We start from the raw sequence: 103944 nt of genomic DNA on the forward strand, positions 1-103944 counted from the left end.
CTTGACCGCATGTGTGAGCAGCACCCCGAGGCCGAATCGGACGCCCCCCACCTCGCTCCGGGCGAGGTCATGCCACGAGCCCGGGCCTGGGCGCGAACCCACCACGGCCACGGCGACAGCAATGTCGTGCGTGCCCACCGCGACACCCACACCCGGTTCGCCGACGGTGGCCGCACCGTCTGGACCCGCGAGCGGCGCGAGGAATTAGAGCGCCAGAGCCTCCGCCCCGGTGCCGCCCTGGCGCTGGGCGCAGGGAACCGCGCCATGGAGGAGGAGCCGGACCCGCTACGGACCTGCTTCGAGCGTGACCACGACCGCATCGTCCACTCGGCGGCCTTCCGTCGCCTGGCCGGCAAGACCCAGGTCGTCGTGTACCCCACCGACCACCAGCGCACCCGGCTCACCCACGCCCTGGAGGTCGCCCAGGTCGCCACCTCCATCGCCCGCGCGGTCGGGGCCAATCCCGTGCTCGCCGATGCGATCGCCCTGGGTCACGACTGCGGTCACGGTCCGGGAGGACATGCCTCCGAGGATGCCTTCGACTACTACATCCCCGAGGGCTATGACCACGGCCCCTGGGGTGCCAATGTGGTGCTGACCTCGCTCAATCTGTGCGCGGAGACCCTCGACGGGATCCGCAACCACTCCTGGTCGCGCCCGGCACCATCGACGATCGAGGGGGAGATCTGTTCGTGGGCCGACCGGATCGCCTACTGCGCCCACGACCTCGAGGACGCCTTCCACGCCGGAATCGTGCGCCCGCAGGACCTGCCGGCTTCGATCAGCGAGGTGGTTGGGGCTGATCGCCGCACCCAGCTCTCGCGCCTGATCAGCGCGGTGGTCGCCACCACGGTCGAGACCGGGCAGGTGGGCATGGACGCGGAGACCGCTGCGGCACTGGCCGAGATGCGCACATTCAACTACGAGCGGATCTACACGCGTCCGGAATCGCTGGCCCAGTCGCACGCCGTGGTCGAGGTGCTGCGAGCGCTCGTGGAGCACTACGTCGCGCGTCCCGAGCTGATGCCGCAGGACTACCGTGAGACCGACGACGCGGTGCGCGGTGCTGTCACCTATGTGGGCGGGATGACCGATCGCTTCGCCTTCACCCAGGCTCAGGAACTGCTGGGCTGGGACCCGGCGAGGCTGCCGCGCGGCATCGGGCGCGGCGCCTGAGTACTCGGGGCTGGCATTGGGTAAGGCGCTGACTAGGGGCGCAGCCGTTCCTTGAGGTCCGGCGGGAGCAGTTTGGCCCGCTTCATCAGCTGGTGCGCCGTGGAGACCGTCAGCGTCTGCCCGACCAGGATGCCCACCAGCACCAGTACCTGCGCGGCACCCGCCTGCACCGCCGAGCCACCACCCAGCAGGACGCCGACGAAGGCGCCGGGCAGGGTCACCAGCCCGACGGTCCGGGTGGAGTCCAGGGTGGGGACCAGCGCCTCCACCGCCTTGTTCTCGGTGACCAGCCCGATCGCCGCGGCGCGTTCCAGACCCACCGACAGGGCCGCCTCATAGGTGGGGATGTTGTCGCGCAGCTCGGAGAACAGGCGGCGGCCAGCCAGGGTGTGACCGGTCATCATGTTGCCGACCACGATCGACCCGATCGGGATCAGGGAGAAGCCGTTGAGCGGAGCCACCCGCGTCCCGAAGATGATGGCCAGCACAGGCAGCACCCCGGCTGCCATCGCCAGCGCGGTCCAGGGCCACGCCCGACGAACCCCGGTGCGCTTGCAGGTGGTGTAGGTGCCGATCGCGAACATGACGGAGACGAACAGGACGCTCGACCACAAGTGCTGGATGGCGGTCACCACGATCAGCGAGACCACTCCCAGCTGCAGGATCGCGCGCAGAGTCGCGATGACCACCTGGCGACCGATGCCCAATCTGGCCCGCCAGGAGACCACGACCGCGAGGGCCACGAGCAGGCCGAGGGCCAGGGCGAGGTGCCACGTGGGTTCGACTGTCACACGGCCAATCTAGCCCCGCTGCTCATCATGGTGGCGCGGTAGGCTGTCGGGCATGGCTGGACGCATCAACGACGAGGACATCGCCCTCGTCCGTGAACGCGTCCGCATCGACGAGATCATCGGTGACCACGTCGCCCTGCGCAATGCCGGCGGTGGCTCGCTGAAGGGCCTGTGCCCCTTCCATGATGAGAAGACCCCGAGCTTCCATGTCACGCCTGCGCGCGGATTCTTCCACTGCTTCGGCTGCGGGGAGGGCGGGGATGCCATCACCTTCGTCCAGAAGATCAACAACCTGACCTTCACCGAGGCGATCCAATTCCTGGCCGACCGCACCGGCGTGCAGCTGCGGATCGTGGAGGATGGTTCCGCGCGTCCGGGACTGCCGCCCGGTCTGCGGGTCCGCATCCTGGAGGCGAATGCTGCTGCCGCCGAGTTCTTCGCCGGACAGTTGCTCTCCCCGGATGCGCTGGTCGCACGCCAGTTCCTCGACGGGCGCGGCTTCGATCGCACCGCCGCCGAGCACTTCGGCGTCGGCTATGCGCCCCGCGGCGGCCGTGACCTGCACCGCCACCTCAACCAGAAGGGCTTCAGCGACGAGGTCCTGCGCCAGGCCGGACTGGTGCGGGACAACGGCTGGGACTTCTTCCAGGGACGCCTGCTGTGGCCGATCCGCGACTCGGGCTCCTCGACGCTGGGGTTCGGCGGTCGTCGTCTCTTCGACGACGACCGGCTGCCGGCCAAGTACATCAACACCCCCGAGACACCGGTCTACAAGAAGTCGCAGGTGCTCTACGGGCTGGACCTGGCCCGCCAGCCGATCGGCAAGAAGCACCAGGCCGTGGTGGTCGAGGGCTACACCGACGTGATGGCCGCCCACCTGTCCGGGGTGGACACGGCGGTGGCCAGCTGTGGCACCGCCTTCGGTGACGACCATGGTCGCCTGCTGCAGCGACTGATGGGCAACCACGATGCGTTCAACGGTGAGGTCATCTTCACCTTTGACGGGGACGCCGCCGGCCAGAAGGCGGCCCTCAAGGTCTTCGACGGCGACCGCAACTTCATCGCCCAGACCTATGTCGCGATCGAGCCGCGGGGTCTCGACCCCTGCGACCTGCGCCTCCAACACGGGGACGCCGCCGTGCGCGAGCTGGTGGCACGTCGCGTGCCGCTCTACCGCTTCGTGATGAGCAATGTCATCACTGGTTTCGACCTCGACCGGGCCGATGGACGCCTGGCAGCCCTGCGCGCCGCAGCTCCTCTGGTGAGCAGCATCCGCGACTCATCCCTGGTCAACGGCTATGCGCGGGAGCTGTCGACCATGATCGGGATGGACCTGGACGAGGTGCGCGCCGAACTGTCCCGGGCGTCGAGACGGCGGATCGAGGAACCCCCTGCGCGTCCCGCCACCGCGCCTGGCCCCACCGGGGAAGGGGACGCGGGGCCTGCGCTGGTCAGTGCGATCCCCATGCCCGACCCTCGAGACCGTCGTCTGGAGGTCGAGCGCACGACGCTCAAACTGATGCTGCAGCAGCCGCTGCTCTTCGACGACGCCTGGAATGGCGTACAGCCTGATCACTTCGCCCACCCTGCCTATCGTCTGGTGGCCAGGGCCGTGACGGCTGAGCCCTATTCCGGCCAGCGCTGGACCGACGAGCTGCTGGAACGCATCGAGGACGAGCAGGTGGACCAGCTGGTGGTCGAGCTGCTGGTCGAACCCGTCGTGGTCACCCCGGATGAGGACTACGCCGCCAGCTACTCCGCGCGCCTGCAGCTGGTGCACGTCACCCGTCAGATCAACGACCTGAAGTCGCGGCTGCAGCGGACCAACCCGCTGGAGCACGAGTCGGAACACAAGCGCATGTTCAGCCAACTGCTCACGTTGGAGACCCAGCGCAAGCACCTGCAGCAGGCCAGCCTCGGCGCGCTGTAGACCGCCCGCCGGCCAGGGCGCACCCTGTGACGCCTGTGGACGAAGAAGTGTGGCCCGTCGCCCCTGCGGCGTGGCGTCCACAGCGGGTTCTGCGGGCGCGCGTGGTCACGCAGGCTGGTGGCCATGGAGACCATCGAAGTTCTGAGCCGTGAGCAGGAGACAGAGCTGGCGCGTCGGGTGGAGGCGGGCGTCTTCGCCCAGCACCTGCTCGCCACGAGCGGCGGCACCGCTGCCAGCCGCGCTGAGCTGGCGTTCATCGCCGCCGAGGGGGACCAGGCCTGGCAGACGCTCTGGCTGGCCAATGTCGGCATGGTCCGGGTGCTGGCCGCCCGCTATGGACGCGGCCAGCGCGAGATCATCGAGGACCTCACCCAGGAGGGCTTCATCGCCCTCGCAGAGGCCCTGATGAGGTACGACTGGACCCGCGGGGTTCGCGTCTGCACCCACTCCTGGCACTGGGTGCGCAGCCGGCTGATGGCAGTGATGCGGAAGCGCAGCGGGTGGGAACGCACCACCACCGACGTCAACGAGGGTATGCAGATCGCGGCCCCCGTCGTCGAAGTGGACGCCAGCGAGTTGGCGCAGGTGGCACTGTCGGTGCTCAACGGCACCGAGCGTGCTGTGATGTTGGCCCGTGCCGAGGGACTGGCCCAGCGCGACACCGCCCAACGCCTGGGCATGGGGGTGATGACCGTCCGCACCATCGAGCAGCGAGCCATCCGGCGGGCGCGGCAGGCGCTGGAGGACCAGGTCGCTGCCTGAGCCGCCTGATAAATCTGGGCTGCCTGACAGATCTGTCGACATGGCGCCGCCTGACAGAATGGAGCCCATGTCATGGTTCTCCCGATCCCGTGCCCCCAAGGTCGATTCAGCGCTGCGCGAGGAGGTCCTCGCGCAGCACCCTGAGGCCGGTGAGGTCCACGCGATCGGCTCCGGTCCGCGGGTGCTGGTCCTGGCCTGCACCGAATGCCTGGCCGTCCGGCGGGAGGGCGCGGAGGCCAGCTGGCAGTTCGTCGGGTGGCACATGGTCAACCGGGGTGGCTGGAATGCCGAGCGCGGCGTCCTGAAGTGGTCCTTCGCGGACGGCGAGGGGGATGAGGTCGCGCTGGACGAACCCGGCCGGGTGCCCGAGGTTTTCCGTGACCGCGTCCAGGCCTCAATCCTGGTCGACCAGCGCTACGAGGCGCCGGGTGGGGGGCAGGTCATCATCGCAGGACGCCGGCAGTTGGGCGTCCCCGGTGCGCCGGTGGTCTGGCAGGCGACCACTGTGGGTGCCGCCCGGTTGACCGACCCGGCCGTGGCGAACTTCGTGGTCCAGCGGACCAACGAGCTGAGGGCCGACTTCGGCGTGTGAGGACGTGGGCTGACTGCATGCACGGTGCCCACATGAAGAAGCCCTGGTCAACCATTGGGGTGGTTGGCCAGGGCTTTTGCTCCCCCGGCTGGACTCGAACCAGCAACCGTTCGATTAACAGTCGAATGCTCTGCCAATTGAGCTACAGGGGATCGGACCGGAGTCCGAGGCGTCCCGATTGGCGCGGGGCGCGAGATGAAACGTTAGCAGAACTCCGTGGGGACCGCCAATTCGGCTGCGACCTGTTACGGGTAGATCAGGCGCATCCGACGGTGATGGAGACCGACGCGATCGCTAGGACGGAAGTCTTGCCGTAGCTCACAGCCCCCAGTTCGACGGTGCCCGGGCTGTTGTAGCCGAGGACTGCGGACGCGGGGCTGGTCGTTCCTATCCCGGCGGTGAGCGTCGTAGTGACCTTGTTCGACACAGCCGTGACGCCCGTCGGCAGGGTCGTGGACGATACGACTGGCGTGGAAGTCAGCTGGTTGTAGAAGTTTTTGTTCTTGTATTGAAAGCCGGAGACAGTGACCTCGGCGCTTGAAACAGCAATGGGGTTCCCATCCAACGTCGCGTTGCCAAACCGAACGGTAAGCCCGTCCTCGAGGCTGCCTACGACCGGAACGCTGATGCTGCCTCGTGGCGTGTTGAAAACAATAGGGCCACCCTGAGGATTGATTTCCGAGGTGTAGGTGCATTGCTGCGAGGCTGCAAAGGCCGGCACCGCCGAGGTTGCGAGGACCGCCGGCGCCGACCATGCCACGCCCTTGGCGACGGCACGACGAGAGACAGTGTTCTGTTGGACCATGGGGTCTCCTGGATCAGAGAGAACTTGCGTGGGAAAAATCCCTCGAGTGGCGACGCCACGGCGAGAGGCTAGCGGAGTAGTCACGGCGCGGGCAATAAGTGAACAGCCTCAATGTCCAAACGCTCAGTGACCGGTGCCGCGCAGCTCGGTGAGGAAGTCGTCGGCCCACTTGTCGATGGTGTGGGTGAAGACCTGCTTGCGCAGCGCGCGCATCCGGCGACGCCTATTGGCGGGTGAATCGGCAGCGGCCTTGAGCAGGGTGTCCTTCATTCCATTGATGTCGTAGGGGTTGACCATGTAGGCCTGTTTCAGCTCGTGGGCGGCCCCGGCGAACTCCGAGAGCACCAGAGCACCTTCCGGGTCGTCATGGCAGGCGATGTACTCCTTGGCGACCAGGTTCATGCCATCGCGCAGCGGGGTGACCACCATCACGTCGGCGATCCGGTACATCGCTGCCATCATGTCGCGCCCGAAGGAGGCGTGGCGGTAGACGATGGGGTCACGTCCCAGGTCGGCGGTGTGGGAGTTGATCCGGCCCACGAGCAGGTCGATGTCGTCGCGCAGCTTGCGGTACTCCTCCACCCGCTCGCGGGAGGGGGTGGCGACCTGGATGAAGACGGTCTTGCTGGGGTCGAGCTGGCCGCTCTCGAAGAGCTCGCCGAAGGCACGGATGCGTTGGCGCAGGCCCTTGGTGTAGTCGAGTCGGTCGACGCCGAGGAAGACGATCTCGGGGTTGCCGATCTCCTCCAGCAGTGCCTCCGACTGCTTGATCACCTCGGGGTCATTGGCCATGTCGTTGAAGCTCTGGGCGTCGATCGAGATGGGGAAGGCGCGGGCGCGCGAGAGGCGCCCATCCGGCATCTCGACAGCGTCCCCCTTCACCTTGCGCTCGGCGTTGTTGCGGGACAGGCGCAGGAAGTTTGCGGCACCACCCGCAGTCTGGAAACCGACCAGATCGGCACCCAACAGGCCCTCCAGCACCTGCCGGCGCCAGGGCAGCTGGAGGAAGAGCTCCACCGGAGGGAAGGGGATGTGCAGAAAGAAGCCGATCTTCAGGTCGGGGCGTAGTGCGCGCAACATCTGGGGAACGAGCTGGAGCTGGTAGTCCTGCACCCAGACGGTGGCGCCCTCCCCGGCCACCTCGGCCGCACGCTCTGCGAAACGCTTGTTGACCACGACGTAGGCGTCCCACCATTCACGGTGGAACTCGGGGAAGGCAACCGCGTCGTGGTACAGCGGCCACAGGGTCGCATTGGAGAAGCCCTCGTAGTACTCCTCGACCTCGTCGGCCGTCAGGGGCACCGGGACAACCTGGAAGCCATCGTGCTCGAAGGCCTCGACCTTTTCGTCAGGGGCACCGTGCCAGCCCACCCAGGCGCCGCCATTGCGTCGCATCACGGGCTCAAGGGCGGTGACCAGACCACCGGGGGAGGTGCGCCAGCTCACCTCGCCCTCGTCATCCGTGGTGCGGTCGACTGGCAGGCGATTGGCCACCACGACGAAACTGGCTCCGTCGCTGGGCGCGTCCATCGGTGTGGTGGGCTCCTCCGCCGCTGCCTCGGGGTCGGTGGGGGCAGGGTTGAACTCTGTGGTCATCACCATCTCCTTCACGAACAGCCTAACGAAGACGGAGCCTTCTCATAGGGTTGGCGGCATGACTGCCCCCTTCACGGCCACGACCCCCCGCGGCGAGGCGATCATGGACGCCATCGCTGCCAACCCTTCCCAAACCCTCATCGCCAGCGACTTCGACGGCACCCTGGCACCCATTGTCGAGGACCCGACCGCGGCCCACATCCACCCCGGCGCCCGCGAAGCCTTCGCCCGCTTGGGTGGGCTGGTGGGTCACCTCGCCATCGTCACCGGTCGCGGGCTTGCCTCCGTGCGCGAACTGGGACGCCTGGACGAGGGCGAGGGGCTGGGGTCGCTGCTGGTCCAGGCGCAGTACGGGGTCGAGTCCTGGAATGCCGGCACCGGTGAGGTGAGTGAGCCGCCGTTGCCACCCCAGATTGGCCAGGCCAAGGCGCAGGTGCAGCAGCTGCTCGCCCAGCTCGCCGACGAGGGTTACGACGTGGAGGGGGTGGGCCTGGAGGACAAAGGCCGCGCCCTGGGCGTGCACACCCGCCGCACCCGCGACCCCCAGGGAATCCTGAACCTTCTGCAGGAACCCATCGCCCGGATGGCCGAGGACCTGGGACTGCACCTGGAACCGGGGCGCATGGTGTGGGAACTGCGAGCCACCCCCGGCACGAAGGGGCAGGCCCTCGACACGGTCCTGGAGCTGACCGGGAGCCGGATCGCGGTGATGATCGGTGACGACCTGGCCGACCTCACCGCCTTCGACCGCCTCCACGAGTTGGAGCGAACCGAGGGCCTGACCGTGGCGGCGATTGCCAGTGCCTCAGCGGGGGAGCAGCCGGTGGTTGCCGAGCACGCCGACGTGCTGTGCGAAGGGCCTGCGGGCGTCGCCGAATGGCTCAGCGCCCTGGCCGACCGCATTGAGGCGGCCAGCGCAGGGCGCTGAGGGAGCTTCCCGGACTGTCCTCGCCAAGGATCTCGGTGGAGATCAGGCGAAGAGGCGGTCGCTGTTCCAATGGGTGCCGATCCGCGCTGCGGGGGACCAGCGGCCGCCGCCCTGGTGGCGATAGACGTAGAGGTCACCGGAGGACTTGCGTGCGACCAGGTCGCGGCGTCCATCGTTGTTCAGGTCGCCGGGGGAGTAGACCATGGTGAAGGCACCCCAGCCGTGACCCACCTTGGTGGTCGCGCTGATGCGTCCCGTGCTGGACATCGTGTAGGCCATCAGGTCGCCGCCGCTGGTGATCGCCAGCAGGTCCGGGGTCGCGTCCCCGTTGATCTGCCCGACGGTCATGGTGCGGGTGATGTTGGATTTCCAGCCGCTGCCGATGTTGGCCTGGAAGCTCATCCCCGTGGGGGCCAGGCGGTAGCGGCGAAGGGCTCCATCGGAGCTGGCGCCGACCAGTTCGGGGTAGCCGTCCTTGTTCACGTCGGGCATCACCACCAGCTTGGACATGCCACTCCAGTTCCAGCCCACCTGGACCCCGGGATGGTAGGCCAGGCGGCCACGGGTGCGGTAGAGCCACATCGACCCGTCAGTCCTGCGGGCGATCAGGTCGGAGATGCCGTCCCCATTGAGGTCCGGCGTGCGGCTCATCCAGTTCGTCGAACCCCAGCCCGGCCCCACGACCTGGCTCGCGGCCATGGTCATGTCGGCCTTGCCCGGGTAGAGGCGCAGGGTGTTCGCCGAGTCCACGGCCAGCAGGTCGAAGCGTCCATCGCCGTTGAGGTCGCCGTAGCGGTCGGGGTTGGGGACGCCCGGAGACGGCGTGGGGGTCGGGGTCGAGCCACCGCCTGCGTTGCAGTCCAGCTGGGCGGGTTTGGTGGGGGTGGTGCCGGGGTAGTTGCGGCAGACGCCGATGCCACGACGAGCCAGGCCAGACTTCATCGCGCTGAGGGTGGAGGCATTGAAGCCGTTCCACTGCATGTGCATCAGGACTGAATCCCCCGCGCGGGCGTTCGAGACCACGTAGCTGACCAGTTCGGAGCTGGACTTGCCGCGCCAGTCGTTGGTGTCGACGTTCCACAGCCAGGGCTTCATGCCCACCGAGGCATAGGCGGACTGGACGGTGCTGTTGATGGCACCATAGGGCGGACGTCCATAGGTGGTCACCACACCCGGCGACCCGAGCTGGCGCTGGACCCCGGAGTAGGACAGCGTCCTCAGGTCGGGGTGGCTGATGGAGTGGTTGAACACGTAGTGGCCGTGCGCGCGTGCGAAGGCGGTGTCGATGGTGCCGGCGGTGATGCAGTTGCCGGTGGGGAAGAGCACCAGGCCGATGTCCATCTGTTCAGCAGCGAGCACCACGGACTTGAAGGAGCTCAGCGACTTGGGGCAGTCGTCGAAGGTCAGGGTCACCCGGCTGGTGGGGTTGGGGCCCTTGCGCATGTCATAGGCCGCCTGGGCCTCGCTGGCGCCGTTGACGATGCCGGTGGCAGCCAGCGCCAGTCCGACCGCGGTGGCAGTGCTGCGGCGCAGCCAGGTTCCGAGACGGCGCTGTCGTCGAGTAGCAGTGTTCATCGCCTCAGGGTACGCCGGAGGGGGTGCAGGACGGCCTCCCAGTGAACAGTGTCGAGGACCCCCTCGATAAAGCGGACCGAGCAGCCGGTCACCTGCCCCATGCCTCTGGTTGAGGGCGGCGAGGGTGGGGCGTGCGGGGCTCGAACCCGCGACCCAGGGATTATGAGTCCCCTGCTCTGACCGGCTGAGCTAACGCCCCCTCGCCGTTTCCGCTTGTCGGAGCCACTTTGGCGGTGGATGTCCTAGGCTATCGTAGGACTCGCTAGGCTACCCTTTTGGCTACCAACTATGGCTACCCCTCTCGGGGCCGCGATCAGTCTACCGCTCGCGGGCACGCAGAATCCGCCCCCGCCTCCACGGGGGAGACGGGGGCGGGGTGTGGGAAGATGCGGGGCATGGACTTTCTGCAGTCGGCGCGTGCGGTGAAGCACCGTGCGTTCGTGGCGTCGAAGCATGCTCGCTGGGCTGCTCGGGACGCCAAGCTATGGCTGGATGATCGCCGCTGGGCCGCCGCCGAGGGGATCTGGCCGCTGCAGTACGCCAACTTCCCCCACACGTTCCTTGCGCGGAGCGCCCCGATGGTGGGCGAGCTGCAGCCCGCGCCGCCGATCCTGTGGGCGTGTTGGATGGGTGGGGATTTGAGTGAGAACCGCAGGCGATCCCTTGAAGGGTTGCGCGCCCAGGCCGGGCTTGAGTTCCGGCTCGTGGAGCGCGCCGAGGACGTCGAGCTGCCGGACGCCCCGTTCCACCCTGCCTACCCGTTGTTGTCCGCGGTTCACAAGTCGGACTATGTGCGGGCCTATGTGATGCACCACTTCGGCGGGGTGTACGCCGATGTGAAGCCGCTCCCCGGCGAGCTGCGGCCGGTGTTGGACTTGCTGAACGGTGATGATTCCCGATGGGTTGTGGCCTATAGGGAGGTCACGTCGAACTACGTGCCTGACCTGCCGCACGAGTTGGGTGTGGCGATTCGTCGGCACTACCGATCGGTGATGGGCCCTTCCGGGTTCGGCTTCCGGCCGGGAACGGCGTTCACGGCGGAGTGGATGCGCGAGTTGCACGCACGCCTGGACTATTTCTCAGGTGCGTTGGCGGAGGTGGGGGGAGGGTTCTCGCCCTACACCCAGCCTGCCGGGTATCCGATTCGATGGTCGGAGATCCTCGCGGACATCATCCAGCCGTTGTCGATGAAGCACCAGCGGCATGTGGTGTTCACTGATGGGGTTCGCCCGGTGCTGCGGGGGTACCGCTAGAGGCTGGTCCAGTGTGAGCGCGGGATGAGGGTTAGCCCGGTACGCCACTGTTGGTTGGAGAAGTGGCCGGGTGGGACTTCCCCGCGGGGATCGTAGACCGCGGAGTACCAGACGCGCATGTGGGTGCCGTTCTCGTGGGGCTGCATGGTGGCGCGATAGGGGCCGGCATCCCACTTGCCTGCGCGTCCAGTGAGGCAGGTCGCGCCGCTGGTCCAGGCGATCCCATCGGCGGAGACAGCGGGGAAGAAAAAGCCATCCGCACCGCCGATCATCCAGAACCGGCCATCGGGGCCCTCGATGACGTCGGCATGGTAGGGCTGAAGCACGGTGCCGGGGTGGCGGGGGTTGGTGGCGCCGGTGAAGACGATCGTCTGCGGTGCGGACCATGGCCCGTAGGGGCTGGTGGCGGTGCGCATCGTGTCGGGCAGGTTTGACGCCCCGCAGGCCCACATGCGCCAGTCGGTGTCGCTGGCCCACACGATTGACTGCGAGGTGGTCTGCTGCACCGAGTTGGTGCCGTCTGTGACACCATTGGTGGCAAGGATTTCGACTGGCGTGGACCAGGTGGTGCCGTTGGTGCTGTGCGACATGCGGATGCGTTCGGTTTTCAAGCCGGTGTGGTAGCGCCGCCATGTGAGGATGAGCCGGTTGTTGGTGGGGTCGTAGAGCAGGTCGGTGTCGCTGTTGGAGTCGTAGATCGCCCCTGATCCGAGTTCGATGGGGTTGGTGAGTCCCGGGGGGGTGACCCATTCCCAGCCGTCGTGGGAGGCGTAGACGCAGGGGTTTTCATGTCTGGGGTCGCCTTCGGTGAAAGGGGTGATGCCCAGCCAGTAGCGGTAGCCGTTCCATGGTGCGCCGAAGTCCACCACGTCGGGGTGGACGGTTTGGTTGTCGCCGAATGGGGTGGTGATTTTGAGGGTGGTGTCGACGTTGTAGGGGGCTGCGAGGGGCAGGGTGTAGGGCAGCCCACCCCCACCGGTGGGCTGCCCGGCGCTGCTGGCGAGGATCGCGAGCAGGCTCATGCGAGCACCTCCAGATTGTCGATGCGCACACTAGTGCTGCTGCTGTAGACGGCGAGGTTGGGTGCGGATGCGGGGTCGGTGTAGGTGCCTTCGAGGACGCGGGTGCCGTCAATGTAGGCGGTCATGGTGCCAGTGGTGGCGCGGAAGCTCACCTTGACTGCGACGGTGGCCGCGGTGGAGTAGTCCTGCGCGCCGGGCACGAACGCCCACGGGCTGTTGGTGGTGGAGCCGTTGCCGTTGTTGAAGGTGACAGGTATCGGGGTGTTGCCGCCCGGCTGGTTGAGCGCTACATAGGTCTTGCTGGCGCCGCGGTTGATGTAGACGCCGTGGCCGTTGTTCTTGGCGAGGGTGACGTTCTTGGGTCGCACCTCCACGGAACTGTCCGTGGAGGCGGGCAGGGTGACGGTGAACAGTAGGTCCATGTCGCCTGCGGTGACGCCGTGGCTGATGGTCGATTCCCCTGCGCCGGATCCTGGCTGCATCTGCTGGCTGACGACCTTCGCCGTGACGCTTCCACCCCACGTCTGCCCCGTGTCGGCGGCGCTGCCCAGGAGGGCCCCGTCTGCGCGGGTGAAGGTGTCGTACAGCTTTCGGGTGAGGGTGGTCGCGGCCGTGGTCGTGACGGTGATTGCCGCCGTGTCGGCGGTGTTCCCTGCCGCGTCCTTCACCCGCGCCCGGCAGGTGTAGGCGGTTCCGGCGGTCTTGCCGGTGACGGCGTGCGACGCGGAGGCCTGGAACGCGGTCCATGTCGCCCCGTTGTCGGTGGAGAAGGCATACGGGGCCGCGGCCAGCCCGCCCGCGTCGGATGCGCCGGAGATGGTCAGCGTGAACCCGGTCTGAGTGACAGCCGAGGCCGCCAGCGTCCCAGCCGTGGGTGGGGTGGAGTCTGCGGGCGCCGCCGTGGTGGATGCGGTCACAATGGCGCCCTGCGACTCGTTCCCGGCAGCGTCCCTGACCTTGTGGCGGAAGCCGTAGCTGGTGCTGGGGGTGAGCCCGGTCGCGGTGTAGGACGACGCGGCCTGCCATGCCGACCACACCCCACCACTGTTCGTGGAGAACGCGTAGGGGGCGGCGTGCAGACCGCCCGCGTCGGATGCTCCAGCCACGGACAGGACGGCACTCGTCGCAGCCGGGGTGACCGACAGCGTGCCAGCGGTCGGAGCTGTGGTGTCGGCAGGCGGGGTCGTGCCGCCGGTTGCGAGCGCGGCGAGGTCAGCGGCCTTCGCCCACGCCGAACCGGTCCACTCCAGGATGATTCCCGCACCGGCAGCCACGCTGAATCCGGCGACGGTGATAGCGGACGCCGAGGTGTTGCGGTAGCCGGCGAGTTGTCCCGCCGTGGTGCCCGCAGCGGGGGTCGTGTTGCCAGTGATGCGGATCAGAGCATCCGAGCCGGAGCCGCCGCCGGTGCCGGTGGGGGCATCGACCCACGCCAACCCGGTCGAGGTTGCGCCCAGGACCTTCCCCGCCACAGGAGTCGGCAGGGTGGAGTTGGCGAGCTCCTTGACGTGTGCGATGGTGCCAGCAGTCAACAGCCGGCCCTGCGCATTGGTCTCTGCAGTGTAGAACGCCATGGTCAGGCTCCCAAGGTCAGGGCACCGCCAGCGGTGCGGGTGGTGGTGGAGATAGCGAGCACCCCGTCGACGGTGCGGGAGACGGTGATCCCGCTGCCCGTGCCGCCACCGGTGCCCGGCGTGGTGGTGCCGGTGCCTGCGAGGGCGCGCATCTGCCCCAGCGGCAGCGGCGAGGTCTGCGTGTGCGTGTCCGCCGAGATGGGCACCCCGACAATCATCGGCAGCCGGTCCCCGTTGAGCAGCCCGAACACGACGTTCCAGCGGCCCTCCAGGATCGCGTGGGGGCCGGTGGTGTTGGTGCGCGGATTGATGAGGTCGCCGGCGCGAAGCTGGAAACGGAGAGGGCGCACAGCCACACTGTCAGGGCCGGGCACCGTCACATCGGCGGGCACGAACGTCACCCAGCCGCTGGACGCCTCGAACGCGGTCAGCTTGTCGGAGTCGGTGCCGTCGAGGTCAGCCGAGAGCTGGCGGCCGGTGATCCAGCCGTACCGGGCGCCGGCGGGTGGGGTCAGTTCGGTGACGGCGCTACTCACTGCGCGTCCTCGTTGAGTGCACGCTCGGGCACGTAGGGGCGCACGACCTCGCCGGGTTCGACCATGTTGTTGGCGTCGCCGGCGAGCACCTTGTCGCCGTCGCGTTCCTCCAGGACGCGGCCGCGGGCGACGAGGAAGCGGGGCCAGGCGAGGGAGGCCAGCCCGAACCATCCAGCGAACATGGCGAGGATCAGCGCGGACAGGTCGGGACTCCATCCGAACAGGTACGTCAGGAGGGCCAGTGTGGCGGCCGCTGCGCCCATCGCGGCCTGCGTGAGAGTGACGGTGCTCGTCTGGTCGTTCATGCCTGCGCCTTCCAGGTGGTGTCCTTGATGGCCTCGCGGGCGCCCTGCTTGGCGGCCTCAGCGACCTTGTCCATGTCGATGGGCTGCCCGCCGGCGACCTGCCCGAGGGCGGTGGCGATGCCGGACAGGAGGCCCTTGACCTCACGCAGTTCATTCACTGCGAGGGTGGACTGGCGGTAGGCCTGGGCGAGCATCAGCGACGCAGGCGAGGTGTCGCCCTTCTCGGGGGTGGCGGGGTTGTCGAGCTTGTGGTTCCACAGGTCGGCGGGGGTGGGCATGTCGTCCTCCTTGGTGTTGACGCCGGTGTTCGGCAGGGGCTGGGGCTTGGGTGCGATGGGGTCAGGCTTGGGGGCTGGGGTGCTGGGCTTCGCGGCGGGGGTGACGCCGAGGCGTGCCTTCACGTCACGGCGGAACGCGCCCATGTCGAGGCCGGGGTCGGAGAAGTCGCGGGCACTGGACACCTCGCCGTGGCCGTGGACCTCCCCGCCGTTCCACTTCGCCAGGCGACACATGGCGGCAGCCCACTTCACGGCAGCGGCGCGCTGGGCGGCGCTAGGGGCACCGGGGGCCATGATTTCGAGGCCCATTGTGTAGGCGTTCCCGTCCACGGCGGAGCCGCGCAAATTGATGCTGCCGCTGTCGGGGAAGCTGGCAGCCTTCATCCGGTCGAGTGCAGCCTGTGAGATGCCGCCCACATGGTTGGCGCGGCCAGCACCGACCATGTAGACGATGCAGTCGTCGTCCAGCGACGACAGGCACAGCGGGCCGGGGGCCTTCACGGGGCCGGTGCGCAGCCAGCCGCCGGGCGACGAGTAGGACTTGGCTGCGCTGCCACGGTAGGCGGGGCCACCCGTGTGGTGGATGGTCACGCCATACCAGGCGATTCGGCCGCGAACGTAGGGGCCGGTGGTGCGATGCGGGCCGATGCAGCAGCGGCAGGCTTCGCGCCATCCGGGGGTTTCGACGACGGTCAGGCCCTCAGCGCGGAGGGCGTCCACGATCTGCTGGGGCGAAGGGAAGTTAGCCATGATGTGCTCCTGGGGTTCAGGGTGTCGGTGTTGGCTCGGTCGGGTTTGCGGTCACGGTGACTGTCGGTCCGGGTTCGGTGATGGTGGGTCCGGGTTCGGTGACGGTCGGCAGTGCCTTGCACGCGGTTGCTCCGGCGATGGTGACGGTGGTGCCGTCTGTGAGGGTGGCGACCAGTGCGCCGTCCTCGCATGCGAGGGAGGTAATGCCGCGTCCGGGTGCGCCGTCCTTCCCGTTCTTGCCTGCTGGTCCTGCCGGACCTGCCGGGCCTGCGATGGTGGAGTCGGCACCGGGTGCCCCGGCGCTGCCGTCTGCACCGGGCAGGCCGGTGGCGTCGGTGCCCGGCTGTCCGCTGGGGCCGGGTTCCCCATCCGCGCCGGGTAGTCCGCTGGGGCCGGGGCTGCCGGGGCTGCCGGGGGGCCCGTCGCGTCCGTCGCTGCCGTTGAGTCCGGGGCTGCCGGAGGGTCCGGGTGGGCCTGCCGGTCCGGGTGGGCCGAGTTGCGGGTCGTCGGTTTGCTGCACCTGCGAGGCGACCTGCTGGGCCTGCTCGCACAGCCCGGACTCGCGGAAGGTGCGGCCCTCGGCAGAGTTCGGTTTGGCGCATTCGGCCTTGATGCGTTCGATGAGGGTTTCGGCAGCAGCCGCATTCTGGGCGGCCTGCGCCGCCTCCAGTTCGCGTGCAGCTTCGGCACGGGTCACCAGGTGCGAGGCGACAGCGGCGACGATGACGGCGACAACGGCGACCGCAAGCCACAGGCGGACCTGCCACGACTGGTCGCGGGTGATCGCCCGCTCGGCCTCCAGGGCGTGGCGTGACTCAGGCATGGGGGCCTCCCAGCTTGGGCAGGGGGATGGGCAAGGGGTCCTCGGGTTCGTCGGTGACCATCCATTCGGGTGCTTCTGGCAGCGTCACGGTGTGGTCGTCGGTGTCGGGGTGGTGGATCAGGTTGTGGCGTCGGATGGTGCGCAGCACCTCGTAGCGCCATCCCTCGGCGGCTTCGAGGTCGCGGGCCTGTCGTCGGATGAGGCGGCGGTTGCGGCGTGAGAGTCCCAGCGTGGAACCTGCGCCCATGACGAGGACGAGGACCAGCAGGTTGATGATGTTGGCGAGGCTGTCAACCACCGGCAGCCTCCCCTCAGTCGCGTTCGGACCAGACACCTGCCAGCAGCACGGCGAGGGGCAGCGCCAGCATGAGCAGCAGGAGTGGTGCAGCCAGCGACGCGGGTGGGTTCACGCTCAGTGACCACACGATCAGCGGCAGTCCCCATACTCCGGTGCAGGCGACGGAGGCGGCGCAGCCGATCAGTGCGGGGATGGGGTGGCGCATGATGCCGCCGATGATGAGGCATAGTGCGGCGAGGATGTTTACCGCTGCCCACTGCCTGGCGTCCACGAATGCGATGGCGTCGAGCACGGATTCGGGGGCGATGGATGGTTTGCGGGTGGGGGCGGCGAGCCTTAGCAGGTGCAGCACCGCCAGCCCGGCGTGGGTGATGCCGAGGATGATGGTTAGGCTGACCAGCAGCGCGGGGACGCGGGCTAGGCGGGCAAGCATGACGCCTCCTGTCAGCCGATGGTGGCGCCGATGGGGGTGATGATGGAGCCGCCGTTCGCGGCCGAGAGGTTCGCGTACCGGTAGCCGGTTTTGCCGGTGACGTTGCCCCACGAGTCCGGGCCAAGCGAGGACTGCAAGGTGCCGTGCGCGTTGAGCATGTAGGCGTAGCTGGTGCCGCTGCCGGTGAAGTTCGCTGACGCCTTGAAATGATTGGCGTTGGCGACGAGGCAGTCGCCGGCATATCCGGCGCCGCAGTGCAGTCACGCCGCATGGTTGTCGAGGTATACCTCGCAGCCGGTGGCTTTGAGGCTGGAACGCTGGGCGCCGAACTTCACCCCGACTGCGCCGGGGCTGTAGCTCTCCATGTAGACGCCGGACATGTAGAGGTGTTGGTCGGAGCCCATCTCAATCCCGGTGGTGTACTGCTCGATGCTGCCGCCGTGCATTTTGACCATGGAGCGGTCGGTCATGATGATGCCGCGACCGTAGGTGTCGGCGGTGCGCTGCAGCCCGCTCACCCGGAAGTTGACGAGCGACACGTTGTAGCAGTAGTCGATGCGCAGAGCCAACCCATTCCAGCGGGTGAACACACGGTCCAGATACACATACCAGGCCTGGTTCATGTTGATGGCCTCAGCGAAGTCGACCAGGAACACGTCCTGGATGGTGGCGGCGCCCGCGATTTTGATGCCGATGCAGCCGGTTGCTCCCGCACCCCGCCCCTGGAAACGGATGCCCTGAATGTGGCCCGAGTGGCAGACGACACCGATCCCGTTGTGGTCCACCTTGATGGCGGTCGCAGCGGTCGCATTGGGCGTGTTCTGGCTGGGAGTCACCCCGATCCAGCGCTGCGGGACCGGCATGGTGATCGTGCGGGTGGTGCGGAAGGTGAGGTGCGGGGGGAAGAACACAACCCCTTCGACCCCTGCCGCGTTGGCGGCGGCTTCGATGGCTGCGGTGTCGTCAGCGACCCCATCCCCGACGGCGCCATAGGTGAGGACGTTGACGATGCCCAGCCCGACACCGCCGCCGCCCGGGCTGTCGGGGACGGTGAGGGTGAGCGCCAGGTTGGAGCCTTGCACGGTGCCCCAGCCGCCCCAGTCGGTGCCGGGCACGGGGCGCACTGAGGCGGTGGCGAGCGCGAACCGTGCCTCAGCGGGGGTGAGCGGGGACAGGGCGGGGATGGAGCCGAGCGCGACACTGCCCGACCCGGCGGGCACCTGGATGCGGTAGGGGTGTTGCTTGTGCCAGCTCTTGCACACTTCGATGTACCAGGAGCGCATCCCGTCCTGTGTGGCCACCGCATTGTCGTAGACGGGCAGGTCGACACTGCCGGGCACCGGCACCTCCCACGACCCGGCCTTGATGATGGTGCCGTCGGTGTCGTTCAGGTCGCACGGCAGGGTGAAAGTCACGACGTCGCCGGTGCCGATGCGTTCGCCGGGGAAGTCTGTGGCCTTGATGGTGACGGTGCGCCGCGTGATCGCCATATGAAGTCCTGCCTTAGTTGTGAATGCTTTGTGAATTGGTGGTTAGTTCGGGTCTGGGCTGCCTGGTCCCCAGTTGCCGGGCTCCAGAATGTCGCCCACACCGGGCGCCAAATCGTCGCCATAGTTGGGCGGTGGGGTGTAGCCGCCCCCGTAGCCGGGGGAGCCGGTCTTGTCCTCCAGTGCTCGAAGGCGGGATTTAATCCCGTCGATTTCGGAGCCGTAAGCATTCTTGAGCGCGTTCAACTCCGATTTAGTGGCACGCTTACCAAGTTCCCGTTTCAGCGCGACATCCCCGTTGTAGCGGGCCCGGTCGACTTGGTTCACCCATGTGGTCCACGCTTTTTTGGCGATGGTGCCGGCCTGTTCAGTGAAACGGCCATCGACGTAGGTGGTCCACGCCTTCCTCCCCAAATCGGATTTGACACCCACCATGTCCGTTTTGAGGCCCGTCAGCAGCGAGGGCACGTCGGCCTGGCTGCCGTCCACAGCGGCGGTCCAGCCGTCATCCCCAGACAGGGTGGTGATGGTGTTGCCGTTGGCGTCGGTGACCCGGATTTGCCCATCGCCCGGCCCGAGCGTGACGCGACCCAGCGGGCGGGTGGCGAGGTCGTTGATGCGGCGCATCATCTCCCGCAGCGTGGCCGCCAGCGTGGCGGTGTTCAGGTCGGAGTCGCGCATCAGGGGTTCTCTCGCAGCAGGGACAGGGTGAACGTGTCGGGTTCGCCGGGGCGCGGCTGTCGCCATTCCCAGCCGACGAGACGGGCCGTGCCACGCTCCGAGGTTGGCATGGACAGCGACGGCTCCTTGATCCACGTGTAGGCGTGGCCCAGCACCGGCCCACCAGTCGGCATTGCATCGGAGGCGACTTCCACCTGGAACGGCTGATATTGCGCGGTGAGTTCGCGGATGGCGCGTGCCCCGTCGCGTGCCACCCCCTCATCGGTGGTGGCGTTGCTGCCGGTCCACGACCGTGACCAGCGGGGGAACCCTGGCGGGCGGACAGCGCGAGGACGCGCCTGCGGCTGGTCAGCACCAGCACCCGACCCCCACGCCCACATGTCGAAACACAACTGCTCCACCGACTGCTCATCGCTGATGTCGACCACGCCGGCGGGGATGCTGCCCGGTGTGACCGCCTCCAGCGCGGTGTCGGTGCGGTCGCCCCGGATCTCGGGGGTGTAGAGGCGGAGGTAGCGGCGCAGCTGGTCGGGCGCGGTCAACTCGACGTTGATGTCCCACTCGAACGCATCACCCTGCAGCTCGCGCATCTTCGCGCCGTACATGTCTTTGCCGGCTTCGGCTTTGAACGGGCCTTTGGGGACGGCGGTGGTGCCACCAGAGCCGGGGTCGAGCTGCACTTCATTGCCCGAGGTGGTGAGGTCGGTGATGAGTTGCCGGAACTGGGCCACGCGGTCAACCGACGCCAGGTTCCAATTCTTGGTCATGACGTTCTGGTCGAAATAGCCGCGCCACGTCCTGCCGGTGATGCGGACCACGGGGGAGGCGTGGGTGCGGCTGGTGCTCTCCACCCACCACTCGCCCATCGGACGGTCCCATGCAGGGCGGCTGGTGCCTGCGTCAATGTCCTCACGGATCGGCACCATGGTGCGGTTGCCGCGCTGCACCAGCCGCAGCACCCGCTCACATTCGGCGAACGCTGCAGCCGATGGTCGGGTTGGGTCCAGGCCAGCCATCTGCACCACGCGGCGCATGTCGAGATCGGCCTCGAAGCTGCCCACCTGCGTGAAGGAGTCAGAGAACCGCACATTCGACAGCGGCAACTCGTAGCTGTCAATTTTTCCGCTGAGCATCGCGGCGCTGTAGAACCTCAGCTCCATGTCGACCGCCAGTGAAGCTCGCTGGTGCCCTGCCCGGTGCCGCCCGCAGTGACAGCGGATGCGCCCGGCGGGATGGTGGGCCACGCCCCGAACGCCTGCCGGCGGCTGCCGGTGTTGGTGGCAGGGTCACGCACGTCACGGCGGGCAAGGTCCACACGCAGGCTCTTGCCGCTGGACACTGACCCCTCGTAGCGCCACTGCTGCCCGGCGATGGTGATGCTGGGGTTGGCGAGCGGGCCGCGCAAAATGAGGGTCGCCTCAGCGGGCAGGTTCCCCGCATTGGTGGCGGTGCCCGACTTGCCCGGCTGCAGAGTGAGCACCGACTCGAGGGCAGCCACCCGCACAGAATGGGGCGAGGCCAACTCCAGAGTGAAGATCGCCTCAGTCAACGTCTCCGGCGTGATCTGCGGGGCACGCAACCGGGTCACCTCCCGCACCATGCGCTGGACGCCCAACCATTCCTCGCGCACCACGAGGTCACCCGAACGCTCACCGGACAGGACAGCGCCCAACTTCTCCATCCGCCGCTGCAGATCCCCACCATCACGCGCCTGCACTACGCCCTCAATGACGATCAGGCGGCCACGGCGCACGATCTGGCCCATCAGGCCACCGTCAGCAGCCTCGTACGGCACCGGGCCGCCAGCGAAGTCCACACCATTGACCCAGCCGTCGAAACGCTCCACGCCGTAGCCGAAGCCGGGGTCAGTGCCGTACAGTTCCAGCCCGTCGAGGGTGATGGTGGTGCAGCTGCGCGGCGCGTGCCAGTCGTCCAGGTATGCACGGCACAGGCTCACATTGCACCTCCGGGGATAGCAGCGGCGCGCAGCTCGTGGCGCAGCATCGACATGCTGCGGCTCGCCACCTCTTGGGGGTCGGGACCGTAGATGTTCTGGACGTTGTTCAGTCGTGACCCACCAGACGGCGCAGCGGGGGCGTTGACGCCACCTGCCGCGTAGGGCACCACCTGCCGGTTGAAGCGGCGGGCGACTTCCTCAAGGATGTCCAAAGACCGGGCACGCTTCGAGGCCGCCAGCGGGATGTAGGCCTCGCCGCCAGTCTCCGGCTCGCCCCACACGCGCCACGACCCGGCAGGGGCGATCTGGGCAACGTGGCGCTCGCGCATTCCACCGTTGGCGTAGTAATCAACGACGCCGCCCTCAGCCATGCCGAAGCCCGCGGCGCCCAGTGCAGCGAGTGAGCCCGTGGTGACGCCGCGCACCGTGACGGTTACCGACTTGGATCGAATCGTGCCCAATGCGGCAGACAGGTCCCAAACCTTCGTAGCGGCAGCGTCCGCGCCCTTGGTCTCCACCTTGGCGACGGTGCTGCCCGGCACCATGCCGAGCGCGGCAGACAGGCCCTGAGCGTGCGCGATTGCTGCCTGGGCGCCGGGTGCGGACACGTTGGCGACAACGGAGCCCGGCACTGCGCCGAGCGCGGCAGACAGATCCGTGGTCTTCTTTTTCGCGTTGTCCAGCCCGGGGGTCGAGAAGGCGGTGATGATCTGCTCGGGCGTGAGTCCAGCCTTCTGGATGTAGGCGTCGAGCGCGGCGGTGCCCATACCATAGGCTTTCGCCATCTTCTCAATGTCGGCGCGTTGACGGGCGCCCAACTTGAGCAGCTCAGGAAGGGTCGCACCCTCCTCGGCGCGGGTTTTCATCACGGCCTGGTGAGCCTTGGCGAGATTCTGCAGCGCCTGCCAGTTCGCACGGCCCGCATCGGTGTCCATGTTGAGGGTGCGGCCATGCTCCTTGAGCGACTTCGCCGCGTCATCCAGCGCAGCCTGGTAGCCCAGTTCGGCATCAACGGCGGACAGTGCCACATTGCTGAGATCGAAGTAGGCGTCGCGCTGCTCCTTGGCTGCCTTTGCGGCAGCCTCCGAGGCGGCGGCGCTCATCTTCGAGGCGTCCGCCAGCGCGGTGACGTCCTTGCCTGCGGCCTTCGCGGCAGCCGCACCCTTCTGCACGGCGGCGGGGACCTTGCCGCCCATCCAATCCACGAGATCCTGGTTGGACAGGTTGAGCACGCCCACATCGGCGGCAGCCTTGCGCATCGCCTCCATGGTCTGGGGCATGTGCTTGGCCAGCTGGTCCGCGCCCAACCCGGCCTGCTTTGCAGACGCCCCGATATGGGCGAACGCGGCAGCATGGTCCTTCGTGTTCATTGTGGACAGCGCCGAGTCCAGGTTCTTGACGTTGTCGACCAGTGTGGTCCAGCGAGTATCAACCTTGATGTTCGCCATCTGGCCGAGGCTCTTGCCCAGGTTGCCGATGTGCTTCCCAAGCCACGAGGTCTTTTCCAGCCCACGGAAGGCGTCAGCCAGGTTGTGGATCTGGTCGCTGGCGCGATACCCCCAGTTGTCGATGCCCGACGAGATCAGGTCATCCAGCGACCGCTTCGCATTCGGGGCATTTCGTGCGACGGCCAGCAGCGCCCGACCATAGGAGTCGGTCGAGACAGCGGCTTTGTCAGGCAAGGCCTCCAGTGTGACCATGGCGGCAGCGATGGCGCTGAGTCCGATCGACGCACTCGTCATGCTGCGCAGGCTGGTCAGTTCGGTGACGAGCGCCTTGACCCCACCGGTCACGTTCTGGGCGATCTCCAGCGACTTGATGGCCGCCGACACCTCCCGCAGCGCGGCAGCAGTCCTGACCACGCCGATGGCGCCAGCGGCCAGCCCAGCAACACCAGCCACCGTGCCGCCGAGCACAGCGGTCAACGTCTGGTGCCGGGCAGCAAAATCAGTGAGCCCAGTCAAGCCCTGCACCAGGTCGCGCAGCGGCCCATTCGCGGAGCCACCCATGGCGATCATCAGGTTCTCCCACGAGCCACCCAGCTCGGCAAGATCACCCTTGAGGTTGTCGGTACGCTTCGCGGCCATCTCCGCGGCAGACCCGAAACCAGCCATGGACTTCGACATCGCGTCGTAGCCCTCAGCGCCCTTGGTGGTGAGAATCGAGGCCACACGCATGGCGTCCGAACCGAACATCGTGGCGAGGGCGGCGTTGCGCTGCTCCACTGACAAGTCGGAAAGCTTGGATTCCAGCTGGCCAGCCAGGTCGCGCATCCCCACGAAGTTGCCGGACGCGTCGAAAGCGTTGATGCCCAATTCGAGCATCGTGTTGGCGGCCTTCTTCGACGGGTTCGCCAGCGACATCAACATCGTCTTGAGCGACGTGCCGGCGTCGGAGCCCTTGATGCCGTTGGCGGCGAACAGGGCAAGGCTGGTCGTCGTGTCCTCGATGGTGAGGCCCATCGAGTTTGCGACCGCGCCCACCTGCGACAACGCCATGCCAAGGTCACGCGCCGAGCCGGTCGCAGCACCAGCACCCTGAGCCAGCAGGTCAGCCACATGGGTGGCGTCCGCACCCGTCTTGCCGAACATCATCAGAGCGTCGGCAGTCAACTCGGCAGCAGCAGCAACCTGCATACCGTCAGAGGCGGCCAGCGCGAGCGCGCCAGTCAGACCACCACCGATGATCTCGGAGGTGGACAGGCCAGCCTTGCCCAGCTCCTCGATAGCCCCGGCAGCCTCCGTGCTGGAGAACTGCCCGAACTCCGCACCAGCGTCCATCGCGGCCTTGCGAAGCTTGTCGAGGTCGGCAGCACTCGCACCAGTGGCGGCGCCCACCTGCGACATAACCTCATCGAACTCGGCGAACTTGCCGACCATCGCACCAATGGCGCCAACGGCAGCCACCGACCCGAGGACAGCAGCCCGCCCAAGGTGTTCAAAACCCTTCTGCTGGGCCAGCTTGTCGGTGGCCGAAACCACCTTGCCGGTGCTGGCGGCAGCCTGCTCCATGGCCGACTTGTAGCCGCCCACATTCGCTGAGAGGACTACCCGCACACTCTTGTCGGCCATCAGCCCTCCTTGGTCAGCAACTTCTTCATCGCCGCGGTGTAGTCACTGATGAACTGGCGAGGTCCCATCACCCACGTCCGGGCACGCTCAGGGTTGGTCTTGGCGTCCTTGTGCCCATCACGCTTCGCCTGCTGCGTCTGCGCCTTGTCCAGCGCAATCTGGGCAGGGCACACGAACGCGGCACTGGAGTAGTCGTGGTACGTCTTGCCCGCATGGGAGGCGATCGGGTCGCCACAGCCGGGGCACAGGGTGTCCTGGTACTCGCGCCACAGGTCCAGCAGCAGCAGGTCAGTCGTCAGCCATGCAGGGGTGGACCACGTGCCGAGGTCTGTGGGGACAGTCAGTGACTCCCGCCCCCACAGCACGGTCGGCGCGATGCCGAGATCCAGCGCGGTCTTGATGTCGCGCCGGACTTCCGCGGACTCGGCTACCGCTTGGCGAAAAAATCCACGTCCGGCGCGTAGTTGTTGGCCCGGAGCGCGGCACTGGCGAGCTTGCCCCGCTCACCCGCTGACAGGTGCGGGTACAGCCGCATCAGATCCTCGGGAGTCAGATCAGCGGGCGTGCCGTCCAGCGCCTCCACGCGATGCAGACAGCGCCTCACCAAGTCGGTGTCGTCGGTCTGCTCATCCTCGGGCTTCTGCTTCCACCCGGCCATCAGGGCGCGATACTCGGCCTCCGGCAGCCCCATCATCACCACAACGATGGACGCCGCATCCACAGCCTTCTGCGCCTCCTCGGCAGCCTTGCGAGCCTTCGCCAGCGGATCACCCGCCAGCTTGGTCGGGCGGCGCTCACCCTCCACCGGCTGCGGCTGGGAACGCTCAACAGCCTCCAGCCTGCCGACGGCGATCTCCAGCGCATCGGCAGCCTCAGGGTCCAGGCAGATGGTGGCGCGGTCGGTGGGGCGCTTGTCGCCGCTGATACGGGCATTCAGCAGGGCGCGGTAGTCAACGGCGGGCTTGTCAGTCATGGTTGGCTCCAATCAGGCTCCGGGGACAGACCAGCCCCCGACGCGGAGCCAAACGTCGGGGGCTGGGGTATGGGTGGAGGGGGCGGTCAGGCCACGAGGGCAGAGAACAGGCCCTTGCTCTTGGCCTGCACGGCCAGCGCGTGCGTGGCCTCGTAGGTCTGCCCATCCTCGTTCGACAGCGCCACAAGAGTCTGGCTGGCAACAATGACCGACACCGCCTCGTACTTCTGCCCGGCAGCCGCAGCATCGGTGTGCTCAACGCCGGGACGGTGAGCAATGACCACGCGGGCATCCTCAGACAGCAGCTCCATCAGGGCGTTCTCGGCCTGCGGGTCGCCCAGCTCCAGCACCAGAGCCTCCACAGAAACGTTGCGGGCGCCGGGGGTCTGGCGGGCGATCTTGTCACACAGCATCCGCCGCTCACGCATCTGCACGTCAACGTTCAAGCCGAACGCCGTGGTGGCGCACTCAATCGCGGTGCCAGAGTTCCACTCGGCCACAGTGATCTTGTTGATGTCGGCGACGGTCGGGATGACAACGATCCGGCTGTTGCCAGCAGTCTCCATGCCGTCCGGGTTGTACTCGGTAATGGTTGCACTCATCAGTTGGCCTCCTTGGTGGCCTCGGTGGTGTTCGTGGCCGGGGTGGCCTCCGACGCGGGCGCGCCGGTGATCTGGGTTCGCGGCTTACCGGGCAGCGGGCGACCGTTGACATCGGTGGCCTCGCCCTTGAGCAGCGCATACTTGCCGCTGTCAGCCTTATAGGCAGCCTGCGAAATGGTGGCATGGTGGCCGGTGGCGACAACACGGACGCGGACAGGGTCAATCACGGGAACTCCTTCGGGGAGGGCGGCAGGTGAAATCAGCAGTGGTGGACCAGCGAAAGTCCCCGGCGTTCTCGGCGGGGATCGGGGCAGACGCGAACGCGTAGCGCAGCGACCAGCCATGCCCCAGCCGCAACTCATCCAGCACGTCACGCACCTTCCGAGCAGTGAACAGGCAACCGATCAGCGAATTGTTGACCGACATGGCCAGCACGGTCTGCACGTCACGGTGCGAATGGCCCGACACCTTGCGGATACCGGGCGTGGGGGCATAGCTGGTGAGGACGACATAGGGGCGCAGCGGCGTCCTGGGAACCTCGCCCACCAGGACATCAGTCCCGACGAGGTTGGCCCGCAGCGCATCCTCGCAGGCCTTGAGGATGTCCTCGGCGTTCACTCGAACACCTCCAGCGCAGCAGTGATGCCAGCAGTGAAGCGGGGATCAACGGCCTGCAACGCGGGACCGGCGAACGGCTGGGCTGCCATCTTCGCGGTGCCCCGCTCCTGGAACAGGCCATAGCGCACGGTGGGACCCACGACAGCGGACATGCCCCCCGAGCGACCATCGCCGTAAAAGGTGACGCCGATGGAGTCGCGCAGGTCGCCGGTGGCACCCACGGGGGCGTTGGCCTTCATCACACGCTCCAGCTCCGTGCCGGACGAACGCACCACGCGGGCCACCTTTCGACCCACACGCGGCGAGGACGACTCAAGGTCAACCTTCAACTTCCGCAACTGCGAGTTGTCGATCTTCATCAAGCACCCCCCGGAAGCGTCGGGCCACGGCATGAGTGGCATGGTCAATCTCAGAGACGACGATGGGCACACCCAACAGGCGCGAGTCGGCCGAGGCAGTCAGGACGATGCGGTCGCCCACAAGCAGGTCGGACAGGCTCCATGGGGCGCGCACCTCCACGACGGCCTGCGTCAGGTTCTGCCCGCCGGTGGACGACTGCAGATCAGCAACAGTCACGCGCACCACGCGAACAGGCGTCTGCGCGACAACCTTCCAGCGCTCCACGCGCTGCCCATTGTCCGGGTCGAGGTCGAAACCGTCGACGCGCTCGATGGTGCCGAGGTCCACCATCAGCGACTCAGCCTCAGCGCGCAGGGCAGGCAGGGCGGCGACAATATCTTGGCCGATCAATGCGGCCACCTGCGCAGCCCCGGCTGGTAGGACGGGGAGATGGTGAACGCGCCACGACGACGGCGGCGCTCAGGTGTCAGGTCGCCCCAGTAGCGGGCAAGGATGTCGCGCAAGCTCTCGCGCGCGCCGTTCTCCCAGCGGGTGGCGGTGCGAGCATCGTCCACGCTCGTCTCCTGCGAGACAACCCCGGCGCCCGGCTGCGCAGCCCACTCGGCGACAGCCCAACGGATCACCCGCATCAGGCGGTCGGGATCGAAGCCGGACAGGTCCCCGAAGTGGTCGACCAACATCGCCTCCGCATCCAAGATGGCAAACTCGAGGCGGCGCTGCGCAACATCACCCAGAGGGAAAGGGGCGCCCATCTGGGCCGCCACGTCATCGACGGAAACGAGCATGAGCGCCCCCTCTCGGTCAGCGAGCGTCGTCGGCCACCAGGGCCGCGATCAGCTCGTCCTTCTTGGCGCCGGCGGCGACGACCTTCTCGGCCTCGTCGCGCTCGGCGTTGCGATCCTCGATGAGCTCGTGCAGCTCAGCGACGGTCAGCTTGGAGTAGTCGACAGCCTTGTCCTCGCCGGCCTCCGGCTCGGCGGCATCCTCGGCCAGCAGGTGCGCGCCGACCAGGTCGGACGCCCACTCGGGGACGTCCGACCCGGCCACAAGATGCACGGGCTCGCTGGTCTTCGGGTCGGGCACGACAGTGCCCTCGATCAGCTTCGCCACGGCGATCAGAGCACCTTGACCGACATCGACAGGTTGGCGTTGGCCAGCACCGGCAGGTTGATCGAGTCGCCCACGACCTCAGCGATCATCGGCGGCTTCTCGTTGCGGTACACGCCAGTCACGATTCCGGGGGTCTCGCCATCCTCGATCGCGTAATCCGGGTCGAGGGCGGTGAGGGTCTCACCCCAGAAGGTCGCACCGAGTTCCGACTCGCCATCGGGGGCAACCGGGGCGGGCAGGAACAGCACCTGGGTGTCGGGCAGCACGAGACCAGCCGAGGTGCGGCGGTTGTACAGATGAATGGGCGGCAGCCCAGCACCCTGCACGGTGTTCTGCAGCTCGCTCAGCGTGGCAGCACGGCTCGCGCCGTTCAGCAGCTGGGTGGCCATGCCGGAGGTAGCACCGAGCGCACGCAGCGCACGGTTGCCCATGACGATCGCGCCCGGCTGCACGCCGGCCTTCGAGACGTACAGGTCCAGCCAGGTCTGCAGCTGCCCCAGAGCGTCGGTGCCAGCCGCGGACCACAGCGCCGGGGCGGTGAAGGTCAGGGCGGCATCGCGGCCGAAGTCGTCGTCCGAGATGTAGTTGCTCTGGTTGATGGTCGCCTTGCCGGTGTTCAGCACGACGCCACGAGTGCGCTCGACACGGTCGGAGATCGCGCGGACAACCTGTTCGGTGGTCTTGAAGATCTCGTTGCGCAGGGTCTCGTCGCTCGCGTTGCGGGCACGAAGCTGCTGGTACTCGCTGACCGGAATCTCCTGGGAGACGGCGGGCAGCTCGATCACGACGCGCTTGCCGGGGCGCTTGCGGCCAACCTCGGGCTCAGCGTCGAAGGCGCGGTAACGCGCTTCCTCCACCAGGCCAGAGTCGCCCATCATGAAGCGCACGACAGTGTCGGTCACGTCCTTGTTGGGCAGGAAGGCGGTCAGCGAGCCGTTCCGGGCCTCGTAGTCAGCCTGGAACGAGCGGGCATAGCCGGTCAGTTCCGCGGGAGTGATGATGTCAGTCCAGAGAGCCATCAGGCACCTGCCTCAGTGATGAAGGTGAAGCCGGCCGCGTCGCTGGCGGTGGTCGGAGCCACCCAGGTGATCGGCAGGCGAGCGGTCTTGACCATCCCGTGGCGCAGGATCGGCGCAGGAATCTTGGTCTGGCCGTCGACGGACTGGTCGGTCAGCAGGAAGCCGAGCTTCTCGCCGGTGGCGCCCGTCCACGGCTTCACTGCGCCCTCGGCGGCAGCGTTGACGGCGGTGCCCGACTTGAGCACCCCATCGGGGTAGTGGGTGGCCTTGGTGAAGGTCGACACGTCGATGGTGGCGGTGCGGGCATTGAACATGCCGTGGTCACTCGCCAGCCAGCTCTGGTCGCCCCCACCAATGGATTCGATCTTCATGCGAGGCATGAGTCCTCCTGTGGTGTTGGATCAGTTCTTCTGGGGATGGCGTTCCCGGTACAGGTCACGCCCCGAAGCCACAGAGCCGGACGACTTCACGTCGCCGCCCTGACCGGCGGACCGGTCAGGCTTCGGATTGCGCCGGGTCATCCCCGGCCGTTCAGCGCTGGTGGCGTCTCGCATGCGCGCTGCAACCTCCCCCATGACATCGGGGTCGGAAATCTTGGAGAGGATCGCCTTGTCCTCATCACTCAGGCCCTCGCCATGCTCGGCCACCAGGGCGCGATGCTCGGCGGCCGCTAGACGCTGGGTGATTGCGTCAAGCGCGGCCTGTGTGGAGTCCTCGGCGGACTGCGCCTCGGGTGCCAGCGCCTCCACCAGCTTCTGCAGTGGGGCCAGCTTGGCAACCTCGGCCTCCAGCGCCTGCCGCTTGTCGCGCTCAGTCGCCAGATCGGCGAGGACGGCACTCTTGGAGTGCTCGGACTTGAAGCCGTCCGAGGGCTGCTGCTGAGCCTTGTCCACGCCCTTGTCGCCCTCGGCGGGGGCCTCGGTGGCGTCGGCCTGCATGGTGAAGCCGCCGAACAGGGCGCGGTGGGTGGCGATGATCTCGCACAGCTCGGCGGGCATCAGGGAATCGGGCATGGTGACGGTCTCCGTCCGTTTGGTGCGCCGTCCCGGCGCGGGGAATTGTGGGGCTACTTGAGGTAGCCGAACTGGCGGAACAGGCGGACGGCGGCGGCGCGGTCGTCGCCTGCCTGCGCGTAGATCCACGCCGGAGTTCCGCGGCGGTTGACGTTGCCAATGCCCGCGGGCTCCATCCGCTTGTGGCGGTGCGAGTTGACCACCTTGAACAGATCCGCGCCATCGGCCAGCGCCTTCTTCTGCGCCTCGGTGAGGTCTTTCACCTGGTCAGGGTCGGGGCGGCTCGCATAGCCCCGTGGCGGCTCACGACGGGACGCGGGGCGATGCACCGCCGGGCACTGCGGATGCCGCTGGAAACCCTGCGAATGGCGGAACCACTTGCCCACCAGCGGAGCGCACCGCTGGCAGTAAGGCGCCGGCTCATAGCGCACCCAGCCCGTGTCCTCGGTGGCAGCGATCTGCACACCGGAGGCGGCACGACCGGCATCAGCCACCAGCGTCGAAACCATGCGCTCCAGCCAGCGGCCGCCAGCAGCCAGCATCTCATCCTCAGACCCGGACGCCATGCGAGCCTTGATGACTGGCGAGGACAGCACCACTAACAGCGGCGCGTGCTCAGTCCAGCCGGCGAAGCGCTTGGGCTCCACGACAGCCAACTGGCGCTCAGGGAAGCCAGTGTCCTCCAGCGCCTCGGGCACATTGCCCGCGGCCTCAGACGCGGCCGTGACCTGCGCAGCCCCCACGATCGCAGCCACGCGGGGGATGCGCTTCTGCCACTGGGCCAGCCAGTCGCCACGGCCGCCCACCAGCTGCCACTCATGCAACGCCAACAGCGCGGCCCCATTTGAGCGCCTCAGCTGCGCGCCGTAGAGCGCCAGCGTGGACTCAGGCGGGCTGACCATTGTCGGTGTTCAGCAGGGCATCGAAACGGGCCAGGACAGGATCGTCGGCCTCCTGAGCCATGTACTGGAGCTCGCGCTTCTTGCGCTCCGGCGACCAGCCCATCTCGTCCCACGCCCCACGACGCGACACCAGCCCAGCGCTCTTGAGCTTGAGCACCCCATCGACGCGCTGGCTGTAGGTCGGGGTGGCCGGGTTGTGCCACAACGCCCGGATCGAGTTGCGCGCCGGGGTCTCACCGGTGGCAAACTCCTGATGCAGGCCCATCACCCACGACCACGAGTCCCCATCCAGCAGGTTCGTGTTCTCGACGCGCTTCACCAGCCGGAACTCGTCAGCCACCACAGCGCCCTCCGACGCCGGGTTGGTGGTGTCCATGCCGGCATACCGGGTCGGCAGGCCCAACTCGATCGCACACCACACGAGGAAGCGGTCCACCATGTGGGTGAAGTTCTTGAGGTCAGCAGGAGACAGGGTGCCGATGTGGCCCTTCTCGTTGGCGATCGCCTTGAGCTTGGTCCAGTACGCCTCCCACGCGGGGATTGGGTCGCCGTTCTCGTCCAGGAAGTCATCCTCGTCAGCGCCGAAGATCACGTTCTGGGGGATCGCGGCAGCCTCGGAGGCCACCTGCATGTTGGTCAGTGTCCGCGAGATCGCGTCCACCTTCGGGATGACGTCCGACATCGCCGAGCGGCCCTCGAACTTCCCGGCCACCGGGTCGTTGAGGAACATCACCAGCGGCAGGCGGCCGAAGTTGTGGTCGTCGCGCTCGTCAATGGTCCAGCCCCGACCCTTGCGGATCAGGTACAGGGTCGAGTCCGGCAGGTACAGAGTCGCCATCCGCTCACGGGAGAACTCATCCTCGTAGGTGCGCAGTGCGGCCTTGAGCACGCGCCGACGGCGATCCACCGACACGGCCATGCCTCGAGCGGGCTCCACGGTGATCAACGGCGGCTCGCCCTCCTCGGGATTGGTCCCCACTGAGACGAACGCGCGCCCAAATGTGCGGGCGTCCTTGTGGCACAGGATCGACTGGGAGTCCAGGTTGTTGTACTCCCACGCCTCCTGCAGCGCGCTGTCCGGCTGCTCGTCCCCGGTGCGGACGAACGCCTTGAGAGCCTGCCGCTGCACGATCTCGCGCACCGCCATGCCCGGCACGTTGACAGTCGCCTCAAAATCGCGGAGCTCGGGGGGCACGGCGATACCGATATGGCGCACCGTCTGCTCGGCGTCGCGGTACTTCTCCAGCAGCCCCAGCCGCCTCGACTCGCTTTGCGAGACTCGGGCCAGCCCCTGGACGAGCTTCTTCTCGTCGTCGGTCAGAACGGACAGCGGGAGGTCAGCCACGGCGTCTCCTGTCTGTCGAGGCAGTGGTGCGGAAGAACACGGCCTTGCGCTTGTCGGTTGGTATCGGCGACCAGCCCGCAGCGATCGCGTCACGGCGGGCTTCATAGGCGAGCGCGTCGGTCACGACGCCGTCGATCTTGCGGGGACTGTTCGGGTACTCCTTGCGCACCAGCACAACGGTGCCCTTCTTGCGTTTGTAGGCGTTGCCGTAGTGGGTCAAGATCGCCGCATCTCTGGTCTGCAGCGAGTCGCCCTTGAGGATGTCCACACGCAACGTGTCCAGCGCCGCCCCCATCGCGTTGTCACGCGAGGTTGACCAAGGGATTACAACCTGCTCGCCGAACTCGGCAGCGAGACTGTCAATGTCAGTGCGCCACTCGTGCGGGTCGCAGTAGGCACGTGACACGGCGTAGGTCCGCAGCGCCCACCGGAACCGTTCCAGCACTTCGCTGCGGGGAACCTCCCAGCCGGCGCCAGCAGGCCCCTCGGGCTTCTCCCACAATCCGATCGTGAACCGAAAGCCGTCCGCCATACGACAGCCACGAATCGCAGTGGAGTCGTCGTTCAACGAACCATCGAAGCCGATCGAGATAGCCGTCCCGGCCTCCACGACTGCAAGGACGTCCTCGACATCGGAGGAAGTCACCGGCTCGCCCACCTGGGCAAGCTCGACCGACTTCTTCGAGATCCACGCATCATCGCCCGGCATCGAACGGTTCAAGTAGTAGCGGGCCGCCTCGGCCTCGTCGCGGCACTCGTTCGGGTCCAACATCGTCCGGTAGGTGCGCTCCGGGGACATCCACCCCGTCTCGGGATGCATCGCCGAGCCATACACCTCTCGCAACTGGCGAAGCGTCCGCTCCCGATCCTGGATGTCGATGCGGCCCTTCGCCTCAACGATGCGCAGGAGCCACTCAGGCCCCAGCTCCTTGCGCTGATACATGCCCTCCAGCGACTCCCACACCGACTGTTCGCCCAACTTGCAGGCAGTCGTCGTCAGCAGCGCCCACGGCTCAGCGCTCTTGCGCTTGGGCAGGTTGCGCATCACGGTGGCGTACATGCTGCGAAGCTCAGGCAAGACGTACAGGTGAACCTCGTCAGGGACCACAAAAGTCTCCTTGCCGCCGTCCTTCGACGCGGCGCCACTGCTCGAGCTGCGACACTCGCCGCCGCCAGGAAGGTAGATGTTCATGGCCGAGCGATAGTCGCCGATGCCCTTGATGCCGCCGAACACCTCGGGATGGTTGTCCTGCCCCCACTCGCCCATCACGAACGCGATGTTCTGGAACGTGTTGCCTGACTGCTTCTCCTCGGTCGCCAGGCAACGGATGAACGGCGAGCGCACCGGACGACCCACAGGCTGCCCATCGGCGTCCCAGCCGTCGAAACGAACAGGGGCCAACGACTCGGCCACAGCGATCAGGCCGGCGAGCTCGGACTTTGCGCGCCCCTTCGGCTCCTTGAGGACCGCCTTCTCCTTGACACGACGGCCAGTGACCGGATCCAGCTCATAGGCGTCGATGATGAACCGCTCATGCTCAGGGTCCTGCCGGAAGTCCAGCGGATCGCCCTCGGCATCGCCGGGACCATGGCAGCAGTACGCCTCCAGCCACTCGACCACCTGGTAGCCGAGGCTGCACTTCTGCCCGTCGAACGCGGGCTTGAACACTACGAGCCCCAGCGAGCGGCAGCCTTGGTGGCCGCCGAAGTCTTACCACCAGCAACATAGGCGCCACGGGCGCCACCACGCTGCTGCGGCCGCTTCCCCGCCTCATCTGGCAGGCGCATCGCAGCCAAAATCTGCTTGAGGTAGTTCGCAGTGCTATTCGCCTGGTCAGCCAGCTTGCCCCACTCCATGGGGTCGAGCGGGGCCATCGCGGCAGTCAGCAAGTCGCACCGATCCTTGGCGCGGCAAGCCTCTAGCAGCAACACCCGCTGGTTGGCGTCGAGGTCATGGGCATCAGAGATCTGGCTCCACAGCTCGCGGCCACCGGGGCCGAGGGCATCATGAGGCTGGGACATGGCGCGCCTCCTGGGCACTTTGTCGACATTTCAGGTTCGCGGACAGCGAGACACCTCAAAAGCGCTGTGGACAAGGGGGCGGTCTTGCCCCTCCCCCCACTCCTTCGGGTCACTCGTCGCTGTCTCGCAGTCGGCTGTTCTCGCTGCGGCACAGCACCAGCAGCGGGCCAGCGCCTCCGCCGTTGGCGACAGCCACCACATGGGCGGCGGTCAGGTCGGTGCAGGCGTGCGGCGCGTGGCCGGTCGAGGGCCAGCCTGGGCACCAGTCGCCGTGGGTGGCGCGGTGCTTGGCGACAACTGCGGCGCGCCGCTTCTGTTCGGCCCAGTCGCGTTCGAGGTAGGTGGGGCTGTAGCGCCGGTGCTTCTGGCAGCGGCCAGCCTTGCGCAGCAGCACGGGACAGCCGGGCTCGGCGCAGGGTCGCATCGCCACGTCGCCTCCTTGGGTTGAGCGAGCAGGCCCGCAGGTCGTCCGTGTGGGGGGTGAAAGTCGCTTCCGGCGCGGCTATTGGTGCCCCCAGTCCGCCTTCCCCGGCTTGTTGGAACGTGCGCCGGTTGCCAGGGTTTACGGACCTGCTCGTGGTCAGTGGTCGGAGCCGAAGAAGCCGTGGTCGCGCAGCACTTGGGCCTGCTCGGCGTCGAGCTTCATGCCAGCAACCATGCTCATTTCGACGATGATCGCGTCACCGTCGACAGGCTCCAGCACGGTTTCGATGGTGACGCGATCGCTGTACCACGTGGCGATGCGGCGCTCGGTGAGCCTGACCTGCTCGGGGCGGACCTTGATCCACACGCCGGGTTCCAGGCTGACTTGGTGCCGCTCGGTGTTGTCGCTCATGGTGTCCTTCACTTTCGTCGAGGGGTGGTGTGTGCCCCGCAGCCGCGGACATCGCTGGCCTCCAGGCAATCGCTGCCCATCCGCACGGGGTGGGCGCGTGACGTGCGACGTGGCACGTCCTGTGGTGTGTGATCCAGCGCGGCAGCACGGCTGCGGGGTGTCTGTGCCCGCGGATGACGGTTAGCGGGGTCACCGTGAGCCCTGCCGCGATCAACCGGCATCCCTCACGCGGCAGTGTGCCCGAGCGGGCCTTGCCGGTCTCATTCCTGCTCCGCCGGGGCTTCCCCTCCGCCGGCGGATGTCTGTGGTAATGCGAAACGCCCCGGTGTTGGCCGGGGCGTCGAGCCAAGGGTCAAGCCCTTGGCGGGGTGCGAAACGTCCCGACCACTGGGGGGCGGGGCGTAAATGGGACAAGCGTCCCACGGGGCTATTGTGACATTGGCTCATCACCAATGCAAGCCTCACTCCGCAATCGCTCGGCAGTGCGCCGCAGGAACTCCTTGTCGCGCCTCGTCTGCCAGCGCACCTGGTGCACGTCAGCCTCACGAAACCGCAGCGGTCGCGCCCCCGGACGCACGGGCTCCAACTGCCCACGCTGCACCCACTTGCGCACCACCTCGGGACTCACCCCAGCCACCAGCGCGGCCTCATCCGTGGTCAGGGTCACGATGCCTCCTTGGCGAGCTCGGCCACCCACTTGGCATACACGTCACGATGCAGGCTCGCCTTGCACAACTGGCAGGTCACCACGTCGTCGCCACCGAACACCACCAGCGAGGTCCGCTGACAGTCCGGGCAGGGCACACCGTGACAGCGACGCATCTGCACCCGCCACGGCGCCAGCGCATGGGCATCCATCATTTGCCCAGCGAGGGCATCCCACATCTCACCCACCCGCTCCCAGCCTGCGAGCTGGTCCACCCACTGGTGCAGGTAGCTGGTGGCCGACTTCACGCCGTGATCGTCGGGGCCGTGCAAGCCGCGCTCATGGCACCACTCCTGGAGCCAGTAGGCGCACCACCTGCGGGTTTCGGCGAGGGCATCGTGGCGGGCGAGGTTGAGCGGGGTGGGTGCGCCGTCCTCACTGCTGGACTGGATGCGGTCGGTGTCGTAGGCGGTGGCACGCACGGGAGCATGGATCTCCTCGACCAGTCTGGCTTCGGCGTGGGCGAGGCTGTTCTCGCCGGCCGCGAGCCACTCGGTGAGGCGTCGTCGGCAGGGCCAGCACAGCAGCCCTCCTTCGCGGGCGACAGGTCGGGGCTGGCAGCCCACGCACTCGTCGCCGGGACAGTCGGAAAGGTGGCGGCCTCCTTGGCGGCAGCCACGGATGCAGGCGATGGCGTCGGTCATTGCTCTCTCGCTTTCTGGTCGGCGTAGGCGATGGCCTCGGCGTGGGTGGCGAACCAGGCGTCATCGGGGTGCCCACCAAACCTGCGCCGGCTCGGTCCCCACACCGCCCACGCGCCGTGGGTGTTGGTGGTGGTGTCGCGGTTGCGGACCACGCGCCAGCGGAGCCATGGGGCGTCGCCGTCGGGGGTGTGGCTGCGGTTGCGGCGGCGTGGCATGCTCACTGCCCCTCACCGCCCGTCCACTTCCCGCAGGAGTGGCGGAAGGCGACCGTGTCGCGTGCTGGCTGCCCGTCGCCGGTCAGGATGTTGGCGGGCAGCGGGTACACCTCGTGGTCGTATTCGTCGTCAGGTGACCCGCTGGCGGACTCAAGGTCACGGGTGGGCCTCGGGTCACCCCCTGCCGCGTGAGGCGTTCTGGGGGCGTCCTGCGGCTCCTGGGCATGGTTTCTGGGGTCGAGGGCGGCGGCTTGGTCCGCGAGCCACGGGCCGAGCAACGCCTCGATCCGGTCCACGCGGTCAGCGAGGGCGGCAAGGTCGTCGTCGTGTGTGGCCGGCTCCTTGCCGCTCAGGGAGACGCGGACGGTCTCGCGGGTGTCGAGGTCGAGGACGCCACGGCTCCATGCGCTGGCAGCGAGCAGCAGGTCCTCGACAATGTCCTGCGGGGTGTCGCCGGTGAATCTGACCGGGGCGGCGGACCAGCCCTCGGGCCTGCCGTCGTCGTCGTAGTAGACCTCCCGGAGGGCGTAGTACGTGACTCCTCGGGCTGTCTCGCGGGTGATGCGGTAGTTCCAGCTCATCGGTCGGCCTCCCTCGCGGCTGCAATCACGTCGGCAAGCGGCACCACGCGGGCCTTGCCGGACTGGTGGGCGTGGTGGAGGCAGACCGCGTCGATCGCCCACCCGCCCTCCCATGGGTAGATCACGACGGCGACGGTGGGCTTGTCGCACGGCTCCAGTTCGCCGTCACGGGTGGTGGCGAACTCGCACTCGGTCGCCATGTGACGGATTTCGTCGGCAAGCACCTCGCGGCTGAGGGCTTCCTCGCGGGTCGGGTGGATCATCGGATGTCCTTTCGGGGGCAGTAGTCGCGGTGCTTGCGTTCGGCGGCAGTCGCGGTGCGCTCGACCATGTAGGCCGAGCACCAGGGGCAGCGCCAGGTGGTGCGGGTGCGCAGGCGGGCGAGGAGGCGGGCGATCATCGGGGCTCCCCGAGCGCGCGCTCAAGACCGGCAACTATCTCGGCAAGCGCCTCCCCGCACTCCCCGCGCCACTCCTCACGGTCCGGGCAGGGGTGAGAGTGGTCGGGATGCCCACATCCGACCCGGCGGACATGCTCGGCGGATTCGGAATCAGCCTCAATGAGTCGGGTGATCTGCACGGAGGCAGAGACCGGCTTCACGTCGTCGCCATGGTGGATCGGGCACCACGGGTCATGCTCTCGCTGGCTGCCGGGCTCGACTGCGTCGCCGTAAACGAACCACGTGCTCTCCGGCGTCCACGGGCAGGTGCAGGCCAACTCCTGCAACCGTTCGACTTCCGCCACGAGTGCGGCAATGTCGGTGGGGGCGTGGGCGATGAAGTCGGCGTCCTCGTCTCGGATGACGCCTGCCGCCGAGCCGCCGTAGCAGTACGCCATGCACGACACCTCGGTCGAGACAATGGACGCCAACGGCTTCGGACTGGACCAGTGCTGGCCGACTTCGCCGCCACCATCGTTCTCCCATGGGCCGGGGGTGGCCGCGTTGAGGCGGGCCTTGATGGGGGTCAGGTCCAGGTCAGTCATGAGTTGTCCTTTCGGGGGGTCTGGTCGTCGGAGTCGAGGGGGCAGCCATGGCGCACCTCCCGCGCGGCGGCGAGCTCGGCGCGCAGCCTCTCCACCTCGTCAACCAGCGCAGCGAGCAGGTGTGGGGCGGCGGCGATCAACCCGGCGTCGGCGTCATCCGTGAGGGTGCAGACCTCGGGGCAGACGTACGCGCCGTGGGGCTGGCCGTAGACGACGATCCAGTCATCATCCGGAACCCATTCGCTGTACCACGGTCCGGGGGTTGCAGCGGCCAGCAGTGCACGGATCGGGTCCAGGTCCAGGTCGGTCATGGTCGGTCCTTTCGTTCGCAGGTGCATCCGGTCACGTCCTCCGCGCCGAGTGGGTGGTCGCCGTAGAGGTCGTGGACGGGGCAGGCGGGTTCGGGCTCTGCGGCGAGCAGGGCACGGGCGATGTCGGAGGGCGCGAGCTCGCAGTCGCAGTCCACACAGGTGGGCTGGATGTGGTCGTCAATCTCGCACCCGCACTCGCGGCACAGGATCGGGGGCAGGTCAGTCATGGACAGTCCTCTCTCGCTGGTGGTAGGTGCCGAAGCGCCCGAGGAATCGTTCGGCAGCCTGCCGGGGGCCATTCGGTGCGTCGGTGTCATCCACGACCTCGTTGGCCCATTCGCAGGCGCAGTCGGAGTCGATGCCGTCGTGGAAGCACCAGCGCCACACAGCGTCTGCGATGGCGTCCTCCAAGCAGGCGGCGCATTCCAGCCAGTCGTACACCGTGCCGTCGTAGGCGAGCGTTGCGCGGCAGTAGGTGTATCCGGGGTCAATCGGCCCGTGGCACAGGGAGCAGCAATGACGCTTCCGCGCCTTCGGGGTGGCCTCTCGCAGCAGTTCAGGCATCGGGTCCTCCTTCGAGGCAGGTGGGGCAGTGGTCGGGCAGGTCGGGGGCGCTGGCGAACACCTCGCGAGCATCGGGGCGGGCGTAGGTGGCTACCTGCCAGTCGTGCTCACGGGCGGCACGACGGCGCACGTCGCGGATGTACCCAGCCAGGGGGAGCGCAGTCTCGCAGCCGTCACAGGTCAGCCGATACTCACGGACGCTCATCGCCCCTCCACCTCCGCCCGAATGTGGTCGAGGTTCGCCTGCATGTGGTCGAGCTCCTCGTTGAAGTCAACGGACTTCCCGTGCAGGTGCATCGACGCCATGAGGCGAGCAGCGGCGGCGATCACGCGGGACAGCGACTGGATCGCGTCGTTCGGGTTGTTGCTCATTCGGGGTCTCCTTCGAGGGTTTCGGCCAGCAGCCCCTCCGGCTGCGGCTGGGGGCGGCAAGACGGGCACTGGTCGCGGTCAGTCGGGGTGCCCGACCGCTTCGTCGGATGCGCCCCGCCGGCGAGGTAGGACACTCGCCAGCCCTTGCGCTCGGCATCACCACGGGCGCCAGGGCTGGTGGTGCAGGCGGTGGCGAGTCGGTGGCCGCAGTCGTCACAGACGACGACCACGCCGCTCTGAGTGGTGCTCATTCGGGATCTCCTTCATCGATGACGGGGCGGGCGGCGATGTTGCGCGCAACGGTCGCGTTCAGCGCGGCGACAGGCATGGCAGCGACGCCGAGGATCAGCGCGGTCCACAGCCAGCGCAGCTCGCCAGTCCACAGGGCTGCGACCAGCCCTACAGGCGGAGCGCCGAGCATCGTGGCAACCGTGGCGAACGCGACGCAGCCGGTGCGGCGCACGCCTCGATCACGCTGGGCGGCGGTAATGGGGGTATTCAGGTCGTTGGTGCTCACTGGGGATCTCCTTCGAGGGTTGTTTCGGGTCGAATCCGGTCAGCCGCCACGCGCAGCAGCCGGGACAGGTGGGCAAGGGTGGGGCGCACCTCGCACACGGCGGCGAGCGCGTCCAGGGTCGAGGCCCGCAACCCGCAGCCGGGGCAGGGCGAGGGGTCCGGGGTGGGGGACGGGGGGCGAGGGGTGCTCATGCCCAGCTCCCCTCGCCGGCGTAGTCGTCGGGATCGAGCTGCCACAGCCACGTGCCGTCGTGGACGTGGTCGAGGCCGCAGCCCCGGCAGCGGTACGCGGTCAGCGACAGGCCTCCCGCGCCGAACGCGACGACGTTGCCGGTGCCGCGCCGGATGCGGCTTGCGGTGTGACCCTCGCAGATCAGCGCCTCGACAGCCCCGCACGCCGGGCACGGCTCGCGGTGAGGCACGACGGACCCGGCGTCGTCGCTGATGCGGCAGAGGAACACCTGGTCGATGGTCCACTCGCCCCACGTGACGGGCAGGCCGTCCCACGCGGGCGGGAGGTCGTTGGGTCGGGAGGCGACGGCATTGGTGAAGCGGCTCATGCCCGGCCCCTCTCTCGCCATTCGCTGTGGCTGACCCACTCGTGCGTGTCGCCGAGCTGGGCCAGTGCGTCGTGGCCGGCCCGGTCGCGGTTGCAGCCCCAGCACACAAGCCCGGAGCGTCGAGTGGGCGGCTGGGCGGTGGGCTTATCGCTGGGGGTGGGGGTGGTTGCCTCCCACCACGGACCGGCTTCGAGGACGCGAGTCGGGACGCGGGTGTCGGGGTCGCAGGCGATCCACGTCAATGCCACGGCCACGTCGCGGGCTGGCATGTCTCGCAGCGGGAGACCCGAGCGGGTGACCTGCTGCCCGATGAAGGTTCGCAGGCTGTCGGCGCGCCAGTCGGGGCGGAGCGCGTGGGTGGCGAGGGCGAGGCGGTCGATCTGGTTCTGGTCCATCGTCAAGCCCCAATCCCCAAACCGGCGACCACGGACCGACCTGCGCTCGCCCGCTCGCCCGCGTTACAGAACTTGGGATTTAGGACCAAGTCTTTGGGGGAATCAGAAACAAGCCAGAAACGAACGGGTCGGGTCGGGTCGGGTCGGGACCAAAGACGTACAGCATTCGTCATGCCGTTCGTTACGCGGCGTGTTACGGCATTACATGGAGCGTTCATCGTCCGTTCCTCGCTCTCCAGTTGGCGATGCGTTCGGCTTCTCTGGCTCGCTTGGTCTCCCAGTAGTCGCGGGTCTTGTTCCACTTCTCGAAGTTGCGGATCAGGTAGCCGTCCGCAGCCGCTTGGAAGATGGGGCCGTTCGGGTTGCCGTTGTTCGCGGTCAACTCGTCCAGCTGCGACTTCTTGAAATTGGGCACCAGGCGACGCAGGCGGTTGTCGGCGATATGTCCGTCCGTCAGTTCGGCTTGGCAGTAGCAGATGGCCGAGAACCACAGCCGGAATGCCCCGTCCGAGAGGGCGTCGATCTCGGGGTCGTTGGGGGTCTGGTCGTCAAACTTCACCCACACGGCAGCGGCTCCTTCGCACGGAGCTGGGGCAGCACTCTGTCGCGCACTTCTTCGACCTGCTGGAACAGCGTCGAATAGCTGTCACCATCGACGTGGTGGGCGAGCAGTACGTCATAGACGGTCGGGTGCGCGTACCCCTCGCGTCGGCCCGCTTCCCGGCCCAGCTTGTGGCCCTGCTGGTAGTACTCCTGCAGCATTTCGTCCAACGTGCTGTCGTCCAGCCACGAGCCCTCCAGCGAGAACTTCTCCTCGATGGCGTAGTTCGTCTCGCGAGCCTGGTTCCAAACGACGCCAGCCATGTAGCGGAAGCGGTCGATGTTGTGCCACTCATCCCGCTTGTCGGTGGCGATGCGCACGGCGTCCAGCACGACTTCCTCGGGGATTCCGAGGTCGTACCAGTTGGCGATGCTGGTTCGCCAACCCTCGGGCTTGGGGAAGTGGATCTGCTCACCGATGCCGTCGATGTAGGCGTTCCGCTCGCGGATGGCGGCAGCACGGACGGCCCATGCCTGCTTGGCGAGTTCGTAGAAGCGCAGGGTCTCGTCGGAGACGGCCTGCACCACCTTGTCGTCGGGCTTGGTGGACGCCTTGCCGACGTTGCAGTCGTAGCAAGCGGCGATCAGGTTGTCGGGGGCGTCGGTGCCGCCCAGGGGCACGGGGACAACGTGGTCGATTGTGATCTTGACGTCGGGCGCCATCTGCCCGCAGTAGCGGCAAGTGTGGTCATCTCGCCTCAGTACCTCGAAACGGGTACGCTTGGACACAGCCATCATGACTCCCTTACAGTCGTGGCGGTTAGGGCGCGGTTACCAGCCGCGCCCGTCTTTTGTTGTGCTCCAAGCATACCATTTCCGCTAGCCACGTCGTCGTCTTGTGGGAGTGGGTCTTGGTTGGGGCAGTCCTGCCCCGGATGTTCAACCCCGCAGCCGGGGCAGGTCTGGTCGGGGAACCAATCGGTCCAGCTCATGACGCTGCCCATTTCTGATCGCGGAACAGGTTGCCGAGGTAGAACGGCAGGCGTCGCAGCAGCGTCCCGTCCCAGCCGTAGTCGCGCGCCGCGTCGCAGGCGCGGGTGTAGGCGCGTGCGGCGGTGTTGCGGTAGGACATGTAGCCGCCAGGCAGCAGTCCCGCGGCCGTGTCGCGGTTGGCCTGCATCACCTCCACCACCACATCGGGTCGTCGCTGGTGATGCCGTGTGCCTCGATGACTGCCTGAGGCGCCGATCCACCGCAACGCACTTGACAGCTTCGGCGCGAACTGGTACGACAACCCCGACCATCGCGCCCATCGCCGTCGCCGCCTACGAGGTCGGTCTCGGGCAGGTCGGTCTCGAACAGTGCGGGCTGGCTCTTCGTTGGGGGTCTTGCCGAAAGCGCAGGGGCTTCCTGGTGTCGGCGTCGATGACACACCAGCCGGACTCCGTGTTGCCGGGGTCAATGGCGAGCACGCTGCTCATGCCTCGGTCTCCAGGTCGGGTTCGTCGTCGCGGAGGGCCTTCACCCGTTCGGCGATGAGCTCGCGCACATCCTCGGGGGCGTCATGCCACAACGCGCGCAGCGCGTCCACGTCGGCAGCAGCTTCCACCTCAGCCACCCAGTCGCGCTCGGCCTCGGGAATGGCGTCGTCCTCGGGGACCATATCGGCCAGGGACGCAGGCGCGGTCTGCGGCGGAGCGACCGACTCGGCGGCGTCGTTGCTGCGACCCATCTCGTCGGAGGTGTAGAGCCCGGACAAGTCCTGCGGGAATGCCTTGCGCCACGCGAGCGCTTCGGCGCACTTGGCGATCATGAGCGCGCCCTTCTCGGCCCACATCTGCGTCAGGTTGCCGTCACGCTTTGTCTGCGCGTACTCGCGGAACAGGGCCACAGCAGGGAATCTGCCGCCGTTGCGGATGATCGCCACGCGGGCAGCGGCGGGCGCCTCGTTCGACAGCCACACGTCGCGCCAGACACCGTCCTGCCCGCACCACTCGGTGTCGGTGATCTCCAGGGTTTCCCCGCGTGCGTCGGCGGCGCGGCGGCCCACGAGGCGGAAGCCGTCGATGCCGGTCTGGATGGTCTGCTTGGTGCCGTTCTTTGACCAGCGGCCCACCATGTAGATCTGGCGGGCGAACGGGTCAAGCCCGGTTCGCTGGGCGTGATGGAAGAACACGGCGAGGTCGGCGTTGCTGGCGTCCTCGACGCCGAGCTGGCGCAGCGCGGCCAACTGCTTGTCGGTGAAGAAGTCCTGCTCGTCGGTGATGGCGAGAGCCGATCCGGCGTGCTTCTCGATTGCGTTCATTTGCCTCTCCTGATGATGTCTAGTTCTGCGAGGAATGCCTCGGCTTTGCGGCGCATGAAGTCGAACAGCCGCTGCTGGAAGGGGATGGTGTAGGTGGCGAAGGCGAGGTCGGGTCTGCCGTTGGTGGCGCCGTGGAGGACGCCGAGGTGGGCTGTGGTGGCGCCGGTGATGCCCATTCCCCACACGACTTGGGCTTGGAAGGCGAGGGGGGCGAGGTCGGTTCCGGCCCGCCCCCAGCTGCGTTCCTTGCAGCGGTCGGAGGTGGTTTTGGCTTCCAGCAGCACCAGCCCGTCGTCGGTTTGGCAGAGTCCGTCCGGGTTGACCAGCAGGCGGTCGTCGTCGTCGTGGACCCAGGTGGCGGCGCTGGCGGTGGGGTCGAGGTGGAGGTTGTGGCGTTCCTCCAGCCAGCGCAGGATCACGGGTTCCAGGAGGTTCCCTCGCCGCATGTCGGGTGTTTCGTCGGTGGCGCGGCCGGACAGCTTGTCGGCCATGAGCGAGTCGCGGGTGACGGTGGCGTAGTGGGACCAGCCGCAGATGGGGCCGATTTCGGAGCCACCTACACGCCAGCGTCTGGCCTCATGCCAGCCGGGGGTGTTGGGGGTGAACGTGTCGAGGATCACCGCCCTTCACCTCCGCAGGCGGGGCAGTCCTCGGTGGGTTCGGGGCAGTCCCACGCCCCGTAGCGGTGGTGGCGGACGGCGCCTGTGCCGGAGCATTCGGGGCACTCGATGGTGGCGGGGTCGAGTAGGCCGCGCCCCCGGCACCAGGTGCATTCGCCGTTGGTGGTGGGGTCGATGCCGTGGCCTTCGCAGTACCAGCACTCGATCATGACCAGTCCCCCAGCCAGTCCACGAGCACGGCGAGTGTTGCGACGACGAACGCGAGCATGACCAGCCCGTTGACGGCGCCCATCACAGGACCGCCTTGCCGTCGCGGTCCACGATGAGGCGTGCGTCCATGTCGGCCAGCTCGTCGGTGGTGGCCTCGTCCCGCTCACCCCACAAACGCCAACGAACGGCAGCACCGCCGCCGACGAGGGCGACTTGCCAGACGCGCCCGTCGTCGGTGGTGACGAGTCGCCTGTCGATGGTCGAGCAGTCCTGTGCCCACTTCGGCACCTCGGGCGTCTCGGGCAGCCAAACGGTGATGGAGGTGGTGGGCTCGTGCCTGATCCAACCCTCGGCGTAGAAGGATGCGAACGTCTCGTTGTCCTCGATGACGCCGTCCCGGGTGTGCGTGGTGCCACCCGCGCTGGTGGCCACCTGAGCCCGTCGTCCCGGCTTCCACGCTTCGCGGATCGCGGTCTGGTCCTCGCCCTTGCGCCATGTGACGGTGCGCGGCTCGGGTGTGGTGGCGGGGTGCAGTTCGACCGGCTGGGGGTTGAGGGACGCCAGTCCCTCGGGGGTCCTTATTTCGCCGGGGAAAGCGCCGCAGCGGTACCGGCCGTCGGGCTGGCGCAGCCAGATGAACCCACTTCTGGTCTCGATGACGGGTGCGCCGTCCCACTCGAGGGTCTTGTCAGTCATGGTCTGGTCCTTTCGGGAAGTTGCGGAGGCATTCAGCGACGAACACGGCGGCGATGGTGAGGAGGGATGCGGCGGTGAGGGCGACCCAGAACAGGATTTGGAGCATCAGTCGCACCCCTGCCGGTCATGCCAGGCGTCCTCGGCGTCGTCGGCGGCGAGGGTCTCACGCTTCACAGCGCGGATGTCGGCGATGTCGTCGGCGGTCATGGGGACAGCGCTGGCGGCGATCAGGTCGGATAGGCCGGTCGGGTTCGCCTTGCGTGCCGACAGCAGCGCACGACGCGCAGGGTCGGACAGGCCAGCGCCCTGCTGCACCAGGCCGTAGGTTTCGCCCATCACGTCAACGCGAACGGCGATGTCGGCCAGTTCGGTGAGCGCACGGGACAGCTGCTCAGTGGTGTAGTTCACGGGAAGCTCCTAGGAGGCTCTGGACTGGTTAATGAGGTCGGCGCGCCAGCGGAGGAACTCGGCCTCGGTGACGCGGACCTGGGTGCCGAGGCGGAAGGCGTCGAGGTCGCCTCGGTTGATCGCCTTGCGGACGAAGTCGCGGCTCACGTCGAGGCGCTGGGCGATCGTGGCGATGGACAGCAGGTCGTCGTCGCGGGTCATGCGATCTCCCTTGGGGTGATGCGGCACTCGTCCGCGCGGGTCAGCAGTTCGGTAGGTTCGGTCATTCCTGCACCCCGTTTCGGGCCGGATCGATGAGCTCGACCCGCTTGGTCGGAACCCCGAAGGACTTGACGCCCTTGCCTGCGACCCACAGGTTCCAGGTCTTGTGGAGGTAGTCCACGAACAGCGAACGCTGGTTGTCGTTCATCGTCCGCGCGATGCCCTGCTTGGCGATGTAGTTCCGCGCGACGAGGATCGGGGAGGTCTCCGACAGGTCAGCTCCGGTGCGAAGCTTGTCGAAGAACTCGTTGGCGAGGTCGAGATCGATGCGCGCCATGTGGAAGTAGGCGGCGCTGTATGCGGCAGACGATCCCCGGATAATCTGGGCCACACTGCGACCGACGACGCCGGCAGCATGCAACTCGGCGAAGTTGCTTTCCGCGAACTCGCGCACCTGCGGCTTGGACGGATTGGAGATGCCCAGGTAGACCAGCTCCATGCGCGCTGCTGCAGCCACGGCGTGCGACAGCGAATGGCCGGAGATCTGCAGCTGCCCGGCGACAGAGCGAGGCTTGCCGATGTCCATGAAGTTCTGGGCACTACGCCCCACGCCGCCAACGACGAGCCAGTCGATGGTTGCCCCTGCTCGCACCTGAGCCGACAGGCGATGCTGCCCGTCGTCCAGATGCCCGGAGGCATTGAAGATGATCGGCTGTCCAGTAAAGGTCCACAGGCCAGTGGACATATCGTTCGCATAGCGTTCGACGGCGGCCTTGTCCAGGTTGCGGTTGTTGACCGTGCGCGAGAGCCACTCGGCCGCCAGTTCCGGCGAGGTGGTGATGATTCGCGCCTCGATGCTGCTGTCGGGGCGGCCTGCGAGCTGGGGGATAGTAGACTGGTTCATGGTCAGGATTCCTTCTGGTTGAGGGTGTCTGCGACGCGTTGCAGCGCGTCGATTGCTCGCACAAGGTCGCTGTGGTTTCGCACGGCGACCTTGTCGCGGTTCTGGGGGAAGCGGTCGTCGGTGACGAGCTTCTGTAGAGCGCTGATGCGGCGGTCGAGATTGTCGACGGCATCGGCGAAGTCATCAGTGATGGGGCGTCGGCGCTCGGTTGCAGTTCGAGTGCATGAGGTCGGCTTGGGCGCTGGGCACTCGACTGGCTTGGGCGCGGGCCGCGGGTACGTCTTACCGTCCAGGCCGGTCACGGTGCCGGGTCGGGCCACGGAGTTGGGGCCGGTGAGCTTGATCGTGTCGCCATTGGCCTCTGCCTCATTGAGGACGCGAGCGCGGTACTCGTCCAGCGACTCAGGCTCCGGATCAGGTGAGGTGTGCAATGACTGCACACCTGCTCCGGCGTCATATGCCGCCTGCCGCGCGCTTACCCCGACAATGGGGGCGATCGCCCGGGTGCTCATTCCAGCGGCGCAGAGTTCGGCCGCAACTGGCCGGCGGATCTCGCGCGGCAGGCGGGACAGGGCACCTTTGAAGCGGTCAGAGACGTACGCGGTCGGGCTGTCGTAGCCCAGGGCGCTCCACGCTCCACGAGTGAGGGCCTCGCGGATCAGCGGCATCACCTGCTCGAGGTTGTCCGCGATGGCGTCGATCTTGTCTGCGATGCGCGACGTGATGCGCTCGGCCTCAACGGCGGTCATTGACTCAACGACTTCGCCGGTGGCGATGATGACGAGCTCACTCATGCCGCGTCCTTTGTTGCCGGCACAACCTTGAACAGGTGGTCGAGCTTGGCGTTGAGGGCGACGCATAGTGCCGCTTGGAATCGAGGTCCGGGCTGTGACTTTCCGTTGAAGACGCGAGAGATGGTCGAACGGTCGATGCCCATCGCAATGGCGAGAGAGGTGTCGTCGTCCAGGTCTTTCGTCTCACGGAGCGCCTTCACCACGTCCCAACGAACAGTGAGGGTGGGGTGCGTTGTGCTCATGCAGGTACATTAGCACAACGCAAGTGTGCACGCGCAACATGGGTCAGGTAACGATAGGGTCACGGCCTTGTCAGTGAGCTTGCGGTGGCTAGCAGAACGACATCCGTGTGATTCTGACTAGGGTTGTTGCGGATATGCACGTCACTTGAAACTCTTGCCGGATGAGCCGAGACGCGCCGAACATGGATGCCATGACCTGGTGGGACTACGTGAAGTCGGTCGCCGGGGATGACACGAACGCACAGATCGCGGATGCGGTGGGCGTGAGTGCTCCCAGCGTGAGCCGGTGGAACGGGAAGAACAAGGCAGACGTGAACATCGTCGCCGCATTCGCCAGGGCATACGGAAGGCCAGTGCTGGAGGCGTTCGTTGCCGCTGGATTCCTCACCTCTGATGAGGCTGGGGAGCAGCCATCAGCGCCGCCATCGCTGGCATCACTCAATGACGACGACCTCTTGGACGAGGTGCGTCGCAGGATGCAAGGAGGGCAGTCATGGGGCGCTGGCGACACGCTCGGCCCAGAAGATGATGGGGCCGCTGGGGGTTCGGTGGTGAGTTTCCCGCCCCCCGTTGAGGGTAGCGGCGCGTACCAGGATCGCGCCGCCCGTCGTGGGCAGAATGAGGGCAAGCGGCGCAAGGGCGCGCAGGATCAGGAGGAACCGTCGTGAGGCGAGTTGCGGTGGCCAGTGTGGCCGTTGTGATGGTGTTGGCTGGATGCTCGGGCGGCGGGGATGGGCCGGCGGCCTCGCCTGCTGCCCCGTCGAGCTCGGAGGCGTCCACGTTCACCGTGGACGTGAGCATGCAGGTTTCGCGCGTGGGACTCAGCATGAATCACGGCGACAGGTGCTTCACGACCGATGGTTTCACTGACATTGGCGCCGGAACGCAGGTGAAGATCCTGGACGCCAACGGGAAGGTCATTGCGCTGGGCGAGCTTGGTGCCGGCAGCGCTGTTGACAAGTTCGAGGGGGTGCCGGGGACCGAGTACTGCCTATTCAAGGCGTCGGTGCCGGATGTGCCCCTGGTGGATTTGTTCGGGGTGGAGGTTTCGCACCGAGGGGTGGTGAATTTCAAGCGTGACGGCGACCCAACCGAGGCGGCGTTGACACTGGGGTGACCGTTATTGTCAGACCCTGTCGTCAAGGTTGAGGGATGCATCATCCGTGGCGTGCGCTGAAGGCGCTGGCCGACTGGTCCCTTGTGTGGGATCACCTTCCCGGCGACCTGCTTGGGTTTACCGATCACAGGACGCGCACCGTGGTTCTCGATCGAGACCTGTTGCAGGTGGAGCGTCGTTGCACGATTGCCCACGAGTTGGAGCATGTGCACCGTGGCCCGGTGCCTGCTGACCCGTGGCTGGGGGCGCGCGAGGAATCGGCCGTCGAGCAGGAAGCAGCACGGGCGCTCATCTCGATCGAGGCGCTGGCCGATGCTGTCTCCTGGTCGCTGGACGTCCACGAGGTGGCGGACGCACTGTGGGTGGACGTGGACACGCTGCGCGTCCGGTTGGCGCACCTGCACCCTGCGGAGCGGGCGTTGCTGGCCCGGAAGATGGAGCACCACCTTGACCATGCCCACTGACGAGCAGATCGCCACTGCCCCCTCGCTGCGGGATCTCGCGCTGGACTGCGGTGTGCCCGAGTTCCGGCTGGCGAAGCGGATGCTCGAGTTGTCCCGCGACCCGGAGGCGATCGCCCGCTGGCCGGTCCAGCTCGCCCGGTTCACTCGCCTGGTGGAAGCTCGCCGAGAGGCGCGCTCGGCGCAGCGGCTGCGGCAGTCGAGTTGAGCCACGCCTCGGCCTGCTGGATGCCCGCGGCCTTCATGTCGCTGTCGGCAATCGCGTAGTAGCGGGCCGTGGTGGTGACGTCGGCGTGGCCGAGGATCGCCTGCAGGACGACCATGGGGACGTTGGCTGAGGCCATGAGGACCGCGCCGGAGGGTCTGGCGCCGGCGGGTGTGATGGGTCTCACGCCGGCCCGTCCGCACATGTCCTGCCAGTCCATCCAGTCCCGTTTGGGCTGGGTCGGCAGTTCTGGGTCGGGGCCGGGGAACACGAAGCCCACCCCGCCGGTCTCGGCCCGGTAGGCGCGGAATGCTTCGACCTGCGCGGCCCACAGCGGGATGGTGCGCTGCGATCGTTGCGACTTGGGTTCGGTGCGGACAAGGCCCTGGCCGGTGATCTCTCGCAGGCCGGCGACCACGTCCAGGTGTGGGGTGCCTGCATCCTCGTGCACGTCCTCCCAGCGCAGCGCCAGCACCTCGCCGGGCCTCATGGCTGACAGTAGCCCGCAGGCGACCCGTAGCCATTCGCGGCCCGGCTGCAGCGAGGCGAGCACCTGCCGCGACTCGGCGACGGTCCAGCGGTCGCGGGGGTTGGGCTTGGCCTGGGGCAGTTCGATCACCGCGCACGGGTTGCGGGGGATCTTGCCGCGCTTGGTGGCGACCTCCAGCGCTCGCCGGATAATGGCGTGGGTCTGGCGGATGGTGGCTTCGGACAGCCCTTGGCGGCGCATCCCGGCGTAGACCGACTCGAAGTGCTCGGGGGTGAGGTTGCGGAGCTTGATCCTGCCGAGCTTGGGCCGAACGTAGGTCTGCAGCTTGGAGCGGTAGCCCTGCAGGGTGCCCTCACGGGCGCGGGCTGGGGCGATGACTTCGAGCCAGTAGTCCAGCCATGCGTCCAGCGTGGTGGAGTCGGTGCCCAGGCCGGCGTCGCGTTCCTTGATCATGGTGCGCAGCGCGTCCTGGGCGCCGCGCATCGTCTTTCTGGTGGCGGTCCTGCGCACCCGCTTGCCGTCGATGATGCCGAAGTCGAGCTGTGCCCGCCATCGGCCATCGGCCAGCTCGAACACGGTGCCGGTTCCCTGCTGTCTGCGGGGTCGTTTCTCGGCCATCATCGGCCCTCCAAAATCGAGTTAGGCTTACGGATAGGCTACTGGTGCCCGCGTTTTCCGCGCCATTCCGGGGCCGACCCAGGGATTATGAGTCCCCTGCTCTGACCGGCTGAGCTAACGCCCCCTCGTCTGGTCAACGCGTACAGCGTAGTGCTTTGGGCTCGCGGTGCTGCCAGTCGCTCAGGCCGGTCCGCTCGTCGGCAGGCCGAGCAGCTCCTCGATGCGGCGCCCGACACCGGAATCATCGTGAGGACCGGCCACCGGGTAGCCCTTCTCCTCCAACAGCGCATGGCAGTGCTGCATCCGGAAGGGGCGCCCGACCAGGTCCAGCATGGCCATGTCATTGGGCATGTCGCCGAAGGCAGCGACGTCAGCGGGGTCGACGTCCATCTCGTCCAGCAGGGTGGCCAGCCCGGAGCCCTTGTCGACCCCGGCGCGGCTGATCTCCAACAGGCCTGCCTCCCCGACGAAGGACCAGGTCACCGTCATCCGGTCACCGACGACAGGGGAGACCTCCAGTGCGAGGTCGTCCACGTGGTGGTCGGGGCTGAGCACGAGCAGTTTCACCGGCGACTTCTGCTCCAGAGCCTGTTCGACGCTGCAGTCCACCAGCAGGTGCTCCCGGTCGTCCTTGACCGGGAAATCCTTGTCGGCCGCGTATCCCTCGAGGAGTTCCAGGGCCAGGAACATGTCGGGGTGGGCTGTGCGAAGGTCGCTCACCACAGCGAGAGTCGCGTCGGCGTCCAGCAGGTCGGCCGAGATCACGCCGCGATGGTGAAGGTCGTAGCGGACGGCCCCATTGCTGGCCAGCACGAAGGGGTCTGCCTCGGCCAGTGGCTCGAGGACTCGCAACCAGCGATAGGGGCGTCCGGTGGCGAAAATTGTGCGGACGCCGAGCTCAGCAGCCCGCAGTACCGCTTCCACATTGCGTGCGCTGGGCTCACCATCGGCTCCCAGAAAGGTGCCGTCAAGGTCTGTCGCGATTGCCCTGATCAAGGATCAACCTCCTGTTGGGGCTGGGGGAACTGCCTCCGGAGGAACCCTCGCCGCCCTGGCTGCCCGAGGGTGACTCCGAGGGGGACTGGCCACCGGACTGGCTCTGGCTGGGGGAGGCAGAGCCGGAGCCGGAGGAGGAACTCTCGGGGCTCTGCGGGCTTTGCGGCGTCCCGCTACCACTGCCACCACCACTGCTCGGGGGTGGTGTGACCGGTGGGGGCGGGGACTGGGGAGGCTGGTTCTGGAAGGCGAGAACAGCGATCAGCAGCGCCATCGCCGCCACCAGCACGGCCAGCAGCCAGGCCACCAGGGTCGACACCCAACCGGCCCGATCGTGGCGACCGGGCCAGGGCAGCGGCCACAGACGACTCCCTCCTGGCGCAGTGTTCGAGCGCCAGTACATCTGGTAATCCGGGCCCGAGGGGCGCCCCAGAAGCCGGGTGCGGGACAGGTCCACCGCGTCCAGCACACGCTGCGCCTCGGCCACGGCAGCCGGTGACCCGTCGTGGGCGAGCGCCACCCAGGGCGCATGCTGGCCCGTGTCGGGGGGCTGCGGGGCCTGCATTGGGCGGAACTTCTCGGCCAGCCGGCCCTCGTCCTGTCCCTGACCCCCACGCGCCAGGACGGTGTCCAGGTGCATCCGGTTGACCTCGCCGGCCAGACGATCCCGGGCTGCCGCGTCCGAGGCGGCGCCAGCAGCCAGAATGATCAGCATCGCGGAGGTGCCGTCATCGTCGTGGGCGGCATAGGCGACCCCGCTGGGGGTGGCCACCAGGCGGGCGTCCAACCAGTAGTCGCCGATGCGCGGGGGGTCGGTGCTCACCAGCGGCGTCGCCAAGGGGGCGGGCTGGGAGGGGAACTGGTCAGACATCACCCCCTAGTTCACCACATGACCGAAGCACCGCAGCCCTTGGTTGTGGACGCGAGGGCGGTAGTGTGGCCCAGGACACGCGCAGCCCGTGCGTCCTCGTGGCATCGAGACTGATCGCCGCACTCACGCCAGACCGATGGAGTTGACTTGAGCACGTCCGTCCCCCAGGGCCAGTCCATGAGCATCCGCGAGGCCGCACGTCTCATTGGCGAGGCGATCGCCCAGGTGCAGCGCGTCATCGTGGGCCAGGAGCACATGGTCGAGCAATTGATGGTCGGACTGCTCTCCAAGGGGCACGTGCTGCTGGAAGGTGTGCCCGGGGTGGCCAAGACGCTGGCGGTGCGTTCCTTCGCGACCGTCGTCGGTGGCAGCTTCGCGCGCATCCAGTTCACTCCTGACCTGGTGCCCTCCGACATCGTCGGCACCCGCATCTACTCGGCCTCGAAGGAGACCTTCGACATCGAGCTCGGACCCGTCTTCGTGAACTTCGTGCTCGCCGACGAGATCAACCGAGCACCCGCCAAGGTGCAGTCGGCGATGCTCGAGCTGATGGCAGAGAAGCAGGTCTCCATTGCCGGTATCACCTACCCGGCGCAGAAGCCTTTCATCGTCATCGCGACCCAGAACCCGGTGGAGTCCGAGGGCGTCTACCCGCTGCCCGAGGCCCAGCGCGACCGCTTCCTGCTCAAGGTTGACGTGCCCTACCCTCGCGGCAACGAGGAGTTCGAGATCCTGCGCCGGATGAGCGTGAAGCCGCCGGAGGCCGTGCCGGTGCTGAACCCCAACCTGGTGCTCCAGCTGCAGGACCTCGCCTCGGAGGTCTTCGTGCACAACCTGGTGGCGGAATACATCGTGCGCCTGGTCCTGGCGACCCGTACCCCGGCCGAATTCGGCATGCCGGACCTGGAGAATGTCATCCAGATCGGGTGCTCCCCGCGCGCCACCCTGGGTCTGACCGCCGCCGCGCGCTCGCTGGCTCTCATCCATGGACGCGACTACGTCCTGCCCACCGACGTGCAGGCCGTGGCGAAGGATGTGATGGCCCACCGCATCGTGCTCGGCTTCGATGCCGTCGCCGACAACATCCTGCCCACCAACGTGGTGGAGCGGGTACTGGCAATGGTGCCACCGCCCACGCCGGTGTGGAACCAGAAGCAGCGTGAGGCGAGCCACGAGCAGCAGCGCCACGCCCCCGAGTTCCGGAGCTGACCAGCCGTGACGTCCTTCCCGCCGCCTGAGGGACGCCCGGTCTTCGCGCCCCCGGGCCCTCCGATGCCGATGGCGAAGCAGCGCCAGGAGCTCGGGGTGGCCCACACGATCATCGAGCCACCCACCGGCCCCAGCGTTCCACTGTCGAAGCTCGCGCCCGAGGCGGCGCTGCGACGACTCGAGCTCACGGTCGTGCGCCGGCTGGAGGGCTTCCTGCACGGCGACCATCTCGGCCTGCTGCCGGGGCCCGGGTCGGACACCAATGACGCCCGCCTCTACCAGCCGGGCCAGGACGATGTCCGCAAGATGGACTGGGCCGTCACCGCACGCACCACCGAGCCGCACGTCCGCGACACCATGGCTGACCGCGAGCTCGAGGTGTGGGCACTGCTGGACGTCACCCCGTCGATGAACTGGGGGACCGAGGGCATCACCAAGCGTGACCTCGGCATCGCCGCGATCGCCACCATCGGCTTCCTGAGCCAACGGATGGGTGATCGCTTCGGTGGTCTGGTCATGCGCCAGGACGGCATCCGTCGCATCCCTGCCCGCTCGGGACGCACCGCGCTCTACGCCCTGTTGCGTTCGATGCTCAACGAGCCGATCGTGCCCGACCGGGCGCCGGGGTCGATGACGTTGGCAGAGGGCATCGAGCAGCTCGCCCGCACCCAGCGTCGTCGGGGCATGCGCGTGGTCGTCTCCGACTTCCTCAGCCCCGGTGACTCCGAGCTGGACCCCAACATCGAACCGGACTGGGAGCGTTCCCTGCGACGGCTCGCGGTCCGCAACCAGGTCCTGGCGGTCGAGGTCGTGGACACCCGCGAGGTGGACTTCCCTGACGTCGGTGAGATCCTGATCAAGGACCCCGAAACCGACTTCTCCCGCTACGTCAACACGTCTGATCCCGCCGCTCGCGCACGAATGAATGCGGCCAGCCGAGCCCAGCGCGACCGGGTCAGGATCGCGCTGCGCCGCTCCGGCGTGGGACACATCCAGTTGCGTACCGACAGAGACTGGGTGCATGACATTGCCCGTTTCGTGCTCTCCTACCGCCGGACGGCGAGCATGCTCCACACGCCTCCGCAGGGGGTGAGTCGATGAGCTGGCCGAGTTTCCAGGACCCGCAACGGCTGTGGGTGCTCCTGCTGGTCCCGCTGCTGGTGATCGCCTACGTGATCGTGCTGCGCCTGCGCAGCAAGCAGGGCATGCGCTTCACCAATACCGGCGTTCTGGGCAAGGTGCTGCCCCGCCAGGCCAACTGGCGGCGCCACCTCGCGGTGGCGATGATGCTGCTCTCCCTGGTGGCGCTGTCGCTGGCCTGGGCTCGCCCGCAGGGCATTGAGAAGGTGCCCCGCGAACGCGCCACGATCGTGCTGGTGATCGATGTGTCACAGTCCATGCAGGCCAAGGACGTGCGTCCCACCAGGCTGGATGCGGCCAAGAAGGCAGCCGTGGAGTTCATGGACTCGCTGCCCGCCAGCTACAACGTGTCGGTGATCGCCCTGTCGGGCAAGCCGAGCATCGTGATCCCGCCCAGTGTCGACCGGGCCGCCACGCGGCGTGCAATCAACACCCTGGAGCTGAAGGACGGCACCGCCATCGGGGACTCCCTGTTGACGGCGTTGAACGCGTTGAAGATGGCCCCCACCGGCGGGGACAACACCCCCGCACCTGGAGCCATCGTGCTGCTTTCCGATGGGCAGAACACCCAGGGCCAGTCGCCGGGCCAACAGGCCCAGCGGGCGAAGCAGCAGAAGGTGAAGGTCTACACCATCGCCTACGGCACTGCCACGGGCTATGTCGACCTCGACGGCAAGCGCGAGCGGGTGGCTCCTGATACCCAGCTGCTCAAAGACATCGCCCAGACCGGCGGGGGCAAGTCCTGGACCGCTGACAGCGCCAAGCAGCTGGGCGAGGTCTACAAGGATGTTCGCGGTGAGGTCGGCTACGAGGAGAAGAAGGTCGAGATCACGGCCCAGTGGGCCTTCTACGCCTTCGCGTTTGCCGTGGTCGGAGCCCTGGCTGCGGTGTCGATGGCAGCGAGGTGGCCCTCATGAGCCTGGAATTCCTGCTCCCGCATCGCCTGTGGTGGCTGATGGTGGTGCCCGCCATCGGGCTCCTCTACTGGTACCTGGGGCAGCTGCGGCCGATGAGTCGCCGCCGATCCCACAAGCTCGACCTGGTGCTTCCCCGTGAGAAGCCGTGGAAGCGCCACCTCGCCGTGGTCAGCGCCCTGCTGGCGCTGACGTCGTTGGTGGTCGCCTATGCCAAGCCGAAGGACTACACCGAGGTGCCGCGCGAACGGGCCACCGTGGTAGTTGCCATCGATGTCTCCAGGTCGATGATGGCCGAAGACGTCGCCCCCAACCGCATGGACGCCGCCCAGACTGCGGCCAAGGAGTTCCTCAAACTCCTCCCGCCGCGCTTCAACGTGGCCCTGGTGGCCTTTGCCGGGGACGCCCATCTGGTCGTGCCACCGACCACGGATCGCGGCACCGTGGCCCGCGCCATCGACAACCTGGAGATGGCCCCCTCCACCGCGATCGGTGATGCCGTCTACAAGAGCCTGGACGCGTTGAAGCTGGTGCCACCGGATCCGAAGGATGCGGAAGCGACGGCTCCGGCTGCCATCGTGTTGCTGTCGGATGGGGCGACCAACTCGGGGCGTCCCTCGGCGACTGCCGCGCGCGATGCCCGCAAGCAGGACGTGCCGGTCTACACCATCGCCTATGGCACAGCCACCGGCTACGTCGTGGAGAAGGGCGTGCGCCAGCCGGTGCCGGTGAACCACCGCGAGCTGGAGGAGGTCGCCCGGATCTCCGGCGGGAAGAAGCTCTCCGCCACCAGTGACCAGGAACTGTCGGCCGCCTACAAGCAGATCGCCAAGTCGATCGGCTACGAGAAGGTCTACGTCGAGGTCACCGAGCGGTACGCCGGGTTCGCATTGCTGTTCGGCATCCTGTCGGCGCTGTCGGTGATGTCGCTGGCGGCGAGGTGGCCGTGAGCGGGGCCCGGGACGGCGGGGTGCTGGAGCGGCTCGCCGCCGTCCAGGAGCGCATTGAACGCGCCTGCACCGTGGTCGGGCGAGATCCCTCCGAGGTGGCCCTGTTGCCGGTCTCCAAGACCAGGTCGGCGGCCGAGATCGAGCCGGTCGTCGCGGCCGGGTACCGGTCCATGGGGGAGAACCGGGTCCAGGAAGTCGTCGCCAAGGCCCCCGATCTGCCTCAGGTTTCGTGGACCCTGATTGGACCGCTGCAGAGCAACAAGATGACCAAGGTCGTGCAGCTCGTGGACCAGTTCCAGGGACTCGACTCGCTGGACATCGCCGAGGGGCTCCACTCCAGGCTCGAAACGGCCGGGCGGGAGCTGGACGTGATGGTGCAGGTCAACACCTCCGGGGAGCTGACCAAGTCCGGCCTGGCCCCTGACGAGGTGGTGGACTTCTGCCAGCGACTGGGCGAGTTCACGACGCTGAAGCCGGTGGGGTTGATGACGATCGCCACCAACACCCCGGACCAGGACGAGGTCGCACGCTGCTTCTCCCAGTTGGCGCAGCTTCGCGAGGAACTGCGCCAGGGCCGGGTGGCGAACACCGAATGGCCGGAGCTGTCGATGGGCATGTCGGCGGACCTGGAGACCGCGATCGCCCACGGGTCGACCATGGTCCGCATCGGACGCGCGATCTTCGGCGAGCGGGACTGAGAAGCACCTACTGGTGCTCGAGCACTTCGCGGATGTGGGACCTGTCCTCGAACAGCCATGGGGCATTGTCTCGAGCACACTCGAACTGGCCCACAGCAGCATCGACATCCCCGGCCTGGAGGAGTAGGTCCCCCATCCGGACCTGGACCGAAGGGTCCAGCAGACATTCTCGGCTCAGTACGCAGGTGATGACATCAGCCGCCTGAAACCCATGACCAGCCCCCAACAACGTCTCAGCGATCCGGAGAAGCAGGGGGATTCGTGCGCGGTCGTGGCGTGGCCAGGTGAGAACCACACGAACGGCTTCCTCCAGCAAAGCGCGTCCCACTGAGGATTGACCTGCAGCGAATCTGCTGCTCGCAAGGCCCACCAACGCCGACGCATGGCGGTGCTCTGTCACGCTTGCGGCCTGAAGCAGACAGGCCTCGGGCGTGCAGTCGTGGTCTTCATGAGCTTCTCGCGCCTTCGACCCAGCCATGCTCCAATGCCTATTCGACGCTGGCCCGTCCGCTGGCCTTGCGCCAGATCGCATGGTCCAGGGATGAGGCATCAACACCAAGTTGGGACGCGGCCGAGTTGACGAGCGTCGCGACCTGATCGGCCGACAGTGCGGGCTGGGAAACGGCGGAACGCACGTAGCGAAGGATCCAGGTGTCGGGCTTGGTGTCAGAGAATCCGACCTGCATCGTGAAGTACCGCCACAGGGTCGGTCCGCACCCCCGAACACTGAGGAATGCCTTCTTGGCGTTCGCCACTCCTTCTGTGGAGTCTCTGGCTGATCGGAGGTCAGCGGCACTGTGCACCCCCGCAGTCGCCAGAGCATGGGCGGCGTCCAGCACAACCTGAGCCTTCGTTCGTCCAGCCAGTTGGCTGTTGTTGCTCAGGATCCTGAGGAAGGTTTCCTCGTCATAGCTCCCGAGGGCAGCAAGGTCATTGGCGACACCGGTTGCGGAGGTCGAATCTCCGCGCCGATGGTCACGCCACGCACTCACGACGGCCTGCACTCCCGTGGCTGGTCGGCCGTCCTGCGCGGGTTGGCCGTAGCGTGCTCTCGCTGAGAAGATCGCGTCAATCAGTGCCAGTTCAACGTCCTCAGGCCATCGCTGAGGTCCTTGGACGATCGGCTGCGGGATGTCTTCCCGGATGTGGCGAGCGAGCTTTCCTGACAGATCTGAATCGACGTGCATTGGGAACCCTTCTTCTTTGAGGAGTGTCCACAAGGTATCAAGCCGCCCTGACAAGATTTGCGCCGTCCGGGCTGGGAGGCGGACTCAATTGCCCAAGAAGGTGCGCAGCGTGTCGATCGTGTCTGCCGCGGAGGGCGACTTGTCCGGGCGATAGGTCTTCACCCGGGCGAAGCGCAGCGCGACTCCACCGGGGTACCTCGACGAGCGCTGCACCCCGTCGATGGCGACCTCCACCACCGTCAGCGGCTCCACGAAGACCGCCGAGCGGGTGCGACGGGTCTCGATGGTGGGGAAGTGCTCGGTCTGCCAGCGCAGGATCTCATCGGTCATCCCCTTGAAGGTCTTGCCGACCATGACGAACCCTCCGGTGCTGGGGTCGCGGGCGCCGAGGTGGATGTTCGACAGCCATCCTTGGCGGCGTCCAGAACCCCACTCGACCGCGAGCACGACCAGGTCGAGGGTGATCACCGGCTTGACCTTGCGCCACTCCTTGCCGCGACGACCCGCGACATAGGGGGCGTCGAGCGCTTTGAGGACCACCCCTTCGTGCCCCGCTGCCAGGGCGCGGCGGGCGAACTCCTCGGCCACGGCCGGATCGGCGGTCTGGACGCTCGGCACGACCAGCTCACCCACCGTGGGCAAGAGCAGTTCGCGGCGTCTGGTCAGGGGCTCGTCGAGCAGGTCCTGGCCGTCCAGGTGCAGCAGGTCGAAGAACCAGGGACGCAGTACCCGGTCTGCAGCCTGGACGCCGCCGAAGCGGCTCATGCTCTCCTGGAAGGGGCGCGGGGAACCGTCCTCGGTGAGCAGCAGGGTTTCCCCGTCGAGGACCACGTCGCGCGCCGGAAGCTGCCGCACCACGTCCACGATCTCCGGTACTCGTCCGGTGATGTCGGCCAGGGAGCGGGTGAACACGCCGACCTCGTTGCCGCTGCGGTGGACCTGGATGCGGGCTCCGTCCAGCTTGTACTCCACGGACGCTTCGCCGAGTTCGCGGGTGGCATCTTCCACCTCGCCACCGGGGGAGGCGAGCATGGGCAGGATCGGGGTGCCGACGCTCAGCCCCACCTCAGTCAGCGAACTCGGGTCCGTCAGGGCCAGGGACGCAGTCCTGGCGGGGTCGCCCGTGAGCATCGCTGCTCGTCGGGCCAGGGCTGCGGGGACTTCGGCTGCGCGGGCGATGGCATCGACCAGCACCCCCTCCAAGGCGCCTGTCCGCATTTCGCCGGTGAGTGACCGGATGATGAAGTTCCGCTCTGGACCGGTTGCGCGTCCCAGGAGGTCGTGCAGGAGTTGCTGTCGCGTGGCCGTTGAACCCGTTCCGTGGGCCTGGGCCAGCTGGGTCAGCGCCGAGTCCACCTTGGCGATGGTCAGGGGATCCTGCCGATCGTTGCTGGTCGGGGGAGTGGCGGCCATCAGCGTGCGCCAGCCAACACCCACCCGCCCCTGCCGGGGCCGACCCAGCAAGAGCCCGACGGCTGGCTCCACGTCAGCAGGCGCCAGCTCCCGCAACAGGCCTGCCAGGCGCTCTGCCTTCTGCGTTCGGGAGCGGGTCGCGGACACCTCTGCCTCGGCAGCAACGAGCTGGCCCAGCAACATGATCAGAGCCAGTCGAGGTCGGGTAGATCGTCGGGGGAGTCGAGGCCCCACAGCTTGCAGTAGAAGGCCTGCTCGGCCAGCAGGGCGTGGCGTCGGGAGTCCATCCGACGGAAACCGTGGCCCTCGCCCTCGAACATGACCAGCGCCACCGGCTGGCCCGCCTCCTTCACGGCAGCAGCCATCGACTCGGCCTGGTTCGGCGGCACCACCTTGTCATCGGTGCCCTGCAGGATGAGCATCGGGGTGGCCAGCTTGTCGACGTGCTTGATGGGGGAGCGCTCGGCGTACAGGTCGGCTGCCTCCGGCCACGGACCTACCAGCCCATCGGGGTAGCGGGCCTCGAACTTGTGGGTGTCGGTGGCCAGTGTCGCCAGGTCACCGATGCCGTAGCGACTGACCCCGGCGGTGTAGGTGTCGGTGGTGACCAGGCTCTGCAAGGTGGTGTAGCCGCCGGCGGAACCGCCCGTGATGGCCACCCGCCGGGGGTCGACCCGGCCCTCGCGGACGAGGTGTTCCACGACCGCACGGCAGTCGTCCACGTCGACGATGCCCCAGTTGCCTCGCAAGCGCTCCCGGTACTGGCGGCCGAACCCGCTCGAACCGCCGTAGTTCACGTCGACCACGGCGAACCCGCGCGAGGTCCAGTACTGCACCTTGCTGTTCAGCCCGGGCAGCGCCATCGAGGTCGGCCCGCCATGGGAGAGCACGACCAGCGGCGGACGTTCACCCTCTGGACCGGTGATCTCAGGGTGCTGGGGCGGATAGAAGAAGGCCTGGACGCGCCCATGAGGTCCGTCCACCCACAGGTTCTCCGGGATGCTCACGGTGCCGGGGGCGGGCGGGCGACCAGATCCGTGGACGGGTTCCGCGCGTCCGGTCAGGGGGTCGAGCATGATCAGCTCGTCAGGTCGGTCGGTGAAGGACATGATCAGGTACACGGCATGGTCATCGGCCGCCATCGACTGGACCGAGGCCATCGACCGCAGGTGCGGATCGGACGCCAGCTCGATCTCACCCTCGCCGGAAAGCGGCGCTCGGACCAGCTCCAGGCGTCCATCGACCAGGCGCATGCCGACCACGAACTCGGGCCGGCTCCTGGGGAAGAGCGCCCAGTGGTTGTTGCCCAGCGTCCACAGGGGCATCTCATGGTCATGCCGGGTCGTGGTGAGTGAGCGCGACCCCTCCTCGGCATTCCACGCGTAGAAGTTCCAGAAGCCGTGCGGGTCGTCGACGTAGACCAGCTCCCCACCAGCCCAGCGCGGATGCAGTCCGGACCAACCCTCGGCCACGATCGTCGGTTCGCTGATCCCCAGCGCGTCCAGGTCCATGTCGGCCACCTTGATGCGGGTGGAGTCCCACGGCATGTTGGGGTGGTCCCACTCACACCAGGCCAGGCGCCCGTCCTCGGACAGTTCCGGGTCGGCGTAGAAGCTCGCACCTTCGACCAGCACGATCGGTTCCTGCTCGCCGCGGTCGAGACGGAAGGCCACGATGCGCGTGACCGCCTCTCCCTCGCCGCGGTGGTCCTCCTGGATCGCCAACAGCAGGCCGCGGCGGGTGTGCAGGCGCAGGTCGCCATAGGCCACCTGATCCGTGGCGCTGCTCAACGGCACGAAGGGACGCGTCCAGCCGCCGACTTGGACCTGTCGGCGCCGATCGTCAACCAGAGCGAGGGTTGCGTCATCGACGCTCCACGCCCCGCCGCCGTACTCCATCACGCGCGAGCGGACATCGAACTGCTCGGCATCCTCGAAGACGCCGCCGTTGTGGGCGCGGTGCATTACGGTCGAGCGGCCGTTCTCGGTCGGCCGGGACTCGGACCAGAAGACGCCACCGTCGCTGGTCTGGACCTCCTGGAGGGACACCGATCCACGCAACACCTCATCCGCAGGGGTGGTCCCCGGCCAACTTCCATAGGGCATCTCGGTCATGCCGCCCACTCTAGGCTCTGGGTGCGACACACTGGCCCCATGCTTCCCGACCGAGTCCTGACCACGACGTTCACCCTGGCGCGCCGCCCGCTGCTGACGGCGCTGCTCGTGGGTGGCCTGACGGCCTGCGAGTATCCGCGCGACCCGGACGGGACCCTTGAGCGGGTGCTCACCGACAAGAAGCTCCGCGTGGGCGTCTCGCCCTCAGAGCCGTGGGTCGAGGTGGGCAAGGTGGACCATCCCGTGGGCAGGGCCAGCGAACACCAGATCGGTGGCGTTGAACCCCGCCTGGTCAGCGGGTTCGCCAAGCACCTGGGTGTGGAGCCGGTCTGGGAGGTGGACGGTGAAGCGGGGCTGGTCGAGAAGATTGAACTGGGGATGCTCGACCTGGCGATCGGTGGCTTCACCGCCGACTCGCAGTGGACCTCGAAGATGGGTGTCACCCGCGCCTACACCAAGGCTCGCGACGGCCACGGCAAGAAGAAGGGACATGTGATCGGCGCCCCATTGGGAGAGAACGCCTTCATCTCAGAGCTGGAGCGCTACCTGGACTCCCGCCCCGCTGCGGAGAAGGGAGGAGAGCAGTGAGCGCCCAGGAAACCCAGCAGGTCGCTTTCGGTGCCACCAGGCTGGCCGATGAACAGCTCGACGCGTTCCGCAAGGCGCGGCGGCTGCAGTGGATCAGCCTGCCGGTGGTGGCCGCCACGGTGGTGATCATCATGCTCGTCATGGGCAGTTCCCAGGCCATGAAGGCGGCCTGGATCGAGGACCTGCTCTCCTTCCTGCCGCCCATCGCCTTCCTCATCGCCGGGCGGGTGGCCCGCAGGGAGCCCGACCACGAGCACCCCTGGGGGCTCCACCGGGCGGTCGGTATCGGCCACCTCGCCTCGGCGCTGGCCCTGCTCGTCCTGGGCGCCTTCGTGGTCTACGACGCGGTGATGACCCTGATCAGCCGCGAACACCCCACCATCGGCACCATCCAGCTGTTCGGGTACACCTTCTGGCAGGGCTGGTTGATGATGGCGGGGCTGATCGTCACGGCGATCCCGACGATGATCCTGGGCCACATGAAAATGAAGGCCGCCGAGCCGCTGCACGACAAGATCCTCTATGCGGACGCCGACATGATGCGCGCGGACTGGACCACTGCCGGCGGTGCGGTCATTGGCCTGGCACTGATCGGCTTCGGCCTGTGGTGGGCCGACTCGGTGGTGGCCGCCTTCATCGGGGCCAGCATCCTCAAGGACGGCGTGGTCAATGTGCGCAATGCCACCCGGGGCCTGGCAGACAGGACTGCGCGAACCTTTGACGACAAGGAGGAACACCCGCTGGTGCGCAGGGTCGAGGAGGCTGCAAGCGCCGAGCCCGCCGTCGCGTCAGCGATGGTGCGGATGCGCGACCTGGGGCACCTGTTCCACACCGAGGTGTTCATCGTCCCTGCGCTCGAACTCAGCCCGGCAGCCCTCGAGGAGATCCGCAAGCGGCTCACCTCCTTGGACTGGAAGCTGGAGGACATGTCGATCGTGCCGGTGACCGAACTGCCCGACTGCTGATCGCCTGTCGGTGCGTCACATGTTGTGGCGGAGATAAGCCGGTGGGCGCCAGCCCATGATGGCCTCGAACATGCGCACGGTATCGACAGCCTCCGGCACGTCATGCATGCGAAGAATGCGTGCCCCCGCCATCAGGCACCACATGGCGGACGCGACGCTGCCTGCGGTCCGCGCCTGTCGCGGTCGGTCCAGGGTTTCGCCGATGAAGTCCTTGTTGGAGACCGCCGCGAGCACCGGATGCCCCAGCCCGGTGACGAGCGCGAGTTGTCTGGTCAGCTGCAGGGTGTGCAGCGTGTTCTTGTTGAGGTCGGGGCCGGGGTCAAGGATGACCTGCTCAGGGCGGACACCAGCTGATAGTGCCTGGTCCAGACGTTGGCCGAGGCTGGTGGCGACCTCGCGGGTCACGTCGTCATAGTGTGGTCGCTCCAGCACCTCGAAGGGCTTGGCGAGCGAATGCGTGATCACCACGGAGGCCCCACCGTCGCGCACGACGCGGGCCATGTCCTGGTCGCTGAGCCCGGAGGTGTCGTTCACCACATCAGCGCCTGCCTCGATCGCGGCCACGGCCACCGGGGCGCGGGTGGTGTCGACCGAGATCACCACATCGCTGTTGGCCCTGATCGCTTCGATGACCGGCACGACGCGCGCGGCCTCCTGGTCGGGGGACACCCGGGGAACAAGAGGTGAGAAGGGCACGCCGCCGACGTCGAGCCAGTCCGCACCCTGGTCGACCGCCCGGAGGCCGGCGTCCACGGCAGCCTCGAGGGCAAAGGTGGCGCCCCTGTCGTGGAAACTGTCCGGCGTCCGGTTGACCACGGCCATCACCGCTGCCCGGCGGGAGAAGTCGAAGGTTCGCGCCCCGATCCGCCGAACGGGCTGGTCTATCCGGGGGAGGACCACAGGCATCTGCACTCGTCCACCCTAGAGGGTTGGCCGGGCCGCCGATCTGGGGCACACTGGGTGCACTGGAGCAGACCGAAGCCGCTGGTCCACGCGAGATCCGCCCGACGAACGAGGTTGCTGGGGAAGGCACATCTGGTTCGTTGAAGGAGGAGCCGTGTCGACTCGAGGTGTGGTCTGGATCCACTCGGCGCCGTCAGCGCTGTGCCCTCATATTGAGTGGGCGCTGGGCGGCATCCTTGGCATGCCCACCCGCCTTGATTGGGCGCCGCAGCCAGCCGAACGGGGCAGCTATCGCGCCGAACTCACCTGGCACCATGCTCCCGGCACTGCAGCCGCCATCGCCAGCGCCTTCGCGAAGTGGGGGCGCCTGCGCTTCGAGGTGGCCGAGGAGCCCACCACCGGGGGCGAAGGTCAGCGCTATTCCTTCACCCCGAGCCTCGGGGTGTTCCATGCCCAGACCGGCGCCGAGGGAGAGGTGCTGGTCAACGAGCACCGCCTGCGGGCAGCCCTGGCCCACGGCGAGCGCGGCCTCGCGGTCCGCCTGGATCATCTGCTGGGCACCGCCTGGGATGACGAACTCGAGGTTTTCCGGCACGCCGGTGACGGTGCCCCCGTGCGCTGGCTGAACGCCGTCGGCTGACCGGAACCCTCCGCAGGGATGCGGAAGATGCAGGCCCCGGGGGCTTGTGACCGAGCCAGAGAACTCAGAGCGGGATGTTGGTGTGGCTTCCGCGCAGGCCCTGATCAGCCTCACGGATGGCCCGCGCGAGGGCTGAGCGGGTCTGGTCGGGCTCGATGATGGCGTCCACCACACCGATCTCGACCGCGCGCTGGACGCCGCCGGAGATCCGCTCGTGTTCGGCTGCCAACTCCAGCTCCAGCTGGGCGCGCGAATCCTGCGGGGCGGCAGCGAGCTTGCGCCGGTGCAGGATGCGGATGGCGGCGACTGCACCCATCACGGCGACCTCGGCGGTCGGCCAGGCCATCACCGCGGTGGCACCCAGCGAGCGGGAGTTCATCGCGATGTAGGCGCCGCCATAGGTCTTGCGGGTGACCAGGGTCACCCGGGGAACGGTGGCCTCGGCGAAGGCGTGCAGCAGCTTGGCCCCGCGGCGCACGACGCCGTCCCATTCCTGGCCGACGCCGGGGAGGTAGCCGGGGGTGTCCACGATCACGACGAGCGGGACGCCGAAGGTGTCACACATCCGCACGAAGCGGGCGGCCTTCTCCGCCGACAGCGAGTCCAGGCATCCGCCCAGGCGCAGCGGGTTGTTGGCGATGACGCCGACCGTGCGCCCGTCGAGGCGTCCGAGTGCCACGACCATGTTTGGTGCCCACTTGGCGTGCAGCTCCTCCACCGAGCCCTCGTCCAGCAGGCCGTGGACCAGCGGGTGGATGTCATAGGCGCGCTTGGACGACTCCGGCAGGAAGGCGTTCAGGTCGATGTCGGTGACGTTGCCGGCCATGGTGCCCTGCTGGGCGAGCAACTCGACCAGGTGGCGGCCTCGAGCCAGGGCATCGGCCTCGTCGGTGGCGGCGATGTGCACCACCCCGGATCGGCGCCCGTGGGTGTCGGGGCCACCCAGGCGCTCCATGTCCACGTCCTCACCGGTGACCGAGCGCACAACTTCAGGGCCGGTGACGAAGATGCGTCCATCGGGGGAGGAGATCACGATGTCGGTCAGCGCGGGTCCGTAGGCAGCGCCGCCAGCGCAGGGGCCGAGCACGATCGAGATCTGCGGGATCTTGCCCGAGGCGACCGTCATCGCCTGGAAGATCTTGCCCACTCCGTCCAGTGAGAGGACGCCCTCGGCCAGGCGGGCACCACCGGAATGCCAGATGCCGATGATCGGCAGGCGGTCGGCCATGGCACGGGCATAGGCGTGGACCACCACCTCGCAACCTTCCACACCCATCGCGCCGCCCATGACGGTGGCGTCGGAGCAGAAGGCCACGGTGCGCGATCCCTCGATCTGGCCGATGGCGGCCAGCATGCCCGAGGTGGCGTCATCCTCACCGATCAGTTCCATGGTGCCCTCGTCGAAGAGGGCCGCCAGGCGATGGTTCGGGTTGCGGGGGTCGAGCTCGCGGGGGAGCTTCTCCTTGGCTGGAGCAGTCATGCGGGGATCCTTCAGCGGTTCGCGTTGGCGGTGGTGACGGCGACGCAGACGTTGTGACCGCCGAAGCCGAAGCTGTTGTTCAGCGCGGCCAGGTCACCGTCGGGAAGGTCGGTGGTCCGGGTGGCGATCTGCACCGGCAGGTCGGGCTCCAGGTCGGTGATGTTGATGGTGCCGGGGACCTTGCGGTCGTGCAGCGCCATCGTGGTGGCGAAGGTCTCCAGGGCTCCGGCGCCACCGAGCAGGTGGCCGGTCATTGACTTGGTGCCGGTGACCAGCACCTCGGAGGCAGCCTCGCCGAGAGCGCTGGCGATGGAGCCGGCCTCGGCAATGTCGCCCTGCGGGGTGGAGGTGGCGTGGGCGTTGACGTGCTTGATGTCGCTGGCCTGGAGGTTGGCATCCCGCAGTGCCTTCAGCATGGCGCTGGACTGGCCTTCGCCGGTGGGGTCTGGCTGGACGATGTCATGGCTGTCGGCCGAGATGCCGGCGCCAGCCAGAGTGCCGTAGATCTTCGCGCCACGGGCCTTGGCATGATCGAGGGTCTCCACCACCATGAAGCAGGCACCCTCGCCCATGACGAAGCCATCGCGGCTGGTGTCCCATGGGCGGGAGGCGCTTTCGGGGGAGTCATTGCGCCGTGACAGGGCCTGCATCTGGCCGAAGGCGGCCAGCGGCAGCGGGTGGATGACGGCCTCGGTGCCACCGAGGACTGCGACATCGGCGCGTCCCAGACGGATCTGGTCCAGACCCAGGGCGATTGCCTCGTTCGAGGAGGCGCAGGCCGAGACGGGCGTGTGGACCCCCGCCCGGGCACCGACCTTCAGCCCGATATTGGCTGCCGGCGCGTTGGCCATCAGCATGGGAATGGTGAAGGGGGAGACCCGGCGAAAGCCCTTCTCCTTGTGGACGTCCCACTGCCCGAGCAGTGAGTGCAGGCCGCCGATGCCCGAAGCGCCGCACACAACCAGGCGGTCACGGTCGATGCCGTTGTCCTCATCCAGGGTGAGCCCAGCGTCCTCCCACGCCTCGAGCGCGGCGATGACCGCCAGCTGGGTGGAACGGTCCCAACGGCGCGCCTCGACCCGCTCGAGCTTGGTCATCACGTCGGTGGTGACCTCCGCGGCGAAGCGAGTGGGTAGCTCCTCGGCCCATTCGTAGGGCAGGGTGTGGACGCCACTGCGTCCCGCCAGCAGGCCCTCCCACGTGGTGGCCGCGTCGGCGCCCAGCGGGGTGATGGCACCAAAGCCGGTGATGACGACCTCAGTCATGGTGGTCCTCCTGGTGGAAATGGGACGGTACGGGGGGGGGAAGCGGGCATGCTCGCGCCCGCGAGGGTGTCAGGCCGAAGATTGCCCTCGGACTGCGGTGGAGCGGTGGCCGGGGCGGGCAGCTGCTCCGCCCCGGCAGTCCGGGCTCAGGCCTGGGCGCGCTCGATGAAGGCGACGGCGTCGCCGACGGTGTTGAGGTTCTTGGCGTCCTCGTCGGGGATCGAGACGCCGAACTTCTCTTCGCAGGCGTAGATGATCTCAACCATCGACAGCGAGTCGACGTCCAGGTCGTCGGTGAAGGACTTGTCCATCTGGACGTCCTCAACCGCAACGCCGGCGACGTCGTTCACGATCTCGGCGAGGTCGGCGCGGATCTCTTCGGTGCTGGCCATTGAGGCCCTCCTTGTGTTGTTTGTCCAACCGGGTGGTTGGGGGCTTGGGTTGTGTGCCGGGCGTCAGGGTAGCCGCACGACTTGTCCGGCGTAGACGAGGCCAGCGCCGAAACCGATGGTGAGAGCGGTCTGGCCGGAGGTGGCCTCGCCGCTCTCCAAGAGGGCTTCCATCGCCAAGGGCACGGAGGCCGCCGAGGAGTTGCCCATGTGGGTGATGTCGCGGCTCACCACGACCGAGTCAGGCAGGCCGAGGTGGCGCAGCATCGAATCGGTGATGCGGTTGTTGGCCTGGTGGGGGATGAAGACGTCCAGGTCCCCGGCGGTCAGGCCGGCCGCGGCCAGGGCTTCCTTCGTCTTCTCCGCGATGTGGGTGGTGGCCCACTTGAAGACGGAGCGACCGTCCATGGTGATCTTCGGGTGGGCGGCATTGGCCTCCCAGGACGCCACGTCAATGACGCTGGCCTGCTCGCCATCCGAGCCCCACACGGTGGGACCGATCGCCGGTTCGTCGGAAGGTCCAATCACGACAGCCCCCGCGCCATCGGCAAACAGGAAGGCGGTGCCGCGGTCCTTCAGATCGGTGAGCTCGCTGAGCTTCTCCACGCCGATGACCAGTACATGCTCGGACAGGCCGGAGCGCACGATCGCGTCGGCCTGACCGACGGCGTAGCAGAACCCTGCGCAGGCAGCCGAGATGTCCCAGGCGGCCGGGTCATTCAGTCCAAGCTCGCGAGCAACATGGACGGCCAGCGAGGGGGTCTGCTGGAAGTGGGAGACGGTGGAGATGATCAGCGTGCCGATCTGTTCAGGCCTGATCCCGGCTCGTCCAATCGCCTTGCTGCCGGCCGAGACGGCCATCGCCAGCGGCGTCTCCTCCTCGGCGGCCCAGCGGCGCTCGACGATGCCGGTGCGCTGGCGGATCCATTCATCGCTGGAGTCGATGTAGGTGCACATCTCCTCGTTGTCGACCACGCGACTGCCGCGGTGGCCGGCCACGCTCACGATCCGCGAGAATTCCGGCCCTCGGGCGGTCTTGATCTGGGGCATCAGCTCTCCTCGGCGTGGGGGTGCAGGCGGACCAGGGGTTGGCCGGGGCTGACCGGGTCGTTGTCCTCCACCAGCCATTCGGTGACCTGACCGCCATGGGGAGCCACCACACTGACCGCTTCGCGCAGGTTGACGACCTGTCCCAGCTCAGCACCGGGGGCGAGGACGGCGCCCTCCTCAACACCGCCGGCGCGGCGGAAGGAGCCCTTGCGCGGGGAAACCAGCAGGCGCCAGGTGGGCGAGGTGGACATGTCGGTCTGGTCGGCCTCGGCATGGTCGGCCACGAAGGCGCGGGCCTCGTTGAGCTGGTCGGGGGTGTTGAGGCTGAACAGCCCGATGCCCTTGAGGTTGCGCTTGGCGATGCCGGTGAGCGTGCCTGCGGGCGGCAGTTCCAGCAGTCCGGTGACGCCGAGCTCGCGCATCGTGTCCATGCACAGGTCCCAACGGACCGGATTGGCCACTTGGTCGACCAGGCGCCTCAGGTATTCGCGGCCGTCATGGACGACCTGGCCATCGGCATTGCTGAGCAGTCGGGTGCGGGCGTCACGAGTCGAGATCGCCTTCGAGAGGTGGCGCAGGCGGTCCACGGCGGGCTCCATGTGCACCGTGTGGAAGGCGCCGGCGACGCTCAGCGGGACCAGGCGGGCGCGCGCCGGTGGGTTCGCTGCCAGGGCCTCCAGCTGTTCGACGGTGCCAGCGGCGACGATCTGGCCCGCTCCATTGTTGTTGGCGGGGGTGAGGCCCTGGGCCTCGATCGCGGCCAGTACCTCGTCGCGATCGCCGGCAATGATGGCGGTCATCGAGGTGGGGCGAGCTGCGGACGCGGTGGCCATGGCACGGCCACGCTCGCGGACGAAGACCATCGCAGCCTCCGCGCTGATCACACCGGCGCCGGCGGCGACCGTGATCTCACCGACGCTGTGGCCGGCGGCGACGCCCACCTTGCCGAAGCCGTCGGTGGGGGTGGGGAAGAGTTCAAGGGCGGCGAGCAAACCGGCGGAGACCAGCAGCGGCTGGGCGATCGCCGTGTCGCGGATCGTCTCGGCGTCGGCCTCGGTGCCGTAGTGGCCCAGGTCGAGGGCAGCCACGGCCGACAGCCACTCGAGGCGGGTCGCGAAGCTGGGGATCTCAAGCCAGGGCTTCAGGAAGCCGGGGGTCTGGGAGCCCTGTCCGGGCGCAACGATGGCGAGCACGAGACCTACTCTGCCGGTGGTGGCGACGGGTTTCGAGGCCTTCAGCGACGAAAAGCCCGAGGGTGGTGTTGTGGGATTTCAACAACGAGCGCGTCGGAGCTGACCATACCGCCGGGTACGGACTGTGGGGAGTGCTGAATCACATGGCTGTCATTCTGGCGAGCACCCCAGCGGCGCCGAGCCCTCGACTCGGTCCACAGGGCTGGGCTCAACGAGAAGATGCCAGCCGCCCCAGCGTGATCGCGAGCCGCAGCACATAGGCGTCGCGAGGATCGGAGGGGGAGTACCCAGTGACGTCCTGGATGCGCTTGAGCCGGTAGCGGACGGTGTTGGCGTGGACGTACAGGGCGCGGGCGCTCGCCTCGACCGACCCACCGTGGTCCAGGAAGCAGGCGCAGGTGGTCAGCAGGTCGCCACCGGCCGCCTCGAGGGGGCCGTAGATGTCCTGGCTCAGCGTGCGACGGGCGTGTCCGTCGCCACTGAGGGCACGTTCGGGCAGCAGGTCGCTGGCCCAGATCACCCGGGGACCCTCGGGCCAGGCATCGGCAGCGCGATGTCCGGACATCGCGGCCCGGGCGGACATCGAGGCGTCCACCAGGTCGTCGACGACCGGACCGACCACGATCGGTCCCTTGCCGAAATGGCTGGACAGGCGGGTCGCCAGCCCTACAGCCTTCTCCGACGCCGTCTGGGCTGCCAGCTCTGGGGTGGACAGGATCACGACCAGTCGTTCGCCCTGCACCGCAGTGAGTGCGCTCACCCGCAGTCGCTCGGCGTCTCGGCGCACGTCCTCGGCGGCGCCAGTGGCGTCGGCGGGGGCGGTACCGACGACCACAGTCACCGGGGTGCGTGCCTGCCAGCCCAGGGTGGACGCCCGGGAGACGACCGTCTCGTCGGTCTCTGCGCGCATCACGGCATCAACCACCAGCGCTTCCAGACGGGCGTCCCAGGTGCCGCGCTGCTCGGCGGCGCGCGCGTACACCTCGGCGGCAGCGAAGGCCACCTCACGGGAGTAGTGGATGATCGCCGTCGAGAGCACTTGGCGGTCGGTGCGGGGCATGGCGACCTGGATCTGCTCCTCGACGACACCGACGGTGGTGCGGACCAGGTCCACTGTCTGGCGCAGGCTGATCTTGCGGGTCAGGGTCCGGGGTGCGGCGTCGAACATCGCGGCGGGCACCACCCGGCGTCCGGGCTCGGCAGCGAACCACTGGACGAAGCCGTCGATGCCCGATCGGGCGACCAGGGTGATCCAGGAGCGCTCCTCGGCGCCCAGAGCACTGAACCAGGGCAGGCGTTCCTCCATCGCAGCCAGTGCTGCGGTGGTCATCGAGCCGGTGGACGCATTCAGTCGCTTGAGCAGCTGCGTCCGCGAGCGGGCGGAGGGGACCAGCGCATGGGCAGTCCCGGGAATCGGCTCAGGCATAGGGAAAGTCTAGTCAGGCCGGTGGGCCCGCCTTCAGGCATGGCGTTCGTTGAGGCGCTCCAGCGCGAGGTCGACCAGCTGCTCACCGGCCCCTTCGTAGAGGTTCATCACCGTGTCGACGCCGAGTGCTTCCAGGGCGCGCTCATCGACCCAGCGCTTCACGGTGGTCCACGAGACCTGGAACCGGGCGGCCACCTCCGAGATCGGGACTCCCCGGTCCATGACGAGCTGGGCGACGATCAGGCGGTGCTTCGGGGTTAGGTTGCGTCAGGGTGGGACACAAGAGGGCCTTACTGGCTTGGCGTGGTTCTGTCGCGAGTCCCACTCAACCAGCAAGGCCCTCCCTGCTCACACGTCCGGATCGCAGTCCTTCAACCAACCTGTCCGGTCAGCACATCTAGACGTCCACGGGGCGCCAAGGACCCCGGGGGTCACCTGGCTTCTGATTTCGGGTCCACCACTTGGCCACATACGCGGTTTCCCCGTGCCATACCCGGTCACCCGAGTTGAAGATCCGGGATGGCGTCCACAATGCGGTGCCATCGGGTGCGACGGCAATCTCCTGCCAAGAGCCTCGCACCGACTTGCCGGGTTCCTCCTTGGTCCACCAGCTGGCCTCGTACAACCTCCCACCATGGGTGACCTTGTCGCCGCCGTGGTAGACTTTGCCAGCTTCCCACGCGGGCGCCTTGGGCGCACGTGCGGAGTAGGTGGGGGTGAAGCGCATCAAGGTGTGACCGGCGCGGTAGAAGAGCTGACCGGAGTCGTTGATCGCGAGATCACGAACACCTTCTTGGACAAGCACTGTCGCGGTCCGCTCTTCCGTATCGATGAAGTACAGCTTGTCCTGAGTGACGGCGAACATGCGGCCACAGGAATCGACGACGATACCCCGGTTCCGTCCGTGGATCTCCTGCGTGTCGTGTTCCAGTTTGATGACCGCTTCCACAGCACGTTTGGCGGGATCGAACGAGAAGAGGGTTCCGTCGGCGTTCCCCCAGAGCAGCCCATCATGAAATGTCAACGCGCTGATGGTCTGCACGGAGTCGAATGGCGAAGCATCGTAGACAATCCGTTCGGTGGTTGGGTCGAACGCGAAGAGCTTTGCCGTCGTGGCCTTTGGGGGCACGCCGTATCCACCATTGATCGAGGTACCACCCCACACCAGATCGCCCACCCGGACGAGCGAAACCACGGAATGGTCGGGGATTACGTTGCGCTGGAACCTCAGTTCGCCGGTGGCGGGCCGCCATAGCGCAATGCCGCCGCCGACGGTGGAGCTCTCCGGCGCGGTGCCGACTGCGACCCAGGAATCATCGATCGCGGTGAGGGCGATCGGGCGGTCCTGTTGCTCGCCGATGAGGAGCGAGGGAGCAGGGTTCTCGTCTGCTACCCAAGGCCTGGTGGTGTCGTAGGTTTGGAGTCCAGCTCCTGGATATTTGCCCATGAGTAGATGAGGACCGAGGATTCCGTACCCCTGAACTCCTCCACGGTTCTGCAGGTGCTCATAGGCCTCGCTCGCCTGATTCCAGCGTGATTGCGCTGCCTGGGAAGACAAGTAGATCTTCTGGTCGGGGCCGATATCGAGCTGAGCGATGCGCACGGGCGCACCCGGGTGTCCGAGCTGCAGAGTACGCCTTGCGCCGGTGTCAGGGTTGAACAACCGCACTCGCATGCTGTAGTTCGTGAGAGCGAGCGTCCACCCCGGGTACTCAGGCTCATCCATCTGCACCCAGAGCCAATCGCCCGTGATCGCGTTCGGTGCCCAACCGACGGGGGAGTAAGAACCGGAGTCGAGGTCGTACCGGACCACTTGGCCCGAATGGGCGCCTTGGCGCATCCGGAAGTAGACATCGCGATTGTTCCTCGGGTCTACCGACGAGACCTTGCGCGCTGCAACGTCATCGACAGTGTCGAGCCAAGTAGCACTGGGCAGGTCGTAGAAATGCAGTGCGGTATCAGCCTGGGAAGTGCCCTCGGTGCGGACCGCCAGCCGATCCTCGCGCACGAGCGCAATGTCGTAGACGGCCAACTTTTCCTCGTACCCAGCTGGTACGGGAATCTCGGTGATCGAGCCCGTCGCGCGGTCCACGGCAGCCAGGCGCCCTCGAGAAGCGCCCTTCGTTCCAACCCAGATCGTTGTATCGTTGGCAGCCATTGTCATGGCATAGCTGGAATCAAGAATCTGGCCATAATCCCGGACTTCACCGGACTGCGGCGAATAGGTCCATAGATGGGCATCTGGATATGAGCCCCCGAGGATCGTGCCGTCCGGTGCCGCGTCCAAGGACCAGATGAACTGACCGGAGAGGGGGATCCCGAGATCCTCCACACGATCGGCGCCTGGAGTATATCTGTACAGGACGCCGGGGTTCGTGGTCCCGAAGTATGCGGCCTTCTCGGGATGGGAGAAGGTGACGGCCCAGGAGTCGTGGCCGCGTGGTACGTGTTCGGTAAAGATGATCTTCTGGGCGCGGATGTCATACACGACAACCTCCGACGTCGTTTCGTCATTGCCTCGGGGAAAGAAGAAGGCAAGCGGCTGGCCCTCCCTGCCGACACCCAGGGATTGGTCGGGTGAAAGTGCGTTGTTGGTGAAGGGGGAGCCGAGCGATTCATTGAGGCCGTCGAGCGCAAGAGGCAACTCGCAGGATCCTCTCGCGGGGGTATTGGCAAATAACGTCGTCCATCGCCCTCGCGAGCAGGCCAGCACCCAGAGCCGCCAGCAGGACGATTGCGATCTCCGTCATGGCGCTCCTTCCCGGCTGGGGGTGAGAATAGCGGTCATGGACGCGAACTCCCGAGCTGACCAGGCTGTGGCCGACCTCCGGGAGGTGGCCTATTGGATGGAACGCTCCCGGCAGGAGACCCGGCGCGTCGAGGCCTATCGCAAGGCGGCCGACGCCATCGCCTCGTTGCCCGCCGAAGACCTGGTCACCTTGCACGAGAACGGGGGAGTGCAGCAGGTCCCAGGCGTCGGTGCCTCGACCGGGGCCGTCATCACCGCTGCCCTGGAGGGCCGGGTCGCGCCCAAACTGGCGACCCTGCGTGAGGCCGGGGCGCAGCCGCTGGCGGCGTCCGAGTTGATCAGGGAACTGCGCGGCGACCTGCACACCCACTCGACCTGGTCAGATGGTGGTTCCCCGATCGCCGAGATGGCGCGCACCGCGCAACGACTGGGACGCGAGTACTTCGCGATCACCGACCACTCCCCGCGGCTGCGCGTCGCGAACGGCTTGAGTCCCGAACGGTTGCGCGCGCAATGGGAGGAGATCAACCGGGTCCAGGATCAGGTGGAGGTGCGGCTGTTGAAGGGGATCGAGGTGGACATCCTCGACGACGGCGCTCTGGACCAGACGCCGGAGATGCTCGACCAGCTCGACGTGGTGGTCGCCTCGGTGCATTCCAAGCTGGCGATGGACTCCGAATCGATGACTCGCCGGATGGTGGGGGCGGTGGCCAATCCACGGACGAATGTGTTGGGCCACTGCACAGGCCGGTTGGTGACCGGTGGGCGCGGACAACGCCCCGAATCGCAGTTCGATGCGGAGGTGGTCTTCCAGGCCTGCATCCAGTTCAACGTGGCCGTCGAAATCAACTCCCGCCCCGAACGCCAGGACCCGCCAGACGGGCTCATTGAACTGGCCCGTGACATGGGCTGCCTGTTCAGCATTGACACCGATGCCCATGCTCCCGGGCAGCTGGACTTTCTCCAGTTGGGGGCTGCCCGGGCCGAGCAGCTCGACGTCGATCCCGGGCGGATCATCACCACGTGGCCGTTGGAAAGACTGCTGGCCTTCACCCGAGGATGATCTGCCGTCAGGTTGCCCACTACAGTGGACGGCAGCTGCCAAGGAAAGGACTTCCAGCGTGAGCGCACGCGACGAGGTTGGCCCCATCATCAATGGACTGCCCACCACACTCCCCGATACCGATCCCGAAGAGACCAGCGAGTGGCTTGAGTCCCTGGACGGTGCCATCGACTCCGACGGACGCAACCGCGCCCGCTACCTGATGCTGCGTCTGCTCGAGCGCGCCCGCGAGAAGCAGGTGGGCGTTCCTTCGCTGACCAGCACCGACTACATCAACACCATCGACCCCTCGATCGAGCCCGACTACCCCGGCGACGAGGAGCTCGAGCGCGAGGTCCGGCGCCTCCTGCGCTGGAACGCCGCGATGATGGTCCAGCGCGCCCAGCGCTCCCACATCGGAGTGGGCGGCCACATCTCCACCTATGCCTCGGCCGCCACCCTCTACGAAGTGGGCATGAACCACTTCTGGCGCGGCAAGGACCACCCCGGCGGTGGTGACCAGATCTTCTTCCAGGGCCACGCCAGCCCCGGCATGTACGCCCGCGCCTTCCTCGAGGGACGCCTGGACGAGGACCGCCTGGACGGCTTCCGCCAGGAGTTCTCGGCCCGAAAGGACGGCAAGCCCCATGGCCTGCCCTCCTACCCCCACCCGCGCCAGATGAAGGACTTCTGGGAGTTCCCGACCGTGTCCATGGGCATCGGCCCGATGAACGCGATCTACCAGGCGTCCTTCAACCGCTACCTGCACAACCGTGGTCTCAAGGACACCTCCCAGCAGCATGTCTGGGCCTTCCTGGGCGACGGTGAGATGGACGAGCCCGAATCACGTGGCCTGCTCCAGGTCGCCTCGAACGAGGAACTGGACAACCTCACCTTCGTCATCAACTGCAACCTGCAGCGCCTCGATGGCCCGGTGCGTGGCAACGGCAAGATCATCCAGGAGCTGGAAGCCTTCTTCCGCGGTGCCGGCTGGAACGTGATCAAGGTGATCTGGGGTCGCGAGTGGGACGAGCTGCTCGCCCAGGACACCGAGGGCGCCCTGGTGAACCTGATGAACGCCACCACCGACGGTGACTACCAGACCTACAAGGCCAATGACGGAGGTTATGTCCGCGAGCACTTCTTCAACCGTGACCCGCGCACCGCGGCGATGGTGAAGGACTGGTCCGATGAGCGCATCTGGCGCCTTTCCCGCGGTGGCCATGACTACCGCAAGGTCTTCGCGGCCTACAAGGCGGCGACCGAGTTCACCGGTGCCCCGACCGTGATCCTTGCCCAGACCATCAAGGGCTACATGGTGGGCAAGCACTTCGCCGGCCGCAATGCCACCCACCAGATGAAGAAGCTGTCGCTGGAGGACCTGAAGAACTTCCGCGACCGCCTGCGCATCCCGATCAGCGACGAGGTGCTGGAGAAGGACCCCTACTCGGCTCCCTACTACCGCCCCGGGAACGACGACCCGCGCATCAAGTACCTGATGAAGCGTCGCGAGGAGCTGGGCGGCCACCTGCCCGAGCGTCGCGGCACCACTGCCCCGAAGCTGAAACTGCCTGACGCAGCTGCCTACGCGACGGTGAAGAAGGGCTCGGGCAACCAGCAGATCGCCACCACGATGGCCTTCGTGCGTCTGCTCAAGGACCTCATGCGTGACAAGCAGTTCGCCCCGCATGTCGTGCCGATCATCCCCGACGAGGCCCGCACCTTCGGCATGGACTCGTTCTTCCCGACGATCAAGATCTACAACCCGCACGGGCAGAACTACACCCCGGTGGACCACGAGCTGATGCTCGCCTACCGCGAGTCCTCCGCCGGGCAGATCATGCACACCGGCATCAACGAGGCGGGCTCGGTGGCCGCCTTCACCGCTGCCGGTTCGTCCTATGCGACCCACCAGCTGCCGATGGTGCCGATCTACATCTTCTACTCCATGTTCGGGTTCCAGCGCACCGGTGACGGCATCTGGGCGGCTGCTGACCAGCTTGCCCGCGGCTTCCTGATCGGCGCCACCGCCGGCAAGACCACCCTGACCGGTGAGGGCACCCAGCACATGGACGGGCACAGCCCGGTGCTGGCAGCGACCAATCCGGCGGTCATCAGCTATGACCCGGCCTTCTCCTTCGAGATCGCCCACATCGTCGAGGACGGCCTGCGTCGCATGTACGGGGAGAACCCCGAGGACGTGATCTACTACCTGACCGTCTACAACGAGCCGATGGTCCAGCCCAAGGAGCCCGAGGACCTGGACGTGGAGGGCCTGCTCAAGGGCATCTACCTGTACCAGAAGGGCGATTTCGAGGGTGTGAACGAGGACGCCCGTCGTGCGCAGTTGCTCGCGTCCGGTGTGGGGGTCGCCTGGGCGTTGGAGGCCCAGGAACTGCTCAAGAAGGACTTCGGTGTGGTGGCGGACGTGTGGAGCGTCCCAAGCTGGACCGAGCTTCGTCGTGAGGCCATGGCCTGCGATGAGGACGCCTTCCTGCATGGGGAGCAGCGCACCCCCTACATCACCCAGGTGCTGCAGGATCGGCCGGGGCCGGTCATGGCGGTCAGCGACTACATGCGTCAGGTGCCCGACCAGATCGCCCAGTGGGTGCCGGGAGACTTCATGTCCTTGGGTGCGGAGGGCTTCGGCTTCTCCGACACCCGTGCGGCAGCCCGTCGCCACCTGCACATCGACGGTCCTTCGCTGGCGGTCCGCACCCTGCAGATGCTGGCCAAGCGCGGCGAGGTGCCTGCGGAATGGGCACAGCAGGCGGCCGAGAAGTACAAGCTGCTTGACGTGAATGCCGGTACCTCCGGCACGATCGGCGGCGACGCCTGATCCACGGCGTGACCAGCTCAGGCCTGAATGAGGCCCGGAACCGTGCGGTGGGATCTGCAGGGTTCCGGGCCTTTTCGCACGTCGCTGGCGGATGATCCCCAATACTTGGGGCATGGCGACGATCTTGCTGACTTGGAACCCCGGAAGAGATGACGACCACGTCTGGAGCCCCGAAACGTGGGAGTCCGGGATGGTGGCGCTAACGAGGGAGGGCATTGCTCACTCGGTCGTTAGGAGTTGGTCAGTAGGTCAGAGGAAGAAGGGGATCGAGCCTGGCGACACTTTTTATCTCTTCCGGCAGGGGGATCACGGCCGAGGGCTGGTTGCACGTGGCGAGGTGGACAGTGAGATCTTCGCCGAGGACCACTGGGATGGGACGCAACGTTCCGCAGACTTCGTCGGGGTGATCTGGTTGGAGGCGCTGCCTCTGTCGCAGCGTGTAGATGTCGAGGAGCTTGTGCGTCGGATTCCTGATTACGGTTGGGCTACGGTCTTCGGTTCGGGGCGTGACCTGACCAAGCACGAGAAGGCGCTCAACGCGCTTTGGTTGGAACACTTGCAGGCGGCAGGCATTGGACCGTTAAGCCGAGAGAACTTTGACGAGGAGCTCGGGGTCGAGGAGAGCCTCGAAGCTGAGGACATCGCGGATGCAATTCTGGAGCTCAGCGAGGCAGCGTTGGCCCAACTCGCTGAGGAGAGTTCTGAGCAGACACTGCTCGGCTATTTTGAAGTTGTGCTCCTGGACGAGGACGACGACTACCCCGAGTACAAGGACAAGGCCGATCTGGAACGCCAGTTCGTGGAGGGTGTGCTCGAGTTCCAGGCCGAGATCGCCGAGATGGAACTCGCCCTCCTGCCCGAGGACAACCCACGCGAGCTGGAGCTGGGCGTCCAGCAGCTGGGTCTGGCCGACCAGTCCCAGCATGCCGCCCTGCAGGACGCCGCCATGAAGGCGGTGCAGGAGTTCTTCGCCCAGCAGGAGCTCACCACCCAGGACGTCTCCGGCGAGGCCAAGGGCTGGAACATCACCGTCACCGCCGAGGACGAGGAGATGCACGTCGCGGTAAAAGGCTGCCTGGGGGAGGAACCGGAGTTCATCCTCTCGGCCAATGAGTACAACGCCTCCCGGCGCGACGAGGACTGGACCCTCATCGCCGTCATGAATGCCCTGACCGACACGCCGCTCCTGGTCGAGATCCCGCAGGAGGCCCTGGACGAGAACCGCGAGGAGATCGGTTACAAGGTCCGTCTGGCCCCGGTCGAGCCCGACGACCAGGACGCGAACTGAGCCCGGTGTTTCGCCCGGCGCTGCGATCTGGCAGTCTTGGGGCACAACGTCGTCGTACCAGGAGGGTCTAGAAGAGGTGGGTGGCTCGAACGGGTCAGGAAGTTCCCGCGTCCAGTCGGTGATGGCACTGGACAAGGGCATGGTGGTGCAGGAACTTGGCTGGGACAGCGATGTCGATGAAGACCTGCGCAACGACATCATGGACGCCGTCGACGACGACCTGGTCGAGGAGGCGCTGGAGGCGGTTGACGCCGTGCTGCTGTGGTGGCGGGAGGAGGATGGCGATGTCGCCGACGGCCTGGTCGACTCCCTCACCGACCTGTCCAAGGCTGGCGTGATCTGGCTGATGACCCCCAAGGTTGGACGCCCGGGTCACATCCCGGCCTCCGACGTCGCCGAGGGCACCGCCACCGCAGGCCTGGTTCTGGGGGCCCCTGTGGACCTCAGCGCCCAGTGGCAGGCCCAGAAGGTCGTGCGCCCCAAGGGCGCCCGCCGCTGACCGACACCCTGCGCTGATTCCCCCGACGCCGGGGGAATCAGCGCAGGATGTCGAACTGTTGCAGGAGCTTGCGGTCGGCCTTCGTGCCGGAGAGCTGGAGCTGGAGCAGCTGGGAGTAGATGCCCCCGCTGGCAGCGAGTTCCGCCGGGCTACCGATCTCCTCGATCCTGCCTTCGCGCAGGGTGATGATGGTGTCCACGCTGGCGATCGTGGAGAGCCGGTGGGCGATGATGATGCTGGTCCGGTTGACCATCAGCTCCTCCAAGCCCTTCTGCACCAGCCGTTCCGAGCGGGTGTCAAGCGCGCTTGTGGCCTCGTCAAGTACAAGGATCGGGGCATCCTTGAGCATGGCGCGGGCCACGGCGATGCGCTGCTTCTGGCCACCTGAGAGTTTCAGGCCACGCTCACCGATGATCGACTGGTAGCCCTCGGGGAACCTCTCGATGAAGTGGGCGGCATTCGCCCGCCGAGCGGCTTCGATGACCTGTTCCTCGGTGGCGTCGGGCGCGCCATAGCGGATGTTGTCCTCAATGGTGCCCGAGAAGAGCGAGGCGTCCTGGAAGACCACGCCGACTTCGCGACGGAGCAGGTCGAGCCCGAGCGCGTCGTAGGGGCGTCCGAAGACCTCGATGGAACCCTCGCGCGGGGGGAAGAGCCCCATCAGCAGGTTGATGATCGTGGTCTTGCCGCCGCCGGATTCACCCACCAGCGCGACCTTGTGGCCCGGATCGACGGAGAAGCTGATGTGTTCCAGCACATTTGGCTCGTCGTCGTAGCCGAAGCTGACGTCGCTGAACTTTACGGCCGGCGCGCCGGGGATGGGCTCCGGGAGCGGCGCCCGGGCCAGGTCGTCGTCCAGGCTGGCGCCGGGCTCCTCGACCTCCTGGAGGGTGGCGAAGTAGTCGCGCGAGCCGGCCACGGCACGCTGCGCGGAGTCGACCAGGTAGCTCATGTTCGCCACCGGCATCTTGGCCATGCCCACCAGCTGGATGAGCATGATCATCGTTCCGATGCTGAACTCCCCACTCATGGTCTTGACCAGGATCAGGACGTTGATGCCGAAGAAGATGATCGCCAGCCCTGCGCGACGCAGGAAGTCCATCTGGTGCCACCAGCGCGACTGCGGCCGGGTCAGCTCGACGGTCTTGGCGTACTCCACGGTGAAGCGGTCGAGTTCACGTCGCTGGGCGACGAAGCTCTTGACCACGCGCATCTGGGCGACGACCTCGGCGAAGGCGCCTCCGGCGAGGTCCACGTGCTTGTTCTTCTCGTTCTCGTACTTCTGCCACCGATCGCTTGTCAGGGCGGTCAGCCAGGTGTAGAGCGGGAAGATCAGGACAAGCAGTACCGCGAGCAGCCAGTAGTAGTAGCCGGTGATGATGAGCGCGGCGCCCAGGGTGATGAGCATCGGCAGGAAGCTGTTGCTCATCATCTGGAGGAACTGGGTGAGTTCGGTGATCGAACGATTCAGACGGGCGATGATGGTGCCCGACAGTGTGTTGTCGAAGTAGCCCTGCGGCAGCTTCAGCAACTTCTGGTAGTAGCGCGCCGACAGGATGGCCCTCATTCGCATCGTCATCACGTCACCGAAGTAGCCGCCCACATTGCTGAGGAGCGCGTTGAGCAGCTCAGCCACCAGGATGCCGACGGCGAACCAGATGATGGTCGTGGTGGCCGACGGCTTGCCCTGCAGCTTCGCAACGACGTGGTCGGTGGCACCCTGCAGCAGGAAGGGCGAGGCCAGGGCGGTGCCGGCCATCAGCACCGAGCAGATCGCGATCGCCAGGTAGTACCAGCGCAGCTCCTGCACATGCCGAAGGACCTTCATCAGGGCTGCCATGGGCCTACCTTTCCTGGCGCAAGTTCCCGGGGTTGACGTGCCGGGGCCAGCGTCAACCCTAACCTGGTCCCCATGTCTGATGCCTACGTCGCCGCCCCTGATCGCTACGAGCACAAGACTTGGCGCCGCTGCGGCCGCAGCGGGCTGGTGTTGCCTCCGGTGAGCCTGGGCCTGTGGCAGAACTTCGGTGCAAAATCCCGCATCGACGAGGACGCCCAGCGCTCGATGCTGCGGACCGCCTTCGACGCGGGCGTCACGCACTTCGATCTGGCCAACAACTACGGCCCGCCACCTGGAAGTGCGGAGGAGTTCTTCGGCCGTGTGCTGGCCGACGACTTCGCTGCCCACCGCGACGAGCTGATCATCTCCTCCAAGGCCGGCTACCAGATGTGGCCCGGCCCCTACGGCGGCGACGGCGGTTCCCGGAAGTACCTCATCGCCAGCCTGGACCAGTCGCTGCGCAGGATGGGCCTGGACTACGTCGACATCTTCTACCACCACCGCTGGGTGGAGCAGGACCCGTTGGAGGAGACCCTCGCGGCCCTTGACCAGGTCGTCCGTCAGGGCAAGGCGCTCTATGTGGGCATCTCCAGCTACGACGCCGTGCAGACCCGTCGCGCGGCTGAGCTGGCCGAGGACATGGGGCTGCCGCTGGTCATCCACCAGCCCAGCTACTCGATGCTGAACCGCTGGATCGAGGAGCCGATCGAGGATGCCGAGGGCGACGAGGTCTCCCTGGTCGACGAGTGCGTCGAGCACGGGCTGGGCATGATCGCCTTCTCCCCGCTCCAGCAGGGCCTGCTGACCGATCGCTACCTCAACGGCGTTCCGGAGGGCAGTCGTGCCAGCCAGCGCTCCTCGCTGGGCCAGGACCAGCTCGACGACCAGACCCTCGCGGTCGTCCGCGAGCTCAACGACCTGGCGCAGGGGCGGGGCCAGACGCTGGCCGCGATGGCCCTGGCGTGGGCGTTGCGCAAGCCGTGGATGACCTCGGTGATCGTGGGGGCATCCTCGGTGGAGCAGCTGCAGGCCGACCTGAAGGCGGTCGACAACCTCGACTTCAGTGAGGACGAGCTGGGAGAAATTGACCAGATTCTCGCTCAGGCCGTGTGACAGACTGGACATCCGCCCCCGTGGTGGGGTCGAAGGAAAGGAAGTCCCGTGGGAGTGCTGAAGGACCGTCTCAAGGCCGATCTGGTCACCGCCATGAAGGCGCGTGACGAGGCCGCGAAGTCCAACCTGCGCATGGCGATCGCCGCGATCGGCGTCGAGGAGGTTGCCGGTGCCAGCGCACGAGAACTGAGCGAGGCCGAGGAGATCGGCGTCCTCACCAAGGAGGTCAGCAAGCGGCGCGATTCTGCCGAGGCCTATGCCGCCGGGGGACGCCCGGAGCTGGCCGAGAAGGAGAATTCGGAAGCGGAGTTCTTGTCCCAGTACCTCCCGGCCCCGCTGACCGAGGACGAGCTGGACCAGATCGTGGCCGAAGAGGTCGCCGCCGCCGAGGCATCGTTGGGCGAGAAGCCCGGGATGAAACAGATGGGCCAGGTCGTCAAGGCCGTCAACACCCGGGTCGCCGGACGTGCGCCCGGCGCCCAGGTGGCGGCGAAGGTGAGGGCCTCCCTGACCTGAGTGTCAGCCCCGTCGACTTGACGCGAACCAGAACTGCGTGAGGGTGCGGCCCGCCTTGCCGAGCGGGCCGACAACCTCACGCAGTTCCTTCTTGTCCAGGGGTTGTGCGTTCTCCACCGCGGTGACGACCTGGTCCACGGTCCAGGCGGGCGTGGCGATGTCGAGCAGGTACTGCGGCACGTTGAGGGCCGGGTCGAGAGCCGCGACCAGGGGGACGCCCACGGCAGCGATCTTCGGGAAGACCGAGCCCGGGATGCCGATGGCCACCTCGGCACGCGCTGACGCTGCGAGGGAACCCTCGGTGGCGACCTCGAAGCCCGACCACAGGCTGCGGTCCTCCCGCGGGTGCAGGCCGACCAGGACATGCCAGCCGGCTGCTTTCAGGGCATGGGCGGAGTCGAGCAGGAGCTGCGTGCCGGGAGCGGAGCCGCCGGTGGTGGAGGACTTGGTGACGCTGGTGAGCACCAGGACGGTGCGTGGCTGGGGGTTCCACTCCGGCAGGGTGTCGAGTTCGGGGATGCCGACGATGCGGATGTGCTGTTCCTTGACCCCCAGGTGGGCGGCGAAGGTCTCCCGTTCAGCCTCCGAGCTGGCGGTGACTCCGACAAGGCGGGGCCGCACGACATCGGCGAAGGGAGCGAGTTCTGCGCGCAGGTAGGCCAGCGAGCTGGCGACGACCGGTACGCCGGTGAAGGCCTTGACGACGGTGGCGGGCCACTCGGTGGCACCGTTCACGACCAGCAGGTCGAAATCCTGCGCGCGGGCCGCGGGGAGGGGAAGCACCGGAACCTTCTCGCCCGGCTTGACGCCGGAAAGGTCAGGCACGATCTGGGTCACCGTGCCGCCGCGGGCGAGGACATCGTCGAGGACGGGGGCCACGTGATAGGTACCCCAGGGCTCATTGGTGGCAACGGCAACCCGGAAGGTTCTCGTGCCGGCGCGAGGTGCGGCGTTGGCGGCGAGGGCATCACCGGCCAGGATGGCCGAGCTGGCCAGGGCTGCCAGAACAGCGCGACGGGAAGCCAGCGTGGAGGCTGCGATGTGAGGCATGGTCATGGTTCGACGTTAGGGCCATCGCGGGATCCTCAGCCCGGTGGCGGGGACGGGTTCAACAAAAGTTCATGAGCTGGGTGGGCGCAGAGGGACTCGAACCCCCGACACCCTGCTTGTAAGGCAGGTGCTCTAACCAACTGAGCTATGCGCCCCGACCGGGGAAGCTCCCTGGACCCAGTCATGGTACTGGGAACTCGTCGATGCTACAGGAACGGCCCGGGCGGGTAGAGTGTAGCGACGTGGCACTCCCTGACATCTCCGAGACTCTTTCCGCCCTCGACGCGAAGCTATCCTCGATCGAGGCGGTCGCCAACCTCGACGCCAAGCGCGCCGAGATCGCTGACCTGGGAGAGCAGGTGGCAGCGCCCGACCTGTGGGACGACACCGAGAACGCCCAGCGCGTCACCTCCCGTCTCAGCTCCCTGCAGAACGAGGTTGAGCGGATCGAGGGCTTGCGATCTCGTCTGGACGATGTCGAGCTGATGCTGGAAATGGCCGCCGAGGAGGACGACGCCGACGCCGCCGCGGAGGCGGGGCGCGAGGTCACTTCCCTGGGCAAGGAGATCGAGGCCCTCGAGATCCGCACCCTGCTGTCGGGCGACTACGACGAGCGCGAGGCGATGATCACCATCCGCGCCGAGGCCGGGGGAGTGGACGCCTCCGACTTCGCCCAAATGCTGCTGCGCATGTACACCCGCTGGGCCGAGCGCCACGGCTACAAGTTCCAGCTCTACGACGTCTCCTACGCCGAAGAAGCGGGCATCAAGTCCGCGACCTTCCAGGTCAACGCCCCCTTCGCCTTCGGGACGCTGTCAGTCGAGGCCGGTACCCACCGCCTGGTGCGCATCTCGCCCTTCGACAACCAGGGACGCCGCCAGACCTCCTTCGCGGGCGTGGAGGTCCTGCCGGTCACCGAGGAGACCGACCACATCGACATCCCCGAGTCCGACATTCGGGTCGACGTCTTCCGCTCCTCCGGTCCTGGCGGCCAGTCGGTCAACACCACCGACTCCGCGGTGCGTCTGACCCACCTGCCCACCGGCGTCGTGGTGAGCTGTCAGAACGAGAAGTCGCAGCTGCAGAACAAGGTCGCCGCCATGAAGGTCCTCCAGTCCCGCCTGCTCGAGCGTGCTCGGCAGGAGAAGGAGGCCGAGATGAAGGAGCTCAAGGGCGATGGTGGCAACTCCTGGGGTTCCCAGATGAGGTCCTATGTCCTGCATCCCTACCAGATGGTGAAGGACCTGCGGACCAATCATGAGGTCGGCAACACCGATGGCGTCTTCGACGGTGACATCGACGGCTTCATCGATGCCGGCATCCGGTGGCGTCGATCCTCCGCAGAGGAGTCCTGACACGCCGCCGAACGGCGTCCTGCTGCGGCAACGTGGGGGCATGGGCCTACACTGATCGCGGCTGGCTGAGAATCACTCAGAAACTTCCCAAGACCCGCCGAGGACACTGTGATCACGTTCGACGACGTCACCAAGCTCTACCAGGGCGGAAGTCGCCCCGCCCTGCGCAATGTCAGCGTCGACATCGACAAGGGTGAGTTCGTCTTCCTCGTGGGACAGTCCGGGTCCGGGAAGTCCACTTTCATCCGCTTGATCCTGCGCGAGTACCTGCCCACGACGGGAACCATCCATGTCGCGGGTCAGGAGCTGAACCGCCTCAGCTCCTGGAAGGTCCCGGCGCTGCGTCGCCAGATCGGCACCGTCTTCCAGGACTTCCGCCTGCTGCCGGGCAAGACTGTTCACGAGAACGTGGCCTTCGCGCTGCAGGTCATCGGCAAGAAGAGCTCCGAGATCAAGCAACTCGTCCCCGAGACGCTGCAGACGGTCGGGCTCTCCGGCAAGGGCGATCGTCTGCCTGAGGAACTGTCGGGCGGTGAGCAGCAACGCGTCGCCATTGCCCGCGCCTACGTGAACCGCCCCAAGATCCTGATCGCTGACGAGCCGACCGGCAACCTGGACCCGGCCACCAGCGTTGGCATCATGAAGTTGCTGGATCGCATCAACAAGTCCGGGACGACGGTCATCATGGCCACCCACGACTCGACCATCGTCGACCAGATGCGCCGACGGGTCATCGAACTCGACGAGGGCCGCATCGTCCGCGACCAGAAGAAGGGCGTCTACGGCACCGCCTGAGCGGCGCCCACGAGGATCATCATGCGACACACCCTGCGAGAAACCTGGTCCGGCCTGCGCCGCAACCTGACCCTGACGCTGTCGGTCATCGTCACCATCTGGGTCTCCCTCACCCTCTTCGGTGCCGGCCTGATGGCCATGCAGCAGGTGGACCTGGTCAAGGGACGCTGGTACGACAAGATCGAGATCTCGATCTACCTGTGCAACGAGGTCTCCACCGGTGGAAACTGCGTCCCCGGCCAAGAGGTCACCCAGGCCCAGAAGGACGCCATCCGCAAGTCCCTGGAGGCGAACCCCGAGGTCGAGAAGGTGTACTTCGTCTCCAAGGCCGAGGCGTGGGACGAGTACAAGGAAGTCTTCAAGAACTCCCCGCTGCTCAATGACACCGGACCTGCCGACATGCAGGAGTCGTTCATGGTGAAGCTGAAGAATCCCGAGCAGTACAAGGGCCTGGTCTCCGAGGCCCAGGGGCTGGATGGTGTCCAGAACATCGTCGACATGCACGCCGTGCTCGACCCCATCTTCCGCTGGCTGAATGCCCTGCAGTGGGGGACCATGCTGATGTCAGGCCTGTTGTTGCTGGCGGCGGCGCTGCAGATCGCCAACTCGATTCGTATCGCAGCCTTTTCACGGCGCCGAGAACTTGGCATCATGCGTTTGGTGGGCGCGTCCAACTTCTACATCATGGCGCCATTCCTTCTGGAAAGTCTGGTCACCGGGCTCCTCGGTGCAGCCTTGGCCTGCGGGACCCTGGCGCTGGGCTTCGAGTTGATCGTGCGCCGAAACGCTCAAGTCTCAATCCAGAGTTTGCAGTGGATTGGATGGTCCCATGCGGGAATCGCGATGGTCGCGGTTGCAATCATCGCCCTGCTCCTGTCCATAATTCCGACGGTTCTGGCGACCCGAAAGTACCTTCGTGTCTGACCCGAACGCCATGAACACCACTAGCGAAGGGGATCCCCCTGTGAAGAGGTCACCTCATTCCCAGCTCGCCGGCCCCCGACTGGCGAACTCGCTGAGGGCTGCCCTCATCGGCGTCCTGGCTGCTTCGTTGGCGACGGGGTCACTGGCTCGTGCCGACGATCTCGACGATGAGAAGAAGAAGCTCGAGCAGCAGATCAGCCAGTCCAAGCAGGACCTTCACGACTACAACCAGGATGCGGCCAAGGCGGCGGCCGCCCTGACCGCAAGCGAGCAGGCGCTCAAGAAGGCCCAGGACGCGCTCAAGTCTGCCGAGGGTGCCGAGGAGAAGGCCCGTCTCAAGGACGAGAAGGCGGCCAAGGACCTCCAGGCGGCCAAGGAGACCCTCGCCACCGCAAAGAAGCAGGCAGCCGCCGCGAACGCCGCTGTGGCCAAGTGGATGAAGACCGTGGGACGGGTCGTCATTCAGGGTCAGCAGCAGCGCACCGACCTGCTCGGGCTGGCTGTCCTGACGACCGACACCCGCATGGGCAGCCTCAACCAGCGCGTCCAGTGGTCGCGCTCCATGCAGGAGTCGACCCAGTCCAAGCTGGATGCCCTGCGTGAGCTGCAGATGAAGCGTGATGCGGCCAAGGCCGCTGCCGACAAGGCCGAGAAGGCGGTCAGCGCCAAGCGTGCCGCTGCCGCTGCGGCCTACAAGGACGCCCAGCAGGCGACCGCTGACTCCACCGCTGCCCGCGACGCGCATGCTGAGGCAGTGAGCGCCAACGAGGAAGCTAAGAAGGCCGCCGACCTGCAGGTGAAGGCCGAGCAGGCTCGACAGAGCCAGTTGGAGTCGGAGAGCGCCGCCGTCGCCAAGCGCATCTCCGCGCGCATCGCTGCCGAGAAGGCCGCCAAGGAGGAGGCGCGCCAGAAGGCGATCGCTGAGGCCAAGGCGAAGGCTGAAGCGGAGGCCGCTGAGCGCAAGGCAGCCGAGGCGCGTCGCAAGGCTGTCGCCGCGTCCGCCGCACGCCGGGCCCAGCTGGACAAGGCAGCCGCTGCTGCCAGCGCAGACGCCGCGGCCAAGAAGCGAAGCGCAGCAGCGGCCTCCCGCAACGCGGCCGCAGCCCGCAAGAGCGTCGAGACCAACACCCCGGTCACCAGCAGCGGCCTGATCTACCCCTCCAGCGGTCCGATCACCTCCCCGTACGGCATGCGCTTCCACCCCGTGCTCCGGTACTGGAAGCTGCACGACGGCACCGACTTCGGCGCCGCCTGCGGCGCGCCGATCAGGGCGGCTGCAGCAGGCACCGTCACCGAGCGCTACTACAACGCCGGCTACGGCAACCGCCTGTTGGTCGACCACGGCCAGGTCAACGGACGCTACCTGACCACGGCCTACAACCACGCCACGCACTACATCGTCAGCCCCGGCCAGCGTGTCTCCCAGGGGCAGGTCATCGGTTACGTGGGTAGCACCGGTTACTCGACCGGCTGCCACCTGCACTACATGACCTATGTCAACGGAAGCGTCGTCGACCCGATGTCGCTCTACTGATCCAGTCGCGGTTCAGCCCGTCATTGCCCGGCCCCCGTCCTGCCACCTTGGTAGGGTGGGGGCCGGTCACACGAGGGAAGGAGGTCACCGATGCCTCGCGAAAAGGGTCGCACGATGATTGCCCAGAACAAGAAGGCGAATTACGACTACCACATCGGCACCAGGTACGAGGCCGGCATGGTGCTCACGGGTACCGAGGTGAAGTCCTTGCGACAGGGTCGGGCCTCGCTCGCCGATGCCTTCGCCACCGTCGACGACGGTGAGGTCTGGCTGCGCAACGCCCACATCCCCGAGTACGCCTTCGGAACCTGGACCAACCACGCGACGCGACGCACCCGCAAGCTCCTGCTCAACCGGCGCGAGATCGACAAGCTCGAGCGTGAGGTCGGCAATTCCGGACGCACCCTGGTGCCGCTGTCGATCTACTTCTCCGACGGCTATGCCAAGGTCGAGATCGCTGTGGCGACCGGCAAGAAGGCCTGGGACAAGCGCGAGACGATCAAAGAGCGTGACATGCAGCGTGACACCCAGCGGGAACTGGCCGAGCGGCAGCGGCGCCGATGACCTCACGGCAGGTTTCGCTTTTCCGGAATCTGTGGCGACTCGTCCTGGCCACGGCCCTGGTCGTGCTCGGCCTTCTTGGACCGACCTCCACGCCCGCGTCAGCAGCCTCCCGTGACTCCGTGGACTCCTGGGACTTCGTTCTGGCCGTCCAGCCCGACGGCAGCATGAGGGTCACTGAAACCCTCGTGTACCGCTTCGGCCAGAACTCCGGGCGCCATGGCATCGTGCGTGAGCTGGTGACCCGCGAGCCCTGGGACGACAACCAGGATGCGGTTTTCACGATCAGCAATGTCCAGGTGAGCTCGCCGAACGCCAGCTCCCACGTGACGGTGACCCGCAACGTTGGAACCGGCCGGAACCGCACCGACTCATTGCGCATCGGTTCGGCCGACCGGACGGTGACGGCTCCCACCGCGACCTACACGATCAGCTATGTGGTACGAGGCGCGCTGCGAAGTTCGCCCTTCTCCACCCCCAATGGCTACGCCGAGCTCTACTGGGACCTGCTTTCCGGGGAGGCGCCCGAGACCCGCAACATCAGCGTCCAGGTCACGGTGCCTGGTGGCGTCAAGGACGTCGGTTGCTGGAGTGGCGCGGTGAAGGAGAGCGTTCCCTGTGCCAAGGCCGAGGTCGTGGGAGGCAAAGGCGTCTACAGCGTCCCCCATCGACCGGCCGGCGACATTCTCACCGTGGCTGCCAAGATCACCCAGGGGGCAGTCGCCAACCCCGAGCCGGACCTGCAGCCGCGCGCCGAGGCCTCACCGGCGGACTACGTCCCCGGACCCTCTGCTGGACTGGGTGCGGTTGCCACCACCTCACTCGCAGGACTGGTCGGGTGGTCGGTGCTTCGACGGAAGGGACGTGACCTACGCTTCCTTGACGTTCCCCCGGGGGTCGTGCCAAGCGGGGGCGGCGGCCGGGTCGGGCTCAGCAACAACCCCGAGATTCCGGTGGCCTTCTCCCCGCCGAGGATCTCGGTTGCCGAAGCCGGGCTCCTCGTGGATGGTCAGGTCGACGTCCGGGAAACCACCGCCACCCTGGTCGACCTCGCAGTCCGTGGCGCCCTGCAGATGGAGGAGGGACCATCACGGGGCACCCTGCTGGTCACCCTGGTCGACCCCGGGTTGGTGCGTGCGCCCCATGAGGCGGTCCTGGTGGACAGCCTGTTCTCCTCCGGTCTACGCCGTCGTGGGCTGCGGCCGCAGGCCGGTCAGGGGGTCCTGCTCGGTCGGGCCGGTGACATGGAGCAGGCTCATCGTGAGCTGGTGGCTTCCGTGACGTCTCAGGTCGCCGGTCGGGGCTGGTTCACCGACGTCCCACGGACCCGGCTCATGGCCAGCGGTGGCGGCACGCTGGGCGTCTTCGTGTTCCTGTGGTTGATGCTCAGCGGGGGCGTCCTCACCTGGTGGCCGCTGCTCCTGGCGATCGCCGGACCGCTGCTGGTGGCCTGGTTGGTGTCCAAGCGGCTGCGACGAGGCCAGCGCAGTGCCATCGGCCGCGCGCTCACCGACCAGATCGAAGGTTTCGAGAAGTACCTCACGACGGCCGAGACCGAGCAGCTCCGCTTCGAAGAGGGCGAAGACATCTTCTCCCGCTACCTGCCCTGGGCGATCATCTTCGGCGTGGCCGAGCGGTGGACCAAGGTGTGCGAGCCGCTGATCGAGGCTGGCCAGATCCCCCAGCCGATGTGGTACCACGGCAGCTACATGGACTGGTACGTCATGAACTCGATCCTGGACTCGCTCAACCGCACCGCACTACCAACACCGCCTCCCTCCACCGGAGGGCTGAGCGGTACCGGATTCGGCAGCGGCTCGGCCTTCGGTGGGGGAGGCGGCTTCTCGGGAGGCGGTGGCGGCGGGGGGTCGGTCAGCTCCTGGTGAGCCTGGCCAACCCCGCATCGCAGGGCAACATCAGCGAACGTTCACCAGGTCGCAGACGAAGATCAGGGTCTCGCCGGGCGCAATGACGCCGCCAGCGCCACGATCGCCGTAGGCCAGCTGCGGGGGGATGGTGAGGCGTCGACGACCGCCCACCTTCATGCCCTGGACGCCCTGGTCCCAGCCCTGGATGACGCGACCCGCACCCAGCGGGAAGGCGAGGGGCTCACCACGGTTCCAGCTGGAGTCGAACTCCTCACCGGAGGAGTGGGCAACACCGACGTAGTGGACGTCGACGGTGTCGCCGGCCTTCGCCTCCTGGCCGTCGCCGACGACCAGGTCCTCGACCACGAGCTCAGTGGGCGGCGGGCCCTCGGGAAAATCAACTTCTGGCTTCTCAGTCATGGTGCGAGCCTAGCCAGTTCACCCCAGTTGGGGGGACAGTCAGGGACATGCCCGGTGTTGTGGCCGGGGGCCGCGAGGCACACTGGATGCATGCCCAGCACCTTCACGTTCACCACCGGTTCGTACGGATCACCTGCACCCTTTGAGCATCCCAGCCTCAAGCTGCTGGTCACCGACGCGCAGCGGGACCGGGCGATCGACTACCTGCAGGAGGCCTACGCCGACGGTCGCCTCACCAAGGAGGAGCTTGACGAGCGCATGGGCCGTGCCCTCGCTTCGCGGACACGCAAGGACCTCAACTCCGTGTTCGACGGGCTGGTGATGGTTCCCCTCGCCAGTCAGGCGCTGGCTGCGCACCCGGCCTACGCACCCCTGGTCAACCCGCACCGGGACGGCACGACCGGTCGCGTCGCCGGCGGACTTGCCTACCTCTCGAGCGTCCCCTTCCCGCTGGTCGGCCCCGGCATCTTCTATGCGGCAGCCACCAAGGGCAGCTATGCCCGTTCCCAGGCGGCCAGGGCCTTCAACTTCCAGCTGGTGGGCCTGCTGATGATGATGGTCTTCGGGGTCCTCGACTGGGGCTTTGTGGCTGGGATCTGGGCCATCGCCTGGTTCGCGCTCACCGTGATCGGTGGCATCAAGGCCTTCGCCGGCGAAGATTGGCACAACCCGGTGATGAAGGTTGTCCCATTCAAGCCCCTTGACGAGACAATGACTCGCAGCATCGGGCGTTGAGGGTGTAAGCTGGGACATCCGGCCCGCTCAGGTGGGTCGACAACTCAACAGGGGGTGACTGGTTTCGACTTGGGACGGTAGTCCCAGGGGAAGCGGGCCGAGAATCCAGAGTCAACTCGTAAATGTCCTCTGGAAATCAATAACTGCCGACAACAATCGCGCAGACTTCGCTCTCGCTGCCTGAGCAGTGATCGAAGGGTCAGTTCGGGCGTAGCCTTCCGCCCGGGTCCTGGCCTCATTCAGAAGGCTTGCTGACCAGCCTGCGTCGCAGGGGCTGGTTGGGACTTCACTGTGACTGGGCCTGTCTGCACATGCTGGCGTGAGTGCAGGGGCCGAGTAGAACGCAACGCCAGATGCGCCCGGAGAAGCCCTGGTTCGCCTCTTGAGGACGCGGGTTCAATTCCCGCCACCTCCACCCCTGTGCCCCTGCCAGCTCGCTGGCAGGGGCTTTTTGCTTTCACGCCTCGAAGACCCCCGGGCAGCCCCGAGGACGAGACCTTCTTGGACGTGAGTCTCGAGTACGTGCGTCATCTAGGCGCATGCCGACCCGAGGAGTTGGTCAGGCGTGGGCGGTGTGCTCGCGGTCGGCGTGTCCGGGTGGTTCGAGCTGGAAAGTGGAGTGCCCGATGCTGACGTCGAAGTGTTCGGCCACGCAGTCCTGGAGGTGGGCCAACATCTCGGCGGCGTGACCGTCGGTGAAGCACGCCTCGTCCAGGACGACGTGAGCCGTCAGCACGGGTAGGCCGGTGGCGATGGTGGAGGCATGCAGGTCGTGTACGTCCTGCACGTGCCGCACCGCGAGCACGTGGGCGCGGACGTCGTCCAGGTTCAGCCCCTTGGGTGTGGACTCCAGCAGGATGTGGCCGGTCTCTCGCAGGATGGTGATGGCGCGGGGCACGATGAGGGCGGCAATGAGCATTCCGGTGATGGCGTCGATGCGGACCCACCCGGTGGTGGTGATGATGATCGCGCTGATGATGACGGCCACCGACCCCAGGGCGTCGTTGACGACCTCCAGGAACGCGGCGCGCATGTTGAGGTTGGCGACACGTCCGGAGCTGAGGACCAGCATGGAGACGATGTTTCCGGCGAGGCCGACGATACCGAAGATGAGCAAGCCGGTGGAGCTGACCTCTTGCGGTTCGTACAGGCGGCGGACGCCCTCGACGAAAGCGTAGAGCCCGACCCCGAGCAGCACAGTGGCCTGGGCTCCCGCGGCGAGTACCTCGGCCCGGCGGAACCCCCACGTCCGCTCGGGTGTTGGCGGGCGCAGGGCCAGCGACGCGGCGATCAGAGCCATGCCCAGCCCGGCGGCGTCGGTAACCATGTGCCCTGCATCGACCAGCAGAGCCAGAGAGCCGGTCCACAACGCCCCGATGACCTCGGCGACCAAGATGGTCGAGGTGATCGCGAACGCGACCACCAGCGGGCCGCGGTGGGTGGTGACGCTTCCGTGGTTGTGGCCTGCGCTCATGCGCGAGCTCCTTCCAGGTGGGTACGGTCCTGCGCCACGCCGGGGGCGGCGAGGTGTCTGCTGCGGCCGGCACGGACACCGTTGGCGATGACGAGGACCTCGGCCAGCTCGTGGACCAGGACGACCGCAGCCAGACCCAGAACGCCGAATAGGGCCAGCGGGATCAGGGTCGCGATCAGGGCGAGGGAGACCACGACGTTCTGCAGCATGATGGCGCGGGTGCGGTGGGCGTGCTCGAACGCGTACGGCAGCAGCCGCAGGTCATCACCCATGAGGGCGACGTCGGCGGTCTCGATCGCGACGTCGGTGCCCATCGCGCCCATCGCGACGCCGACGTCCGCGGTGGCCAACGCGGGTGCATCATTGACACCGTCGCCGACCATCGCGGTCGGCCCCTGGGTGCCCAGGGCGGTGACCACCTGGGACTTGTCTTCCGGGCGCAGGTCGGCGTGCACCTGCTCGATGCCGGCCTCGGCGGCCAGGGCCCGTGCGGTGACCTGGTTGTCCCCGGTCAGCATCACCACGGTGTAGCCGTGGTCGGCGAAGCGGGCGATGACCTCGGCGGCCTCGGGCCGCAGTTCGTCCCGGACCGCGATGGCGCCGGCCGGGTGGCCGTCGACCTCAACCACGACCGCGGTCGCGCCGGCCTGCTGCATGCGCGCCACATCACCTGCCAGGTCGCCGGGGGTGACCCAGCCGGGTCTGCCGAGCCGGACCCGCGCACCGTCGACGGTGCCGACCAGACCGGCGCCGACCACGGCCTGCACGTCCTTCGCGGCGGGCACCGTGGCGGTGGCGGCCAGGATGGCTGCGGCCAGCGGGTGCTCGCTGCGCGCCTCCAGGGCGGCCGCCCACCCCAGCACCTGGTCCCGGTTGTTCCCTGGTGCGGTAGCGACGTCGACGACGGCCGGCCGGTTACGGGTCAGCGTGCCGGTCTTGTCCAGGGCCACGGTGCGGACCCTGCCCAGTGCCTCCATCGCCGCACCGCCCTTGATCAGGATTCCGCGGCGGCTCGCCGCCCCGATTGAGGCCACGGGTCCGATAGGCCGTGGAACAGCGCAGCCGCCAAGGACAGTCCTGCATCGGGCTCCGGATCCCTATGGTCGCTCAGACTCTTCGCTAACATCGTCATGTAGCGATGTTAGCGCACTCTCTGCATGCCGCGCGTCGCCAGGATCAGGTGGACTTGCGGTACCGCGAACGGGCCGCGACAGACCGGCCCTCTGTGTGTGCACACTCGTCTGCCGCGATGAGGGTGGGACCTGGACCAATCCCTGACCTGGGTCTTGTCCGGGTGATGCGGCGCGCTGTATCAGCATCAGGTGATTACTGAAGCCCAAGAGTTCGACACATGCCCCCCGAGCTCCACTTCCTGGAAAGAGCGCCCCGGCGCCACGAGCACGCACTGCTCGCTGCTGGGGATGACAAGAGCCGCCGAGCTTGCTCGAGCGGCTTTTGTTGCGCCTGGCGAGCGTCCAGCGGGTCAGATCCTTGGCGTTCTCCAGACAGTCTGCGGCTCTTCGCCCAGTCGCCCTGTTCGTCGGCCGTGACACAGAACCCCCGTGGGGGTGACAGGCCCGCAGGGGCGTCGGTCCTGGTGTGCAGGTTCACAAGTGCGGCCGCCCCCGACTGCGACGTGCCAAGATGGGGGAGTGATCATGCCATCGGGACCCAGCGCGGGAGAGCTCCTCGTGGCCAGCGCGTCCCATGCCGAGGGCTACTTCCACCAGACCGTGGTCTACCTGCTGGACGCCGACGAGTCCGGCGCACTGGGCGTGGTTCTGAACCGCCTGGCCACCGCCGAGCTCACCGAGGTGCTGCCACAGTGGGCAGACCTTGTCAGCCCACCTCAAGAACTATTCGCCGGCGGTCCGGTGTCGCCGAATGGTGCCGTGTGCATTGCCCGGCTCGCCAATCCCACTGAGGACCCGCCCGGCTGGCGCCGCGTCCGGGGTGACCTTGGCTTGCTGCACCTGGACACCCCCGTCGAGATCGCCGCCGGTGCCTACTCCGACCTGCGGATCTTCGCCGGTTATGCCGGCTGGGAGGCAGGCCAACTCGAGGGCGAGCTGTTGCAGGGCTACTGGCATCGCTTCTCTCCCACCGAGGCCGACGTCTTCGGTGCCGACCAGGTGGACCTGTGGCGTCGAGTGCTGCGGCGCCAGGGCGGGGAGACCGCCTGGTTCAGTACCTGGACCGACGACCCCGAGGTGAACTGACCAGGCTCCTGACTTGCGCGCCTGCCGCGGGCGCAGGACCTGACCCTCGCTAGAGTCCAACAGCATGAAGCAACGCGAGACCCTGGGCGCCCAGTCCTCCATCGCCAAGGGCCTGTTGGCCGGGACGCTCCTGGCGATCGTGACGGGGTGCTCGGTCGTGGAGAAGGCCGCCGGCGGTTCGACCCCACCCGAGGATCGACTGAGCCAGGCCGCCTCGCAGTCAGGTACCGCGGAGTTCACCCGGGCGTCGGCGACCGAGGAACAGGTCTGGGTCACCCACTCCGCGGACGGCAAGCAGCTGGTGACCACCGGGTTCAAGGGGGACCCCGTCACCACCCAGCCCGACACTGCCAGCACGCTGGACCCCGTCAAGCCGCTCCCCATCTCCACTCTCACGGCAGGCCTTGACCAGCGTGTGCCCGACTGCAAGAACTGGCGCCTCGAGGCCACCTCCACCCCGGCTGGTGCAGTGGTCCAGCGCGCCCTGTGTGATGGCGGCAAGGGTGGTGAGTGGCTGGACGGGAAGACGATCCCCGAGATCTCCCAGTGGGACGAGAAGAGCGTGGACACGGTGCTCGCGGAGGCTCGGGCGACGCTGGGGGGCAAGTCCCTCGACCTGGCCTTCGTGGCCGAGGGCAACAGCGCCGCCGGAGGCAAGCTCAGCGCCAGGTTCAGCTCGCTGCCGCAGAAGACTCCCGACGGCAGGCAGTGCCCCGTCTCGATTGCCCGCCACGCCGCGCCGGGCAGCCTGCCGCTGATCCAGGTGGTGGGCTGCGGTGAGTCCCTCGGCAAGGAAGTGGACCTGACCAGGCTCAGCGGCAAGGTCCTCATGGCAGCCATCGAGAAGGCGTCCCAGCAGAAGTCGGTCCAGCCGGGGGATTGGGAGAAGTTCACCGTGCTGGGCGGAGACGGGGGCAAAGTGACACTCCAGTTGAGCCCCAAGGACATGATGGTCGGGGTCACGGTCATCCCCCTGCCCTGACCCCTCGCTAGGATGGTGAAGATTTCGGAAGGGGCACACATATGGTCGAGGCAGTCCGCAGCGGGCGCAGCCACATCCTTGTCGTCGACGACGATGCCGCGCTTGCCGAGATGCTCCAGATCGTCCTGCAGCAGGAAGGCTTTGACGCCAGCTGGTGCCCCAACGGGCTGAAGGCCCTGGCCATGTTCCGCGACACACGCCCAGACCTCATCCTGCTCGATCTCATGCTCCCCGGGCGCGACGGCGTTCAGATCTGCCGCGATGTCCGCGCGGAGTCCGGCGTCCCCATCATCATGCTGACCGCGCGGTCTGACACCAAGGACGTCGTCACCGGACTGGAGGCCGGCGCCGATGACTACGTCTCCAAACCCTTCAAGCCGAAGGAACTCATCGCCCGCATCAGGACGCGCCTGCGTCGCTTGGACGCCGATTCGGCAGCACAGAGCAGCTACGCCATCGGGGATCTGGTGATCAGCACCCAGAGCCACACGGTCAAGCGCGGCGACCAGCACATCAACCTGACCCCGTTGGAGTTCGACCTCCTGCTGGCCCTGGCACGCAAACCCCAGCAGGTGTTCAGCCGCGACGTCCTGCTCGAGGAGGTGTGGGGGTACCGCCATGCGGCAGACACCCGCCTGGTGAATGTGCACGTGCAGCGGCTCCGGTCCAAGATCGAACGGGACCCTGAGCGCCCCGAGATCGTGGTCACCGTGCGGGGTGTGGGCTACAAGGCTGGTGAGCCGAAGACCGGTCAGTGACCGATGCCCCATCGCAAGCCCGCCGCCTTCTGGTGGTCCTCCCTGCCCGCACGCATCGTGGGTTCCACGATGATGGGTTCGATCCTGGTGCTGCTGTTGGCGGGGTCCTTCCTGATGCAGCAGGTGACCCGCGGGGTCGAGTCCGGCAAGCGCGAGTCAGCGGTCGCGGAGGCCACCCTGGCGATGGAGAGGATGCAGGCCCAGCTGCGCGGCACTGACCTGCGCACCGCCTCTCTCTACGAACGCTTCGGCCAGCTCGCCGATGAGATCGGCAGCCAGCCCCACCAGTACTTCCTGGTCATCCAGGGGCCCGTGTCCAGCTTCGTGGCGCCGGGCATCCAGGCCCAGAGCGTGCCGGGTTCCCTGGTCCAGACACTGGAGAAGGAGCGCTCCGGAATGTTCGTCACCCCCACCGAGGTCCAGTACACCGACCCGGGCAGGGAGTCGGTTCCCGGCCTGGTCGTGGGTGGGGTCCTGGAGGGGCCCGACAGCACCGACGTCTATCCCATCTACTTCGTGTTCCCGATGGACCGGGAGCAGGCCACCCTGGAGTTCCTCCAGCGGGCCGTCCTGACCACCGGTGCACTCCTGCTCGCGCTGCTGGGCGGCATTTCGGTGTTCGTCTCCCGTCAGGTGGTGCGCCCGATCCGCCAGGCCAGCCGAACGGCGGGACGATTGGCAGAGGGGCATCTGGACGAACGCATGGAGGTCCGCGGCCGCGACGACCTCGCCAGTCTCGCGCGGTCGATGAACCACATGGCCAGCGAGCTGCAGGCCCAGATCGTGCAGCTGGAGGACCTGTCCACCGTTCAACAGCAGTTCGTCTCCGATGTCTCCCACGAGCTCCGCACCCCGCTGACCACGGTGCGGATGGCCTCAGAGCTGATCTATGAGGCGCGTGATGAGCTACCCACGTCCATGTCGCGGTCGGCCGAACTGTTGCACAACGAGCTTGACCGTTTCGAGGACCTGTTGGGCGACCTGCTCGAGATCAGCCGTTTCGATGCCGGCGCGGCGGTCCTCACGCTGGAAGAGACCGACCTGGTCGCCCTGGTCCAGGACGAGGTGGATGCCCAGCGAGTGTTTGCGGCCTCGATGGGATCCAGGCTGGTGGTGCGCGCTCCCGCCTCGCCCGCGACAGCGGAGATGGATTCTCGCCGGATCCGGCGCGTCATGCGCAACCTCATCACCAACGCCATCGAGCACGGGGAGGGCAAACCGATCGAGATCACCGTCGGACTGGACGATCGGGCGGTGGCGGTCACCGTGCGTGACCACGGCGTCGGATTCCTGGCCAGTCAGTCAGCAGCGGTCTTCCACCGCTTCTGGCGGGCCGATCCCTCCCGGGCTCGGCGCGTCGGGGGCACCGGCCTGGGCCTCGCCATCAGCCTCGAGGATGCCCACCTCCACCGAGGCTGGCTCTCTGCCTGGGGACGCCCGGGGCGCGGTGCCCAGTTCCGTCTCACCCTGCCGCGTCGCGCCTCGATCGACCTGATCACTTCCCCGCTGCCGCTGACACCCCACGCCTTCAAGGACTCGCTGCGCGGCGTGCCACAGCACCCGTCCCTCGGGCGTTTCGACATCGAGAAGGGTGACCGATGAGGCGCCGCGAGTACCTGCAGCTGTCCGTCGCGGCCCTCGCGGGGTTGGCGGGGTGCAGCTCGCTGCCCACCTCCGGACCAGTGGAAGCCGTGGGGCCCGCGACCACGGCTCGGCAGACCACCGGTGTCGAGATCGCCCCCCAGCCCCCTCCGCAGGGAGGCAGCCCGGAAATCATCCTCGCCGGGTTCCTGGCCGCGATGAGCTCACCGGGGGGTGAGTACCGCGCGGCCAGGCAGTACCTGACGCCCGGCGCGCAGAAGCTGTGGAACCCGAACGCAAGCACCACGATCTATGAGGCGGAGAACAACAAGCCGATCACCACGGACAGCAGCGCGTCCCTGAACGTGCCCATCTTCGGAACCCTCGACGCAGCGGGGCGGTTCGTGCCCAGTTCACAGAAGCTGGTCCACGACTTCGGCATGCAACGCAGCCGGGGGCAGTGGCGGATCTCTAGCCCGCCGACAGGTGTCCTCATCGCCCGCTACATCTTCGAGCGCTACTACCAGCCCCTGAGCCTGTACTTCCTCTCCGCGGACGGGCGACGCCTGGTCCCCGACCGCATCCATCGGCACACCGACGCCATGAACCCCACCGACACAGTCCAGGCCCTGCTGGGCGGTCCCGCGTCGTGGCTGGCCCCTGCGGTGACCAATGCCATCCCCCCAGACACCCGGCTGAGCGTGAACGCCGTCGCCCTGCGGGAGGGGATTGCCGAGATCAGCCTGACCGAGCACATCAGCTCCCTGCCCGAACGTCGTCGCACCCAATTGGCTGCCCAGCTGGTGGCCACGCTGGCCCAGTTCCCCCAGATGGAGGGCGTCCGGGTGCTCAACAACGGGCAGGCCTGGCAGGTACCGGGAACAGCGAGCAATGGGGTCGTGGAGCGTGACGTGCTCGTCCCCTTCGAGATGCTGGACGAGCGGGAGGAGGAACTGGTGCATGCAGTCGTCAACGACCGCATCGGGGTCCTCGACCCCCGTGCCAGCGGCGGTTTCGCCGCCCTGGAGGGCGTCTTCGGCAAGGGTGGCTGGGGCGATGCCCCCGGCGGTTTCGCGATCCAGCGGAACTCCGACCTCGTCGCGGTGGTGAACAAGGCCGGCAACAAGTTGTTCCTCGCGGCCAGCACGGCCGGGAGCGCCGACCTGGCGTACGTCGGGAGCAACGTCCTGCGCCCCCAGGTGCTCGATGACGGTTCAGTGTGGACGGTGGGGACAAGGCAGGGTGCCAGCGAGCTGGTGATGGTCGACACCCAGGGACGAACCCACACCGTGGACCTGTCGATTCCCTCAAGACACCGGGTCAGGGCCTTCCGCATCGCCCCCGACCGCACCCGGCTGGCGCTGGTGCTCGACGACGGCAAGAAGCAAGTGCTCGGGATGATGCGGATCCGCGGCACCGAACCGCTGCTCGTGGACGGGTGGCGCCCTTTGGCACTCACCTCGACCAGCGGGATGTTGGGGAGGGTACGTGATGTGGGCTGGGCCGAACCGGGAACCATGATGGTCATCGCGGGCCCGGAGGGCAATGACTACCTCAACATCTATCGAGTGCAGTCGGATGCCTCGCAGGTGGAGAACCTCGGGCCAGCCAGTTCAGGTGCGACACCGGTCTCCCTGGCGGTCTTCCCGCGACGCTCCGGGACGACGGCGGCCTACCTGAACGATGCGGGGGAGTGCCTCCGTTTCGAGGGAAGCTACCGCTGGCAACCCATGCAAGGACAGGTGACCCAGATCACCCTTCCGGGCTGATCACACGAACTGGCCTGTGGACAACGGGGTGATCCGCCATCCCGAGGCCCATGATCTGCCTGTGCTCGTCGACTCGTGTGTGCCTGTGCTCGACGCCGTCGCGGACCTGTTCATCGGCTCCAGCTGCGTCGGCTGCGGGGTTGCCTCGTGGCAGCTGTGTCGCAGGTGCCGTTTGCTGGTGGCCACCGCACGGTTCCATCGGCTGTTGCCCAGCGGGCTCGAGGTCATCGGTGTGACCGAGTACGAGGGCAGTGGTGGGGCGATGCTGCGCGCCCTGAAAGATCGCGGTGCCTGGTCGGTGGCGGCATTCTGCGCGGTGGGCTTGGCTGATGCGGTGGCCCATCTGCCAGCGGCCGACCTGCTGGTACCGGTTCCCAGCCAGCCGGCGGCCATCAGGCGGCGCGGCTTCGACCACGGCCTGGCGCTGGCTCGCTCCACGGGACGCCGCAGCAGGTTGCCCGCCCGGCACCTGCTCCGACGCGTGCGGGTGCAGGCGGACCAGGCCGGGTTGGCGCTGGAGGAGCGGGCCACCAACCAGCAGCGTGCCCTGGCGGCCCTGCGGGCCGGGTCGAGCCGGGTGGTGCTGATCGATGACATCTGCACCACCGGCGCGACGCTGATGGAGGCGGAGCGGGCCCTGGCGGCGTCCGGATGGCAGGTTCAGGGAGCTGTGGTGGTCGCGAACACGACCCGCCTGACGGACTTGTCGAGCCATCGGTGACAGGAAGGTAACAGAGGGGTAACGTGTCTGTATGGCACGACAGAGGTGCACATCCACCAGCTTCCTGGGTGGCATGTGGCCCGAAGTCGGGCCATTTTTGTTTCCCAGAGACCCAGGAGGTCGCCATGGACATCATCGTGAGCGGACGCCACTGCCACGTCAGTGACTCCATCCGTGAGCAGGTCGCCGAACGACTTGCCACAGTGGAACGATTCCGTGATCGGGTGCAACGGGTCGAGGTCGAATTCACCGTCAACGAGACGAAGGGTTCGCCCGACCAGGCCGTCGAGGCCGAGATCACCCTGCGCAGCAAGGGGCCCGCCGTCCGGGCCACCGCCACTGCGGAGGACAAGATGGTTGCGTTCGAGAAGGCCATGGAGAAGCTGAAGACACAGCTGCGCCGAGCGAGCGACCGCCGCAAGTCCCGCAAGGGCCTGCGCCACCACACCGGCCAGCTCAGCGCTCCCGACGTGATGGTGGAACCGCTGGTCGCGCCGCTGGATGACGAGGCGCCGACCAGCCAGTTCGTCGCCGGCATGGAGGTGCTGGGGGATGGCCCGCTCGTGGTGAAGGAGAAGGAGTTCGACACGTCGCCGCACACGCTGGCCCAGGCGCTGGACGAGATGGAACTGGTCGGCCACGACTTCTTCCTCTTCCAGGACGCAGACTCCGGGCGACCCGCCGTGGTCTACCGCCGCAAGGCCTACGACTACGGGGTGATCAGGCTGAACGTCACCCAGTGACCACCCTGATCGAGCGGAACTGCCGTGGCTGATTCCAGTGGTGGGGGGGGGGGGGGGGGGGCCCCCCCCCCCCCCCCCCCCCCCCCCCCCCCCCCGG

General features: G+C 67.3%; 122 protein-coding genes, 3 tRNA genes, 1 other RNA gene and 1 pseudogene. 39 read left to right on the forward strand and 88 right to left on the reverse strand.

All coding sequences use genetic code 11. The features are described 5' to 3' along the window. Positions 1-69: 69 nt before the first annotated feature. A complete protein-coding gene (locus tag M3G03_RS09890; RefSeq protein WP_396121941.1) occupies positions 70-1176 on the forward strand; it encodes an HD domain-containing protein in 1107 nt (368 codons plus the stop codon). A 32-nt stretch (positions 1177-1208) separates the two neighbouring features. On the opposite strand, the gene M3G03_RS09895 is transcribed toward M3G03_RS09890, so the two are convergent. Then, positions 1209-1967 carry an ABC transporter permease gene (locus M3G03_RS09895; protein ID WP_259809536.1) on the reverse strand — a complete coding sequence of 253 codons (759 nt, stop codon included), beginning with the start codon at positions 1965-1967 and terminating at the stop codon, positions 1209-1211. A 52-nt stretch (positions 1968-2019) separates the two neighbouring features. Here M3G03_RS09895 and dnaG point away from each other — a divergent pair, with 52 nt between their 5' ends. The 3 genes from dnaG (at position 2020) to M3G03_RS09910 (ending at position 5251) form a co-directional block, all read left to right on the forward strand. Continuing rightward, positions 2020-3897, forward strand: a complete 1878-nt coding sequence (dnaG, locus tag M3G03_RS09900) for a DNA primase (protein WP_259809537.1) — start codon at positions 2020-2022, stop codon at positions 3895-3897. Between the two features lie 123 nt (positions 3898-4020). After that, positions 4021-4659, forward strand: a complete 639-nt coding sequence (locus M3G03_RS09905) for a sigma-70 family RNA polymerase sigma factor (RefSeq protein ID WP_259809538.1) — start codon at positions 4021-4023, stop codon at positions 4657-4659. A 67-nt stretch (positions 4660-4726) separates the two neighbouring features. Further along, positions 4727-5251 carry a hypothetical protein gene (locus M3G03_RS09910; RefSeq protein WP_259809539.1) on the forward strand — a complete coding sequence of 175 codons (525 nt, stop codon included), beginning with the start codon at positions 4727-4729 and terminating at the stop codon, positions 5249-5251. Between the two features lie 79 nt (positions 5252-5330). Here the strand turns inward: M3G03_RS09910 and M3G03_RS09915 are convergent. From M3G03_RS09915 to M3G03_RS09925, 3 genes are all read right to left on the reverse strand, one after another. After that, a tRNA-Asn gene (locus tag M3G03_RS09915) sits at positions 5331-5403 on the reverse strand. 104 nt (positions 5404-5507) lie between these two features. Continuing rightward, positions 5508-6056: a hypothetical protein gene (locus M3G03_RS09920; protein ID WP_259809540.1), complete on the reverse strand. Its 549-nt coding sequence runs from the start codon at positions 6054-6056 to the stop codon at positions 5508-5510. Positions 6057-6179: 123 nt separating this feature from the next. Beyond that, a complete protein-coding gene (locus M3G03_RS09925) occupies positions 6180-7586 on the reverse strand; it encodes a trehalose-6-phosphate synthase (RefSeq protein ID WP_259809721.1) in 1407 nt (468 codons plus the stop codon). Between the two features lie 124 nt (positions 7587-7710). On the opposite strand from M3G03_RS09925, the gene otsB reads away from it, so the two are divergent. Next, a complete protein-coding gene (gene otsB / locus M3G03_RS09930; protein ID WP_259809541.1) occupies positions 7711-8580 on the forward strand; it encodes a trehalose-phosphatase in 870 nt (289 codons plus the stop codon). 42 nt (positions 8581-8622) lie between these two features. Here otsB and M3G03_RS09935 read toward each other — a convergent pair whose 3' ends face one another. Together M3G03_RS09935 and M3G03_RS09940 are read right to left on the reverse strand one after the other, a co-directional pair. Further along, positions 8623-10155, reverse strand: coding sequence for an FG-GAP-like repeat-containing protein (locus tag M3G03_RS09935; protein WP_259809542.1), 1533 nt, complete (start codon positions 10153-10155; stop codon positions 8623-8625). 125 nt (positions 10156-10280) lie between these two features. After that, positions 10281-10354, reverse strand: a tRNA-Ile gene (locus M3G03_RS09940). Between the two features lie 196 nt (positions 10355-10550). Between M3G03_RS09940 and M3G03_RS09945 the strand changes: the two genes are divergently transcribed. Next, positions 10551-11408, forward strand: coding sequence for a hypothetical protein (locus M3G03_RS09945; protein WP_259809543.1), 858 nt, complete (start codon positions 10551-10553; stop codon positions 11406-11408). On the opposite strand, the gene M3G03_RS09950 is transcribed toward M3G03_RS09945, so the two are convergent. The 61 genes from M3G03_RS09950 to M3G03_RS10250 form a co-directional block, all read right to left on the reverse strand. Next, positions 11405-12430 carry a hypothetical protein gene (locus tag M3G03_RS09950; RefSeq protein ID WP_259809544.1) on the reverse strand — a complete coding sequence of 342 codons (1026 nt, stop codon included), beginning with the start codon at positions 12428-12430 and terminating at the stop codon, positions 11405-11407. The genes M3G03_RS09945 and M3G03_RS09950 overlap by 4 nt on opposite strands. Continuing rightward, positions 12427-14004, reverse strand: a complete 1578-nt coding sequence (locus tag M3G03_RS09955) for a hypothetical protein (RefSeq protein WP_259809545.1) — start codon at positions 14002-14004, stop codon at positions 12427-12429. Before M3G03_RS09955 ends, M3G03_RS09950 begins: the two co-directional genes overlap by 4 nt. A 2-nt stretch (positions 14005-14006) precedes the next feature. Then, on the reverse strand, positions 14007-14540 hold the full coding sequence (locus tag M3G03_RS09960; RefSeq protein WP_259809552.1) for a hypothetical protein: 534 nt from the start codon (positions 14538-14540) through the stop codon (positions 14007-14009). Next, entirely contained in the window at positions 14537-14845 is a 309-nt protein-coding gene (locus tag M3G03_RS09965; RefSeq protein WP_259809554.1) for a hypothetical protein, read from the reverse strand. The genes M3G03_RS09960 and M3G03_RS09965 overlap by 4 nt, the downstream gene beginning before the upstream one ends. After that, positions 14842-15873 (reverse strand): N-acetylmuramoyl-L-alanine amidase, encoded by a 1032-nt coding sequence (locus M3G03_RS09970; RefSeq protein WP_259809556.1) that lies wholly within the window; start codon positions 15871-15873, stop codon positions 14842-14844. The genes M3G03_RS09965 and M3G03_RS09970 overlap by 4 nt, the downstream gene beginning before the upstream one ends. Before the next feature lie 16 nt (positions 15874-15889). Next, positions 15890-16696, reverse strand: a complete 807-nt coding sequence (locus tag M3G03_RS09975; RefSeq protein WP_259809559.1) for a hypothetical protein — start codon at positions 16694-16696, stop codon at positions 15890-15892. Further along, positions 16689-16994, reverse strand: a complete 306-nt coding sequence (locus M3G03_RS09980) for a hypothetical protein (protein ID WP_259809561.1) — start codon at positions 16992-16994, stop codon at positions 16689-16691. Before M3G03_RS09980 ends, M3G03_RS09975 begins: the two co-directional genes overlap by 8 nt. 13 nt (positions 16995-17007) lie before the next feature. Beyond that, a complete protein-coding gene (locus M3G03_RS09985) occupies positions 17008-17427 on the reverse strand; it encodes a hypothetical protein (RefSeq protein ID WP_259809564.1) in 420 nt (139 codons plus the stop codon). Between the two features lie 11 nt (positions 17428-17438). Further along, positions 17439-17585, reverse strand: a complete 147-nt coding sequence (locus M3G03_RS09990) for a hypothetical protein (RefSeq protein ID WP_259809566.1) — start codon at positions 17583-17585, stop codon at positions 17439-17441. A gap of 102 nt (positions 17586-17687) precedes the next feature. Next, positions 17688-18917 (reverse strand): glycosyl hydrolase family 28-related protein, encoded by a 1230-nt coding sequence (locus tag M3G03_RS09995; RefSeq protein WP_259809568.1) that lies wholly within the window; start codon positions 18915-18917, stop codon positions 17688-17690. A 42-nt stretch (positions 18918-18959) separates the two neighbouring features. Next, positions 18960-19595 (reverse strand): hypothetical protein, encoded by a 636-nt coding sequence (locus M3G03_RS10000; RefSeq protein ID WP_259809570.1) that lies wholly within the window; start codon positions 19593-19595, stop codon positions 18960-18962. Then, positions 19595-20755, reverse strand: a complete 1161-nt coding sequence (locus M3G03_RS10005) for a hypothetical protein (RefSeq protein WP_259809572.1) — start codon at positions 20753-20755, stop codon at positions 19595-19597. Before M3G03_RS10005 ends, M3G03_RS10000 begins: the two co-directional genes overlap by 1 nt. After that, positions 20746-21552, reverse strand: coding sequence for a hypothetical protein (locus M3G03_RS10010; protein WP_259809575.1), 807 nt, complete (start codon positions 21550-21552; stop codon positions 20746-20748). The genes M3G03_RS10005 and M3G03_RS10010 overlap by 10 nt, the downstream gene beginning before the upstream one ends. Further along, positions 21549-24623 carry a phage tail tape measure protein gene (locus M3G03_RS10015; protein WP_259809576.1) on the reverse strand — a complete coding sequence of 1025 codons (3075 nt, stop codon included), beginning with the start codon at positions 24621-24623 and terminating at the stop codon, positions 21549-21551. Before M3G03_RS10015 ends, M3G03_RS10010 begins: the two co-directional genes overlap by 4 nt. Beyond that, positions 24623-24988 carry a hypothetical protein gene (locus M3G03_RS10020; RefSeq protein WP_259809577.1) on the reverse strand — a complete coding sequence of 122 codons (366 nt, stop codon included), beginning with the start codon at positions 24986-24988 and terminating at the stop codon, positions 24623-24625. The genes M3G03_RS10015 and M3G03_RS10020 overlap by 1 nt, the downstream gene beginning before the upstream one ends. 62 nt (positions 24989-25050) lie before the next feature. After that, entirely contained in the window at positions 25051-25596 is a 546-nt protein-coding gene (locus M3G03_RS10025) for a hypothetical protein (RefSeq protein WP_259809579.1), read from the reverse strand. 86 nt (positions 25597-25682) lie between these two features. Then, positions 25683-26198 (reverse strand): hypothetical protein, encoded by a 516-nt coding sequence (locus tag M3G03_RS10030; RefSeq protein WP_259809580.1) that lies wholly within the window; start codon positions 26196-26198, stop codon positions 25683-25685. Beyond that, a complete protein-coding gene (locus M3G03_RS10035; protein WP_259809582.1) occupies positions 26198-26425 on the reverse strand; it encodes a hypothetical protein in 228 nt (75 codons plus the stop codon). Before M3G03_RS10035 ends, M3G03_RS10030 begins: the two co-directional genes overlap by 1 nt. Next, on the reverse strand, positions 26418-26816 hold the full coding sequence (locus tag M3G03_RS10040; RefSeq protein WP_259809585.1) for a hypothetical protein: 399 nt from the start codon (positions 26814-26816) through the stop codon (positions 26418-26420). Before M3G03_RS10040 ends, M3G03_RS10035 begins: the two co-directional genes overlap by 8 nt. Further along, positions 26813-27175 (reverse strand): HK97-gp10 family putative phage morphogenesis protein, encoded by a 363-nt coding sequence (locus tag M3G03_RS10045; RefSeq protein ID WP_259809588.1) that lies wholly within the window; start codon positions 27173-27175, stop codon positions 26813-26815. The genes M3G03_RS10040 and M3G03_RS10045 overlap by 4 nt, the downstream gene beginning before the upstream one ends. Further along, positions 27135-27575 (reverse strand): DUF6093 family protein, encoded by a 441-nt coding sequence (locus tag M3G03_RS10050; protein WP_259809591.1) that lies wholly within the window; start codon positions 27573-27575, stop codon positions 27135-27137. Before M3G03_RS10050 ends, M3G03_RS10045 begins: the two co-directional genes overlap by 41 nt. Continuing rightward, on the reverse strand, positions 27563-27961 hold the full coding sequence (locus M3G03_RS10055; RefSeq protein WP_259809592.1) for a hypothetical protein: 399 nt from the start codon (positions 27959-27961) through the stop codon (positions 27563-27565). The genes M3G03_RS10050 and M3G03_RS10055 overlap by 13 nt, the downstream gene beginning before the upstream one ends. Positions 27962-27977: 16 nt before the next feature. Further along, the gene (locus M3G03_RS10060; protein ID WP_259809594.1) at positions 27978-28286 is read right to left on the reverse strand and encodes a hypothetical protein; all 309 of its coding nucleotides are present in this window, start codon (positions 28284-28286) and stop codon (positions 27978-27980) included. Positions 28287-28291: 5 nt separating this feature from the next. Then, on the reverse strand, positions 28292-29305 hold the full coding sequence (locus M3G03_RS10065; RefSeq protein WP_259809595.1) for a major capsid protein: 1014 nt from the start codon (positions 29303-29305) through the stop codon (positions 28292-28294). Beyond that, on the reverse strand, positions 29305-29676 hold the full coding sequence (locus tag M3G03_RS10070) for a hypothetical protein (RefSeq protein ID WP_259809596.1): 372 nt from the start codon (positions 29674-29676) through the stop codon (positions 29305-29307). The genes M3G03_RS10065 and M3G03_RS10070 overlap by 1 nt, the downstream gene beginning before the upstream one ends. A 30-nt stretch (positions 29677-29706) precedes the next feature. Continuing rightward, entirely contained in the window at positions 29707-30318 is a 612-nt protein-coding gene (locus tag M3G03_RS10075) for a hypothetical protein (protein WP_259809597.1), read from the reverse strand. A 53-nt stretch (positions 30319-30371) separates the two neighbouring features. Then, positions 30372-31220: a hypothetical protein gene (locus tag M3G03_RS10080; protein ID WP_259809598.1), complete on the reverse strand. Its 849-nt coding sequence runs from the start codon at positions 31218-31220 to the stop codon at positions 30372-30374. Then, entirely contained in the window at positions 31204-32565 is a 1362-nt protein-coding gene (locus tag M3G03_RS10085; RefSeq protein ID WP_259809601.1) for a phage portal protein, read from the reverse strand. Before M3G03_RS10085 ends, M3G03_RS10080 begins: the two co-directional genes overlap by 17 nt. Continuing rightward, complete coding sequence (locus tag M3G03_RS10090) at positions 32558-34234, reverse strand: hypothetical protein (RefSeq protein ID WP_259809603.1); 1677 nt, start codon at positions 34232-34234, stop codon at positions 32558-32560. Before M3G03_RS10090 ends, M3G03_RS10085 begins: the two co-directional genes overlap by 8 nt. Then, complete coding sequence (locus M3G03_RS10095; protein ID WP_259809605.1) at positions 34234-34587, reverse strand: hypothetical protein; 354 nt, start codon at positions 34585-34587, stop codon at positions 34234-34236. The genes M3G03_RS10090 and M3G03_RS10095 overlap by 1 nt, the downstream gene beginning before the upstream one ends. Before the next feature lie 109 nt (positions 34588-34696). After that, the gene (locus tag M3G03_RS10100) at positions 34697-35017 is read right to left on the reverse strand and encodes a hypothetical protein (RefSeq protein WP_259809607.1); all 321 of its coding nucleotides are present in this window, start codon (positions 35015-35017) and stop codon (positions 34697-34699) included. A 150-nt stretch (positions 35018-35167) separates the two neighbouring features. Next, a complete protein-coding gene (locus tag M3G03_RS10105) occupies positions 35168-35422 on the reverse strand; it encodes a hypothetical protein (protein WP_259809609.1) in 255 nt (84 codons plus the stop codon). Between the two features lie 427 nt (positions 35423-35849). After that, a complete protein-coding gene (locus M3G03_RS10110; protein WP_259809611.1) occupies positions 35850-36089 on the reverse strand; it encodes a helix-turn-helix domain-containing protein in 240 nt (79 codons plus the stop codon). Then, positions 36086-36772 (reverse strand): hypothetical protein, encoded by a 687-nt coding sequence (locus M3G03_RS10115; protein ID WP_259809614.1) that lies wholly within the window; start codon positions 36770-36772, stop codon positions 36086-36088. The genes M3G03_RS10110 and M3G03_RS10115 overlap by 4 nt, the downstream gene beginning before the upstream one ends. Continuing rightward, a complete protein-coding gene (locus M3G03_RS10120) occupies positions 36769-36993 on the reverse strand; it encodes a hypothetical protein (protein WP_259809615.1) in 225 nt (74 codons plus the stop codon). Before M3G03_RS10120 ends, M3G03_RS10115 begins: the two co-directional genes overlap by 4 nt. Continuing rightward, positions 36990-37568, reverse strand: coding sequence for a hypothetical protein (locus M3G03_RS10125; RefSeq protein ID WP_259809617.1), 579 nt, complete (start codon positions 37566-37568; stop codon positions 36990-36992). Before M3G03_RS10125 ends, M3G03_RS10120 begins: the two co-directional genes overlap by 4 nt. Next, a complete protein-coding gene (locus M3G03_RS10130; RefSeq protein WP_259809618.1) occupies positions 37565-37831 on the reverse strand; it encodes a hypothetical protein in 267 nt (88 codons plus the stop codon). Before M3G03_RS10130 ends, M3G03_RS10125 begins: the two co-directional genes overlap by 4 nt. Further along, positions 37828-37968, reverse strand: coding sequence for a hypothetical protein (locus tag M3G03_RS10135; protein ID WP_259809620.1), 141 nt, complete (start codon positions 37966-37968; stop codon positions 37828-37830). Before M3G03_RS10135 ends, M3G03_RS10130 begins: the two co-directional genes overlap by 4 nt. Beyond that, a complete protein-coding gene (locus tag M3G03_RS10140; protein ID WP_259809622.1) occupies positions 37965-38552 on the reverse strand; it encodes a hypothetical protein in 588 nt (195 codons plus the stop codon). The genes M3G03_RS10135 and M3G03_RS10140 overlap by 4 nt, the downstream gene beginning before the upstream one ends. Continuing rightward, positions 38549-38863 (reverse strand): hypothetical protein, encoded by a 315-nt coding sequence (locus M3G03_RS10145; protein ID WP_259809624.1) that lies wholly within the window; start codon positions 38861-38863, stop codon positions 38549-38551. Before M3G03_RS10145 ends, M3G03_RS10140 begins: the two co-directional genes overlap by 4 nt. After that, entirely contained in the window at positions 38860-39090 is a 231-nt protein-coding gene (locus M3G03_RS10150) for a hypothetical protein (RefSeq protein WP_259809625.1), read from the reverse strand. Before M3G03_RS10150 ends, M3G03_RS10145 begins: the two co-directional genes overlap by 4 nt. Then, positions 39083-39427 (reverse strand): hypothetical protein, encoded by a 345-nt coding sequence (locus tag M3G03_RS10155; RefSeq protein ID WP_259809627.1) that lies wholly within the window; start codon positions 39425-39427, stop codon positions 39083-39085. Before M3G03_RS10155 ends, M3G03_RS10150 begins: the two co-directional genes overlap by 8 nt. Continuing rightward, on the reverse strand, positions 39420-39632 hold the full coding sequence (locus tag M3G03_RS10160; protein WP_259809628.1) for a hypothetical protein: 213 nt from the start codon (positions 39630-39632) through the stop codon (positions 39420-39422). Before M3G03_RS10160 ends, M3G03_RS10155 begins: the two co-directional genes overlap by 8 nt. Next, complete coding sequence (locus M3G03_RS10165) at positions 39629-39799, reverse strand: hypothetical protein (RefSeq protein ID WP_259809629.1); 171 nt, start codon at positions 39797-39799, stop codon at positions 39629-39631. Before M3G03_RS10165 ends, M3G03_RS10160 begins: the two co-directional genes overlap by 4 nt. Further along, entirely contained in the window at positions 39796-40050 is a 255-nt protein-coding gene (locus tag M3G03_RS10170; RefSeq protein ID WP_259809630.1) for a hypothetical protein, read from the reverse strand. The genes M3G03_RS10165 and M3G03_RS10170 overlap by 4 nt, the downstream gene beginning before the upstream one ends. Further along, the gene (locus M3G03_RS10175; RefSeq protein WP_259809631.1) at positions 40047-40316 is read right to left on the reverse strand and encodes a hypothetical protein; all 270 of its coding nucleotides are present in this window, start codon (positions 40314-40316) and stop codon (positions 40047-40049) included. Before M3G03_RS10175 ends, M3G03_RS10170 begins: the two co-directional genes overlap by 4 nt. Beyond that, the gene (locus M3G03_RS10180; RefSeq protein WP_259809632.1) at positions 40313-40507 is read right to left on the reverse strand and encodes a hypothetical protein; all 195 of its coding nucleotides are present in this window, start codon (positions 40505-40507) and stop codon (positions 40313-40315) included. Before M3G03_RS10180 ends, M3G03_RS10175 begins: the two co-directional genes overlap by 4 nt. Beyond that, entirely contained in the window at positions 40504-40875 is a 372-nt protein-coding gene (locus tag M3G03_RS10185) for a hypothetical protein (protein ID WP_259809634.1), read from the reverse strand. The genes M3G03_RS10180 and M3G03_RS10185 overlap by 4 nt, the downstream gene beginning before the upstream one ends. Further along, positions 40872-41270, reverse strand: coding sequence for a hypothetical protein (locus M3G03_RS10190; RefSeq protein ID WP_259809635.1), 399 nt, complete (start codon positions 41268-41270; stop codon positions 40872-40874). Before M3G03_RS10190 ends, M3G03_RS10185 begins: the two co-directional genes overlap by 4 nt. A gap of 214 nt (positions 41271-41484) precedes the next feature. Then, complete coding sequence (locus tag M3G03_RS10195; protein WP_259809637.1) at positions 41485-41835, reverse strand: hypothetical protein; 351 nt, start codon at positions 41833-41835, stop codon at positions 41485-41487. Further along, positions 41826-42605 carry an HNH endonuclease gene (locus tag M3G03_RS10200; protein WP_259809638.1) on the reverse strand — a complete coding sequence of 260 codons (780 nt, stop codon included), beginning with the start codon at positions 42603-42605 and terminating at the stop codon, positions 41826-41828. Before M3G03_RS10200 ends, M3G03_RS10195 begins: the two co-directional genes overlap by 10 nt. A 193-nt stretch (positions 42606-42798) precedes the next feature. Next, complete coding sequence (locus tag M3G03_RS10205) at positions 42799-42990, reverse strand: hypothetical protein (protein ID WP_259809639.1); 192 nt, start codon at positions 42988-42990, stop codon at positions 42799-42801. 297 nt (positions 42991-43287) lie between these two features. Then, positions 43288-44115 carry a phage recombination protein Bet gene (bet, locus tag M3G03_RS10210; RefSeq protein WP_259809641.1) on the reverse strand — a complete coding sequence of 276 codons (828 nt, stop codon included), beginning with the start codon at positions 44113-44115 and terminating at the stop codon, positions 43288-43290. Further along, entirely contained in the window at positions 44112-44735 is a 624-nt protein-coding gene (locus tag M3G03_RS10215; RefSeq protein ID WP_259809642.1) for a YqaJ viral recombinase family protein, read from the reverse strand. Before M3G03_RS10215 ends, bet begins: the two co-directional genes overlap by 4 nt. After that, a complete protein-coding gene (locus M3G03_RS10220; RefSeq protein ID WP_259809643.1) occupies positions 44732-44944 on the reverse strand; it encodes a hypothetical protein in 213 nt (70 codons plus the stop codon). Before M3G03_RS10220 ends, M3G03_RS10215 begins: the two co-directional genes overlap by 4 nt. A gap of 82 nt (positions 44945-45026) precedes the next feature. Beyond that, positions 45027-45641, reverse strand: a complete 615-nt coding sequence (locus M3G03_RS10225) for a hypothetical protein (protein WP_259809644.1) — start codon at positions 45639-45641, stop codon at positions 45027-45029. Between the two features lie 105 nt (positions 45642-45746). Further along, complete coding sequence (locus tag M3G03_RS10230; RefSeq protein WP_259809645.1) at positions 45747-46049, reverse strand: hypothetical protein; 303 nt, start codon at positions 46047-46049, stop codon at positions 45747-45749. 9 nt (positions 46050-46058) lie between these two features. Next, entirely contained in the window at positions 46059-46250 is a 192-nt protein-coding gene (locus M3G03_RS10235; protein ID WP_259809646.1) for a helix-turn-helix domain-containing protein, read from the reverse strand. Positions 46251-46311: 61 nt separating this feature from the next. Further along, complete coding sequence (locus M3G03_RS10240; RefSeq protein ID WP_259809647.1) at positions 46312-47154, reverse strand: hypothetical protein; 843 nt, start codon at positions 47152-47154, stop codon at positions 46312-46314. Between the two features lie 2 nt (positions 47155-47156). Further along, a complete protein-coding gene (locus M3G03_RS10245; protein ID WP_259809648.1) occupies positions 47157-47948 on the reverse strand; it encodes a hypothetical protein in 792 nt (263 codons plus the stop codon). Further along, positions 47945-48190 carry a helix-turn-helix domain-containing protein gene (locus M3G03_RS10250; protein WP_259809649.1) on the reverse strand — a complete coding sequence of 82 codons (246 nt, stop codon included), beginning with the start codon at positions 48188-48190 and terminating at the stop codon, positions 47945-47947. The genes M3G03_RS10245 and M3G03_RS10250 overlap by 4 nt, the downstream gene beginning before the upstream one ends. A 191-nt stretch (positions 48191-48381) precedes the next feature. Between M3G03_RS10250 and M3G03_RS10255 the strand changes: the two genes are divergently transcribed. From M3G03_RS10255 to M3G03_RS10270, 4 genes are all read left to right on the forward strand, one after another. After that, the gene (locus M3G03_RS10255; protein ID WP_259809650.1) at positions 48382-48858 is read left to right on the forward strand and encodes a helix-turn-helix transcriptional regulator; all 477 of its coding nucleotides are present in this window, start codon (positions 48382-48384) and stop codon (positions 48856-48858) included. 131 nt (positions 48859-48989) lie between these two features. Continuing rightward, a complete protein-coding gene (locus M3G03_RS10260) occupies positions 48990-49307 on the forward strand; it encodes a hypothetical protein (RefSeq protein WP_259809652.1) in 318 nt (105 codons plus the stop codon). Positions 49308-49342: 35 nt separating this feature from the next. Continuing rightward, positions 49343-49771 (forward strand): ImmA/IrrE family metallo-endopeptidase, encoded by a 429-nt coding sequence (locus M3G03_RS10265; RefSeq protein WP_259809653.1) that lies wholly within the window; start codon positions 49343-49345, stop codon positions 49769-49771. Beyond that, on the forward strand, positions 49755-49976 hold the full coding sequence (locus M3G03_RS10270; RefSeq protein ID WP_259809655.1) for a hypothetical protein: 222 nt from the start codon (positions 49755-49757) through the stop codon (positions 49974-49976). Before M3G03_RS10265 ends, M3G03_RS10270 begins: the two co-directional genes overlap by 17 nt. On the opposite strand, the gene M3G03_RS10275 is transcribed toward M3G03_RS10270, so the two are convergent. The 3 genes from M3G03_RS10275 to M3G03_RS10285 form a co-directional block, all read right to left on the reverse strand. Next, complete coding sequence (locus M3G03_RS10275; protein WP_259809656.1) at positions 49912-51081, reverse strand: site-specific integrase; 1170 nt, start codon at positions 51079-51081, stop codon at positions 49912-49914. The two genes, M3G03_RS10270 and M3G03_RS10275, sit on opposite strands and share 65 nt — an antisense overlap. A 180-nt stretch (positions 51082-51261) precedes the next feature. Next, positions 51262-52077: an HAD-IIB family hydrolase gene (locus M3G03_RS10280; protein WP_259809658.1), complete on the reverse strand. Its 816-nt coding sequence runs from the start codon at positions 52075-52077 to the stop codon at positions 51262-51264. Next, complete coding sequence (locus M3G03_RS10285; RefSeq protein WP_259809659.1) at positions 52049-52948, reverse strand: hypothetical protein; 900 nt, start codon at positions 52946-52948, stop codon at positions 52049-52051. Before M3G03_RS10285 ends, M3G03_RS10280 begins: the two co-directional genes overlap by 29 nt. 177 nt (positions 52949-53125) lie before the next feature. Here M3G03_RS10285 and M3G03_RS10290 point away from each other — a divergent pair, with 177 nt between their 5' ends. From M3G03_RS10290 to M3G03_RS10310, 5 genes are all read left to right on the forward strand, one after another. Continuing rightward, a complete protein-coding gene (locus M3G03_RS10290; RefSeq protein WP_259809722.1) occupies positions 53126-54157 on the forward strand; it encodes a MoxR family ATPase in 1032 nt (343 codons plus the stop codon). Between the two features lie 69 nt (positions 54158-54226). Further along, on the forward strand, positions 54227-55258 hold the full coding sequence (locus tag M3G03_RS10295) for a DUF58 domain-containing protein (RefSeq protein ID WP_396121942.1): 1032 nt from the start codon (positions 54227-54229) through the stop codon (positions 55256-55258). Beyond that, a complete protein-coding gene (locus tag M3G03_RS10300; RefSeq protein ID WP_259809661.1) occupies positions 55255-56214 on the forward strand; it encodes a VWA domain-containing protein in 960 nt (319 codons plus the stop codon). The genes M3G03_RS10295 and M3G03_RS10300 overlap by 4 nt, the downstream gene beginning before the upstream one ends. Further along, a complete protein-coding gene (locus tag M3G03_RS10305; RefSeq protein ID WP_259809663.1) occupies positions 56202-57161 on the forward strand; it encodes a VWA domain-containing protein in 960 nt (319 codons plus the stop codon). The genes M3G03_RS10300 and M3G03_RS10305 overlap by 13 nt, the downstream gene beginning before the upstream one ends. After that, positions 57158-57859: a YggS family pyridoxal phosphate-dependent enzyme gene (locus M3G03_RS10310; protein ID WP_259809664.1), complete on the forward strand. Its 702-nt coding sequence runs from the start codon at positions 57158-57160 to the stop codon at positions 57857-57859. The genes M3G03_RS10305 and M3G03_RS10310 overlap by 4 nt, the downstream gene beginning before the upstream one ends. 488 nt (positions 57860-58347) lie before the next feature. Here M3G03_RS10310 and M3G03_RS10315 read toward each other — a convergent pair whose 3' ends face one another. The 3 genes from M3G03_RS10315 to M3G03_RS10325 form a co-directional block, all read right to left on the reverse strand. Further along, the gene (locus M3G03_RS10315; RefSeq protein WP_259809665.1) at positions 58348-59046 is read right to left on the reverse strand and encodes a hypothetical protein; all 699 of its coding nucleotides are present in this window, start codon (positions 59044-59046) and stop codon (positions 58348-58350) included. Between the two features lie 84 nt (positions 59047-59130). After that, positions 59131-60642: an ATP-dependent DNA ligase gene (locus M3G03_RS10320; RefSeq protein WP_259809667.1), complete on the reverse strand. Its 1512-nt coding sequence runs from the start codon at positions 60640-60642 to the stop codon at positions 59131-59133. Positions 60643-60644: 2 nt separating this feature from the next. Further along, the gene (locus M3G03_RS10325) at positions 60645-62573 is read right to left on the reverse strand and encodes a S9 family peptidase (protein ID WP_259809668.1); all 1929 of its coding nucleotides are present in this window, start codon (positions 62571-62573) and stop codon (positions 60645-60647) included. A gap of 39 nt (positions 62574-62612) precedes the next feature. Here M3G03_RS10325 and M3G03_RS10330 point away from each other — a divergent pair, with 39 nt between their 5' ends. Both M3G03_RS10330 and M3G03_RS10335 read left to right on the forward strand, forming a co-directional pair. Beyond that, complete coding sequence (locus tag M3G03_RS10330) at positions 62613-63161, forward strand: hypothetical protein (protein WP_259809669.1); 549 nt, start codon at positions 62613-62615, stop codon at positions 63159-63161. After that, a complete protein-coding gene (locus tag M3G03_RS10335; protein ID WP_259809670.1) occupies positions 63158-64126 on the forward strand; it encodes a cation diffusion facilitator family transporter in 969 nt (322 codons plus the stop codon). The genes M3G03_RS10330 and M3G03_RS10335 overlap by 4 nt, the downstream gene beginning before the upstream one ends. Positions 64127-64141: 15 nt before the next feature. On the opposite strand, the gene folP is transcribed toward M3G03_RS10335, so the two are convergent. Then, positions 64142-65032, reverse strand: a complete 891-nt coding sequence (gene folP, locus M3G03_RS10340) for a dihydropteroate synthase (RefSeq protein WP_259809724.1) — start codon at positions 65030-65032, stop codon at positions 64142-64144. A 151-nt stretch (positions 65033-65183) separates the two neighbouring features. Between folP and M3G03_RS10345 the strand changes: the two genes are divergently transcribed. After that, positions 65184-65669 (forward strand): DUF3145 domain-containing protein, encoded by a 486-nt coding sequence (locus tag M3G03_RS10345; protein WP_259809671.1) that lies wholly within the window; start codon positions 65184-65186, stop codon positions 65667-65669. A 64-nt stretch (positions 65670-65733) separates the two neighbouring features. Here the strand turns inward: M3G03_RS10345 and M3G03_RS10350 are convergent, their stop codons facing one another. The 8 genes and pseudogenes from M3G03_RS10350 to M3G03_RS10385 all read right to left on the reverse strand — a co-directional run bounded on the left by M3G03_RS10350 (position 65734) and on the right by M3G03_RS10385 (position 75116). Further along, on the reverse strand, positions 65734-67149 hold the full coding sequence (locus M3G03_RS10350) for an acyl-CoA carboxylase subunit beta (protein WP_259809672.1): 1416 nt from the start codon (positions 67147-67149) through the stop codon (positions 65734-65736). 11 nt (positions 67150-67160) lie between these two features. After that, positions 67161-68414, reverse strand: coding sequence for a beta-ketoacyl synthase (locus tag M3G03_RS10355; RefSeq protein ID WP_259809674.1), 1254 nt, complete (start codon positions 68412-68414; stop codon positions 67161-67163). Between the two features lie 146 nt (positions 68415-68560). After that, on the reverse strand, positions 68561-68806 hold the full coding sequence (locus M3G03_RS10360) for an acyl carrier protein (protein ID WP_259809675.1): 246 nt from the start codon (positions 68804-68806) through the stop codon (positions 68561-68563). Positions 68807-68869: 63 nt separating this feature from the next. Beyond that, complete coding sequence (locus M3G03_RS10365; protein WP_259809677.1) at positions 68870-69853, reverse strand: beta-ketoacyl-ACP synthase III; 984 nt, start codon at positions 69851-69853, stop codon at positions 68870-68872. After that, on the reverse strand, positions 69853-71046 hold the full coding sequence (locus M3G03_RS10370) for an acyltransferase domain-containing protein (protein ID WP_259809679.1): 1194 nt from the start codon (positions 71044-71046) through the stop codon (positions 69853-69855). The genes M3G03_RS10365 and M3G03_RS10370 overlap by 1 nt, the downstream gene beginning before the upstream one ends. A 208-nt stretch (positions 71047-71254) precedes the next feature. Beyond that, on the reverse strand, positions 71255-72376 hold the full coding sequence (locus M3G03_RS10375) for a CdaR family transcriptional regulator (protein ID WP_259809725.1): 1122 nt from the start codon (positions 72374-72376) through the stop codon (positions 71255-71257). 240 nt (positions 72377-72616) lie between these two features. Next, positions 72617-72715: pseudogene (locus M3G03_RS10380) on the reverse strand (helix-turn-helix domain-containing protein); the annotation flags it as partial. 154 nt (positions 72716-72869) lie between these two features. Next, positions 72870-75116 carry a carbohydrate-binding protein gene (locus M3G03_RS10385; RefSeq protein ID WP_259809681.1) on the reverse strand — a complete coding sequence of 749 codons (2247 nt, stop codon included), beginning with the start codon at positions 75114-75116 and terminating at the stop codon, positions 72870-72872. Between the two features lie 142 nt (positions 75117-75258). Here M3G03_RS10385 and M3G03_RS10390 point away from each other — a divergent pair, with 142 nt between their 5' ends. From M3G03_RS10390 to M3G03_RS10405, 4 genes are all read left to right on the forward strand, one after another. Further along, complete coding sequence (locus M3G03_RS10390) at positions 75259-76284, forward strand: PHP domain-containing protein (RefSeq protein WP_259809683.1); 1026 nt, start codon at positions 75259-75261, stop codon at positions 76282-76284. A 58-nt stretch (positions 76285-76342) separates the two neighbouring features. Continuing rightward, complete coding sequence (gene aceE, locus M3G03_RS10395) at positions 76343-79102, forward strand: pyruvate dehydrogenase (acetyl-transferring), homodimeric type (RefSeq protein ID WP_259809685.1); 2760 nt, start codon at positions 76343-76345, stop codon at positions 79100-79102. Positions 79103-79439: 337 nt separating this feature from the next. Beyond that, positions 79440-80390: a protein NO VEIN domain-containing protein gene (locus M3G03_RS10400; RefSeq protein ID WP_259809687.1), complete on the forward strand. Its 951-nt coding sequence runs from the start codon at positions 79440-79442 to the stop codon at positions 80388-80390. Between the two features lie 121 nt (positions 80391-80511). Further along, positions 80512-80889 (forward strand): DUF3052 domain-containing protein, encoded by a 378-nt coding sequence (locus tag M3G03_RS10405; RefSeq protein WP_259809726.1) that lies wholly within the window; start codon positions 80512-80514, stop codon positions 80887-80889. A 37-nt stretch (positions 80890-80926) separates the two neighbouring features. Here the strand turns inward: M3G03_RS10405 and M3G03_RS10410 are convergent, their stop codons facing one another. Next, entirely contained in the window at positions 80927-82729 is a 1803-nt protein-coding gene (locus tag M3G03_RS10410; protein ID WP_259809688.1) for an ABC transporter ATP-binding protein, read from the reverse strand. A 72-nt stretch (positions 82730-82801) separates the two neighbouring features. Here M3G03_RS10410 and M3G03_RS10415 point away from each other — a divergent pair, with 72 nt between their 5' ends. Both M3G03_RS10415 and M3G03_RS10420 read left to right on the forward strand, forming a co-directional pair. Next, entirely contained in the window at positions 82802-83842 is a 1041-nt protein-coding gene (locus tag M3G03_RS10415; protein ID WP_259809689.1) for an aldo/keto reductase, read from the forward strand. Positions 83843-83890: 48 nt separating this feature from the next. Beyond that, a complete protein-coding gene (locus M3G03_RS10420; RefSeq protein ID WP_259809690.1) occupies positions 83891-84358 on the forward strand; it encodes a GatB/YqeY domain-containing protein in 468 nt (155 codons plus the stop codon). Positions 84359-84361: 3 nt separating this feature from the next. Here the strand turns inward: M3G03_RS10420 and M3G03_RS10425 are convergent, their stop codons facing one another. Beyond that, on the reverse strand, positions 84362-85414 hold the full coding sequence (locus M3G03_RS10425) for a hypothetical protein (RefSeq protein WP_259809691.1): 1053 nt from the start codon (positions 85412-85414) through the stop codon (positions 84362-84364). Between the two features lie 75 nt (positions 85415-85489). Beyond that, a tRNA-Val gene (locus M3G03_RS10430) sits at positions 85490-85563 on the reverse strand. 87 nt (positions 85564-85650) lie between these two features. On the opposite strand from M3G03_RS10430, the gene prfB reads away from it, so the two are divergent. The 6 genes from prfB to M3G03_RS10460 all read left to right on the forward strand — a co-directional run bounded on the left by prfB (position 85651) and on the right by M3G03_RS10460 (position 92463). Further along, the gene (gene prfB / locus M3G03_RS10435) at positions 85651-86763 is read left to right on the forward strand and encodes a peptide chain release factor 2 (RefSeq protein ID WP_259809692.1); all 1113 of its coding nucleotides are present in this window, start codon (positions 85651-85653) and stop codon (positions 86761-86763) included. 108 nt (positions 86764-86871) lie between these two features. Beyond that, a complete protein-coding gene (gene ftsE, locus M3G03_RS10440) occupies positions 86872-87558 on the forward strand; it encodes a cell division ATP-binding protein FtsE (protein WP_259809693.1) in 687 nt (228 codons plus the stop codon). 21 nt (positions 87559-87579) lie between these two features. Continuing rightward, positions 87580-88482, forward strand: coding sequence for a permease-like cell division protein FtsX (ftsX, locus tag M3G03_RS10445; protein ID WP_259809694.1), 903 nt, complete (start codon positions 87580-87582; stop codon positions 88480-88482). A gap of 40 nt (positions 88483-88522) precedes the next feature. Next, on the forward strand, positions 88523-90016 hold the full coding sequence (locus M3G03_RS10450) for a M23 family metallopeptidase (protein WP_259809695.1): 1494 nt from the start codon (positions 88523-88525) through the stop codon (positions 90014-90016). A gap of 90 nt (positions 90017-90106) precedes the next feature. Continuing rightward, positions 90107-90580, forward strand: coding sequence for an SsrA-binding protein SmpB (gene smpB / locus M3G03_RS10455; RefSeq protein ID WP_259809697.1), 474 nt, complete (start codon positions 90107-90109; stop codon positions 90578-90580). Between the two features lie 119 nt (positions 90581-90699). After that, complete coding sequence (locus M3G03_RS10460; RefSeq protein ID WP_259809699.1) at positions 90700-92463, forward strand: DUF2207 domain-containing protein; 1764 nt, start codon at positions 90700-90702, stop codon at positions 92461-92463. 30 nt (positions 92464-92493) lie between these two features. Here M3G03_RS10460 and M3G03_RS10465 read toward each other — a convergent pair whose 3' ends face one another. After that, a complete protein-coding gene (locus M3G03_RS10465; RefSeq protein ID WP_259809700.1) occupies positions 92494-92865 on the reverse strand; it encodes an FKBP-type peptidyl-prolyl cis-trans isomerase in 372 nt (123 codons plus the stop codon). 90 nt (positions 92866-92955) lie between these two features. Between M3G03_RS10465 and M3G03_RS10470 the strand changes: the two genes are divergently transcribed. After that, positions 92956-93600 carry a DUF1707 and DUF4870 domain-containing protein gene (locus tag M3G03_RS10470; protein ID WP_259809702.1) on the forward strand — a complete coding sequence of 215 codons (645 nt, stop codon included), beginning with the start codon at positions 92956-92958 and terminating at the stop codon, positions 93598-93600. A 50-nt stretch (positions 93601-93650) separates the two neighbouring features. Next, positions 93651-94018: a transfer-messenger RNA gene (gene ssrA, locus M3G03_RS10475) on the forward strand. Between the two features lie 141 nt (positions 94019-94159). Here the strand turns inward: ssrA and M3G03_RS10480 are convergent. Then, positions 94160-95074, reverse strand: a complete 915-nt coding sequence (locus M3G03_RS10480; protein ID WP_259809704.1) for a cation diffusion facilitator family transporter — start codon at positions 95072-95074, stop codon at positions 94160-94162. Then, positions 95071-96108: an HAD-IC family P-type ATPase gene (locus tag M3G03_RS10485; RefSeq protein WP_311197539.1), complete on the reverse strand. Its 1038-nt coding sequence runs from the start codon at positions 96106-96108 to the stop codon at positions 95071-95073. The genes M3G03_RS10480 and M3G03_RS10485 overlap by 4 nt, the downstream gene beginning before the upstream one ends. A 624-nt stretch (positions 96109-96732) precedes the next feature. Here M3G03_RS10485 and M3G03_RS10490 point away from each other — a divergent pair. The 7 genes from M3G03_RS10490 to hpf all read left to right on the forward strand — a co-directional run bounded on the left by M3G03_RS10490 (position 96733) and on the right by hpf (position 103847). After that, entirely contained in the window at positions 96733-97293 is a 561-nt protein-coding gene (locus tag M3G03_RS10490; protein WP_259809707.1) for a YqgE/AlgH family protein, read from the forward strand. A gap of 64 nt (positions 97294-97357) precedes the next feature. Further along, positions 97358-98275: a hypothetical protein gene (locus M3G03_RS10495; protein ID WP_259809708.1), complete on the forward strand. Its 918-nt coding sequence runs from the start codon at positions 97358-97360 to the stop codon at positions 98273-98275. Positions 98276-98316: 41 nt separating this feature from the next. Further along, the gene (gene mtrA / locus M3G03_RS10500; protein WP_259809710.1) at positions 98317-99033 is read left to right on the forward strand and encodes an MtrAB system response regulator MtrA; all 717 of its coding nucleotides are present in this window, start codon (positions 98317-98319) and stop codon (positions 99031-99033) included. A 3-nt stretch (positions 99034-99036) separates the two neighbouring features. Continuing rightward, the gene (gene mtrB / locus M3G03_RS10505) at positions 99037-100635 is read left to right on the forward strand and encodes an MtrAB system histidine kinase MtrB (protein ID WP_259809712.1); all 1599 of its coding nucleotides are present in this window, start codon (positions 99037-99039) and stop codon (positions 100633-100635) included. Then, positions 100632-102383 (forward strand): LpqB family beta-propeller domain-containing protein, encoded by a 1752-nt coding sequence (locus tag M3G03_RS10510; RefSeq protein ID WP_259809713.1) that lies wholly within the window; start codon positions 100632-100634, stop codon positions 102381-102383. Before mtrB ends, M3G03_RS10510 begins: the two co-directional genes overlap by 4 nt. 28 nt (positions 102384-102411) lie before the next feature. Beyond that, positions 102412-103104, forward strand: coding sequence for a ComF family protein (locus M3G03_RS10515; RefSeq protein WP_259809715.1), 693 nt, complete (start codon positions 102412-102414; stop codon positions 103102-103104). A gap of 125 nt (positions 103105-103229) precedes the next feature. After that, entirely contained in the window at positions 103230-103847 is a 618-nt protein-coding gene (gene hpf, locus M3G03_RS10520) for a ribosome hibernation-promoting factor, HPF/YfiA family (RefSeq protein ID WP_259809717.1), read from the forward strand. Positions 103848-103944: the final 97 nt, after the last annotated feature.

This window comes from Aestuariimicrobium sp. p3-SID1156, assembly GCF_025144225.1.
In the GTDB taxonomy this organism is placed as follows: domain Bacteria; phylum Actinomycetota; class Actinomycetes; order Propionibacteriales; family Propionibacteriaceae; genus Aestuariimicrobium.

Bases quoted from the DNA above. Each gene is read 5' to 3' on its own strand.
- M3G03_RS10170 (WP_259809630.1), bottom strand. From the start codon at position 40,050: ATGAGCACCACTCAGAGCGGCGTGGTCGTCGTCTGTGACGACTGCGGC.
- M3G03_RS09910 (WP_259809539.1), top strand. From the start codon at position 4,727: ATGTCATGGTTCTCCCGATCCCGTGCCCCCAAGGTCGATTCAGCGCTG.
- M3G03_RS09950 (WP_259809544.1), bottom strand. From the start codon at position 12,430: ATGAGCCTGCTCGCGATCCTCGCCAGCAGCGCCGGGCAGCCCACCGGT.
- M3G03_RS10180 (WP_259809632.1), bottom strand. From the start codon at position 40,507: ATGAGCACCCCTCGCCCCCCGTCCCCCACCCCGGACCCCTCGCCCTGC.
- M3G03_RS10245 (WP_259809648.1), bottom strand. From the start codon at position 47,948: ATGAGTGAGCTCGTCATCATCGCCACCGGCGAAGTCGTTGAGTCAATG.
- M3G03_RS10160 (WP_259809628.1), bottom strand. From the start codon at position 39,632: ATGAGCGTCCGTGAGTATCGGCTGACCTGTGACGGCTGCGAGACTGCG.
- M3G03_RS10115 (WP_259809614.1), bottom strand. From the start codon at position 36,772: ATGACCGACGCCATCGCCTGCATCCGTGGCTGCCGCCAAGGAGGCCGC.
- M3G03_RS10005 (WP_259809572.1), bottom strand. From the start codon at position 20,755: ATGGAGCTGAGGTTCTACAGCGCCGCGATGCTCAGCGGAAAAATTGAC.
- M3G03_RS09970 (WP_259809556.1), bottom strand. From the start codon at position 15,873: ATGGCTAACTTCCCTTCGCCCCAGCAGATCGTGGACGCCCTCCGCGCT.
- M3G03_RS10025 (WP_259809579.1), bottom strand. From the start codon at position 25,596: ATGACTGACAAGCCCGCCGTTGACTACCGCGCCCTGCTGAATGCCCGT.
- M3G03_RS10140 (WP_259809622.1), bottom strand. From the start codon at position 38,552: ATGACTGACCTGGACCTGACCCCCATCAAGGCCCGCCTCAACGCGGCC.
- M3G03_RS10030 (WP_259809580.1), bottom strand. From the start codon at position 26,198: ATGAGTGCAACCATTACCGAGTACAACCCGGACGGCATGGAGACTGCT.
- M3G03_RS10410 (WP_259809688.1), bottom strand. From the start codon at position 82,729: ATGGCAGCCCTGATGAAGGTCCTTCGGCATGTGCAGGAGCTGCGCTGG.
- M3G03_RS10425 (WP_259809691.1), bottom strand. From the start codon at position 85,414: ATGACCATGCCTCACATCGCAGCCTCCACGCTGGCTTCCCGTCGCGCT.
- M3G03_RS10265 (WP_259809653.1), top strand. From the start codon at position 49,343: ATGCATCATCCGTGGCGTGCGCTGAAGGCGCTGGCCGACTGGTCCCTT.
- M3G03_RS10165 (WP_259809629.1), bottom strand. From the start codon at position 39,799: ATGAGCAACAACCCGAACGACGCGATCCAGTCGCTGTCCCGCGTGATC.
- hpf (WP_259809717.1), top strand. From the start codon at position 103,230: ATGGACATCATCGTGAGCGGACGCCACTGCCACGTCAGTGACTCCATC.
- M3G03_RS10015 (WP_259809576.1), bottom strand. From the start codon at position 24,623: ATGGCCGACAAGAGTGTGCGGGTAGTCCTCTCAGCGAATGTGGGCGGC.
- M3G03_RS10235 (WP_259809646.1), bottom strand. From the start codon at position 46,250: ATGACCCGCGACGACGACCTGCTGTCCATCGCCACGATCGCCCAGCGC.
- M3G03_RS10185 (WP_259809634.1), bottom strand. From the start codon at position 40,875: ATGAGCCGCTTCACCAATGCCGTCGCCTCCCGACCCAACGACCTCCCG.
- M3G03_RS10105 (WP_259809609.1), bottom strand. From the start codon at position 35,422: ATGAGCGACAACACCGAGCGGCACCAAGTCAGCCTGGAACCCGGCGTG.
- M3G03_RS10355 (WP_259809674.1), bottom strand. From the start codon at position 68,414: ATGACTGAGGTCGTCATCACCGGCTTTGGTGCCATCACCCCGCTGGGC.
- M3G03_RS10260 (WP_259809652.1), top strand. From the start codon at position 48,990: ATGCAGGTTTCGCGCGTGGGACTCAGCATGAATCACGGCGACAGGTGC.
- mtrB (WP_259809712.1), top strand. From the start codon at position 99,037: ATGCCCCATCGCAAGCCCGCCGCCTTCTGGTGGTCCTCCCTGCCCGCA.
- M3G03_RS10320 (WP_259809667.1), bottom strand. From the start codon at position 60,642: ATGTTGCTGGGCCAGCTCGTTGCTGCCGAGGCAGAGGTGTCCGCGACC.
- M3G03_RS10290 (WP_259809722.1), top strand. From the start codon at position 53,126: ATGAGCATCCGCGAGGCCGCACGTCTCATTGGCGAGGCGATCGCCCAG.
- M3G03_RS10000 (WP_259809570.1), bottom strand. From the start codon at position 19,595: ATGCGCGACTCCGACCTGAACACCGCCACGCTGGCGGCCACGCTGCGG.
- M3G03_RS09985 (WP_259809564.1), bottom strand. From the start codon at position 17,427: ATGCTTGCCCGCCTAGCCCGCGTCCCCGCGCTGCTGGTCAGCCTAACC.
- M3G03_RS10155 (WP_259809627.1), bottom strand. From the start codon at position 39,427: ATGCCTGAACTGCTGCGAGAGGCCACCCCGAAGGCGCGGAAGCGTCAT.
- M3G03_RS10200 (WP_259809638.1), bottom strand. From the start codon at position 42,605: ATGGCTGTGTCCAAGCGTACCCGTTTCGAGGTACTGAGGCGAGATGAC.
- M3G03_RS10495 (WP_259809708.1), top strand. From the start codon at position 97,358: ATGAAGCAACGCGAGACCCTGGGCGCCCAGTCCTCCATCGCCAAGGGC.
- M3G03_RS10465 (WP_259809700.1), bottom strand. From the start codon at position 92,865: ATGACTGAGAAGCCAGAAGTTGATTTTCCCGAGGGCCCGCCGCCCACT.
- M3G03_RS09905 (WP_259809538.1), top strand. From the start codon at position 4,021: ATGGAGACCATCGAAGTTCTGAGCCGTGAGCAGGAGACAGAGCTGGCG.
- M3G03_RS10055 (WP_259809592.1), bottom strand. From the start codon at position 27,961: ATGCTCGTTTCCGTCGATGACGTGGCGGCCCAGATGGGCGCCCCTTTC.
- M3G03_RS10330 (WP_259809669.1), top strand. From the start codon at position 62,613: ATGCTTCCCGACCGAGTCCTGACCACGACGTTCACCCTGGCGCGCCGC.
- M3G03_RS10250 (WP_259809649.1), bottom strand. From the start codon at position 48,190: ATGAGCACAACGCACCCCACCCTCACTGTTCGTTGGGACGTGGTGAAG.
- M3G03_RS10415 (WP_259809689.1), top strand. From the start codon at position 82,802: ATGTCTGATGCCTACGTCGCCGCCCCTGATCGCTACGAGCACAAGACT.
- mtrA (WP_259809710.1), top strand. From the start codon at position 98,317: ATGGTCGAGGCAGTCCGCAGCGGGCGCAGCCACATCCTTGTCGTCGAC.
- M3G03_RS10125 (WP_259809617.1), bottom strand. From the start codon at position 37,568: ATGAGCTGGAACTACCGCATCACCCGCGAGACAGCCCGAGGAGTCACG.
- M3G03_RS10295 (WP_396121942.1), top strand. From the start codon at position 54,227: ATGGCGAAGCAGCGCCAGGAGCTCGGGGTGGCCCACACGATCATCGAG.
- M3G03_RS10080 (WP_259809598.1), bottom strand. From the start codon at position 31,220: ATGGTCAGCCCGCCTGAGTCCACGCTGGCGCTCTACGGCGCGCAGCTG.
- M3G03_RS10275 (WP_259809656.1), bottom strand. From the start codon at position 51,081: ATGGCCGAGAAACGACCCCGCAGACAGCAGGGAACCGGCACCGTGTTC.
- M3G03_RS10470 (WP_259809702.1), top strand. From the start codon at position 92,956: ATGCCCAGCACCTTCACGTTCACCACCGGTTCGTACGGATCACCTGCA.
- M3G03_RS10315 (WP_259809665.1), bottom strand. From the start codon at position 59,046: ATGCACGTCGATTCAGATCTGTCAGGAAAGCTCGCTCGCCACATCCGG.
- M3G03_RS10490 (WP_259809707.1), top strand. From the start codon at position 96,733: ATGCCATCGGGACCCAGCGCGGGAGAGCTCCTCGTGGCCAGCGCGTCC.
- M3G03_RS10240 (WP_259809647.1), bottom strand. From the start codon at position 47,154: ATGAACCAGTCTACTATCCCCCAGCTCGCAGGCCGCCCCGACAGCAGC.
- M3G03_RS09965 (WP_259809554.1), bottom strand. From the start codon at position 14,845: ATGAACGACCAGACGAGCACCGTCACTCTCACGCAGGCCGCGATGGGC.
- M3G03_RS10190 (WP_259809635.1), bottom strand. From the start codon at position 41,270: ATGGACCAGAACCAGATCGACCGCCTCGCCCTCGCCACCCACGCGCTC.
- M3G03_RS10150 (WP_259809625.1), bottom strand. From the start codon at position 39,090: ATGACTGACCTGCCCCCGATCCTGTGCCGCGAGTGCGGGTGCGAGATT.
- M3G03_RS10065 (WP_259809595.1), bottom strand. From the start codon at position 29,305: ATGGCTCTCTGGACTGACATCATCACTCCCGCGGAACTGACCGGCTAT.
- M3G03_RS09890 (WP_396121941.1), top strand. From the start codon at position 70: ATGCCACGAGCCCGGGCCTGGGCGCGAACCCACCACGGCCACGGCGAC.
- M3G03_RS09920 (WP_259809540.1), bottom strand. From the start codon at position 6,056: ATGGTCCAACAGAACACTGTCTCTCGTCGTGCCGTCGCCAAGGGCGTG.
- M3G03_RS10350 (WP_259809672.1), bottom strand. From the start codon at position 67,149: ATGACTGCTCCAGCCAAGGAGAAGCTCCCCCGCGAGCTCGACCCCCGC.
- M3G03_RS10390 (WP_259809683.1), top strand. From the start codon at position 75,259: ATGGACGCGAACTCCCGAGCTGACCAGGCTGTGGCCGACCTCCGGGAG.
- M3G03_RS10360 (WP_259809675.1), bottom strand. From the start codon at position 68,806: ATGGCCAGCACCGAAGAGATCCGCGCCGACCTCGCCGAGATCGTGAAC.
- M3G03_RS10075 (WP_259809597.1), bottom strand. From the start codon at position 30,318: ATGCCCGATTCCCTGATGCCCGCCGAGCTGTGCGAGATCATCGCCACC.
- M3G03_RS10255 (WP_259809650.1), top strand. From the start codon at position 48,382: ATGACCTGGTGGGACTACGTGAAGTCGGTCGCCGGGGATGACACGAAC.
- M3G03_RS09955 (WP_259809545.1), bottom strand. From the start codon at position 14,004: ATGGCGTTCTACACTGCAGAGACCAATGCGCAGGGCCGGCTGTTGACT.
- otsB (WP_259809541.1), top strand. From the start codon at position 7,711: ATGACTGCCCCCTTCACGGCCACGACCCCCCGCGGCGAGGCGATCATG.
- M3G03_RS10405 (WP_259809726.1), top strand. From the start codon at position 80,512: ATGGCACTGGACAAGGGCATGGTGGTGCAGGAACTTGGCTGGGACAGC.
- M3G03_RS10225 (WP_259809644.1), bottom strand. From the start codon at position 45,641: ATGACTGACAAGACCCTCGAGTGGGACGGCGCACCCGTCATCGAGACC.
- M3G03_RS10045 (WP_259809588.1), bottom strand. From the start codon at position 27,175: ATGAAGATCGACAACTCGCAGTTGCGGAAGTTGAAGGTTGACCTTGAG.
- M3G03_RS10375 (WP_259809725.1), bottom strand. From the start codon at position 72,376: ATGACCACCGCAGCACTGGCTGCGATGGAGGAACGCCTGCCCTGGTTC.
- M3G03_RS10205 (WP_259809639.1), bottom strand. From the start codon at position 42,990: ATGCAGGCCAACCGCGACACGGCCGCGGGACTGCTGCCTGGCGGCTAC.
- M3G03_RS09945 (WP_259809543.1), top strand. From the start codon at position 10,551: ATGGACTTTCTGCAGTCGGCGCGTGCGGTGAAGCACCGTGCGTTCGTG.
- M3G03_RS10285 (WP_259809659.1), bottom strand. From the start codon at position 52,948: ATGTCTGACCAGTTCCCCTCCCAGCCCGCCCCCTTGGCGACGCCGCTG.
- M3G03_RS10130 (WP_259809618.1), bottom strand. From the start codon at position 37,831: ATGATCCACCCGACCCGCGAGGAAGCCCTCAGCCGCGAGGTGCTTGCC.
- M3G03_RS10510 (WP_259809713.1), top strand. From the start codon at position 100,632: ATGAGGCGCCGCGAGTACCTGCAGCTGTCCGTCGCGGCCCTCGCGGGG.
- M3G03_RS10300 (WP_259809661.1), top strand. From the start codon at position 55,255: ATGAGCTGGCCGAGTTTCCAGGACCCGCAACGGCTGTGGGTGCTCCTG.
- M3G03_RS10220 (WP_259809643.1), bottom strand. From the start codon at position 44,944: ATGATCGAGTGCTGGTACTGCGAAGGCCACGGCATCGACCCCACCACC.
- M3G03_RS09975 (WP_259809559.1), bottom strand. From the start codon at position 16,696: ATGCCTGAGTCACGCCACGCCCTGGAGGCCGAGCGGGCGATCACCCGC.
- M3G03_RS09925 (WP_259809721.1), bottom strand. From the start codon at position 7,586: ATGGACGCGCCCAGCGACGGAGCCAGTTTCGTCGTGGTGGCCAATCGC.
- M3G03_RS10365 (WP_259809677.1), bottom strand. From the start codon at position 69,853: ATGCCCCAGATCAAGACCGCCCGAGGGCCGGAATTCTCGCGGATCGTG.
- smpB (WP_259809697.1), top strand. From the start codon at position 90,107: ATGCCTCGCGAAAAGGGTCGCACGATGATTGCCCAGAACAAGAAGGCG.
- folP (WP_259809724.1), bottom strand. From the start codon at position 65,032: ATGCCTGTGGTCCTCCCCCGGATAGACCAGCCCGTTCGGCGGATCGGG.
- M3G03_RS10325 (WP_259809668.1), bottom strand. From the start codon at position 62,573: ATGACCGAGATGCCCTATGGAAGTTGGCCGGGGACCACCCCTGCGGAT.
- M3G03_RS09995 (WP_259809568.1), bottom strand. From the start codon at position 18,917: ATGGCGATCACGCGGCGCACCGTCACCATCAAGGCCACAGACTTCCCC.
- M3G03_RS10070 (WP_259809596.1), bottom strand. From the start codon at position 29,676: ATGAAGATCGAATCCATTGGTGGGGGCGACCAGAGCTGGCTGGCGAGT.
- M3G03_RS09990 (WP_259809566.1), bottom strand. From the start codon at position 17,585: ATGCTCAACGCGCACGGCACCTTGCAGTCCTCGCTTGGCCCGGACTCG.
- M3G03_RS10135 (WP_259809620.1), bottom strand. From the start codon at position 37,968: ATGATCGCCCGCCTCCTCGCCCGCCTGCGCACCCGCACCACCTGGCGC.
- M3G03_RS10095 (WP_259809605.1), bottom strand. From the start codon at position 34,587: ATGTCCCAGCCTCATGATGCCCTCGGCCCCGGTGGCCGCGAGCTGTGG.
- ftsX (WP_259809694.1), top strand. From the start codon at position 87,580: ATGCGACACACCCTGCGAGAAACCTGGTCCGGCCTGCGCCGCAACCTG.
- M3G03_RS10480 (WP_259809704.1), bottom strand. From the start codon at position 95,074: ATGAGCGCAGGCCACAACCACGGAAGCGTCACCACCCACCGCGGCCCG.
- dnaG (WP_259809537.1), top strand. From the start codon at position 2,020: ATGGCTGGACGCATCAACGACGAGGACATCGCCCTCGTCCGTGAACGC.
- bet (WP_259809641.1), bottom strand. From the start codon at position 44,115: ATGAACGCAATCGAGAAGCACGCCGGATCGGCTCTCGCCATCACCGAC.
- M3G03_RS10145 (WP_259809624.1), bottom strand. From the start codon at position 38,863: ATGACCGACCTGGACCTGGACCCGATCCGTGCACTGCTGGCCGCTGCA.
- M3G03_RS09935 (WP_259809542.1), bottom strand. From the start codon at position 10,155: ATGAACACTGCTACTCGACGACAGCGCCGTCTCGGAACCTGGCTGCGC.